Origin of the sequence: Pedobacter sp. Hv1 (genome assembly GCF_001412215.1) — a bacterium.
GTDB lineage: Bacteria > Bacteroidota > Bacteroidia > Sphingobacteriales > Sphingobacteriaceae > Pedobacter.
The window spans coordinates 230,687-315,177 of record NZ_LLWP01000003.1 but is presented as its reverse complement, the minus strand read 5'-3'; the positions used below and the strand labels follow the sequence as shown (position 1 = coordinate 315,177).

Here is an 84,491-nt window from a genome sequence, read left to right as displayed (position 1 = left end):
AGTTATGCCTACCACCTTCCCCTTGACAGTGGCAAGAACCACCTGAGCTTTGGCCTATCCCTTGGGATGATGAGCCAGCGTGTGGAGCAGAACGATATCAACGGTAACCCCAACGACATCAGCGTGGGGGAGTACAATGGGCAGCGTACCTACCTTGACGGGGACTTCGGGGCGGCCTTTGTATCGGGCGGACTGACCATACAGGCGGCCATCCCCAACCTGAAGAGCTTCTTCAAGAAGGATGTGGTGAAGCTGGCCGATGTGGTGACCTTCTTCAGTGCGGTGAGCTATAACTTTGCATTAAAGAACGGCATCGAGATCGAACCCAAGGTGGCCTACCGTGGGGTGAGGGGGTTTGACAACATGGTAGACTTTGGTACACAGGTCTCCCTCTCGGAGAAAAGGTTCCTTTTGATGGGCGTATACCACAGCAACCAGAGCGCAACCTTTGGGCTGGGACTGGACATCAAGAAAAGGTACCTGGTATCGGGAATGTACACCACACAGACTTCTGAACTGTCGGGATACACCAATGGTAGCTTCGAGCTCAACCTCAGGGTAAATCTCGCTAAATAGAAACAATACCACTACAATACTACAAAAGCAGCCTTTGGGGCTGCTTTTGTCATTCTAGAGAATTTAGCTCACTTCTTTTTGCTAACCTGATCAGTTAGTTTGGCTTGAAAGCAGATCAATTGATCAAGGCTTTATTGAAGCCCACAAAAAGCTTAAATAAATTTTCGTAAACGGTAAATGGTAAGGTTTCTGCTTTATCAAAAACATCATGGTAAGCAGCAATGCCACCTTGGGTATACAGGAAAAAAGCGGGAACTCCTTTTTCGGTAAAGAAATAATGATCGCTATTGGCGGCCTTACCTCTTGGGTTGATCTTAACCAATAATTTTCCGGCATCATTAACCTGATTTAATAGTGCAAACTCTTTCGGGTACTGAGTTGCATTAACTACAGTGGCTCCGGTTTCTCCAGTACCTACCATGTCTACATTGAACATAAACCTGATTTGCTGAAGTGGGATAAGTGGATTTTCGGTGAAATATTTAGAACCTAAAATCCCAGCTTCTTCACCTGCAAAACAGATAAAGGCGATGCTATATTTCTGAGGATTTGCAGCATAATATTTAGCTAAACTTAACAAGAAGGAAACACCGCTACCATTGTCGTTTGCTCCAGGAAAATAAGTGTCTTTGCCCATGCCTCCTAAATGGTCGTAATGTGCGGTAATTAAAATTACAGAATCTGGTTTGGTAGTTCCTTTTACTAGAGCACAAATATTGGCAGCCTTAAATTCGGGAATAAATTTGTTTTCGATATTGACAATTAGGTTTTTTGGTTTTTCGTTTAATGCTGTTTTTTTGATCAAAATTTCAGTAACATCATCTACATTTTGTGCTACAGACCAGGTTAACTTATCCATTAAATGAACTAAGATTCGATGCTCCTGATTTAAAAAGGTTATGCTATCTTTTTGGATGAGGTCTGCCTTTGTATGAATACCAGTACTGGATTGGGAAACTATAAAATCTTTCCCAGCAATCAATTTTTTGCCATTAATGTGAAGTTCCATTTGACCAGGGAAAGTGTTAACAGGAAAAGAGAAATCCTGCTTAAAACGCTTCCCATCCATTGGTTGTAGGCCAAAAGATTTGAATTCTGATTCTATAAAATCTGCAGCCTTTGCCATCCCATTTTTGGTATAACCACGGCCCCAGAAAGCTTCAGAAGCAAGTGTCTTTAACGTTTTTCGTGCATAAGCCAGATCTTGGGCAAAGCCCTTGAACGAAACAATGACTAAGCAAATTAGGATTAACAATTTTTTCATATCGAAGGGGCAAAACATTTTGAAGTGCAAGATAAAAAATGATCAACAAAACCACCTATCCATGAATAACAAAAGCCACCTGCTTAATAAGGCAGATGGCTTAATTTTAGATAGATGTAGAATATGATCTTCTGATTAACCCTTAGCTAAATAAGCTAAGATCACTTTTTTAATTCCTTCTTTATTTTTCTCTGAGCTCCAGTTTTCTTTTACCGATTGATCACCAAGGGCAAAAAAGCGCTCATATAATAATTTGTTGTCAACTTTAGGCGTAAGTTTAATGACACTGTTTTCAGCAAAAACTGCATCCCAAGTTTCTCTGGCATCTTTCCAGAATTTCTCCTGTTGTTTCCACCAGCTTTGTGCATAGCCAAAAGATTTTGGATCGGTTTTAATGAATTGCTCCATTCCTTTTTCCATTGCCAAAAGTTTATCACCACTTTCAGAACGTACAATCTTTTTATTGTCTTGCTCAAACATCCAACCATCTGCGGTAAGGTAAAGTGTATTTCCACGGTTTAACACATTGTAATCGCTACGCTCAGAATACTCACGACGAGGGAGTGGAGAATCTGATTTACTTTGCCATTGGTGTTTGCCATCAACATGCACCCAAGTGCCGATTGCTTGGTAACGAGGGCTATCGTCAACTTGATAAACTTTTTGGGTCCATTTTCCTTTTACCTCATCGCCAGATAAAGTCACTTTTTTCCAAGTGTCATTTTTATCATAAGTTAATATTTGAGGATCCTCATAAGTCCAATCTTCTCTCCAATGTTTAATGATCATGCTATCACCTCTCATTACCAATAGGTGTTGGATCACAATTTTCTTTGGAGAGTCTTCTAAGATCACAGCCCACTCTTTAGCAGAAGAACGGTGTCTTTCATGGAATTTGTAATCGTCATCAGGAGAAAAGGTTTCTGCGTAGTTAAAAGTCACCTTGTAAAAACCAGCCAATGCTTTGATGGCGTTACGATCTTGCTCAAACTTGTTTTGGGCAAAGGCAAAAAAACTTGATAAAAGTAAAATTGCGAGTAAATTTATTTTCTTCATATCCTTGAAATTGAATGTTATTTAGAATTGTTCCAAACAGTTGCAAATTAACAACCATTAATCCTGATAAACAAATTATTTTTAATTATTCTAAATAAAAACTGCATTAGGTTTTTGATTTTTTGCGACGACCCCACCAAATGATAAAACCTGTAATTGGGAGTGATGCTGCAATCAAACTGGCGAAAAAAGCCATTATCTTACCTGTTAAGCCCAAAATTGCACCGACATGAATATCGTAATTCATGGCAATTAGCCTTTCTCCAGCATTTTTTTCAATATGGTTTCGTTGATTTAACAGCTTGCCTGTGTATTGATCAAATTGTAAGTCGTCTGAGTCGTAATAGGTCTCCTCACTTCTATAACCATTTGCATAAATCACACCAGATGTGCCACTAGCCGGACTGATACCTACTTTATCAGGATTTCCCAATTTTTTTCTAGCAGTTTCAAAGGCAATATCGAAAGGATTTGTAAGGGAAGTTTGCGTAGAATCCGATTTAAATTCTTTGGTTTGTGGTGGGGTAATACTTTGCGAAGCGACAACATAAACCGTTGTCTGAAACCATTGAAAAGCCCAAACCATTCCGGTTAACGCTAAGATTAATGTGATGAATAAGGCGTAAAACCCCGGAACGTTATGCAAATCGTAATTTAAACGTTTGAATTTTGCACTCCATTTGATCTTAAAGCTTTTATCAAGGTTTGATTTTTTGAGATTCTTGGGCCACCAATGGATCATTCCGGTAATGAGCAGAATTACAAAAATAAAGGTAGACCAGCCTACAATTTGTTGCCCAATAGGATGGTTGATCAATAAGCTCCAATGAATAAACTTTACAACATTAAAGAACTCATATTTATAATCTATAATTAAGGTTACTTTACCTGTATAAGGATTGATGAGCACAACATCATAATAATCGAGCGAGTTGAAATAGAAAAATGCATTCGGATCTCCTGCTTTATAAGTGCCAAACTCCCAAGCCCGTTCTGGCGATTTATAGGTACTGATAAAATTGATTGTTTTTCCTTTGCCCAAAGCTTTTTCAGCATTTTGTTTGAGCTGGCTTAACGGTAAAGTCTGTTGGTTTTTTGGAGGAGTAATAAAGATTTCATCATGGTGGATGAGCTGATTGATTTCTACCTGAAACACAAAGATACAGCCAGTAGTAGCGATAATAAATACGATAATGCCCGAAAAAAGACCCAGCCATAAGTGTAACCAGTCGCTAATTTGTCTGAAACGCGATTTTTTGCTATTCTTTTTTACAGTTGCTTTCACTAAACCCATGATGAATTGGTCTTTAACAAAATAACCAATTGGCCTTTTTGGTGCCAATTGGTTAAAACTTAAATATTAAAATTATTATTAATTAACCGCAATAAAATAGGTGGTTACATGCCATACTTTATCGTAGTTTTTTTCACCAAGTTTGCCTGGAGTTTTGTCTTCAGCAAAGGCTTCTAAAAAATAATTTCCGCTTTGTGCTGGTTTAAAAACAAACTTCCCTTTGGTATCCGTTTTTGGTTCTTCCTTTTTGTTATCGGGCAGAACGATTGACAATTTTTGTGTTGCAAAAGGAGCTTTATTGTACACAATGGCATGTGTAATGGCTTCTCCAACTTTTAATACGGGTTGTTCTGGTCTAAAAGAGAACAATGCATTTGCCGGAAATGCTGCATTTACCTTTGGAGTATTGCCAACGGCAACATTTGCAAAAGCATAATACTCAATTTTGGCATTTTCATAAATGTCTTTTACTTCATGTACAATAGATAAGATATAACTCCCATCTTGGTCTGGTGTAAAAGTGGTTTTATAGCAAAGCAGATCTGGTGTAGCTTTTAATACTTTTGTACGGCCATCTGGAGCGGTAAGTACCAAGCTAAATTCTTTGAGGTTACTGAACCATTTCTTTGCAGAGTCGGGTTCACGGCCCTCATATTCTCCAAAAAAAACTTTTACTTCTTGGGGCTGGCCCTTTTTTCCTGTTGATGCCGTTTCGATCCATAAAGCATGGGCGAATGCACTTGAGATGCTCAAGGTAAGTAGCATCATTAATACTGAGATTTTTTTCATTAGTTAATTTTAAAATTTGTAAGCAATACTTAATCTGTAATTTCTTGGGGCTTCTGCTTGCCATGAATAAACCGCTTGGTTATAATCTGGAGCATTCCAGTAATTGGTATAGTAAGCGCCACTGTATAGGTATTTATCTAAAATGTTAAAGACATTTCCTGTAATTTTTAGGCTTTTGTTTTCCCAGAATAATCCACCATCTAGTTTAAAATAGTTAGGTAGGTTTTGCTCAGAATTAGAACCGCTATAGGTTCCCATCGCTCTACCTGCTAGGTGAGTAAAACCTCCAGAAATTCCGGTGCCTTTAAGTACACCATTTTGTACCGTATAGGTTAACCACGCATTTGAGGTATGTTTAGAGAAACCTGGTACAACCTGACCCACAAATACACCTTGTACACCATCGCTAACCTTGGTTACTTTACCATCAGTATAAGCGTAGTTGGCAATTAACCTTAGGCCAGCCGTAATTTCTCCTCTCAAGTCGAACTCAATCCCTTGTGCTCTTTTTTCTCCAATTACAATACTAAAAGTTTCACCTGCTTTATTAAATGGATCTGAGGTCAACTCGTTCTGCTTGCGAATGCGATAAGCAGCCAAGGTGGTATTCCATTTGCCATCAAACCAGTCTTTTTTAAAGCCAATTTCGTAGTTCGTACCTGTAATTGGCTCGATAGCGGCACCACTGCGTAAAAATCCACTCTGTGGGGTAAATGCTTGATCATACACAGCATACACAGCAGTATTCTTGTCAACAGAAACACTTAAACCAACACGAGGGGTAAAGTGTTTGGCTTTATCAGGTTGGCCTCCCCAAGCAGATTGACTTACATAGGTGTAACGACCTGCCAAGGTTAAACGTACTCGGTTCTCAAAGAACCCTAATTCATCTTGTGCGTAGGCGCTTAAGTATTTCTGATCCATTAAGCCACCTGCTTTAATTGCTCTTTGCAATAGAGGTGTTCCTCTGTCGAAATTTGGATAGCCATTTGATGGGAAACCATAATTAGGATTATTTAAATCAAAAGGAGAGGAGGGTAGGTCTAAATTATGTCCTTGGCCCCAATCTGCCATGTAGTTCTTTTTCCCTCCATCAAAACCAGCCAAAATGCGATGATGGATGCCACCCGTTGTAGCTTGTCCGTTAATGAAAAATTGGGCAAGTTTCATCGTGCTTTCAGCATCCCAAATGCCTATACGCCTAATCACTGTATTATTTGCAAAAACTGAAGAAGGCCAAGAGCTTGTTCCATTCTGTAGGTATTTAGAATAAGCAAACTGTGCCGTAGCTTTCCAAGTACTGCTAAAATTGTGTTGCAAATTGATAAATGCGCTATGATCGTTAATTCTGGTTGGCTCCACACCAGGTTGTGTCATGGTAAAATCTCTGGGCAATGTTGCATAACCTTTTGGCGAGAAGATATAATAAGAACCAACCTCGGTCATTTTTGCATTTTGCCAAGTATATTCGGCTGTAATTTTGGTGTTTTCAGTTAATTGATAACTCAAAACAGGGGCAAAACTGTAACGGTCATTTTTTTCGAAAGGTCTAAATGAGCCCTTGTTTTGTACGGCTGTGTTTAACCTAAATAACAATTTGCCGTCTTTAGTTAGTTTATGGTCGAAATCTACCGTTGCTCTGTACAAGTCATAGCTGCCAACAGTGAAAGCAACTTCACCTTTATTAAAACCAGTAGGTTTTTTGGTCACTACATTGTACATGCCACTCGGATCGCCATTGCCTAGCATAAAGCCCGCCGGACCTTTTACAAATTCAATATGGTCTACGAAACTCATGTCTTCAGTAAGTGGTCCCCAGAAAGAAGACACAAAGTTGAACCCATTGCGCATGGCCTGGATCTGAGAACCACGCATTTTAATATTGGTGTACATATCGCCCCAGTGCTCCGATCTTGCTGCCCCACTCACATTTCTAATCAAACCATCGCTCATGCTAATGATCTGTTGGTCTTTAAGGGTTTGGTTGGTTACCGTTTGGATATTTTGTGCGGCTTCTAATAAGGGTTCATTCAACCTTAGTGAAGCTGAAGGCAAGCTGATCTTATACCTGTTGGTAATGCCTGCTACAGTAATTACATCTAATGCTTGGCTATTTTCTGTCAATACAAAATTAACTTCCAGTGTTTGGCCAGTAGCGAGGATAATCTCCTTTTCCTGTGCATTAATGCCTACTGCGCTTGCTTTAAGGGTATAGTTACCAGGTTTTACTCTTTGTAGGTGGTATTCGCCTTTATCATTAGTGGTTGTTCCTTGGTTTTTATCTTTCAAGCCTATGCTTACGTAAGCTGCCGGTTGGCCATCTGCAGTTGTGATCTTTCCGCTAATGCTTGCATGTTGTTGTGCCGATGCGGCTATGTTGATGAGAAGAAGTACGATGATGGATAGGTAGATGTGATATCTTTTCATTTGGGTAGTTGAAATTGATTTTTTGAGATTTGAATTTTTGTAGTGTTTTTATAATTTATAGCTTAAGCTTGCTGTAAAATTTCTAGGCTTTTGAGGGTTTACAGACCAATATCCAGCGTAATAAGTTTCGTTGGTTAAATTGTTTACATTACAGGTAACCCTAATTTTGCGGGAGTTGTAGAAAACACTTGCATTTAAGAGCGCATAACTCGGTAAATTGAAAACACCAGTAACACTATTGTCGATTACCTTGTAAACCCCGGCATAATTGCCACCTAAGCCCAAGCCAAAATCTTTTAATTTGCCAGAGCTGAATTTATAGGTAGCCCAAAAATTGGCCAAGGTTTGCGGTCCTTGTCCACCTGGACTTCTACCAACTTCATTATAAAAGTCGTTAGGTGTAGCTTGGTTCCCTTCTATTACCTTGATTTTACCATGACTAAAACCTGCAATAAGATTTAGCTCTGGCAAAGGGATAGCATTAACTTCTAACTCTATACCTCTACTTTGTGTTTTACCACCTTGCATGGCACTGGTTGGAGAGAAATAAACCCTGTTCGCAACTTTTGTATCATAGGCCGAAATGGTAGCAAACAATTTATCAGAAAGTAGATTGGTTTTTACGCCAAACTCTATCTGGTTTGCCCTTTCGGGCTGAAATGATTTTACACCTAAACTTACACCTGCATTATCGAATACCTCGTAAGGAGCGATATTGTAAAATGCATTCATATAGTTGGCGAAAATGGATACCTTATCTAAAATGGGTTGATAAACCAAGCCAAATTTTGGAGAGAACGTTAATTGATTATAATCGTCTTTTGATACGTTGGCCTTGTTTTTGAAATAGTCCATCCTCAAGCTTAACATGGCGGTTAATGATGGGGTAATATTCAATACGTTTGATGCATAAGCACTGTAGGTACTATTGGTAATTTTAGTGTTCGAATGCTCAGTTGCTGCAAGTGCAGTTGTGATGGCCGATTGATTTAAACCATCAGGATTTGATGGGTTGAGACTGATGATCCCACCTTGTGGATTAACCAATCTGGTGGCTATCCAACCAGAGCTGTTGTTTTTAACGGTTCGGGTAAAATAATCGAGGCCAATTAATAAACGGTTTCTAAGTTTGCCAATTTTAAAGTCACCATTGAAATTTTGTTGAAGATCTATAGTACTGGTATTAAAATCTTGGTTGCTGAAATATTGATAGAAGTAATTTCTTTGCGTTGGCTTGTCTGGATCAACACCCCAGATGTAGCTGTAAAGACCATCAGACTTAATGTTGCTGGCAGAGAAAACAGTTTGCGAGCTCCATTTGCTATCAAATTTATATACTGCTTGAGCCTGCAGATTTTTTCTAGGATTTTTTATCGTCAAATCATTATTTGTAAACGATAATTTGTTGTTCAGGTTTAACTCAGCAATATTTTTGAAATCGAGTGGACTTACCCTATCCGAGTTGAAAAAAATAGGCGCAACTGCTCTTTTTTCTTCTAAAATCTCAACCAATAGATTAAAGGAAAGTTTATCATTCACCTCATAAGATAAACTTGGTGCAATAAACAACGATTTCTTAAAACCAGCATCTTGAAAGCTTTTTTCGGTATGTAAAGCTGTATTTAAACGGAAGGCAATTTTCTTGGTTTTGCTTAATGGAGTATTGAGATCAACAGCTAATCGATGTAAGCCAAAACTTCCAATATTGTAGCTCACCTCACCACCAAAGTTATAGTATGGTTTTTTAGTAATGGTATTGATAATCCCACCATAACCATAAAAGCTAGCGCCAAATAAAGTGCCAGATGGGCCTTTCATTACTTGAATTTCTTCAACATTGGCCGGATCTAAATTGCCACTTACCAAACCTGGTAAACCATTAACCAAACTAGGTTGTGCTTCAAAACCTCGCAAAGAGAAATAAGAGCCACCATCGCCTCCTCTACCTGTAGATTCCCAGGTTCTGGTAATTCCAGGTACATTTCTTAAAGCATCATCGTAATTGCTAATGGCCTGTTGTTTCATCGTTTCTGATGATACGCTGGTATAAACCTGAGGGTTTTCGAGATTTTTTAAAGGCATTTTAGCTACATTGTAGCTCTTTTTTGCAGTGCTTATGGTAATCTCTTTTAAGAACTCGCTATTTTCTGTAAGCTTAAAGTTTAACACCAAAGTTTCTCCAGCTGCAACATTGATATTCTGCTCTTGTGTATTGATGCCTACCGCACTTACCCTTAAAGTATAATTGCCAGGTTTAACTTTATTTAAGGTATAATCTCCGTTTTCGGAGGTGGTTGTGCCTAGGGTTTTATTTTTTAGGCCAATGCTTACATAAGCTGCAGGCTGACCATCTGCTGTGGTTATTTTTCCTTTAATGCTTCCACTTTGTTGTGCAGATGCGGCAACAGCAGAAAGCATCAAAAGGAGTATAAATTTGAAGTGTAGAGGTATTTTCATGTATTAATTCTTATTTAGACTAATTATAAACAGATGCAAATTAACGGCAGAAAAAATTAGCATGCAAATTATTTTGAATAATTCTAAATAAGCTCTTGTGGATTAATGTAATAACCTATTGAAGGCGTTTTTGAGGTTAAAAACAGAGATGGTCACTTCAAATCAAACATAATTCTGTGCGAACTGTTAACTGTAAAATTAATGCAATGAACATCAGGTCGAATGAACCCTATTGGTTGGTAAAAAATGGAATGATACATGCGTATCCGTCGTTAAGAGCAAATATCAATTGTGATGTCTTGATTGTTGGCGGTGGAATTACAGGTGCATTAATGGCGCATTCCTGTATAAAAAATGGCTTCGATACCATATTGATCGATAAGCGAGAAATTGCAAATGGAAGTACATCTGCTACAACTTCTATGTTGCAATACGAAATAGATGTGCCCTTGTACCAATTGATTAAAATGGTAGGGGAAGATGGAGCTGTTGCGAGTTATAGGGCTTGTAAAGATGCGATTGCTCAGATTGGAGAATTGGTTAACGAGATTAAATCTGCATGTGGCTTTGAGTTTAAAAAATCACTTTATTTTGCAAGTAAGGCGAAAGACTTAAAGTGGTTAACAACAGAGTTTGAAACCAGAAAGGCAAAAGGATTTGATGTACAATGGTTAAACAAAGCCCAGATCAAAACCACTTATGGATTGATTGCAGAAGGAGGGATTTTATCTGCAGATGGGGCAAGTATAGATGCTTTTCGTTTTACACACGACCTTCTCCATCACAATGCAAAAAAAGGACTTCAGGTTTTTGATAAAACGGAATTGGTGAACATCAAAAACAAAGCAGATCAGGTTATTGTTAGCACACAAACCGGAGCTTTAATTACTGCCAAAAAGATCATTTACTGTACAGGTTACGAAACACAACAAATGTTACCAGAGCAAGTGGTGAAACTTAAGAGTACTTATGCAATGGTAAGCGAACAGCGAGCACATTTGGATCAACATATGAGCGATACTTTGTTTTGGAACACAGATAGTCCTTATTTGTATTTGCGCACTACCGCAGATCAAAGAATATTGGTAGGCGGAGAAGACGAGAATTTTAAAAATGCCTTCAAACGAGATGCATTATTAAATAAAAAACAAGAGAAACTACAGCGGACCTTTCAAAAATTTTTACCCAACACCTTATTTATTGAAGATTTTAGTTGGTGCGGTACTTTTGGAGAAACCAAAGATGGGCTGCCCTATATCGGCATGCATACCAAATTTCCGAACAGTTATTTTTGTTTGGGCTTTGGCGGTAATGGCATTACCTTTTCTGCAATTGGGGCCGAGCTAATTGTTGGAATGATGAAAGGAGAAACCAACCTGTTGAGCCACTTTTTTAGATTTGGAAGATAATATGGGTTAGAAGCGATCTCTGAGATGAAGAAAACGCTAAAAAAATGTAAAAAAATTAGATTCTTATTGCACAACTCAATTTTTATTTAAACCTTTGCGCCTCAACTAATTTAATCCTGGTTGGCGAGCAAAAAAATGAGTAAACACATTATCCATAAACTTTCTATTTTAGAAGCAAAGAACATTGCTGCTAATAGTCTGTTTATTGACCGCTTGCGACCCGTATTTTATATCACCACAAACCGGCAAAATTACACGCCGCGTATTTAGTACTTCATACTAATGCCAATGAGGAATTGATCCTCTCTAAAAACCCAATTAACAAGAATACCTTAAATTTTCGTTAGATAATTAATGAATATAAACGATTTTATAGTGCAAGTTGCACTTCCTGAACATCGTGTCTTTGCAGAAGAAATTTGTGATGAAATGCTTGAATCTGCAAAAGCCCGAGGAACAGGTATCGCTAAGCGTTCTCCAGCCTATGTTGCAGGCAAAATGGAGGAGGGAAAGGCTGTAATTGCTTTTCACCAAGATGGTACATGGGCAGGTTTCTGTTATATAGAAACTTGGAGCCATGGTCAGTTTGTAGCCAACTCAGGTTTAATTGTAAGTCCCAAATACAGAAAAGCAGGATTAGCACATGCCATTAAAGAAGCGATTTTTAAACTCTCGAGAACTTTATACCCTAAGGCAAAAATATTTGGCTTAACTACAGGTTTGGCAGTAATGAAAATCAACTCTGATTTAGGTTATGAACCCGTTACTTATTCGGAATTAACGCAAGACGAAGATTTTTGGAAAGGTTGCCAAAGCTGTGTCAATTTTGAGATCTTAAAGATGAAAGAGCGCAAAAATTGCATGTGTACAGCAATGTTATACGATCCGGCCGAGAAAAAACACGAAGCTGCAAAAGTTTTTGCTGAAGAATTACAGAAAAAGCCCGGTTTGTACGAGCGTTTTATGCGCATTAAACAAAGATTGGTTTTAAAACCAAAATCTGGACTGAAATCCGTTTTATTATTGTTTACCCTTTTATTTAAATAGATGAAGAAGAAAGTTGTTTTAGCTTTTAGCGGAGGTTTAGATACCTCATTTTGTTGCATTCACTTAGCTGAAGACCGTGGATTGGAAGTTCACTCTGTAATTGTAAATACCGGCGGTTTTTCTGACGATGAATTACAAGAAATAGAAAAGCGTGCCTATGCTTTAGGTGTGGCCTCTCATGCGGTAGTAGACGAAACGGAAAACTATTATAATGGTTGTATCAAATATTTGGTATTTGGTAACGTATTAAAAAATGCAACCTACCCACTTTCGGTAAGTGCAGAGCGTGTAAGTCAAGCTACTGCAATTGCCAATTATGTGAAAAAAATTGGAGCAGATTATGTAGCACATGGCAGTACAGGTGCGGGCAATGATCAGGTGCGTTTTGATATGATTTTCAATATCCTTATTCCAGGAGTCGAAATCATTACACCTATCAGAGATTTAAAATTATCCCGCGAAGCGGAAATAGAATACTTGGCTAAACATGGAGTTGAATATAGTGCCGAAAAAGCAAGATATTCAATTAACAAAGGTCTTTGGGGAACATCTGTTGGCGGTAAGGAAACCTTAACTTCTAACGAAACATTGCCAGAAAGCGCATGGCCAACTCAGGTTTCGGAAACTGAGGCACGTAAAATTGAATTGACTTTTGAGCAAGGCGAATTGGTAGGTATTGACGGCGAGAAATTAGATCCTGTTAGTACCATCCAAAAATTACAAGCCATTGCACAGCCTTTTGGCATTGGAAGAGATATCCATGTAGGAGATACCATTATTGGGATTAAAGGGCGTGTGGGTTTTGAAGCTGCTGCACCAATTATCATCATTAAAGCACACCATACCCTAGAGAAACATACTTTAACCAAATGGCAATTGAGCTGGAAAGAACAATTGTCTTCTTTCTACGGAAACTGGTTGCACGAAGGCCAATTCCACGATCCAATTATGAGGAACATAGAAGCCTTTTTAACGGATACCCAAAAGGTAGTAAGTGGTAAGGTATTTGTAGAATTATTGCCTTATCGTTTCCATATCATTGGCATCGAATCTAACCACGATTTGATGAGCAACAAATTTGGTAGTTATGGCGAGATGAACAATGCTTGGAGTGGCGAAGATGTAAAAGGTTTCTCTAAAATATTTGGTAACCAGGTTATGATTTGGCATAAAGTAAACAACGAAGAAGCATCTTCTTAAGTTTGTTTTGTCGTCCTGCGCTTGTTGTGTCATACTGAGCCTGTTGAAGGTAAAAAAGATAAAAAAATGGTAGAAATCCTTTCAAAAGAAAATTGTTTGAACCATTATAAATGGGGTAATAATTGCGACGGGTGGAATTTGATCAGCAAACCAGAAGTAGCCATTAAACAAGAATTAATGCCTGCACAAACAGCTGAAAAATTACACCTTCATGTGTATGCGGAACAGTTTTTCTACATATTGAAAGGACAGGCCACATTTTTAATTGAAGGAGAAACGGTTATTGTTGATGCAAATAAAGGATTGCAAATTAAGGCAGGAAATAAACATCAGATTATGAATAACAGTATTGACGATTTAGAGTTTATTCTTTTCTCTTATCCATCTACTGAAAACGATAGAATCGATTATGAATAACATCAGCATTAAACAGATCAATTTGGCAGAAGCTAACCTCGTAGTGGGGTTATTTAATCAGTATCGAATATTCTATAAGCAGCTATCGGATATCGGAATGGCACAAGCATTTATCAATGAACGTTTACAAAATAACGAATCGATCATTTTTGTAGCAATGGACGATGATCAACCTGTAGCCTTTACACAGCTTTACCCTAAATACTCATCGGTAAGGTTGATCAAAAATTGGATATTGAATGATCTATTTGTTAATGCCGACTACCGTAAACAAGGTATTGGAGAAAAATTGATCAAAACCGCAATGGATTTTGCCAAAAAACAAGGTTCCACTTTTGTGCAATTAGAAACAGCAGTTGATAACTATACCGCACAAAGTTTATACGAAGCCATAGGATTTATAAAACAAGAAGAAGACAAAGAGTTCTTTTTGTATAAAATAGCAGTAAACTCATAAAGATGAATAAAATTAAAGCAGGGATAATTGGTGGGGCAGGATATACCGGAGGAGAGATGTTGCGCATTTTGGTCAATCACCCAAATGTAGAAATTGCTTTTGTAAACAGCACGAGTAATGCTGGAAACCTAATTTCTGATGTACATACCGATCTGATTGGCGATACCGATCTTAAATTTGTGAGTGATGTTTCGCAAGATATTGACGTGTTATTTTTATGTGTTGGCCATGGCGATGCGAAGAAGTTTCTGGAAGCAAACCCAATCGATGCCAGTATTAAAATCATCGATCTTTCTCAAGATTTTAGACTAGCCCATAACGCGCAACTTGGAACACGTAACTTCATTTATGGGCTACCTGAACTGAACAAAGTTCAGATTGCTTCGGCCCAGAACATTGCCAACCCTGGTTGTTTTGCTACCTGTATTCAACTCGGCCTGTTGCCATTGGCAGCTAAAGGATTGATCAAAGCCGAAGTTCATATCAATGCCACAACGGGTTCAACTGGGGCAGGACAAAGTTTATCATCTACTTCACATTTCAGTTGGAGAAATAACAACTTATCCATTTACAAAGCATTCGATCATCAACATTTAGGCGAAATTGGAGAAAGCCTTTTGCAGTTGCAGCCAACACTTGATCAAGCCCTGAATTTCATCCCACAACGTGGCGATTTTACCAGAGGGATTTTAGCAGCAATGTATACCGAAAGTGATTTGACTTTAGCAGAAGCACAAACCATTTACGAAGAATATTATAGTGCACACCCATTTACGCACGTAAGTCGGAAAAACATCGATTTAAAGCAGGTGGTCAATACCAATAAAGCGTTGGTGCATGTAGAAAAACATGGTGATCAACTATTGATCATCAGCATTATCGATAACCTGTTAAAAGGAGCCAGCGGACAAGCGGTTCAGAACATGAATTTGATGTTTGGATTAGAAGAAACGGCGGGGTTGAGGTTAAAAGCAGGAGCTTTTTGAGTTATAAGTTTTAAGTAATACGTTATAAGTGTATGCAAAATTTTAAAGAGCTAAAAGTTTGGGATAAAGCGCATCTAATTACACTTAGTATTTATAAAGCTAGCTCAAAATTTCCTAAAGAAGAGGTGTATGGATTAACAAGTCAGCTGCGGCGGGCTTCGGCTTCTATACCTGCAAATATTGCGGAGGGTTGTGGTAAAAATACCCAATCAGATTTAGCAAAGTATTTGAATATTTCTTTAGGTTCAGCGAATGAAACCGAATACTTTTTGATTTTATCCAAGGATTTGGATTACCTGTCTGAAGAACAATTTTCAACCCTTTCAAATGATATTAATGAAGTGAAGGCCATGCTGATTTCCTTAATTGGAAAAGTAAGAAGTAAATAAACATCAAGACCTTTAACTTAATACTTATAACGTACAACTTAATACTTAAAAGGTACAACTTATAACCTAATACGTATAACTTAAAACTTACAACGTACTACTTAGAACTTAAAAAATAATGAACTTATTCGACGTTTACCCTCTTAATGATATAGAAATAACCAAAGCAGCAGACAGCCATGTTTGGGATGCTAATGGACAACAATATTTAGATTTATATGGCGGTCATGCTGTAATTTCAATTGGGCATACCAATCCGCACTACGTTAATCGTTTAACAGACCAATTAAATAAGGTCGGTTTTTATTCCAACTCTGTTAAAATTCCTTTACAAGTTCAGCTGGCCGAAAAATTAGGTCAGGTTTCTGGGAAAAAAGATTTTCAATTGTTCTTGTGTAACTCCGGAGCAGAGGCGAATGAAAATGCCTTGAAACTGGCTTCGTTTTACAATGGACGAAAAAAAGTAATTGCCTTTAAAGGCGCATTTCACGGACGTACCTCGCTCGCGGTTGCAGTAACAGATAACCCTAAGATTGTGGCACCTGTAAATGAAAATAGCAATGTGATTTTCTTGCCACATAATAATGAAGTAGCTTTAGAAGAAACATTCAAAGCACAAGGCGATGAAATTGCTGCAGTAATTATTGAAGGCATTCAAGGTGTTGGCGGTATTAAAGAAGCTTCAAAGAGTTTCTTGCAAAAAATCCGTTCACTGTGTGACGAATACAATGCTGTTTACATTGCAGATAGTGTACAGTGTGGTTATGGTCGTACAGGTTTATTCTATTCGCATGATCATGCTGGCGTAGCAGCTGATGTATATACTATGGCCAAAGGAATGGGCAACGGTTTTCCGGTAGCGGGTATTTCAATTGCCCCTAAATTTAAACCATGGCATGGCGAGTTGGGAACAACTTTTGGTGGTAACCATTTGGCCTGTGCTGCAGCATTAGCAGTATTAGAAATCATGGAGCAAGACAACTTGATGAAAAATGCTGAAGAAGTGGGCAATTACCTCATTACCGAATTGAAGAAATTTGAGCAAGTAAAAGAAGTTCGTGGCCGTGGATTAATGATTGGTATAGAACTACCAGAAGAATTGGCACATGTTAAAAAAGAGCTATTGTTTACCCACCACATTTTTACTGGCGAAGCTAAACCAAATGTGATCCGTTTGCTACCCGCACTAAATTTAACAAAAGCACATGCAGATGAGTTTTTAGCTGCGTTTAGTAAAGAGGTAAAAGGTATAGGGCATAAGGTGTAAGGCGAAATAGCGTGAGAGATTATAAAAAGCTTGAAGTTTGGAAAAAGGCACATGAATTGAATATGTTCATTAAGAAAAATATTGCGATTCAATTTCCAAAGGAAGAGCGATTTGAATTAACCTCTCAACTAACTCGAGCCTCTTTGTCTATTCCCTTAAATATTGTTGAAGGATGTGGAAGATTTACGGATAAAGATTTTGCACATTTTTTAGATAATGCCTTAGGTTCGGCCAATGAAATAGATTATTGTTGCTTATGTGCTTTAGAATTGAAATATATAAGTGAGGATGATTACGAGAAAGTAAACCAATCAATTAACGAAGTTAGGGCAATGCTAATTTCATTTTTAAAATTTTTGAGAAGTGGAGGGACAAAACCTTAAACCCTACACCTTTTACCTTATACCTTATTTAAGATGAAACTTTTCACCTCTGTACACGATGTTCCGAACATCAAACAATTTGTAAATGATGCATTGGCATTGAAGGCAAATCCCTATGCATTTCAAAGTTTGGGTAAAAACAGAACCCTGGGTTTAGTTTTTATGAATCCTAGTCTCCGTACCCGATTGAGCACACAAAAAGCGGCGCTCAATTTGGGGATGAACGTAATGGTGATGAACATGGATAAAGAAGGCTGGGCTTTAGAAACACAAGATGGTGTGGTGATGAACGGAAGTACGGTAGAGCACATTCGCGAGGCAGCAGCTGTAATGGGCCAATATTGCGATATCTTAGGCCTACGTTCTTTTCCAAAACTGAATAACCGTGAGGAAGATTATAGTGAAGATTTCTTCAATAAATTTGTGAAATATTGCGCAGTTCCTGTGGTTAGTTTAGAAAGTGCCACCAGACACCCCTTACAAAGTTTTGCTGATATCATTACCATTCATGAAACTTGGAGCAAAAAATCAGATGGTACCAAACCAAAAGTTGTATTGGCGTGGGCGCCACATGTAAAGGCATTACCACAAGCGGTGCCTAATTCTTTTGCCGAGTGGATGTGTAAAGCACAGCAGGAAGAGATGTTAGATTTTACTATTGCTCAACCAGAAGGATACGAGCTTTCAGCAGATTTTACACCTGGAGCAAAAATTGAATATAATTTAGAGACTGCGCTAAATGGGGCAGACTACATCTACGTTAAAAACTGGAGCAGTTATAAAGAATACGGTAAAGTACTTACCTATCCCGATGGGTGGATGATGAACAATGAAAAACTGAAATTGACAAATGATGCCAAAGTAATGCATTGTTTACCCGTTCGTCGCGATTTGGAATTGTCTTCAGAAATTTTGGATGGACCAAATTCAATAGTTGTGCACGAAGCTGGAAATCGCCTTTGGTCTGCCCAAGCAGTGCTAAAAGCGATGTTAGAAAAATTGTAATTCATGTCACGTTGGTTCGTGTTACACGAACCAACGTGATTAACCTAAATACCTAAAAAATGAAACAGCTAACCATTGTTAAAATAGGGGGGAATGTAATCGATAATTCCGAAAACCTGCATCAATTTCTATTGGATTTTACAGCATTGCCTGGAGATAAAATTTTGGTGCATGGTGGGGGTAAAATTGCAACAGAACTGGGCGAATCATTAGGTATTGAAGCCAAAATGGTTGAAGGTAGAAGAATTACAGATATCGAGACTTTACGCATTGTAACCATGGTGTATGCAGGCCTGATCAATAAAAATATGGTGGCCCAATTGCAAGCAAAAGGAACCAATGCCATTGGATTGAGCGGTGCAGATGGAAACGTAATTAAAGCAAAAAAACGCCCTATAGAACCGATAGATTATGGTTATGTAGGCGATTTAGACGAAACTTCTGTAAACATCAATACCTTAGATAGTTTACTGAAAGCAGACTTGGTACCCGTAATGTGTGCCATTACACATGATGGAGCTACACAACTTTTAAATACCAATGCAGATACCATTGCTTCGGCCATTGCTGTTGCCATGTCATCTTTGTATCAAACACAATTGGTCTATTGTTTTGAGAAAAAGGGTGTGTTGAGAGATGTGAACAATGATGAGTCTGTGGTAAGAGAAATTAGGGCTGATGAGTTTGAGGGGTTAAAAGCAGATGGTACCGTGGCAGGCGGGATGATCCCCAAATTACACAATGCTTTTGAGGCCATTAAAAAAGGAGTTTCAGCGGTATATATTGGTAAGGCTGATGAACTTTCGGAACTAAAAGATGGTACTTTTGGAACTAAAATGTTGAGGTAAAAACATCACCTTGCGAAAGTTTTTTTTGAAAAGTACCGGTTTAGCTCTTCGCCTGCAGCAGCCCCGCTTTACACTGTAGCCCTCGTACCTCGGGGCTGCCGTTTCAATCGGGTTTAGAACACACAGAGCAGTAGTTCTTTTGCCGTTCTGCTGCCAAACCAGGACAGACCAGGTTTTAACAAAAGAACTACCGCTTTTGCCCTTTAAACCTGATAGCAGCGAACACGAAGTGCAACGGAGTAAAGCGGATAGCAAGACTAAAATTTAATAGCAGCACAGCCATTGCTTTTCAAAAAAATACAATGAACCACACTATGCTTCGGCATTTATAATAACCTAAATGATGAAAAAAATTACCATTATCGGAAGCGGAAACATCGGTTTATCATTAGCCAAAGGCTTAGTGAAAGCTGATTTTGCTCGGGCTGCTGAAATTACGCTTACCCGTCGTAACATTGATCACCTCAAAGCTTATCAAGAAGCTGGTTTTAATATCAGTAATGACAATAAAGCTGCAGTAGCAGCAGCAGATATTGTGATTTTGGCCGTATTGCCACAACAACTCAATGCTGTGTTAGATGAAATCAATACTTCAATAGTTGCCACTAAACACTTGGTTATTTCTGTCATCTCAGGAGTAAGTTGTGCAGCGGTAAAAGAGAAGGTAGGGAATGATGTGGAAGTAATCAGAGCGATGCCAAATACCGCCATTGCCATTGGCCAATCCATGACTTGTATTGCCAGTGATAATGCATCTTCTGAAAATCTTACAGACGTGACCAAAATGTTCGAAACAGTAGGTTCAGTGGTGAAGATCAATGAAGATTTGATGACTTCTGCAACTGCACTTTGTGCCTGTGGCATTGCCTTCTTTTTAAGGGCCATTAGAGCCGCCTCGCAAGGTGGAGTAGAAATTGGCTTCCATGCCGATGAAGCTTTGAAAATGGCCGTGCAAACAGCAAAGGGAGCAGCAGATTTGCTTTTATTACACGGAACACATCCAGAATCAGAAATAGATAAAGTAACTTCGCCCAAAGGTTGTACCATTGCAGGTTTGAATGAAATGGAACACAATGGCTTTAGTTCATCATTAATCAAAGGAATAAAGCTTTCTGCCCTAAAAGCAGGTAATTTGTACACAAAAGAAGGTTAAGGGTGTAAGGTTTAAGGTATGGGTCTTAATACTTGATACTCGAACTTAAAGAAGCATAAAAGAGCTAGGATTTAAGGCAGAACGTTAATTCGCGTTTCTAATCTTGATACCTAATGCTCACTACTTGATACTATGTTAGAAAATATAAAAAAAGAAATCCTGGAGCTATTGCAGCAATTGATTCGCATCCAGTCTTTTAGCAAAGAAGAAGATCAAACTGCTGAACTGATTGCTCAGTTTTTAGCAAAACGAGGTGTGCAGATTCACCGTAAATTGAATAATGTTTGGGCTTACAATAAGTATTTTGATGAGGCTAAACCTACATTGCTTTTAAACTCGCACCACGATACTGTGAAACCAAATTCAGGTTATACACGCGATCCTTACGATGCAGCCATAGAAGGCGATAAATTATTTGGCTTAGGGAGTAATGATGCAGGAGGCTGCTTGGTTTCGTTAATCGGTACTTTTTTATACTATTACGAACAAGAAGGCCTAAGCTATAATATTTGTCTAGCTACCACTGCAGAAGAAGAGATTTCTGGAAATAACGGATTAGAATTGGTCTTGCCAGATTTGGGAGAACTGGAATTTGGAATTGTAGGCGAGCCTACAGAAATGCATTTGGCTATTGCAGAACGTGGTTTGTTGGTGTTAGATTGTGTTGCTCATGGTAAAGCAGGACATGCCGCTAGAGAAGAAGGCGAAAATGCCATTTATAAAGCGCTAACAGCTATCGAATGGTTTAGGAATTATCAATTCCCAAAAGTATCGGAAGTTTTTGGACCATTAAAAATGACAGTAACCATTATCAATGCAGGCTCACAACACAATGTGGTACCGGCTACCTGTACTTTTACGGTAGATGTTCGCGTAACCGATTCTTATACCAATGAAGAAGTGTTAGAAATTATCCGGGCCAATGTAGATTGCGATGTACAACCTCGATCTATTCGTTTAAAACCATCTTCTATTGATAAAGATCATCCTTTGGTACAAGCAGGAATTGCCTTAGGCAGGATCACTTATGGATCGCCAACAACTTCAGATCAAGCTTTGTTAAGTATTCCTTCAGTAAAAGTAGGTCCCGGTTTTTCTGGCCGATCGCACATGGCTGATGAATTTATTTATGTTCGCGAAATTGCAGAAGGTGTAGAGGGTTATATCAATATGTTAAAACCTGTAATCAATGGAAAATAAGCTAAAAGTCACCCTTCAAAATGAGTAGGTAATTTTAAGGCCGTTGGCACTAAGTGATGAGGCTGCACTTTGGCCAATTGCACAAGAAAAAGAATTATGGGTGTATGGCTTAAAAGACTTGAGCGAACCCGGTGAGCTGAAAAAATATATCGAAAGTGCAATTAATGATAGAGAGGAAGGAACAGCCGCCGTTTGGACAATTATAGAAGCAAAGACAGGAAAAGTAGCTGGATGTACCCGTTTGGCAGAAATTAGCTGGAAAGATGAGCGTGGACAAATAGGCTGGACCTGGATTGGTAAAGACTTTCAAGGTTCAGGAATAAATAGGGCAATGAAATATGAAATCTTTAAATATGGATTTGAAACCTTAGGCCTAAACCGTATCGAACTTAAAGCAGACGAACGAAACCTACAATCGCGTAGGGCAATGGAGAAAATTGGAGCCAAATATGAAGGCACCCTTCGTGAGCACATGAAAATTAAAGATGGATTTATTAGAAATACCGTTTTTTATAGCATCCTTAAAACAGAATGGGATGAATTAAAGGCCAGGTGGTAAATTAAACTTGGCATTTGCCCTTCATTCGCTATCTTCGCTTATTAAAATCTCTTTATAAATATTTAACAAGGCAGAAATATTCTTTTCTGCATAACGGTTTAATCGATCTGATGAACCGGATAAATTCATATTGCTAAATTTTATAAAGAAGAAAATGACACAACAAACCAAAGTTGCCGTAATCGGCGGCACCGGAAAATCAGGAAAATACATCGTTAAAAACTTATTGGCTCAAGGCTTTCTAATTAAAGTCCTATTGCGCTATCCAGAGCAATTTCAACTCCATCACCCCTTGATCGAGATTGTTCAGGGAGATGCCAGAGATATCACTGCTATTCGGCAGCTACTTAAAGATTGCCAAGTTGTAATCAGTGCAGTGGGGCAACCCGTAGGGGAGCCTTCTGTTTTTAGTCAGGTAAGTAGAAATATCATCGAAGTAATGCAGGAGTTTAAATTGCAAAGGTATATCCTACTTACGGGTTTGAATGTAGATACGCCATTTGATCGAAAAAGTCCTAAAACCAAGTTTGGGACAGATTGGATGAAAGCGAACTATCCATTAACTACCGCTGATAAACAAGTTGAGTACGAAACATTGGTGCAAAGCGACATTGATTGGACACTGGTAAGATTGCCTATGATTGAGCAAACAGATACCATAAGTGAAGTAAGAGTTGATCTGGAAGATTGCCCAGGAGATCAAATTAGTGCGACAGATTTAGCGCTCTTTTTAATTGAGCAGTTAACAGACCGTACCTATGTAAGGAAAGCCCCTTTTATTACAAGTACATAAAATGAGGCATAAAAAAAGCGGGTCAATTGACCCGCTTTTTTTTATTTTAGTTTTCTTCAGCTTCGCTAAAAGCTCTGGTTTCTAAGTGTTTTTCCATGTCTAAACGGTTTACACCTTTGCTCCACCATTCTGGAGCTGGTTTACCTTTTAACATGTAATCAAAATATTCTAGCATACGTACCGCATAATCTTTACGGTTTGGTAATTTGGCAATACCGTGGTTTTCGCCACGATAAGTGATCATCACCACTGGTTTGTTTAATCTTCTTAAACCATTATAATACTCTATACCTTGTGTAAAGTCTACAGCACCATCTTTATCATTGTGTAATAATAACAATGGCGTTTGTACCTTTTTGATGTGATAGACCGGAGAGTTACGGGCAAAAGCATCCCAATTGTCCCAATAACCTGGTGTTAACCTGCCTTGGCTAGCTTCAAAAATAGCTTGGTTAGTACCTCCACTGTTCCAATAGATCAAACTGTACATACTGATCATGTTAGTTAATGGTGCACCTGCAGCAGCAGCTTTAAAAATATTGGTTTGGGTAATTAAAAATGAAGTTTGGTAACCACCCCAAGAGTGACCATGGATGGCTACGTTTTTAGCATCAACAATGCCAGTTGCAATAGCAGCTTTAACCGCAGGCACTACACAGGCTACAGCCGACATTCCTGGTTCGTTCATTTTATATTTGATATCTGGTTCTAAAACTGCATAACCGTTGCTCAGGTATACAGCCTTGTTAAAACCTCCACTAGGGAAACCTGGCATAGCATAGTTATTCAACCCATCAGTTAAGCGTTCGTAGATATAAGTAATTGTTGGATAAGATTTTCCTTGTATATAGTTAGCTGGTAAATATAAAGCAGCTTGTAAACTATCGCCATTTGCACTTACATAGCTGATCAATTTCACACCAGATGTCCATGCATATTTGGCTTGGTCTGGGGTATTTGAATTTACTTTTTTAGCTGCGGCTAAATCACTACTTGTACTTGCATAAAAAGCCGGCGATTCTTGAGAATTGCTCTTGGTGTACACAAAAACTTTTCCTGTTTCAGCTTTGGTAAAACCTCCATAACTGTTATCGTCCATAAACAAGATGTCGATTTTGTTTTTTCCAGCAGGTAAAATCCCAATACCACCTTTTTTATCTTTAACATTAAATACGCTAAAGTATTGGTCTTTGGCCAAATCAGTACCCTTCTCATCTTGATAAATACGCAAGCGACCCGCTACTTCAGATTTTTTGCTTTTCCAGTTGTCTGAAAGTGCAACTACACTTTTACCATCTGCAGAAATTTTCCAAAGGTCGTAGTTATCCGTAATCAATGCATATTTAGAATCTGCAGACCAACCTAAGTTTGAGGTAGCTGGTTTATTGATATTATGATCATCCAGTTCATTTACAAATGAGGCCTTGATGTTGCCAGTTAAATTAGCGGTTTGACCTGTTTCTAAGTTAATGCTATAGAATGCACCATCTACATAATAGCTCGCAATTTTACCGTTTGGCGCAAGCGCTAAACGTCCTCCACCATTGGTGGTATACATTTTTTCGAACAGTCTTTTTTTGACGCCAGATTTCAGGTCAATCAAATAAACATCCGTATAGCTTTGTCCATCTAAATTGCTCATCAATTCGTAATTGGTATTGTCGTAACCAATCGCATATAACTGTTTAGGTGCAACACTTACTGAGCGCATATTGCTATCTGCCAATTGAGTGAATTTTTTATCTGCAACGCGATAAGAACTGGTATAATTAAAGCTCTTGTCTCTCATCTCTTGTGTCTGTTGAGCAGATTGTAGGCGTTTATCTTGCCAGTTCCAGATTATCATGTCTGGTTTTTCAATGTCATCTTTTTTAGGCTCTGGTTTCGCCTCTGGTTTTGCTTTTGCTAAACTGTCGGTTTTTCCTTCTGGTTTTTTATCTTCCTTTTTAGCCAAGGTGTTAATGCCAAAGAATAAAGTGGTTTGATCATCAGACCAATAAGGGTTTGCATTGGTATTGATGCCCATTCCTTTTGGGAAAGAGCTATCTTCAATACCATTATAAGTTACTTTACTGGTTAGTTCGCCATTAATCTTACTAATGCCGATAATGCTGAATACCTCATCTTTGTATTTTTCATCCTTGTTAGATTTCAATAAGGCAAAAGCATTGCCCACTTCATTCCAGCTAATGCTTTTATAGCTTGCTTTGTCGTTATCTAAAGCAGTAGTAATGCCAGTTTTCATGTCTCTTAAAAAAACACCATTTCCATTCTGTCCATTGGCATCAACTGTATAAGCCAATTGATCGCCTGCTTTGTTAAATGAAAATTCGGCCACATTGCCCAAATTGAAACTCTTTTTAGTAGCAAGGTTATACAAGAGTACATCCGTTCCCTTTGCTGCGGTTGGGTCTTTTGGCGCACCTTCTGGAGCCACAAACTGAATAGCAATCCACGATGGAGAATCGCCCGAAAAACTAAAACTTCTTACACGCTCAAAAGTAGTCTGCTTATTGTCTGCCAAAGCAACCAACATCAGCTTATCATACAAAGGTTTGTTTGTTTTTCTGGCAGCTTTAGCCTCTGCATCTTTTGCAGAAACCCTAAAGGCAGCGTATTTAGAGTCTTTAGAGAAAGATAAACCACTTGCGTTGGCACCTATTGGGTAGGTATAGCTTAGGGTATCTAATGTTTTGCGGATGGTCATTTTCAAATCGCCTTCCGTAGGCCCACTTGCCCAAGCCATCCATTGGCCATCTGGCGATAAAGCATTACCTCGGTTAAATGTCCACTTCGAAACATCTTTCCAAGTTAGCGCAGGCTTTTGTTGCGCATACGTTTTTGCAACAAATGGAATTGCAAAAACGAGTAAGATTAATTTTAAATTCTTCATATCTAAGGATTTGTTTCTGCTAAAATAATATTTAAATATGAAAACTCTTTATTAAGGCCTTAATTATTTGCAATAATGTTGCATTTGATTAATCAAAATCTCTTCACCTCCTAATTCTTACGTATTATTTGTACTTTTGCCATTATTTTAAAGTACTTATAGCGATAGCATTATCTAAAAATGAAGATCTGGCAAAAAAACATTGAAGTGAACAAAGGGATTGAGGCATTTACCGTTGGTAAAGACAGGGAACTGGATTTACAAATGGCTGCTTTTGATGTTTTAGGATCTTTAGCACATGTAGAAATGTTGGCGACGATCAACTTGTTAAGCCCATCAGAATTAACAGCAGTTAAGGCAGCTTTGAAAACCATTTATACAGAAATTGCTGAAGGTAAATTTACCATAGACGATAGTGTTGAGGATGTACATTCGCAGGTAGAGTGGTTATTGACCCAACGAATTGGTGAAGCTGGAAAAAAAATCCATAGTGGTCGTTCACGTAATGACCAGGTTTTGGTAGATCTAAAGCTATATTTTAGGGCCTGTATCCAAGAAATGGTAGAAAATACGGCTACCTTGTTTACACAACTGATCAATTTAAGCAATACACATCACGATAAATTATTGCCAGGGTATACCCACCTGCAAATTGCCATGCCATCTTCTTTTGGTTTATGGTTTGGTGCTTATGCAGAAAGTTTGGCTGATGATATGGAAATGATGTTGGCGGCATATAAAGTCTGTAATAAAAACCCTTTAGGTTCAGCAGCAGGTTATGGCTCATCTTTTCCTTTAAATAGAACATTAACCACAAAATTATTGGGTTTCGAACAATTGAACTACAATGTGGTGTATGCACAAATGGGAAGAGGTAAAACCGAAAGGATTTTGGCACAGGCCATGTCGTCAGTTGCGGCTACTTTAGCTAAAATGGCAATGGATGTGTGCTTGTTCATTAACCAGAACTTTGGATTTATCAGTTTCCCTGACGAACTAACTACAGGTTCGAGTATTATGCCACATAAAAAGAACCCAGATGTTTTTGAACTGATCCGTTCGCGTTGCAATAAAATTCAGGCTTTGCCAAATGAAATTGCCATGATGACCACCAATCTTCCATCTGGTTACCATCGCGATCTCCAATTGTTAAAAGAAAACCTTTTTCCGGCCATTACCTCATTGAACGAATGTTTGGAAATGACCACCTTTATGTTGCAAAATATCAAGGTAAAAGATGGTATTTTGGACGATAAAAAATACGATTACCTGTTTAGTGTAGATGTAGTAAATGAATTGGCCTTAAGCGGAATTCCATTTAGAGAAGCCTATAAAATTGTTGGCGAAACCATTGAGGATGGCACTTTTGCACCAAATAAAACAGTTAAACATACCCACGAGGGAAGCATTGGCAACCTATGCAATCCAGAAATTGAGACCATGATGAACAATGTATTGGCACAATTTCAATTTGAGAGAACAAACCAGGCTATAGCGAGTTTATTAGCCTAAGTATTATACCTTAAACCTATATCAAATGAATGTATCTGTATTAGCAAACACACTTATCGGCTCAGAGATTATTAAAATCGGCAACGAGGTTAACGAAATGAAGCGAAAGGGTGCACAAATTGCCAATTTAACCATTGGAGATTTCGATCCATCCATTTTTCCTATTCCCGAAGCTTTAGAAGAAGCTATTGTAAAGGCTTATCAAGAAGGGCATACCAATTATCCACCTGCCGACGGTATTTTAGCATTACGCGAAACCATTACCGAGGTATTGGCAGACCGTTATCAATTGGCTTATACTGTTAAAGATATTTTGGTTGCTGGAGGTTCACGTCCACTCATCTATGCAACTTATTTAGCCTTGATCGATCCTGGAGATAAAGTAATTTATCCAGCACCATCTTGGAACAATAACCACTATTGCCATCTTTCTTCGGCAAATGGAGTTGCGGTTGAAACTACGGTAGAAAATAATTTTATGCCTACGGCAGCCCAGCTCAAACCACATTTAAAAGACGCAACTTTACTGGCACTTTGTTCTCCACTTAACCCTACGGGTACCATGTTTACAGAGCAGCAGCTGGCAGAAATCTGCGACATTGTGATTGAAGAAAATAAATCGCGTAAAGCAGACGAAAAGCCACTGTACATCATGTACGACCAGATTTACTCTTTGCTTACTTTTGGCAAAGAACATGTAAACCCGGTAAGTTTACGTCCTGAATTAAAAGATTATGTGATCTATATTGATGGAATTTCTAAATGTTTAGCTTCTACTGGTGTAAGAGTAGGTTGGGCATTTGGACCAGAAAATATCATTAGTAAAATGAAATCGCTTTTAGGCCATATTGGTGCTTGGGCTCCAAAAGCAGAGCAAGTTGCGGTAGCAAGTTATTTTAAAGATAAAACTCAGGTAGATACTTTCCTTACCAGTTTTAAAAGCCAAGTTCAAGCGAGTTTAGATGAGTTGTACAATGGTTTCCAACACTTAAAAACAGAAGGGTTTAATGTAGATGCGGTAGTACCTATGGGTGCCATCTACCTCACATTAAAAATAGACTATATTGGTAAAACTACGCCAGCTGGCGATTTGCTGAAAAACAGTGCAGATGTAAACTTTTACTTAATTAAAGAAGCGCAGGTAGCGCTTGTGCCTTTCTCTGCATTTGGTAATGAAGACAATATGCCTTGGTTCAGAGCTTCTATTGGCGGTTGTTCTTTGGCGGATATTAAAAACATGATGCCTAGAATTGCAGCAGCATTAAGTAGCTTGAAGTAGTTAACTACATTAACAAGCCTCCTATAAATGGGCAAATGATAAAGACAATAAACCCTCTTCAAAACTGAAGAGGGTTTATTATGAATAGCTGTGCAACTCCTGCACTTTCGAGCTACTATTGGCCCATTTGTTAAATTATGTAAAAATATTTTGAAAATCAATACATTGTATTATTTTTGATACAAATGAAAGAAGTAAGATCCCTACAATTGTTCCCTAATTTTTTTTCTTTTCAAACCTACGATCAGAAGAAAAGACTTGCCCTAATTATCTGGCTATTGATTGCTGTTTTTTGTGTGGTCCAATCTCTGATTACACACAGATATAACAACTATTTGATTTTTGAAAATACATGCAGAAATCTAATTAATCAGACTTCTTTTTATGTAGGTTACCCTGCGTACCATTTTGATGCGAACCATTACGGACCAATTTTTAGTGTCTTTTTTATGCCTTTTGCAGCCCTGCCCAATGCACTGGGTTTTTTAGCATGGAACCTATTTAATACAATTGTGCTATTTAAGGCCATAGAAACCATTCCTATTAAAGATAAACTGCCATTGTTTTTTATTGCTATTCCATGTATTGCTTCGGCAACGCTTAGTCAACAATTTAATCCGGCTTCAGGGGCATTTATTATTTTGAGTTATACACTTTTAAATAAAAATAAGGGTATTTGGTCTACTATGCTTATTGCCCTAGGTACTTTTATTAAACTTTACGGCATTGTAGGCTTGGCATTTTTCTTTTTTGTAAAAGATAAAAAAAGGTTCATTGCCTATTTGATCTTGTGGTCGGCTGTATTCTTTGTATTACCAATGTTATTCTCTTCGCCAGAGTTCATCCTTAATGCTTACAAAGAATGGACTGTTTCTCTGATCCACAAAAATGCAAGTAACATTACCGAAAACAACCTTGATATCTCAATTATGGGTTTTATCAGGAGCATATATGTTAATCATAACCTCCCGAATATGGTATTTTTGATTGCTGGGGTTGCCTTGTTTGGGCTGCCTTACCTTAATATTAAAGCCTATCAAAAAACGACTTTTCAGCTGTTGATATTAGGTTCTACATTGATGTTTCCGGTGTTATTTAGTACAGGAACGGAAGATTGCACTTATATTATTGCAGCACCAGCCGTGGGGATATGGTATGTATTAAGCGATCGAAAACCATGGAAAGTCTGGTTACTGTGGATTACAATCGTCTTATCTTGTAATTTTCCATTGCTGTTATTCCCTAAAATATCATCAGCTTATCCGGTATTATTGACCATTATGAGTGTGCCATTTTTTATGATCTGGGTATTTATGCTTTACAAGGCAAGCCGAATGCCAAAAGAGCCACAGCCACAACTAGCAAGCACCTAGAATTAAAAAGTAATTAACAGTACAAACAGGCAATATCAATTAACCAACAAAGTTCAATCTATTGACTATTGACTATTGACTATTGACTATTGACTATTGACTACTTGGCCTTACTTAAACTCACTCGTTTTATGGAACTCAATATCTGGATAATCTCTCATCGTCATATTGATCATAAATTCGTTGTCAGCTAAATAAACCGGGTTACCATCTTTGTCTTCGCCAATATGTTGTTGTTTCCGTTTTAAAAACTCTTCTAATTTTTTTGGATCTTTAGACGTTACCCAATTAGAGCGACTGTAACTTAACATCCTGAAATGTGCTTTTGCACCATATTCATGCTCTAATCTAAACGCAATTACCTCAAACTGTAGATCGCCCACAGCACCAATTACTTTACGGTTACCGGGTTGCATTACAAATAACTGTGCTACCCCTTCTTCTGTTAATTGTTGTAGCCCTTTTTCTAATTGTTTTGTCTTAAGCGGGTCTCTATTCTCAACTTCCTTAAAAATCTCAGGCGAGAAGCTAGGAATGCCTTTAAACTGCAATTTCTCGCCTTCAGTTAACGTATCTCCAATTTTAAAGGTTCCACTATCATATAAGCCAACAACGTCTCCAGGCCAAGCCTCTTCAACAATGCTCTTTTCGTTGGCCATAAAGTCCATAGGGTTAGAAAATTTGATTTTCTTGTTGTTTCTGGTGTGGTAAAAGAATTTATTGCGTTCAAATTTGCCAGAACAAACTCTTAAAAAGGCAATCCTATCACGATGATTAGGATCTAAGTTGGCATGGATCTTAAATACAAATCCGCTAAAGGTCTTTTCGGTTGCTAAAACTTCACGTTCTTCTGCCTCTCTGCTTTTCGGGCTAGGGGCAATGTTAACGAAAGTGTCCAATAATTCTTTGATCCCAAAGTTATTGATGGCGCTACCAAAAAATACTGGAGCCAATAAGCCCTCTAGGTACATATCTTTGTCTACACTACCATAAACACCTTCAACTAACTCTAGTTCATCTTTTAAGGTAGTTAAGGCTTGTGCAGGTAAAAACTTGGCCAATTGTTCATCTTCCAGATTGCCTACTTCGATAACAGGTGTACTGATTTTGGTTTTATCAGGTTCAAATAGATTGAGATGTTTGTTATAAATGCTATAAACACCTTTAAAAGTATGCCCTTGACCAATTGGCCAACTCAAAGGACATAAACTGATGTTCAATTTACTTTCAATTTCGTCTAAAAGATCAAATGCATCCTTACCCTCACGGTCCATCTTGTTTACAAAAATGATTACCGGGGTATTTCTCATCCTACAAACCGACATCAATTTTTCAGTTTGTTCCTCAACTCCCTTTACACAGTCTACCACCAAAATTACACTGTCAACTGCAGATAATGTTCTATAGGTATCTTCTGCGAAATCTTTGTGACCCGGTGTATCCAAGATATTGATCCGTTTGCCATTGTATTCGAAACCCATTACAGAGGTAGCCACCGAAATACCACGTTGCTTTTCAATCTCCATAAAATCGGATGTGCTGCTTTGGTTTGCTTTGTTCCGTTTTACGGCACCTGCAGTATTAATTGCCCCACCAAAAAGCAAAAACTTTTCTGTTAAGGTTGTTTTTCCCGCATCGGGGTGACTAATAATTGCAAACGTCTTTCTTTTTTCTATTTCAGGATTAACCATGGATTTTTATTGATAATGTAGGGCAGAAACTTAATTAAATAGCGAATACAGCAAAGCTTTATAAAAAGCGAAGAGGAAATAATAGAGCTGTAGCTTGTTTCATTGCGTTACAAAGGTAAGGATATTTTAAAAGAGTATGAAGTAATTAATGTATCCAATGGTTCGTGCCCACACGAACCATTGGAACATAAAAAAAGCCGGTGATGATAACCAGCTTTTTTGATTTATTTGATTTGAATTATTTTCCACCTCTTCCTGGTCTTCCGCCACCACTTTCGGCACGGCTACCACGACTTTCTGAACTACTACCTGAACTTCTTTGAGGAGCAGATTCTGTACGCTCCACACGTTGAGGTTGTGGCTGAGGTCTTTCCATTCTTTGTTGTGGTGCTTGTTGCACTGGTTGTGGACGCTCTGCTCTTTGTTGTTGTGGCTGAGGTTGTTGTTGAGGCACTTCTCTGCTACGTTCTACTCTTTGTTGAGGTTCTTGGCTTCCACGTTCAACCCTCTGTGGCTGATTTTGGTTAGCTTCACGACTTCTATTAAAGATATCTGGTCTAGTACCCTCTGTTGGAGGAGTACCGCGGTTTTCGCCACCTCTACTTGGTTGAATATTACCTACATCAGCACCACCTCTTGATGGGCGTGTAGACATGTTGTCTGTGCTTGAACCTCTTCCACTTGTATTTCCATTTCTATCAATTGGTGTCATATCGCCACCTCTTGATGGACGTGTAGACATATTATCAGTACCTGAACCTCTTCCATTCATGTTTCCGTTTCTGTCAATTGGCGTAATATCACCACCTCTTGATGGGCGTGTAGACATGTTATCAGTGCCAGATCCTCTTCCACTTGTATTCCCGTTTCTATCACCTTGGAAGATATCACCATCACCTCTTGATGGACGAGAACCTGTATTTGCATTTTGGTCTCTTCCAACTGTACCACGAGTAATGTTGCCTTGTACGGCATTTCTTGGCGCAGCATCGGTATTGTTTACACCACCTCTACTTGGACGAGGGTTATAGATGTCGACATTATTACGCTCAATTCTTGAGGCACCAGGTCTGCTACTTCTATTGATATTGTAAACAGTTACATTCTGGTTAGTCTCACGTCTTACTTGCTCAGCTCTAGGGCCAGTGTAATAAGTTCTGTTGTTACGCACATAAGTATTATTGATAATTACAGTGTTTTGGATATAAACCCTATTTCTACCACCGTAATAACGAGGATAACTGTTATAATAAATGTTGTTATATGGAATAAAGTTCCAGCACATATCAGGGATGCGATACCCGCCTCTACCAAAGTTGATACCGATACTAATGCTTGGTCCTAGTGGAGCCCAGCCATAATAACCACCACCACTTCTCCAGCTTACCCATGCAGGTCCCCAAACGGTATCAGGAATCCAAACCCAGTCGTTATAACGGTTATAGATCCAACGACCATAATGGAAAGGAGCCCAACCCCAATCGTAGTTAGAAACCCAAGTATTGCCATACTCTGTCATTGCCCAACGGCCATTAGAATAATAAGGCCTAAATTCGTCTTGGTCTACATCTGGTCGCCAGACATATCCATATTGTGGATCTTTGATCCATGTGCCATAAGGCGACAATTCATCGTAAAACGATTGTAAGGACACGTCCTCATTTTGCGCCATGACTTTTTGAGTGGTTCCGGTAAGTACGAACACAAGTCCTAATACTACCGACAATTTGATCATGATTTTCATTTTGTGTGTGTTTAAAAATTTATAATTAACCTAACGCTGTGTGTATATCAATTTGAACACCATTTTTAACAAAGGATTAATCAATCCTTAACAAACGCTGCTGTAACCCTATTTTAACGTGTTTTTTTACACTTAAGTGTTTAATTACAGTACTTTAATTAGTGCTATGGCTGTGTAAAAAATAAGTCAGGCGGAACTAAATTTGCTACAGAGGCCAAATCAAGGTAGGTTATTGCCTTAAAACCGTACTTTTGTAGAAATAAATTTAGCTATGCAAAGAGGCACCTTGTTTCTAATCCCCGTTCCATTGGCAGAAAATGCCACACAGAAATCTTTTACCCCTTTTTTAATTGACACGATCAATGCGCTCAAAACCTATATCGTAGAAAATGAAAAAACAGCACGTAAATTTTTAAAAGAAGCAGGAATAAAAACACCACAAAGTGAGCTGTTGATTCATGATTATGGCAAACATAAACGTGGCAATAGCTTAGTGCCTTATTTTACGCAATTGATGTCGGGGATTGACGTTGGTTTAATGAGTGAGGCAGGTTGTCCGGGCGTAGCAGATCCAGGGGCCGAAATTGTTGCCGAAGCACACAAACGTGGGATTAAGGTAGTGCCATTAGTAGGCCCAAATTCAATGATACAAGCCATCATGTCATCAGGGTTTAGCGGGCAGAGCTTTGCTTTTCATGGCTACTTGCCGATAGACAAAACAGATCGGGCAAAAAAAATCAAAGAGTTAGAAGTGCTGTCTGAAAAGAACAAACAAACTCAATTGTTTATGGAAACACCTTTTAGAAATAACCATTTACTAGAAGATGTACTTAAAAATTGTCATGGAAGTACGCAGCTTTGTATTGCCAGTAATATCAATGGTGAAGACGAATTTATCAAAACAATGGCAGTAGGAGCCTGGAGGGGCGAAAAAATCGATCTCCATAAAAAACCAACGGTATTTTTATTGTTTAAGGGATAATTGTTGGATGCTGGTCGGGATTTGTAATCCCGATCTAAGCTATAAATAGTCGAGATTTCAAATCTCGACTAACAATCTACATTAACGATACATATTCTTTTGATCGATAAAGGCCAGCACATTATCTGGCACAAAAAACTGTATATTTTTATGGTCTTTTAAGGCCTTGCGGATAAATGTAGATGAGATTTCCATTTCTGGCGTATCTGTAAAAGTTATCGATGGATGGTTTTCCCATTCACTTACCTCAGCCCCTGGTCTTGGATAAACATAAATGTGGTAATCTTTAAGCAGCAGCTCAAAATTTTTCCATTTTTTTAGCGAAACCAAATTGTCTGCCCCCATAATCAAAACAAATTCTTTTTCAGGGTAGCGTTCGTGCAAGTGGGTAAGCGTATCGATGGTATAAGAAGGTTGAGGTAACTTAAATTCAATATCACTTACCTTAATTTGAGGGGCATTCTCTGTAGCTAGCTTGGCCATTTCTAACCGATCGTACATGTTGGCCAATCCGCTTCTTTGTTTGAGTGGGTTATGGGGCGAAACCACTAACCAAACTTCCTTTAAACCACTAAAAGTTGCCATATAATTGGCAATAATTAAGTGTCCAATATGAATTGGATTAAATGACCCGAAAAAAAGGCCAGTTTTCAGTTTGCTGTTTTCAGTTTTCAGTTCTGGGTGTATTATAGACATATCAGTTTATAATTATTAGTTATACTGAACCGTATTTTTCTGGATTGTTCATCATGTGGTTTAGAAGCTTACCAACTTCTTCACTTTGAATAACGAGTTTGTCATATTCCTCAAGTGCAATATAATTGCACGCTAGTGCAAATTTTAGCCATCCTTTGGTCTCGCTATTCTCCATATCACTATCTGATAACTTGCTTATAAAATGAGCTTTGTATTTACGCTTTCTGTAGGCTTCAACTAGGCAAATATTTGTTGATCTTGAAGAACGTCTAATTTGGTCTGTTAAAGAATACAACTCTTCTTTTGGAAAAGATTTACTGATCTCAAATATTGACATAGCCAATTCAAAGGATTTTTTATAAGCCAAAAGATCATAGAAATCGCCCATAATAAAGAATTTGTATCTATGAATATAGGTTTTTATCCCTTAAAAATGGTAAAACTTTACTTTTTTATAGCCTCCCAGAACTGCAAACTTTCAATTGTTAATTGCCAATTGAAAGAAAATCTCCTACCAATTGCTCTGCTTCTTTGCAGGCTGTTTCCAAGTCGAAATTTTTAAGGATGACATCAAACTTATCGGCGTATAGCAATTCCTTTTCTGCTTTAACGAAACGTTCTTGCAATTTTTCTTCGCTGTCTGTACCTCTACCTGTTAAACGTTCTTTCAAAACTGCTAAAGATGGGGGTTGCACAAAAATGGCCAATGCATTTTCCTCATACTTTCTCTTTAAACGTAAGCCACCTTCAACATCGATGTCGAAAATTACATGTTTATCTTCGTTCCAGATGCGTTCAATTTCTGAGCGGAGTGTGCCATAAAATGTACCACTGTAAACTTCTTCGAACTCTACAAATTCTTGACGGGCAACTTTATGTAAAAAATCTTCTTTACTGATAAAATAATAATCGTTTTCGTGTTTTTCACTACCTCTCGATTCGCGGGTAGTAGCCGAAATAGAAAAGCTTAATTGTGGAAATTTCTTTAGTAAGTGTCTAACTATAGTGGTTTTGCCTGCTCCAGATGGCGCAGAAAATATAATGAGTTTGCCTTGTTTCATTCTTTTGAGCTTAAAGCTTAAAGCAAAATGCCTAAAGTGATGAACTTTAAGCCTTTGTTTTGGCTTATAGTACGTTCAATAACTGTTCTTTAATTTTTTCTAATTCTTCTTTCATCCCTACTACCAATTGCTGTATTTGTGCATCGTTAGCTTTGGCACCCATGGTGTTAATTTCCCTGCCAATTTCTTGAGAGATGAAGCCTAATTTTTTACCATTGGCATCTTTACTTTTTAAAGTAGCCATAAAGTAATCGCAATGACTTTTTAAGCGGGTTTTTTCTTCGGTAATGTCTAATTTATCAATATAGTAGATCAATTCTTGTTCAAATCTATTCTGGTCTACATTTACTTTACCTACGGCATCTTCTAAAAATTGGGTAAGCCTAGCTTTAACCTGCGGTACTCTTAAAGGAGCAAGTTGGTCTATCTGTGCAAAAAAATCAAGTATATTCTGGATACGAAGTTCTAAATCAGTTCTTAAAACATTGCCTTCATCTGCCCTAAACTGATTAAAATTGTGCAGTGCATTTAAAAAAGTTTGATGTAAAACTTCCCAGTCACGTTCATCTACTTCTTCTTCTGTATAGGTAATTACCTCCGGAAAATTTAAGGCCGTTTGCAAAAGGTTAGCAGAGTTTGCACCCAAGGTATGATTGAGTTCTTCTAACTGTTTGTAATAACGAGTTAATAGGGCTGTATTAATTGTAGCTCCTTTTTGGTTGTCATCACTGCGTTCAATGTTGATGGCAACATTTACTTTTCCGCGTTCTATTTCTTTGCTACAAATGTTGCGCAACAAAAGTTCTTTATCAGAATAAGCTCTGGGTAATTTTAAATTCAACTCTAAAAATTTAGAGTTTAAGGATTTTATCTCTACTGCAAACTTAACGTTCTCATGATCCGTAGCCGCCAAGCCAAAGCCTGTCATTGATTTTATCATGTGCAAAGATAGTAAAAAGGTGTAAGGTTTTAAGGCCGAAGACAGAAGCTTTTGAATTTCAATGAGATATCAACTGAAGTATTGATAATCTACTCAGCTATACTTTAAAATGGCTTCTTCCATCTGGTCGAAAACTTTTTGTTTAAGCTGCGGTAAATCTTCCAGTTGCAGACCTTTTACAGCTATTGGACTAATAAAAACAGTAGTGATCAAGCCTGGATGTGCATTTAATGGTTCAAGTCTAGGCAATAGTTCTCTATTGTTAATCATTACAAAAGGAAGTAAGGGTGTTTGGGTTTCAATGGCAATCCTGAAAGCACCATCGTAAAACTCACTTAATGGCTTATCAGTTTTATTCATCGTGCCCTCCGGAAAAATAAGAATAGATTGCCCTTTTTGAATGTCTTTTTTAAGTTCGGCAACAGATTGTTCCCTACTTTCTTTACTACTTCTATCAATCATCACCACTATCCGTTTGTAGATCAGCCCGAAAATAGGCACCTTGGTCATTTCTATTTTTCCCAATGGGCTAAAATGTTGGGGAACGCTAATGCAAACTGCTACTCCATCGAGATAAGAACCATGATTGCCTACATAAATATGGGGTGTTTGTCGATTGATGACCTGCTTGTTAATGGTTTTTACCCAGAAGAAAGAACATAAGCTAAAAGCCCAGGCCCAACACCTTAACAGAAATAAGATCATTCGCTTTCCGGTTTCATTGCGCAATAGGGCCGAGGCCAACAGTACAAAAGGCAAGACAATGAACATCAATAAGATAAAAATTGATGCTGCATAAATTAAATATAGGATGGCTAAAACCTTTCTCATTAATTAACGTTTTTTAACGTAATTGGTTAACAAACAATCCTTAAGTTTACAAAATAAAAAACTTACTCCCTAATGAATGCGCTTCGTTTAGTTTTTTTAAGCACACTATTTGTATTTATGCTTAATGCCAAACAGGGTCTTGCACAAGAGTTTAAGTTAAAAGGAGTAATATTTGAACGTGATTCGAAAATTAGAGTTGCACTTGCAGTAATTAACAACAAACGAAATCTGTACGGTGTTGGGAGCAACGACTTGGGGTTGTTTGAGATCAAAGCAATGGTTGGAGATACTTTGCTAATTACCAAAAGAGGATTTAACGATCTACAAGTAGTTGTGAATTCAACAAGAGACCTGATCCTTCATTTGAATAGAGCGGAGCTATTAAGAGAGATTGTGGTGCAAGGACAGGGTAAAAAACAAGCACTAGATGACATCGAAAAAGACTTTAAAAACAAAGGTTCTTTTTATGCGGGTAAGCCCCCAATAGGTTTATTATCGCCGTTTGGAGGAAGTCCGTTGACCTTTTTGTATGAGTTGTTTGGAAAAACACCCAAAAACGCCCGAAGGTTTAGAAAATATCACCAAACTGAATTGAAAGAAACCCACACAGACTTATTCTTTAACAAGACAATCGTTTATCAAAACACTGGGTTAGAAGGTAAAGAGTTGGATAATTTTATGCTCAATTATCGCCCTGATTATGAAAAGACCAAAAACTGGACGGTGTACGATGGGCTCAAATGGATTAAAGATTCTCATAAAAAGTATACGGCAACTTTAAAATCGCCGTTTTAAATAAATAATGAATAAAATCAAATTTACGCTGATCTGTTTTGTATGGTGCTGTTTATGGACTTTAAACCTAAAGGCCCAGCAAGAATTTGCACTTACAGGGGTGATTTTTGAAAAGGGAACCAAGATTAGACTTGCCTTGGCCGAAATTACCAATAAGCGCAATGGGTACAGTGTGGGGAGCAATGACATGGGCCTCTTTAACATTAAAGTTGCCGTTGGCGATACTTTATTGATTAACAAAAGAGGATTTAATGATTTAACCATAGTTGTTCCATTAACAAAAGATGTGGTAGTTAATTTAGTGAGGGCAGAAAATATGCTGGATGAAGTTGTGGTATATGGAGAAACCAAGAAACAGACACTAAATGCCATTAAGAAAGATTTTAAAGATAAAGGCTCTTTTTATGCTGGAAAACCGCCCTTTTTATCCTTCTTGTTTACACCTTTAACCGCTTTGTATGAGCTATTTGGCAGAACACCGAAAAATGCCCGAAGGTTTAACAACTATTACAATACAGAAATACAGCAAAGCCATATTGATGTCTTTTTCAATAAATCAATCATCAACAAAAGGACGGGTTTAGAAGGAAAACAATTAGAAGATTTTATGCTCAATTACCGTCCTGATTATGAAAAAGCAAAAAACTGGACGGAATACGATGGGAACAAATGGATTAAGGATTCGTATAAAAAATATACAGATACCTTAAAAACGCCAATTAAACAAAACAATGAGTAGAACTAAATATGGCTTCTTTGCCTTTATCTTACTTTTCTTTTGGGGCCTAAACTTAAAGGCGCAGCAAGAACTTACGGTAAATGCGGTGGTTTTCGAAAAAAATTCTAAAATCAGATTGACAGATGCAACGGTATTTAATAAGCGGAATAAATATGTAGCCTTTAGTAATAGTATGGGCTTATTTAACATTAAAGCTGCCGTTGGCGATACTTTATTGATTACGAAACTATATTATGATGATGTTGTGGTTACAGTTGGTTTAGTGAAGGATATGGTGATCTATCTCAAGAAGAATACAAATATGCTCGACGAGATTGTGGTAAATAAAACCAGGGTAATAGACGAGATTAAAAAGGATTATAAGAATGGGGCGGTACCTACAGGGAAAGTATCACTGCTGTCTTTTTTATCGCCGTTAAGTGCCATTTACGGACTAACCAGTAGAGATGGGCAAAATGCACGTCGTTTCAGTAGGTACTATAATAACGAGCTGAAAGAATCTCATGTCGATACTTTTTTCAATAAATCGCTTGTAACCAGTAACACAGGTTTAACAGGAAAAGAATTAGATAATTTTATGTTTAATTATCGTCCTGATTACGAAAAATCTAAAAATTGGACACAATACGATGGTGTCAAATGGATCAAGGATTCGTATAAAAAGTATTTAGATACTGCTAAAAAAGCAAATTAGATAGCCAGAGATTCGCAGGCTTTTTCTGCTGCTAGTTTCTCTGCATTTTTCTTGTTGTAATCTCTACCTATGCCGTGGTTTTCGCTATCGATAATGGCATGGATGGTAAACAATTTGGTGCTTTCGCCCTCTCCGTTTTCTACCATATCAAAAGAAATATCCTTACCATGACGTTGGCACCATTCGATCAATTTACTTTTGAAATTCGTTTCCGTCATTTCTAAGGTATGGATATCGATATATGGTTTAACAATACGGCGTAACAAGAAATTTTTGGTAAAATTATAGCCTTTGTCTAAATATACAGCACCAACCAATGCTTCAAACGCATCGCCCAGCATCGAATGATGTTTGGTTTGTACATTCACTGTTTTTTGATCAAAAATGATCAATTGATCAAAACCCATTTTGCGGGCAAGCTGATTTAAATTGGCCCTGTTTACAATTTTAGAGCGCATTTCTGTTAAAAAGCCTTCCTCTTTGTAAGGATAACTTTTAAACAATAGCTCGGCTATTACTGCACCTAAAATGGCATCACCTAAAAACTCTAAACGTTCGTTGCTACTTCGACTTCCATTTTTCAAAACTTTAGCTACAGATCTGTGTCTGAACGCCATTCTGTACAAAGTCACATTTCCAGGCACAAAGCCCAAAATGTTTTTCAGTTTTTTTACAAACTCTTTGTTCGGCGATAAGTAAAGTTTATATAAATCGAATAATGGCATTAAATTTTTCTACAAAAAAATAAGGACTAACAAAGTATAATATATTTAAATATACAATCAAATATCAACAAAGATAGTTTTTTAGGTTACTCCTCGTATTTTTTGAAAATAACAGATGCATTATGACCACCGAAGCCAAACGTGTTGCTTTGTGCAGCACGAATAACACGTTTTTGAGCCTTGTTAAATGTAAAATTTAATTTCGGATCAAATTCAGGGTCATCTGTAAAATGATTAATTGTTGGTGGAACAATATCATTTTTAACAGCTAGGATAGTTGCAATAGCTTCAATAGCACCAGCAGCACCCAATAAATGGCCTGTCATCGATTTGGTAGAACTGATGTTCAGTTGATAGGCATCTTCGCCAAATAAATCAACAATGGCTCTACTTTCGCTAATGTCTCCGAGTGGAGTAGAAGTACCGTGAACATTGATATAATCAATATCTGCAGTAGTTAATTTAGCATCTCTTAATGCATTGGTCATTACCATTCTTGCGCCCAATCCTTGCGGATGCGGAGCAGTAATGTGGTTGGCATCAGCACTCATACCGCCACCTACCATTTCTGCGTAGATTTTGGCACCACGTGCTTTAGCATGTTCCAGCTCTTCTAAAATAATGGTTCCAGCGCCTTCACCTGCTACAAAGCCCTCACGGTCTTTATCAAATGGGCGTGAAGCGGTTTTAGGATCATCATTTCTTGTAGAAAGGGCATGCATGGCGTTGAAACCGCCAATACCTGCTTCATTGATAATGGCTTCAGAACCACCACTGATGATGATGTCGGCAATATCCAAACGGATATAGTTAAAGGCATCAATCATCGCGTTTGTAGAAGAAGCACACGCAGAAACAGTTGCAAAATTTGGTCCACGTAAACCATATTTAATAGAAATATGGCCCGGAACGATGTCAATAATTACTTTAGGAATAAAAAACGGATTGATACGAGGGGTACCATCGCCCAAAAAGAAAGTTTTCATTTCTTCCTGAAACGTTTTAAATCCGCCTATGCCCGATCCCCAGATTACACCAACACGGTTGGTATCGATTTTTTCGAAATCGAAATTACCATCTTTTACGGCTTCAGCTGTAGATACCATGGCATATTGCACAAATGGATCTAATTTACGAGCCTCTTTTTTATCCAAATGATCCTCTGGATTAAAGTTTTTTAGCTCGCATGCAAATTTTGTCTTGAACTTTTCAGTATCAAAACCTGTAATTGGCCCAGCGCCACTCACACCATTAAGCAACCCATCCCAAAATTCTTGGGTGGTATTGCCAATTGGAGTGAGTGCACCTAAACCTGTAACTACTACTCTTTTTAATTCCATTTATACGTATTATACGGAAAGCGTATTTACTACTTAACGTTTTTTTCTAAATAAGCAATTGCTTGACCAACAGTACCAATGGTTTCAGCCTGATCATCAGGAATAGCCACATTGAATTCTTTTTCAAATTCCATAATCAATTCTACAGTATCCAAAGAATCCGCACCTAAGTCATTTGTGAAAGACGCTTCTGGCGTAACTTCGCTTTCATCAACACCTAGTTTTTCTACGATAATAGCCTTAACTCTTGAAGCAATATCAGACATAATTTTATAATTTAATGGTTAAATAATTCTGTGCAAAGAAAAATAAATTCTAACACTTTTCAAATGTTTTTATTTCTCAATCAATTTTAATGTTTTTATTTCAAACTTAATGTAAAATTAGTTTTATAATTTCGTAATTCTAAAAAAAGATTCTGTTTTGAACAAAACTTATTTAAAACTCTCGTTAGACCTCGACTTTGTTTTAATCGCTATTACAGCCGCAGCTAAGGATTACATGCTGTGTCATAAAATAAATAACAGCCTAACATTTGAATTTGAAAAGGCTGAGGATCATGAGGTTTACTATAATATTGATGAAGCGCCACTGGCATTTTCACGCTTTTATTATTTTGTAGAACAGGGAGAAGTGGAATACTATTTAGTGAGCAATAGAAATAGCGAAGGATTTTTAATTCCAGAGATGAATAAGGTAGATTTTTTTATCATTATCCATCAATATATAGACAAAGAAGACCTTAATTTTATTTTAACGAGATTAAATAAACTGCCTGATATACAGGTAGCTGCGCAGATTGACCCACATAAATTAAAGTCGAGAGAGAATTTAGTAATGTAAATTTTATATTGTTCGTGTATTAAATACACTATATTTGAATCTTAATAAAATTGAAATAGAACATAAACATTAGATAAAAACATGGTTATTTTCGATAAATTTCTATTTTTTATCTTACGCCAATAAAAAAATAATAAATGAAACCTTTTCATTCAAGAACTAAAATTGTAGCCACTTTAGGTCCAGCATCAGCCAAACCAGACGTTTTATATAGTATGTTTAATGCCGGATTAGATGTTTGCCGCCTTAATTTTTCTCATGGTTCTCAGGCTGATCATCAAGAAGTGTTGGATACGATCCGTAGCATCAACAAAAAATATAAATATAATGTAGGCATTTTGGCCGATCTGCAAGGACCAAAAATTAGAATTGGAACCGTTAAAGATGGTGGTATCCACTTGGTTAATGGTAGCCGTACTGTAATTACCACCAAAGAATGTGTGGGTAACGAAGAGCGGATCTATATCACTTACGAAAACTTTCCACAAGATGTGAAGGCAGGAGAAATTATCCTTTTGGATGATGGAAAATTGCAAATGAAGGTAATAGAGACCAATTATAAAGATGAAGTAGTTTGCGAAATTGTTCATGGAGGTATCTTAACTTCTAGAAAAGGTGTAAATCTGCCAAATACTAAGGTTTCTATTCCTTCTTTAACTGTTGAAGACCGTAAAAACCTAGAGTTTGTATTAGAAAACAATGTAGAATGGATCGGTTTATCTTTTGTGCGTAATGCCGAAGATATTATCGAACTGAAAGATATTATTAAAGCTAGAGGCAAAGCAGCTAGAGTTGTAGCTAAGATTGAGAAACCAGAAGCAATTGCCAATATCGACGAGATTATTGCTGTTTCTGATGCCATTATGGTGGCCCGTGGCGATCTTGGAGTAGAAATGCCGATGGAAGAAGTGCCATTGTTGCAAAAAATGATTGTGCAGAAATGTAAAGCAGCATCTAAACCAGTGATTATTGCTACACAGATGTTGGAGAGTATGATTACTACACCTCGCCCTACACGTGCAGAAGTAAACGATGTTGCCAATTCAGTGCTAGATGGAGCAGATGCAGTAATGTTAAGTGGTGAAACTTCGGTTGGAGAATTTCCATTGATCGTAATTGAAACCATGCAAAAGATCATTTGCAACATTGAAGACAATAACTATCCATTCCATCCAGAAAAATTCTTAAAGCCTAAGGCAGAGAGTTTCTTGAGCGATGCAGTTTGCGATTCGGCTTGTTTCCTTTCTAAACAAACCAATGCAGTAGGTATTGTATCGATGACATTGAGTGGTTATACAGCCTTTGAAATTGCAAGTCACCGACCACAATCGCCAATATTTATCTTTACCAGTAACGAAACTTTGTTAAATACCTTGAGTTTGGTTTGGGGCGTGAGAGGTTTCTTTTACGATAAATTTGAAAGCACCGATAATACCATTACCGAGGTGAACGAATTCTTGAAAAAGAAAAAACTGATCAAAAAGGGCGATGTAATTATCAATACCGCAGCGATCCCGATGGAAGTTAAAGGTAAAACCAACATGCTTAAGATCACAGTTATAGATTAACTTTAAATATTCTTTTGATAAAGAGATGCCCTTGTTTATACTTGGGCATTTTTTTGCCCTAATACGGAGAGATGTCAGAGTGGTCGAATGAGCAAGCCTGGAAAGTTTGTATACTCGCAAGGGTATCGAGGGTTCGAATCCCTCTCTCTCCGCTAAGGAAAATAGACCTAATATTGGGTCTGTTTCCCTTTTAGTTTTCCAATTGATCTTAGCAATTGTCAATATTTATTATTCTTTTGCCATCAGCATTTTCAATGCACCTTATTCTTTTGGAAAAATAGGAACTATCGCTGCGAGGTCGTTCCAGCCATAAGCTCCATGGAATTTCCCATCTTCTGCGTATATTCTTTCGCCCTTTATAGCCTCATAAAATCGAATTGATGGATTGCTGGGCTCGCTAAACAATACCATTGATTTAATGCCCTTCGCCAAAAAATGTTGAATAACATTGCCTACAAGTCTTCGCCCAATGCCAAGTCTCTGGTAATCTTGCAGCAGATAGAGTTTGTTGAGCTCTCCCTCAAATTTTAATTTGTCTGTATAACGTTGTCCTTTTGCAAAACCAATCAATTCTTTCTGGCTATTTTCTACAATCAGGCAAAACCAGCTTTGGTCTGTTTGCTTAAACTGTTCTTCCCATTGGTATTGTCTAATTTCAAAGGTCGGTGGTCGCTTTACAAAAGGATAGGTCTGGTTCCAAGCTTTTACATGCAATGCCGCTAATGCAGGTATGTCCGAGAGTGTAACCTCTCTAATCAATAATGAATTTAACGCTTCTCCATGCTGTTTCAACAGTTTAATGTTGGCAGCTTTAGTAGGTCTTCTTAAATTTAGTATAAACCGAAGGAGTGTATCTTTCATTTTCGAAATGATTTTTATGTATTCTCGGTGTCAATATCCATGATGAGTTTCGAGTCTAATTGTTTTACCAATGCAATTCCACACCACTAGCGATTATATTTTATATTAAGTTATGGATCAAAATGATCAATAAGAAGTATTTTGTGATAAATCCATTAACTTAAATTAAGACAAAGGGTTCTTTTATTAAGAAAATGATAAAGCTAGAAGTTACCGCTTATCACTTTATATGACCATTCGACACAATACAGTAGGGTTTACTTTCTGGATGGGGTATATTTGGACATATCTAAATCAGTATGAAGAAAATTATATTATTAATGATTGCGGTGTGTATCAGCAATTTTTTAGCCGCCCAAGATCTTACCGGAAGTTGGTATGGTATCCTCGATATCCCTGGAAACAAACTTCGAATCAACTTCCACATCAAGGCAACAGGGGATGGTTTTACCACTACAATGGATAGCCCTGATCAGGGTGTAAAAGGTATACCTATAGATAAAACAACTATTCAGGGTAGCGAGTTGACTATAGAAGCTGCCAAAATGGGAATGGTTTATAAAGCAACATTTGATCCAGCAAGCAACGAACTTAAGGGTAGCTTTACCCAAGGGCCAGGGAGTATTCCATTAAATCTTTCGAGAAAAGAAAAAAACAACGAAAAGGCAGTAGCAAAAAGGCCCCAGGATCCTTTAAGTTTTCCTTATCAACAAGAAGAGGTTACCTTCAAAAATAGACAGTCTGGAAATGTATTAGCGGGCACCCTAACCTTACCTAAGGATGGGAAAGTATCTAAAATAGTGGTTTTAATTTCTGGCTCTGGACCGCAGGATAGAAATGAGGAAGCTGCACAATTTAACCATAGGCCATTTTTGGTTTGGAGCGATTACCTGACCAAAAAAGGAATTGGGGTACTGAGATATGATGACCGTGGAGTGGGTAAATCAACCGGAACATTTGCTACTGCTACATCGGCCGATTTTGCAAATGATGCCGAGGCAGCCGTCGAATTTATCCAATCGCGTCAGGAATTGAAAGGTGTAAAAATTGGCTTGGTTGGGCATAGCGAAGGAGGGATGATCGCTCCTATAGTAGCCAGTAGAAATCCAGCAGTAAAATTTATTGTGCTTTTGGCAGGTCCTGGTATTCCCATTTCAGAATTAATGGTTGAACAAAATAGAGATCAGATGAAACTTGCTGGTGTGTCTGATAGTGTGATTGTTGCCGTCTCTGCCACCAATAGAAGATTATATCAAGCTGTTATCAATCTTAAAGATCAGAACGAGCAAGATTTCAAAACAAAAATTGAAGCCGTTTTATTTAAAGAACTTCGCGATAACAATAGCGAGCAGGCTAGTGAAGCAGTTATTGCACAACGGGTCAATAGCAATGTTAAACAATTGGTTGCACCATGGTTTAGGTACTTTCTAGCTTTTAATCCACAACTCTACCTTTCTAAAGTGAAATGCCCACTATTGGCCATTAACGGTACTTTAGATATGCAGGTATCTAGCGAGAGCAATTTAAAGGGAATTAAAGAAAGTATGATTAAAGCAGGGAATAAAAAATTTGAAATATTTCCCATCAAAGATCTTAATCACTTGTTGCAACTGGCCAAAACAGGATCTGTGGCAGAATATGTGCAAATAGAAGAAACGGTTAATCCTCAGGCCCTCGAAAAAGTAGCATTGTGGATAGGGAAACAATAGCCAAACTGCGCTTCAGGTTCTGGCCTTTTCAGGTTGCCTTTTGGTTCATTATTGGAGGGATAAACTTTGTTGCCCAGTATTTTGTGGCGGGCTTTACCTTTAAATTGGCTGTTTTAAACCTAGTTGGTTTAGCCCTTGGTGGCTTTATGGCTACTTGGTGGTATCGCAGTTACCTTAAGCGAAAAAAGATTGATTTTAGGTTTGGTGGGCCGAGTTTAATACGCTCCATCTTGGGTGCGGCATTATTGCAATCTTTACTATGGATGTTTTTGATGCTTTTGCTGAGCTGGCCTTTTGCCAAACAGTTTAGTATCAGTTTTATACAGGTTTTAGTGAACTTAGTTCCACTATACATCATCACACTAGTATGGAACCTGTTATATGTTGGTTACCACCTGATCAGAAAATTCCATACTTATGAAGTAGAAAAATGGAAGCTTGAGTCGGAGTTTCAAAAAGCGCAATTAGGCACTTTAAAAGCACAGGTGAATCCTCATTTTATGTTCAATGCCATCAATAATATTCGGGCCTTGATCTTAGAAAACCCTATACTGGCCAGAGAGATGTTGACCAAGTTTGCCGAGGTATTTCGCTACTCCCTTCAATACAGTAATGAAAAGCTCATCACGATTAAAGATGAACTGGAAATTCTGATCAATTATTTGGAAATCCATAAATTGCAGTTTGAAGAAAAGTTGAAGTATTCCATAAATATAGATGACAGTTTGCAAACTGAAACTATCCCGCCAATGATGCTTCAACTGTTGGTCGAAAATTCCATCAAGCATGGTATTGGGATGAGCCAAAAGGGTGGAGAGATTATTATTGATGTTTTTAAAACTGATGATACGTTGCACTTAAGTGTAAAAAATACCGGATCGCTTCAAAAGCATGTACATTTGGAAGATAATTTGGGAATTGGATTGCAGAACGTAAGCGAAAGGCTCATGCTTACTTATGGTGGTGATGCAAAACTTGAAATCAGAGAGGAATTTCCCTTTGTGGTTGTTAATGTTTCCATTAAAAAATGATCAGTGTAGTTATCGTAGAAGATTCAAGATTAGCAAGGAAGGAGTTGAGGGAGCTGTTAACCGTATATCCACAAATGAATGTAGTTGGAGAGGCGGACACGGTTGAAAATGCAATTGAACTGATTGAAAGCAGTACACCAGATCTGATTTTTCTAGATATTCATCTGCCGGGTGGGAGTGGTTTTGATGTACTTTCGAAGTTGAAACGTATACCCGTGGTGATCTTTACTACCGCATTTACATCTTATGCTCTTGAATCTTTTGAGTACAATACACTCGATTATCTTCTTAAACCTATCTCACAAGATAAATTGAGTAGGGCTATTCAAAAGGCTGAAATTTTTCTTAACAGAGACCAAAAGGAAGGGCAGAAGGATAAACATGGGCTCAATGACAAAATATTTATCAAAGATCGAAATTTAAGCTGGCTGGTTAGTTTTGAGGAAATCAGAATGTTCGAATCTCAGGGAAATTATATTCAGGTTTTCTTTGGTCAACATCGCCCCCTTTTACAAAAGAGTTTGCAACAGATGGAGAGCTCATTGAAGGAGGGTTTATTTTTAAAAGTGAATAGGAAACAGTTGGTGAATATCAATTGGATCAACCAAATGGAAAAACTAGCTAACGGGAAACTGATTTTAGAATTAACAACTGGCGAAAAGGTAGCTGTTTCTAGAAGGCAAATGAACCATGTAAAGTTATATTATTCTTTTGGTTCGTGTTAACACGAACCAAAAGAGATTAAATAGCTTAATATTCCACTATCTTCCGTTCTACTGTTCCATCACTATGAAAATCAAAAAGCGCATAGGCTGGGGCAAAATCTTGAAAAGCACCACCCCACCAATTGCCACTTACCGCACCATTGCAATAGTATTTAATGCCGAGGTAGGTTAACTCATCTTGTAAATGGATATGACCACTTAAACAGGTTTTAATATTGGGATGTTTTTTAAACAGGTCTTTTATTTTTCGGGCATCGGTATGCAAGAGTGCTCTTGATAACTTCCAATCGCCATTGGGCAACATATCTTTAAAAAACATGGCACTACAAAAAGACATGATCGGAATGTGAGAAACAATACAGATGAACTTTTCTTTGTGATTGTTGAGCTCATTTTCTAGCCAGGCAAACTGTGGCTCGTCTAATAAAGCAATGTAACCTCCATTATTCTCTTGCACACTGTCTAGCACAATAAAATGCCAATCGTTATGGGTATAGCTGTAATAGGTTTTGGCATAACCTGTTTGTTGCAGCCACCAACCTTTACCATAAAGGGGGTCGGTTTTAACGGCATCTTTTAATTGCCAGGCCCAAATATCATGGTTCCCAAGCGCATACTTCACAGGCAGTTTATTTTCAGCTTTCATAATGCTGTTAAACAAGTCCCATTGAGTTTTTGTCTTTTCTCTATCGACCGCAAGCGCATCCATTACACAATCGCCACCGTTAATGATAAAATCTGGCTGTTTTTTTAATTGATTGATATTTCTCAAAGCCTTTTTCATTCCGGCTTCTGCCTCTGCCGAAGGCTTGATATGGATGTCGCTGATAAATGCCACACTAAACTTGCTTTTCTTTTCTATAGAAATGGTATGGCCAACTGCGGGCAAAGTTGTTGCCGCTGTTAGTAGCGAAACATTTTGGATAAACTTTCTACGTTGCATAATGTGAAGATGATCGTTTTTGTTGAGATAAAAATAACTTAAATCCAGTTAACTGATGTAACAATAGCGTTAAATACGATAGTCTTGTTTTCGAGATGAGGTTACAATCACATGTTGTAAGCCATACTCTTGTAGTCTTTGATATTAAAAGATAAGCTGATTGCTCAGTTTACTATCTATTTACTTAAATTGCTGTTGGTTTGTTGTTTTTTAAGGATGACGAACTATCTATTGTTAAGGTATGGCAACTTATCAGCGTAAAATAATCAAAGAGAGCACTGCAGTAGATGAACATCAATCTAGTGCAACAGGAAGTGCTGCACATTATTTGCCAGATCACCGAGACCATACCACAATCCAAAAAAAGACCCTAACTAGTCCTATTGTAGATAATAGACCAGCTAAAAATGCAGTTGGGTTGCATTTGGAGGATAATCGAACACGATCAGTAATTCAGCAGAAAACAAATGATACAGGCTTGCCAGACCAGCTTAAAACAGGAATAGAAAAACTATCTGGTTACCAGATGGACGATGTGAAGGTACACTTTAACTCTTCTAAACCGGCCCAACTGCAAGCCCATGCCTATGCCCAGGGTACACAGATCCACTTAGGCCCAGGACAAGAGAAACATTTGGCTCACGAAGCATGGCATGTGGTACAGCAGAAACAGGGTCGGGTAAAACCAACCCTACAAATGAAAGGCCATGTAAACGTGAATGATGATAAAGGATTGGAACATGAAGCAGATGTATTCGGAGCAAAGGCTATGCAATTTAAACTTATTGAGGGTTTTACTACACCCTTGATACAACAAGTACCCTATCGTGGAGTTGTACAAAAGGCTGGCTGGGGAGACGTTGCTGCGGTAGCTGGTGTTGTTGGAGGCGCATTGGCAGGCGGTGCAGCAGGTTATCTTGGTGGTGCGGGTTTAGGCCTGTCGCTTGGCCTTGGCCTGGCCGGTGCAGGACTTGGCTACGTAACGCCTTTTCTAGGGAGAGCGGCCGCAGGGGTAGCAACTGGAACTGCAACGCATGGGCATGTACATGCTGCCGGACCACTAACTCAAATCAAACATACGGCTGGATACATTACCCTTGACCAAAAGAATTATGAAGTAGGTAAAAAAATGGAAGCGAGATTGTCTGCCAAAAACCCAATAACAGGAAGTGCAACAGGACCTAATTGGACTTGGATGCAAGCTTTAAGGGCAGCCTATCCGCAAGCTAATATTGTACGTGGGCATCTGCTCAACCACGACCTCGGTGGATTTGGAATGCCAGAAAACTTATACCCTATCTCAACATTGGCCAATTCAGCACATTCTGACCAGGTTGAGCAACCTGTAAAGAAATTACTAGCTATTGAGATTGGAAGGGCCGATCATGGACATCAACCTAAATTCGTCAATTATATGGTAAACGTAGCAGAAGCTAAGGCCAACAACCCTGCTGTAGCGGCATTTAATTGTACATTCTATACCGATGGGCAAGCCCCAAATCATGTAAAAATAGAGTCAGATTTGGGTGCCGATAAAGGAGGTTTTGGAGGAGGCATAAAGACCAACCCGCTTGATGGAACACTTTGGCATCACGGCGCCAGAAGAGGTTTTGAAACAGGAGATGAGCAGACTTCTCTGGCCAAAAATAAGACTGACCAAAATATTACGGTTGAAAAAACAAAAGGAGTCAAGCTGGAAGGTAATGTTAATGCCAAATATGTAGCAGGTGCAGGCCTTACGCAAGAGACTGAAGAAAATATTTTTGGTAACTTAATGAGAGATGTTTTCAATCATTGGTCAAACGCTTTACAACAGTCAATTTTAATAGAATTAAAGACAACGCTCCCTTTTGATAAAGGAGTACTAGCATTTGTACGTACAACTGCCTCTTATGAAGATAATAAAGGTGACGCTTACAGTCTTATAGAGTTGATTATACAAGTATTAGAAGAACAAATAGAAAAACTGAAAAAAGAGCATCAGCACGAACCATTGAATATGGCTATTTTAAACAGTGCTGATCAAGATATAAGCCGTGCTATTGCTTATAGTAAAAAATACTTCCACAATCAATAACCTAGGTTACCTTGTGGTACTCATATGCACTAAGATTATTTTTCCTTCGTACTGGATCGTGTAAGTAAGCTAATGTTAAATAAAGTTAATTAATCTACGAAATTATCGTAGATTGTGTATGTTTGATTTTTATATCTTCAAATCTAATACATGAAACCAAAAATAATCCTTGTTTTTTTAGCCTTGCTGGGTTTGGCTGTAACAGTTAATGCCCAGGTAGCTGAACAGCTGATCAGCCGTTTTAATCATCTTAAAAATTTGAGTTACAGGAGCACTACTGCGAGTAAAGATTTTTTTAGCGATCAGCTCTATTTTGACACCCTCCAGTCTACAATCAGCAAACAATCTAACCAATTGGTATTTAGCTTTAAGGGGAAAAAACAAGAAGATATTTACGATGGGAGCAAATTGTTCAAGCTCCAGTTTTCAGACCAGACCTATCGCCTCTCTACCAACCCAGAACAGGCCACCTATTACTACGAATCGTTACCTTATTTGATCAATAGGATAGCAAGTCAACTACAAAAGGGAATCAAAGCTGTTAATTTTCCAGATTCAATTGTAAATGGCAAAAGTTATACCCATTTCAAAATCAAAGACCTCGATTCCATCAGAAACAACAAACATGTATTTAGTCAAACTACAGTGTTGATAGACAAAACAACAAAACTGCCTTATTATTACCGTAACAACAGCAAAGGTTTTATAGATGGTACCAATACTTACCTCACTGTTTTTAACGAATACCGATTTACAAACTACAAGCTCAACGTAAAACAACCTGCAGCGCTTACGAAAACTATGCTTCCGGCAAATTTTACGCTCGAGCAGCCCAAAGTGCCCATCCCACTGTTGGCAAAGGGTAGCATTGCGCCAGAAATTCCTTTGTACGATTTAAATGGAGGGACAAGCCAACTATCAGCCTTTAAAGGAAAAGTTGTCTTACTCAATTTTACTGTAAATGGTTGCCCACATTGTGTTGAAGCCATAGAAACGTTAAATCAATTAAAAGCGCAATATAAGGCTAGCGATTTTGCCATCATCAGTATCAATCTATTCGATGATAAAACCGCTATTTTAAAATTTGATAAAAGTTTTGATGTCAAATACACCACTTATCATAGCGATCAAACAGTAAAAGAGACGTATCGGGTAGAAGCATATCCCTTGTTTTATGTGGTAGACAAAAACGGAAACATCGCCAATGCCTATAGTGGTTTTTCTCAAGATCTGGGCAAGCAGATGGTTCAGCAAATAAAGAGCCTAATACCCTAAATAAATCCCCTTTTTGTAATGTATCATTCTTGTTGCGTTAGTTTAAAATGAACAAACAGCACTAATTTTATGCTGGTTTAACTAAGCTAAAAGAATATGAATAAATATTTATTAACCGCAACAGCGCTTGCCTTCGCCTTTGTTGCAAATGCGCAACAGGGCAAATCTTTAACCGCTAAAGATTACGAACGTGCAGAGCAGTTTATGAGTTACAATACAGAAAAGTTTGTAGATGCTGGTACAGTACGCCCAAACTGGCTTGCAGGCGACAAATTCTGGTACCTTAGCAATTCTTCTGCAAAGGGAGCCGAATTTATTTTGGTAGATCCGGTTAAAAGAACGAGAGCGGCAGCATTCGATCATCAGAAACTAGCTACAGCGCTTTCGGCGGCAAGTGGAAATACCTATGAAGCCACAAAGCTTCCTTTTCCAACAATTAGTTATGCTGCTGATGGGAAGTCGATTTCATTCTCGGCTAATGGAAAAAGATGGGACTATGATTTACAAACCAATCAAGTAACACCTAGCACAGGCACGGCCGATGCAGTTACTGGTCCACCAACACGTGGCCGGATGGGTGGAGGCAATAATGGTGTAACATCACCCGATGGTACAAAAGCGGTTTTTATCAAAGACTGGAATTTGTGGGTTAGAGATGTGGCTACCAAAAAAGAAACACAATTAACTACCGATGGGGTTAAAGATTATGGTTACGCCACAGACAATGCAGGTTGGACCATGAGCGATGGCCCTATTGTACGTTGGTCGCCAGACTCGAAAAAGGTAGCTACCTTTCAACAAGACCAAAGAAATGTAAGTGATATGTATCTGGTGACCACCAATGTGGGTGCGCCAGTTTTAAAAGCTTGGAAATACCCTTTGCCAGGCGATAAAGTAATTGCTACAATTAGAAGAGTAATTATTGAGGTAGAAAATGCCAAAGTGGTAAGTCTGCAAATTCCACCAGATCCACATCGCGCAACATTGAGCGATGACATTGCCAGCAGTGGTACATTTGACGATATCGACTGGAAGGCAGATGGATCGGAGATGGCTTTCTTATCTACTTCTAGAGATCACAAGCAAGAAAAATTCCGCATTGCCAATGCAGCTACGGGAGCGGTGCGTGAAGTATTTGAGGAAGTGGTTAAAACACAGTTCGAATCGGGCCGTGGTGCTATTAACTGGCGCTATCTACCCAATACCAACGAAATTTTATGGTACTCAGAACGCGACAACTGGGGGCATATGTATCTTTATGATGCCAAAACTGGTAAATTGAAAAACCAGATTACCAAAGGCGATTGGTTGGTATCGAGATTGTTAAAAGTAGATGAAAAAGAAAGAGTGCTTTATTTTATGGGCAATGGCCGTGAAGCCGGCAATCCTTATTTTAGCTACCTGTATAAAATTGGTTTTGATGGTAAGGGCTTAACTTTACTTAGTCCAGAATTGGGTAACCACCAAATTACTTTCTCACCAAGCAACAACTATTTTATAGATACTTATTCGCAACCAGACGTGCCAAGTGTAACCAACTTTAGAAATATAGATGGCAAATTAATCGGTAGTTTAGAAAAGGGAGATGTGTCTAGGCTGATCGCTACTGGATGGAAAGCACCAACTCCGGTAAATGTAAAGGCTCATGATGGTACAACTGACATTTATGGATTGGTATTTACACCAACTCAAATGGATCCGAATAAAAAATATCCGGTAATAGATTATATTTATCCGGGGCCACAAGGCGGTAGTGTAGGTAGTTGGTCGTTCTCTGCATCAAGAGGCGATCATCAGGCATTGGCAGAACTAGGATTTATTGTAGTGATGATAGAAGGTACAAGTAACCCATTCCGTTCTAAAAGCTTTCACGATATGAGCTATGGTAACATGGCTGAAAATACCTTGCCAGATCAGATCACAGCAATTAGGCAATTGGCTAAAACCTATCCGATAGATACCAATAAAGTAGGTATTTGGGGCCATTCTGGTGGGGGCTTTGCTACAGCAGCTGCCATGTTCCGTTACCCAGATTTCTTTAAAGTAGGTATTGCCGAATCAGGGAACCACGACAACCGTAACTATGAGGATGATTGGGGCGAACGTTACAATGGTTTGGTAGAAAACTCTAATTACGAAGCACAAGCCAACCAGAACTATGCTAAAAACCTAAAAGGTAAATTAATGTTGGCTCACGGGATGATGGACAATAACGTGCCACCATCAAACACGCTTTTGGTAGTTGATGCTTTGATCAAGGCCAACAAAAACTTCGATCTGGTATTGTTCCCAAATAGTGCACATGGTTTTGGAGCCAACTCTCCTTATATGATGCGTAAACGCTGGGATTATTTTGTAACCAATTTATTGGATGCAGAACCACCAAAAGAATTTAATTTGAGAGGTGCAATTCAAACCAGCAGAAACTAATATTTAATCAGCTTTTAAAGCAGCTTATTTTAAACCTTTGACCATTCTTTATCACAAATGTGAAAGGAGTGGTCAAAGGTTTTTCGGTTATTTTAAGATCGGAATCTTTACAAAACTATCGTTAAACCATTTTATTTTTAAAGGCTCCTTGGCATCGTCGATCGTTTCGGTACTCACTTCTTTACCTGTTCCGTAGTTTAACTGTGAAAAGGAATTTTTATTAATATTGATGGCGATCAATAAACGACTGCCTTTGTTTAATTGTTTGCTGATCAAATGCGTATTTGAAAAAGGGATGGTTTCCATCCTATTTGGGGTTAGTAATTTCCTTTTTGTGATATCAGTTGCATAACTGGCACGGCCAATAAAATATGACAAATGGAAATATTCGCCACTTGGCATTACCTCATATAAAGTAATGCCAAAATCCATATCCTTTTTATTGATGCTGGCTTTGATCTGTCCGATGAAAGAACCATTGATCAAAATCGGTGCGGTAATAGGTTCACTAATAAATAAAAACCCATTGCTGGTATCTATTTCCTTCCGTATAATGGGATCTGGATAGTAATCATTATTGCTGTTTCTCCGTTCTGAGAAATCAACTTCTTGTGAGAGGTACTTACTGCTGCTTGGCTTTTTAGGATTTGCGGTATAAAAACTTCCAGATTTGTTGGTGGTTAAATAGAGCGTTAGGAAATCATTACTCATCTTGTCAATTGAGGCTGCACTTCGCCACTCATTTGCACCCATAACCTCATAATTGACTTTGTCTTTTAACATTTCTGGCTTATTTCCATTCTTTAGAATATAATCAAACCATTGGTAAGTGATTTTATTGATGTCGAATAAGGCGACGGGATCAACTTTATAATCATACAAAATAGCTTCACCACCTCTTTGAGTCCCAAAATGGCCATAAGGTCCAATGATGAGGTATGCAGGTGTTTCGGGACTATATTTTTGAAGTTCCCTTAAATAATACAGACTTGAATTTTGACTATCGTTATAATAACCATCAAAAGCCAAAACCGGTATTTTGATTTGGGTAAAATCCTTTTGATATGGGGCCATTTTTTGCCAATAATTATCAAAGGAAGGATGGTTGATCCATCGCTGAAACCATTTATTTGGTACGCCATCAACACTATCAAGCCGATTATAAGCTACACCTGTTTGCCACCATTTATTTTGCATTTTCCTAAAACGCTGCCTATCGTTTCCAGTTAAGGTATCTAAATATTTATTGTTCCCAACATAAAATGCCCATTCGTAATTGGGGTTTATAAAAATATTATTTTCCATAGGTAGACCCATGCCTGGCCTGTTAGCCACATAAGGTACAATGGTTTTAAGTGCAGGGTGCATTGTTTTGCAAGCCGCCCATTGTGTAAAGCCATTATAACTACCACCAAACATGCCAACACTGCCGTTGCACCATTTTTGTTTGCTGATCCAATCTATAACATCAAAGGCATCATTACCATCGTTTTCATAAGGAAATATTTCATTTGGACTAAAACGTTTGCCTCGTGTATAGGCTATTACACCAATATAACCGTGATCTGCTGATTCTTTTATTGCACGCATATCCCTGTCTTTATCTCTTACATAAATGGTGTATTGAAGTATGACAGGTTTAGGATTTACATCTCCCTTTTTACGAACCACCATCGCAGAGATGGTAGCCCCATCTCTTGTCTTTATTGAAACACTATCTTGAATGTCATAATTGCTTATGGCATCTTTAAGTTGAGTAGCCTTTGTTTGCTGAGCAAAGGTATTGATACTCACTAAGAGTATTAAAAATAGTTGAACCGTTTTTATCATTTTGATGATTATATTTTTAAGCTTAATTTTATCATGCCAAGCACAACGAAGAATCTATATAAGAATCTAATTATAGTAGGTTAATGTTAATCAACTACCTCAAAATAGGTAATACCACATAACTATCATTAAACCATTTGATCTCTAAAGGCTTACCAGCATCTTTAATGGTTTCGGTATTCACATCCCGTCCAGTACCATAATTGATCTGTTCGCTCCCACTCTTATTGATATTCACCAACACCACAATTCTACTGCCTTTACTCAATCTTTTGGCACTCATGTAAGTATTGCTAAATGGAATGGTTTCTTTTTTTCCTGGGGTTAATAATGTTCGCTTACTTACGTTTGTTGCATAACTGGCACGTCCCATAAAGTACGAAAGGTAAAAGTATTTTCCCTCAACGGTACGCTCAAACAAAACTACACTATAGTCCATATCTTTTTTATTGATGGCCACTTTGATCTGTCCGGTAAAATTTTGGGCAAGATCTACCGCTTGTGGTAGTGGATCGCTCTCATACATTACCCCGTTATGGTATAAAGTATCGTAATTGATATTGCGTTGCCAAAAATAGCTGTGCGTATCCGTTCGATCCTTAAAATCCACCACCTGTTTCACAAACGCTTCTTTCATCGGTTTTTTAGCATCCAGTTTGTAAATACTGTCGGTGTGTTTGCTACTTAAATACAGCACCAGCGAATCATTGCCAGCTTTCTTAAGCGAAGGTGCATGTCGCCACTCGTTACTGCCCATCAATTGATAGTTGATTTTATCTTTCAATACACTAGGTTTTGGCCCTCCTTTTAAAACATAGGCAAACCATTCGTAGATGATATCATGGATAGGGATTAGGGCCGCCTGATCAATTTTATAGCCATTGTATACTGTATCTGGAGTGCCTTGTGAACCAAAGTGCCCATAAGGGCCAATAATTACATAATGTTCTGCCTTAGGGTTGTATTTAAGGTGTTCGCGATAATAGTACAAGGCCCCAATCTGTCCACCATCAAAGTAGCCTGTAGTAGTTAATATTGGAATGTTGATCTTGGCAAAATCTGTTTTGTAGGGAATCATAGCTTGCCAATAACTGTCGTAACTAGGGTGCGCCAACCATCGTCTGAAAATGGTGTTTTTTGGCCTCCCCATTAAACTATCTAAGGTAGGGTAGGCCTTACCAGATTGGTACCAACGGTTATCAAGGTCGTTCCATTGTTTGTTGTTGTAATCCTCATTGTCCAGAAGTTTGTTGTTGGTTACATAATAGGTCCATGAAAAAGGGAAAGTCATTACTACATTATTGGTCATAGGTACATCGAGACCAGGAGAGGCTGCAGCAGACGGAACGATTGTTTTTAGGGCAGGATGCAGTTTTTTGGTTGCTGCCCATTGTGCAAAACCATTATAGCTGCCCCCGTACATGCCAACTTTCTTGTTGCTCCAAGCTTGTTTAGAGATCCAGTCGATCACTGCATTCGCATCGGCTCCATCATGCTCATAAGGTACAGGTATATCCGGACTATTTTTTTTACCCCTTGTATAAGCCACTACACCAACATAACCTTTATCTGCAGCTTCTTTGGCCTTTTTTAAATCGGTCTGTCTGGTGTACACGGTAAACGAAAGAATAGTGGGCAAAGGTTCGGTAACTCCTTTTTTGCGGACCACCAATGCCGAAACCTGTGCTCCATCAGGTGTTTTGATTAAAATACTGTCTTGTACAATGTAATCGCTGCGGTCAAAAACAAAAGGTTTGGCTTGTTGTGCCATAGCACTACTCCAAAAAAACAGGCAAAAGAATGCCAAGGATAAGAAATTTCTCATCATCATATCAATTAAATAAAACTTGAATAATTAATTAAAATAGGTTACGTGTTTTAAATACAGCTGTTTGCCTACTAGAAACCGTATGCCGATCACCATTGGCCAAAGTCAATACCAATCGCCCATTGGTCTCCATATCAACAGCCCTTATAAAAGTGGTGTTCACAATTAGGGTACGGTTGATCCTGAAAAAAACAGATTCATCTAAAGCACGTTCCATCAAACTTAACGAGCGTTTCAAAAACACCCGTTCCTTATTAAAATATAAACGCACATAGTTACCTATCGATTCGATGACATAAATATCCTTAACCGGTATCAAATGATATTTATCCCCTTCTTTAACAAATAAACTATGTGTAACAAGTAAGGCATTCCCGTTGGCAAAATTGAGGTTCAGTCTATTTCTTGCCTTTTCCATGGCTTTTTCTAACCTTTCTTGTCTAATGGGTTTTACCAGGTAATCCAATGCGCTCAGCTCAAAAGCCTTTACTGCATATTGATCGAAAGCCGTAGTAAAAATGACTTCAGGTATTATGGTAAGCCCTTCTAAGAGGTCAAAGCCAGAACGCCCCGGCATTTGGATATCCAGAAAGATCAAAGCAGGCTGTAAGGTATTGATCAACAATTCAGCCTCATCAGCATTAGCAGCTTCGCCAACTATCTCGAGTTCGGGGTATGCGGCCAAGCTTCGTTTCATCTCTTCACGGGCCAAGCGCTCATCGTCAATTACAATTACCTTAAACCTGTTCATAAATTGGCATTACTAACGTAGCTAAAACAAAATCATCACCCAGAGGGACCAAAGTAAATACAGCCTGTCCATTAAACTGTAAGTCTAGTCTTTCTCTTAAATTCTTCAACCCTAAACCTCTGGTGTTTTCTTCCTTTAAATTTCCCTCATTACGTACGGTTACACGTAAATTTCCTTGTTCTTGGTTAACCCTGATCAATATGGTGCCACCATCTTTGCATTGCGCAATACCATGTTTAATGGCATTTTCTACCAAGGTTTGTATACTTAAAGGTAACACCAATGTACTTTTCACCTTCTCATCTACAATAATGTCCCATTGTAAGCGATCTTCAAAACGCATCTTCTCTAATTCAAGGTAATCTCTAATCAGGTCTATTTCCTGCGCTAAGGCAATCAAAGTAGCATCGCCCCCATAGAGCGACGAACGCAAAAGATCTGAAAGTAAGTCGATAGCTCTTCTCGCTCCGGTAGGGTTTTCAATTACCAAACCTTTGATATTGTTTAAAGAATTAAAGAAAAAATGAGGATTCAGCTGTGCCCGTAATTGTTCTAATTGTGCATTTTTGGCCACTAAAGCTAACCTTGCATTTTCTCTATTGGCTTTGATTTCTGCCTGTGCAAAATGGTAAGCATAATAGGCTAGCACCCAGATAGACATTAGCCTAATACCTGTCATCCAGGTTACAATCCAATTTTTGTTAAAGTAGTCAACAAAATTACCGTATAACTGTGGATGCAGATGGGCACCAATCAGGTAGTTTTTACCTAGGGTAAGTACCATAAATACCAATCCTAATAAAATAATGGCAGGTATGGCAATAGGTAACAATTGTTTGGGCCTTAACTCGCCCCAATTATTGCGTAAAGAAAGGACTCTGAACAAATGGGTAGGTAGGATGTAAATGATCAGGTCTCCAATAAAATGGATAATGGCCAACCTGATACTAAAATTGGTGCCGATAATGCCCATCAACATCCAATAAAACGAAGCCAAAGACCAACCAATGAGTTGGCATTTCCAGTATAACGATAGACCCTTTGTTTCGCTTTTCATCTTGATAGACATTAAAGTACGAAACAAAACAACAAAAACTATCTTAAAGCGAAAAGAGAAAGTACACGAGCGTAACCATGAGCATGACGAACGTAGCAAATGTCTTATAAATGCTCTCTTTTTTGCACATGATCTGCTAGCTCATAGCCCTTGCGCTCTTCTTTTTTATTATCTAAGCACAGCAGTACGATTAAAGAAATAATAGGGATTAAAAAAGAAATGAAAAACCAGAACCAAAAACTTCGCCCTATATTTTTGGCAAAAACTCCAGCCACCAATTGTGGGATCAACATGAAACATAAAAGGAGTAGTTCTGGCATCAGATTTTATTTGATCAACCAAATATAAGGGTTAATGATTAACATTCTCAGCGCAAAAAAAAATGTTAATCTCTGTTAAAATTTTAAGAGATCTTTTAATAAAGCTTATTATTGGCTTCCATATCAACATGCAATGAGATTTTTCCTGATCATCCTGTTTTCCTCCCTTTCAACACAGCTTTTTGCCCAAAATATAAATGGATTTGTAAAAGACGCAGTGACCAAATTACCCATTGCCAATGTCCAAATTATTAGCGCTACTCAGACCATACTTACAAGCAATACAGGTCAATTTACGATCAGTAAGTTAAAGGTAGGAGAAACAATAGCGATACGGATGATGGGCTATGAAACAGCAGAACTTACAATTGGAGGTAAAATGTTAACAGATTCGGTATACATCTATCTCAAACAAAATGTTGTTGCATTGAAAGAAATTATGGTTAAAACTAACCGTAATTATAAACTCGATTCAGTAAGTCTACGGAAAGAATATGCCAAGGTATTTACTTATAAGGGACCGGGTTTTACAGATATGTTTATTAAGAGAGACCCAGGGTATCGATCGCCATTTGCCCATGTAAATCCAAACTCTACCGCATCGTTAGTAAGTTTAAATGTGTTACAGGTAGTTAATCTGTTGACAAAGAAAAAAGAGCAAAATACTAAATTAAAGAAGCTATTGCTAAAAGATGAGCATATTGCTTATGTAGATCATCTTTTTTCTAAGACCAAAATAACCAGCTTAACCAAATTGTCTGGCGATTCGTTAATCACTTTTATGAACCTGTACAGACCGAGCATATCCACATTAAAAAAAATGACCGATTATGAGTTGAACATCTATATCAAAAAGAGCTACAAAGAATTTACGAAACCTAAAAGTAAGATAGATTAATATTTTCCTTTTTTCAATTCGTTAAAAACAGCAGCAGAAAAACGATACAGATCTCCACCAGCTTGTTCATCCGTTTCATTAGAAAGGGCTATAAAACCCATTTTGTAATCGGGATAAAAGATGCAAAAACTTCTAAAGCCACTTGTGCCACCATCTGTAGTTAAATAGTAGTCCCAGTTCCATAATTTGCCAACCATCCATTGGAAAGCATGGGCACCCTCGTCAATATTGCCAGAAGTAATCCTATGGCTCAATTTGACCAATGCATCGGGCTCAGTCATTTGGTATTTCAGGTAATTGAGCATATCTGGTAAGGTAGACCTTAAACCACCAGCACCCGGAAAAGTAAACCTCATCAAATTTGCCTTCTCCTGATTAATTTTATAGCCATTTAATAACTGTGGTTGGTCGGTTGGAGGGAAACTTACTTTAGTATGTGTCATGCCCAAAGGTTTGGCAATATATTTTTGTACCAAATCTTGGTAGGGCATGCCATAAACCCTTTCCAAGGCATAACCCAACAATTGATAACCAACATTAGAATAAGCATATTTAAAGCCTTTTAAACTATCTAATTTAACCAAGCTTAAATCATTTAAAAACGATTCTTCATTGGCAGTCGCCTTAGCTTCGTCGGCAAAACTGTTAGGGAACTTAGCCACATGTGCCAGTAGATAAATTATCCTTACAGGGTCGCCATTTGGATATTGCAGATTAGCAAAATTACGGGGCAAAAACTTTCTAATGTCGTCCATCAGTTTCATTTTACCTTCGTTAACCGCATGTGCCACCAATAAACCGGTAAAAGTTTTGGTGATGGAACCTATTTCATAAATAGATTGTGAAGTTGGAGCTTTGCCAGAACCAGGAGAAGTTTCTCCGTAATGGTAACTGTAAGATTGATGGTTGGCTACAAACCCAAATGAAACCGCCATTCGCTTGTTTTCTTTCAGGTAGGCAAGAGCAGCCTTGTGAACAACAGAATCTAACTTGGTTTTTAAAGGATTGTCATTCGATACTTGGGCAAAAAGGACAGTGCCTATAGTTAACAGGACGAATGTCAGAATTAAATTTTTCAGCATATACAAAAGACAACTGGTAAAATTATATGTTGCATGAAAGATACAATATACTAATATACCAATTCGACTCCTTTTTTACGATTATATTTTTGATAAACAGTGTGTTGTGTAATTTTTGCCTGAAAAATAAGATGTCGGAATACTAAATAATCTCCACAATTAAGTAATGAGCTATTGAACCCACAACCTAATGAACCATTGAGCAAATTAACCACTATCCTTAAGCCATCCCTCCATTAGCTCCCAAATTCTGTGCAGTAATCCATTTGGCTTCATCGCTGGCCAAGAAAACCACCACATTGGCAATATCATCAGGTTCAGCAATCCGGTTAAAAGCAGAGAGCGAAGCCAAGCGATCAATCAACTCTTGCGATTTACCCTGTGTAAACAGTTCGGTATTGGTAGGCCCTGGAGAAATAGAATTGACATTAATCCCCCTTGCACCAACCTCTTTGGCAAAAACACGGGTCAATTGCTCAACGGCAGCCTTTGTAGCTACATAAGTGCCATAAGTAGGCAACATTAAGCGGTTAACTGAAGTAGAAAAGTTGATAATGCTCCCGCTGTCTGCCAAGCGGGTGGCAGCCTCACGTAAAGTGTTAAAAGTACCTTTTACATTGATATCAAACTGTCTGTTGAAATCTTCGTCGGTAGTATCTTTGATCAAGCTGTTGATCATAATGCCTGCATTGTTTACCAATACATCTATTTTACCATAATGAGCAATCGCTTGGTCGAATAAGCTTTTAACTTGATCCGTTTTGCTCACATCAGCCTGTAACGCAATGGCATCGCCACCTTTGTTGTTGATCTGGTGTACCACTTCTTCAGCGGCAAGCTGCCCGCCAGCATAGTTTACGATAACTTTAGCACCAGCCGCTGCCAATTGATGCGCTATGGTAGCCCCAATTCCTCTCGAAGAACCAGTTACCAGAATTACTTTACCTGTTAAATTGACCATGTATCTTTTATGTTAAAACGATAATGCAAAGATGGAGCAAAGTACGCCAACAAAAGATACAGAAGTTATAGTATTACATAAAAAATACGAAGCGTTTTTAAGATAAGGGTTAAACATGAAGGCATTAAGAAAAGGTTAGTATCGTTATGTCTCTAATCCTATTCACCACCTCAAAATGCTCAGGAAGTCTAAACCCTGCATACTTAGACTTCCTGAGGTGTCTAAGATGGTAAAAAAGAAAAGAATTAAGGGGAGATGATACCACTTTGTGTACTATGTTCCTATATGGTTAAGTTTAGTAATGATGCTCACCCCCTGAGAATACTAAGAAAGGCTAAGGTTTAAACAACCTTTTATTGAGCCAGAATATACAAAAAACCCCCGTTCCTTACGGATACGAGGGCCACTTTAGAGTTAAGGCGTTAATTAGAAACTATAACCAAGAGAAAGGGCAAAACCACTAAAACGTGCCTTATCCTGATTAACGTCATCTTTCCCAACAGATTGGAAGTCCATATTGTAACGAGCGTTAAGGTTCATGTTCGGGTTTAGTTTATACCCTAAACCAACAATCCCGCCAGCAATAGATTTCCTAAAGTCATCCTTATCTGTAGTAGAACCAATGCTTTGACCATTTACATAGGTAGTTGTTTTTTGGTTCAACAACAAAGAAGCCTGCGGACCTAGTACAAAATGTAATTCTGGTGTTGCATTAATGGCCAACAATACTGGAATATCGATATAAGCTGCTTTTGTTCTAATCTCGCCAGTAGTACTAGAAATACTTCCTTCAAATTTTGAACCTTTTTGGGCATACATCACCTCTGGCATAAACGACAATCTTTCACTTAATGGAAGATCTAAAAAGATTCCGGCCTGAAATCCTGGAACATATTTAGAGGTATAAGAAGCACCACCTGCTTCAAACTTTCCGCCCATCATTAAATTACCACCAGCTTTGATCCCAAATTTGGCATCCATGTTTTGTGCTTTAGTAGTTAAGGTTAAAGCAGATAGCACTAAACCAAAACCAATAACGAATAATTTTTTCATAGTTTATGTTGTTAATCTACAAGACTAACTGTAATAACCATGCCAAAACTCATCAACTAAAGCTTATATATAAGGGTTTTTAAGTGTTAAGTAATTGATTTACAGTTATTAATAGCGAAACTGGTTTGATGAACATTTGAGCGAGTTGATTGAAGCAAAATTGTAGTGCCTGCTATACAAACTCATTAACATTTCTGGTGGTTTAAAGCTTCTTCTGTTGATCAGAATGTTGTCAAAATGCTGTAAAATCACCCATTAAAGCATAAATCTTCTTTTTAGTACAGAATAATTGCTAGGTTTGTGCTCAGATGAAAAACAGCAATGTTCATATCAGCTTTCCTATTAACAATACCCCAACGGCTATTGTAGGGAATAGTACTGCTTGTACCAAAGCATACAACGGCTGTTGCTGCGAGTTATATTTTTTCTCTGCCTTTAAGGACTTCAATACTACCGCCCCAGTCTTTTAAAACAACTGTTTAGGTCTGGGGGATTTTTCTAGTATTTCCTTTTTTCAAAATTAATTTCTATTTCCATGTTTCGAGATCTGAAAAGACCTTCGATTAGAGCTATTATTATTTTAGCACTAATCGGCCTTAATGCATTTGTGCTTTTTAAAGCCATGTTTACATCCACCCATTGGTTCTGGCTATTGCCCTTTACCGTTGGACTATTGCTGTTAGCCCTATATAATGTATTTCAAAAACAACATACCATTCTTTATAATTTCCCTTTATTAGGCTATTTCCGCTATTTCTTTGAGTCCATCAGTCCAGAGTTGCGACAATACTTTTTAGAATCAGATTTAGATGGAAAACCCTTTAGCAGAAGGCAACGTTCTATTGTTTACCAAAGGGCAAAAGATGTAAGACAGACCGTTGCATTTGGCATGCAAGAAGACCCCAATAAACCAGGGTACGAATGGGTGTCACATTCTATATTCCCGCTAAAGGTAAAACACAATTTAAGGGTAACTATTGGGAATAATTTATGTAAACAGCATTACAGTGCAAGCATTCTGAATATTGGTGCCATGAGTTATGGTGCCTTAAGTAAAACGGCCATTGCCTCGTTAAATGAAGGAGCCAAAATAGGAGGTTTTGCACACAATACTGGCGAAGGGGGCATTAGTGAATATCATTTGCAAGGTGGCGATTTGATATGGCAGATTGGAACTGGGTACTTTGGTTGCAGAGATGCATTTGGTAAGTTTAGCCCACCATTATTTAAAGCCGTTGCAGCACAAGAAAAGGTGAAAATGATTGAGCTGAAGCTTTCGCAAGGGGCTAAACCTGGGCATGGTGGGATATTACCAGCTGGTAAAAATACAGTTGAAATTGCAGCAATTAGGAATGTAACCCCTCTCACTACGGTATACTCGCCACCAGCACACAGTAGCTTTGCCAATCCGGTTGATATGATCCGTTTTGTAGGTTTCTTAAGAACCCTTTCCGGTTACAAGCCTGTTGGTTTTAAACTGTGCATTGGTAACAAACAGGAATTTGTTAAAATATGCGAGGCCATTACCTTAACAGGGATTATCCCTGATTTTATTACCGTTGATGGTGCCGAAGGTGGTACTGGGGCTGCACCATTAGAATTTACAGATAGCATTGGCATGCCATTGTATGATGCTGTTGCTTTTGTAACACAAACGCTGCATCTGTTTGGCTTGCAGCAAAGCGTGAAGGTAATCGCGTCTGGTAAAATCATTACCGCTTTTGATGTAATGAAGGTATTGGCTTTAGGTGCAAGCGCCTGTTACAGTGCCAGAGGGATGATGTTTTCTTTAGGATGTATTCAAGCTTTAAAATGCGATAGTGGGCACTGCCCTGCAGGGATTGCCACACAAGAAAAAAGCCTTTACCAAGGATTAAAAGTAACCGATAAAAAAGTAAGGGTAGCCAATTACCATCGCCATACGCTCAATGCCATTGCAGAAATGATGGAAGCCTGTGGTTTCGAATATATATCAAGCATTAAACCTGAGAAATTCTTTAGAAAAATAGATCCACTTACTACCAAGAGCTTTAAGCAGATTTACTTTGATCGTGTAGATGAGATACTGAAAGAACGTTGGTTTAAAACCGAAATGTTAAACTAAAACCTAGATAAAATGAACCCGAATGAGAAAAATGCGGTAGTGATCACCGAAGCAGACTTTAACCTGCTTAAACCTTATTATAATAAAAAAGCAGATCCAAGTAAAGAAATGTCTTTGGCCAATGAGTTGAGCAGAGCAGTAATTGTAAAAGAAGAAGCCTTTCCGCTATACGGAATCAGGTTGAATTCTAAAGTACAGCTACTCGATCTCCATACACAGATGAAGATGGAATTTACAATTGTAATGCCCCAATTTGCAGATATGCGACAAAATAAGATCTCTATTTTAACCCCAATGGGCGCAGCCCTAATTGGCTTTAGAAAAGATGAATTTGTGGAATGGAAAGTGCCAGCGGGATTGAAAAAGTTTCAGATCCTGAATGTGACCAATGAGAAAATGAATGGAGCGCAAACCTAATGTTCTTCTTTTTCCATGTAATGTGCAGTAAAGATTTTGATGATTGAGCCTCGGCAACAGGTTGCCGGGGCCATTGTTAGGAAGCAAATAAATTTATAAAGGCTTAGCCTGTCAATTATTTAAATCAAAATTACAATGAACAATACAGCAATAAAGACCAATCAGACACCCATTATCTTATCAAGAGGAATTTTTGACCTTTTAAAAGACCATATTAAAAGGAAAAAGCTAAGTAAGTATAATGAACTTAAATTAGCACTAGAACTACAATCGGCAAAGCAAGTATTAAGAAAAGAACTGCCAGAAACCATTGTAAGCATAGATAAAAAGGTGAAGGTAAGAGAACTGGATTCGGGTAAGGAGTATACTTATCATTTGGTGGCTGAAAGTAAGGCCAAAAGAAAAAACAACACTTTGTCTATTCTGTCTCCAATAGGGGTGGCACTATTGGGCTATGCACAAGGGGCTGAATTAACTTGGGAAATGCCAGAGGGAATAAGATCATACCTTATTGTAGAGGTATCGACTTTAGATGCTTAATGTAGGATCATTTTTGCATAAAAAAGACCGTCTGTTTGCAGACGGTCTCTCTTAATTGATGTTTTTTATTTGTTAGGTTAACTTAGAACTTTAAGCCTAAGCCCACTTGGAAAACTTGGTTTTTAAACTCTGGTGTTTGTGAAGTTCCGTTTTCGTTGTTTTTCTGGAAATCTAAAGCATAACGGCCATTGATACCAACTTTATTGCTAAAGTCGTATCTAAAACCAATTACACCACCAAATAAACTCTTTTTAAAACGATCAGAACTGTCTTCAACAATTTTTTGTTCAGCAGTACCAAAGCCAGTTTCGAACTTATTATTGGTAGACAATAAGAACGATACCTGAGGACCAGCTACTACGTTAAGCCCACCACCTAATCTGATACTGGCCAAAATAGGAATATCAATAAAATGTGTGGTTTGAGTATACTCGCCAAAAGTAGAGGTCGATTTGTAACCTTTAGTAGAATATAAAGCCTCAGGGGTGAAAGCAAGATTTTCTAATAATTTAATGTCTAAGGTAATACCAGCATGGTAACCTACCAAGTAATCGGTTTTAAAGTTATTGTTGCCGTTGTCTTTGATAATGTTAGAAATGTTTACCCCTGCTTTTGCGCCAATTCTGATCGCATTATCTGTTGATTGTGCATTTGCAACGCCCGTAACAAACAAGCCAATTGCTAGAATTAAGATTTTTTTCATGTTGATTTGAATAGATTTTGAAACTTATAGGTTTCTGGTTTAATAATGTGAATTGCTAAGCCTTGTAGAATAAATGTGCCAAAAAAAAAATACGGAGCAGTGGTAACCCACTCAGAAAATAGGCAGATGTTGACCTCTAGCTAATTTAAAGCAATTACATTTTTATTTTTTGGCTTAAAAGCGATAGATGTTACAACATCTATGCTGTATCAAATTTAATACAATATGAAGCATCGGTAGTAAATATTTAATAGGGATGATTAGTCCAGTTTTATCCTATTGAACCAATCTAAATAACCTAAATTCAGAAAATACCTTATTTACACTAACATATTTTGCCTAATTTTAGGGCTTGCCTACAATTAAAATCAAATGAAGAGAACCCTTTTTTATAGCTTAAGTATCGCTTTTTCTATTTCCGCAACTGCCATAAAAGCACAACAACCTTCTTATACCGATCTTTTAAAACAAGAGCCTAAGTGGGTTGATTCAGTATTTAAAAAACTGAGCAAAAAACAAAAAATTGCACAGATGTTTTTTGTAGCAGCTTATACCAATAAGAGCAAAGCTTTTACAGATTCAATAGCCAAAGTTATCAAAAAGGAAAAAGTTGGTGGTTTGGTGTTTTTTCAAGGTGGACCTGGCCGTCAGGCGGCTTTAACCAACCAATACCAGAAAAAAGCCAGAGTGCCTTTGTTGATCGCATCAGATGGCGAGTGGGGTTTGGGCATGCGTTTAGACAGTACCATTTCTTACCCATATCAAATGGCATTGGGTGCAGTGCAGAATAAAGAGCTCATCTATAAAATGGGTTTAGAAGTGGCCAAAGATTACAAAAGAATTGGCATGCACATGAATTTGGCGCCAGATGTTGATGTAAACAACAATGCAAAAAATCCAGTGATCAACTATCGCTCTTTTGGCGAGAACAAATACAATGTTGCCCAAAAGGGCGCTGCCTATTTAAAAGGGATGCAAGATGGTGGCTTGTTGGTGAGCATTAAGCATTTCCCAGGTCACGGAGATACAGATGTAGATTCGCATTACGACCTACCTCAGCTTAAATTTACAAAAGAGCGTTTGGATAGCTTAGAAATGTATCCATTTAAAGAACTGATTAAACAAGGTGCTGCGGGTGTAATGATTGCACACATGAACATTCCTTCTTTAGATGCAACTCCAAATATGCCTTCAACCTTATCAAAACCAATTGTTACTGGAATTTTAAAGGACGAAATTGGCTTTAAAGGAATCATAATTTCAGATGCGATGGGTATGAAAGGTGTGGTAAAGTACTTTAAGGATGGCGAGGCCGATGTAATGGGAATCATTGCGGGTAACGATATTTTAGAACTGTCAGAAAATAGCAAAAGAGCTATTAAAATGGTTCGTCAGGCCATTAGAGACCAACGCTTAACCATAGAACGTATTGATGAGAGTGTAAAGAAAATCTTGACTGCAAAATATTGGGCTGGCTTAAATGTAAAACACAACATTAAGGAAGGTAATGTATATGCAGAGGTAAATCGCCCAGAGAGCATGGTATTATTACAGCAATTGGCAGATGCCAGTATGACTTTGCTTAAAGGAAGAGATTTTGTACAACAATTAACGCCAAACAAAAGAACCGTATTTATCAATATCGGTACACCAGAAGCTACGGTTTTTCAAAAAGAAATGGCTATGGTTTACAAAAACTCGGTAAATTATAACTTGGATAAAAATGCAGATGCCAATGCCATTGGGAAAGTATTGGCAGAAATTAAACCAGAAGATCAGGTAATTATTGCCATTGTGGATACCCGTATTCGTCCAAACAACAATATTCCTTTAAGTGCAGATCTTAAAATGCTGATTGCCGACATGGCTAAAAAAGATGCTGCTTTTGCCTTTTTTGCCAATCCATACAACATCGCAAACCTGCCAGGCTTAGAAAATGCCAAAGCTTTATTGGTGGCGTATCAAAAAGAAGATTTTATGCAAAAAGCAGCTGTTTCGGTTTTTACCAATAAGTTGATACCAACAGGCAAATTACCAGTTACGGTAAATGGCTTTTTTAAATATGGCGACGGACAATAGTTAAAAGTAGAGAGTCTATAGTCTTAAGTCCGAAGTCGAGAGTAGGATGTAAAAAGTCTGGAGTTTAATCAGCTCCAGACTTTTTGATGTTTTAAGATTTGTTGTTTTCTGGTTTTAATGCTCCTGCATTCCAGTTCTTCAGAAACCCCATAACCTTTTTCACACTATGGCCACCACCTTCTTCAAGATATTCAGAGTTTTGGGTGTGGATCAATTTACCATTTCCATCTAAAATCAAAAATACTGGGAAACCGAAACGACCAGGGTAATTCAATTTTTTAAGGATAGCTTCGTTTTTGTTTTCTGGGCTATAGTTTAACAAAACAGTTTCGTAGTTGTTGTTTAAATAATTTTTTAGCTCTGGTGTAGCATTAACCAAATCGTGAAAGCGGATACACCAGATACACCAATTGCCACCCACCTGAACAAATACATGTTTGCCTTCTTTTTTAGCCTTGGCAACAGCTGTATTAATGTCTGCCTGTGCATTAGCCTTAGGGTTATAGATATGCACCGCTTCTTTTGTTACAGGTGCTTGTGCAAAAGCTGCCGCTGAAATGAATAGGACAGCAAATAAAATGATAATTCTCTTCATGGTTTTTAATATAATGGTGCAAATGTAATAAAGACTACTATGTTTATAGACTATTCACTAATTCTTTACAGAAGAAGTACATTTAGGTTTAAATTAAAGTTACCAAATAAAATGCAGTTTTTAGATATCCATACCCATCAGTTGATAGAAAGAGCAGGGGTAATGAGCATCCAAAGTCTTTCATTAACAGATGAAGCGCTGTTGCCAACTGCACCCATAGCCGTGGGCCTACATCCATGGTATGCAACATTGGCCCAGTTCAATACCCAATTTAAAAGGTTGGCCGAAGTTGCCCTACAACACAATGTGAAACTGATTGGCGAATGTGGTTTGGATAAACTGAAAGGCGAAAAATTGGAAAATCAGCTGCAAATTCTGGAAAAACAGATTCAATTGGCCGAAAAACTCCATAAACCTTTGATTTTACATTGTGTGAAAGCATTTGACGAACTGATTAAATTAAAGCAGGAGCTTCACGTTAAAGTTCCAATGATCATTCATGGTTTCAATAAAAATGCCGAGTTAGGACAACAATTATTAGCTAAAGGATTTTACCTTTCTTTTGGTAAAGCCTTGCTGAACCCTCATTCTGGAGCAGCAAAGCTAGTTGCAACAACAAATCATTTCTTTCTGGAAACAGATGATGCTACAATCGAAATTGAAGAAATTTATGCTGCTGCTGCAAATTTAAAAAAGTGTAGTGTTGATGAGCTTAAAGCACGTATTTTTGCCGACTGGGAAAAAATAATTTAAAAGTATGTCTGATGTAAGTTGGCTTTCGCGTTCTGCATTGTTAGTGGGTGATGAAGGTATCACCAAATTGCAAAGTAAGCATGTTTTGGTAATTGGTTTAGGTGGAGTAGGTTCATTTGCTGCCGAATTTATTTGTCGTGCTGGCGTAGGCGAAATGACCATTGTAGATGGCGATGTAGTTGATCCGAGCAATAGAAACAGACAATTGCCAGCCCTAGCCACCAATCATGGTGTAAGCAAAGCCGAAATTATGCAAGAACGCTTGTTGGCTATCAATCCGGCATTGAAGCTGCATGTCATTAACTCTTTTCTTACCCCAGAAAAATGTAGAGAGATCCTCGATATCAAATACGATTATGTAATGGACTGTATTGATAGTGTAATGCCAAAAATTACCTTATTGTCTACAGCACTCGAAAAAAATGTTCCGATTGTAAGTTCAATGGGAGCAGGTGGTAAAATGGATCCCACTAGGTTAAGGATTACCTATTTGCCAGATACCTATCAATGTGTGTTTGCCAGTTATATCCGTAAACGTTTACGCAAATCGCCTCATACCGATAAAGTAAAGGCTGTTTTTTCTACCGAACAAATTAGAAAAGATTCGCTCATTATGACCGATGGCAGCAACTTTAAACGATCAGCCTATGGAACTGTTTCTTATTTGCCAGCTGCCTTTGGTGGAGCCTGCGCCTCTGTAGTGATTAGGGATTTGTTAGGTTATCCCATAGAAATGGCTGAACGCCCATTAAGGATCAGTCACAAAACATTAAACAAGAAAAAGAAGAAATAAAGCCTTTATTTGGCATGTTCAGTAGTGCACATCTCTAGCTAAACATGGAGATGGATTTGTAAAATTGCAAGCTTTTTGGCATTAGCACATTTATTGTTTTAACTTCACAAAATGGCAATGAAACCACTCAAGATCCTTCAAGCCTCTGCTGGCTCTGGTAAAACGTTCAGTTTAACTGCACATTATCTTACGCTGCTTTTTAGTGGCGAAAACAAATACCGAGAGATCTTAGCCGTAACTTTTACCAATAAGGCTACAGAAGAGATGAAATCGAGGATTTTGGAAGTGTTAGTTGGTCTGGCAAAAGGAAGTCCTGCGCAAAAAATAGAAGATTATAGGAAGTTGATTTTAACAGCTTATCCCAATCTCGATCCTCAAAATCTACAATTCAAAGCAGATCAAATCTACCGCAAAATTCTACACGATTACAGTCGTTTCTCTGTAAGTACCATTGATGGTTTTGTGCAGAAAGTGATCAGGGGGTTTGCTTTCGAGCTGGGTCTTGATGCCAGCTATAGTTTAGAAATGAACTATGATAAAGTGAAAGATGATTTGGTGGCGAAATTAGATGAGGCACTGGATCATAATAAACAACTTTTACAATGGATAATTGATCTGGCCATTGAGCGGATTAGCGACAACAAAAGTTGGAATTACAAAGTAGAACTCTACAATTTAATAGGGGAGATTTTCTCAGAACGCTTTCAGGTTTTTGAAGAGGCAGTAGAAACATTAGGATTAGAAAATATTGATGAACTATTTAAAAAGTACATTAGTGTTACCAAAGCCGAAATTAAAAACTTTGAAGAAGAGATTAGTGCCTTAGCTACAGAAGCCAATGAAGTGTTGGATGTTTTGGGTGTAGAAAATGATCACCTCAAAGGGAAATCCAGAAATGGGCTAAAGAAACTGATATTGGTTGCCAAAGGCGATTTTTCTAGCTTAGAAACGACATTTAAATACATTGATGAACCTGAAGAGTGGTTCCAGAAAAATGTAGATCTTCCAGAGGTATATGATACTGTTAACCCCATTCTGCAAAAGATAAAGGTTCATTACCTAGCACATTTGCCAAATTACAGCTTGGCCGTCGCCTTCAATAAAAACCTCTATTATTTAAGGTTGATGCAAGAGATTGCTGTATTACTCAAACAATATCGGGCAGAGAATGATAACTTACTTATCAGCGATGCACAGAAGCTTATTTCGGGCATTACAGACGATGCCGGAGACAATCCGTCCTTTATCTGGGAGAAAGTGGGCACGAGGTACCGCAACTTTTTGTTTGATGAATTTCAGGATACCTCCACCAGCCAATGGGGTAGTTTCAAATCGTTATTGAGCAATGCCATAGCCACACCAAGTGGAAACCTGATTGACCATTTGATTGTAGGCGACACCAAACAGTCGATCTACCGCTGGCGCAATGGCGATTGGAATATTTTACATCAACATGCAAAGCAAGCAATAGGTGCCGAAAATGTAGTAGAAGATAGCTTGGGCGAAAATTACCGCAGTGCAGAGAACATCATTACCTTCAATAATTTTTTATACAAAGCCATTCCTTTAACCCTACAAAATGAATTAAATGCTGGCTTAAGCGAAAAACAAGAAAGTATTGCCAAGTGGTGGCAAGCAGAGCATTACGATCAGATCATTACTGATATCTATAGTACATCAACCCAAAACTTTGCCGCCAATACTTTAGCAGGAGGCACCATAAAGATCAGGAAATTTGGAAAAGAAGATGCACCAGAGGAAGCTCGTTTTACGGAAACTACTTTCAGAGATTTGGCTCTAGCTGATGTAGTTAACGAAATTCAGACCTTGCAAAATGAGCAGGGATATGCAGCAAAAGATATTGCCATTTTAGTGCGTTCAAATAGCGAAGCCTTGTTGACCGTTAAAAAATTAATGGAACATGAAATTGATGTCATTTCTGGTGATGCCTTATTGATTGCGAACAACTCGGCCATCCAATTAATTGTCAATACCTTAAAAATATTAATTGGCTTAGATTCTCAAACTGCATTGTATAAGGCAAACTGTATTGCTTTATACAATACCTTGCACCATAAACAAGCCAATGCCAATCACTATCTAAATTTAACGGGCGTCTCCTTAAGTAGCTTGTCGGCAGTTTTGCCCAGTTCCTTATGCCAAAATTGGGAAACCTGGTTACAATTGCCTTTGCCAGAATTGGTAGAAATCTTGATTGATTGTTATGAAATCAAAGACCAAACCAATCATTTGCCCTACCTCTTAGCTTTTAGAGACCTTACTGCAAATGCAACTCGAATGGGAGAAAAGGGGATCATCTCATTTTTAACCTGGTGGGATGAAGAAGGAATTAAAAAATCTTTACCCTCACCAGAAGGAGTAGATGCTATACAGGTGATTACCATTCACAAATCAAAAGGCTTAGCTTTTAGGGCGGTTTTAATTCCTTTTTGCAATTGGGAAATCAAAGGAAAGATCAACTCCACATTTTGGGTTTCATCAGAAGAAACCGCCTATAAAGAATTGAGGGGAATACCTTTAAAATACAATGAAGGCTTAGCAGATTCTGCAATAGCAAAAGCTTATTACGAAGAATTGCTGTACAATAATATGGATGCTTTGAACATGCTTTATGTAGCCACAACCCGTTCAAAAGATTATTTGTACATCGCCACCATGGCCAAAAAGGAAGTAGGAAGATTGTCTAACATGGGCGATGTGTTAAACCTCACTTTCGAAACAGAATTTAATGAAAATAACACCTACGAGATTGTAGCCTATGTTACGGATAAAAGCAAAGCAACAACAGACAATTTAATTGAACTGGGTAGTTATCCAACAACTCATAGGCTATCTGAACTGTATGTGCCACCACAAGAAAAACATTTAAAACACATCCTAAATATTGAAAAATCTGGACGAAAAGGTTCCGTTTTGCACGATATTTTGGCCAATGCAAGCACAGCAAAAGAAGTAGACGACTACATAGCGGGTTTGGTTTTAGAAGGAGTAACCCAACAAGAAGAAACCGTAACGCTAAAAACCGCAGTGCTTGAAGTTTTAAACCATGCAGAGCTAAAAACAATTTTAAGTAGTGCAAAAGAGAGTATTACAGAAAAGAATATCATTGATGCTCAAGGGAAAATGCACCGGCCAGACCGTTTGTTGTTAAATGATAACGAGGTGATTATCCTCGATTATAAATTTACACTAGAAGAAAGCGACAAACACATTGAACAAGTAGAAAATTATAAAAATCTAATGTTGGCTATGGGCTATCAGAACGTAAAAACCTATTTGTTTTATGCCATTAGTGGTAAATTAAAGTTAGTTTAAACGATGAAAACACAAATTGACAAATGTTATCATATGGCACTATTAGTGTCTCTTGTCTCACATCACAAAACTCAAATCTAAAAAAGAATGAATCCATTTTTAAAAGAGGTAGCCGAAGATTTGATTGCGAAGTTTGGGGCTGAACTGCAACATTGCGCCATTGTTTTTAACAACAAAAGGCCAGCAGCATACATACAAAAACATTTGGCAGATTTGATACAGAAGCCATTTTTTAGTCCTTCATTTTTTACCATACAAGAGTTTTTTGCAAAATCTACCCCATATCAAATAGCCGATTTTTACCTGCAGTTTTTTACACTGCATCAAATCTATAATCAGCTATTGGTTGAAGAAAAATTAGAGACGATTTCGAGCCATAAATTTTTTCCTTTGGCAAAAATTATGTTGGCCGATTTTAACCAAATTGACAGCGATTTAGTTGATGCCGATAAATTATATCGCGATCTGGAAGACATCTCTGTGATCAATAAAGAATTTGACTATTTAAGTCCTGAGCAATACCAATTTCTTTCTCAATTCTGGACCTCTTATGTAGAAGGAAAACACAAAAAACAGCAAGAACTGTTTATCAAAATGTGGCGACGCATGCCCAAGCTCTACCATAAATTTCATGCGGTTTTAAAAGAGCAAGGTTATTTAACCAATGGCTCAGTATATCGCTATTTGGCAGAAGGAGACGTAAATCAGCAAGGTTTTGTGCAAAGCTTTGAGAAGGGAAAAATTATATTCGTAGGGTTTAATGCCTTAAGCAGTGCCGAGGCCAAAGTTTTTACACAGTTACAAGAAAAGGACAAAGCACTATTCTATTTCGATACAGACTCTTATTATTTAGATGATCCCTTACAAGAAGCAGGATTGTTTTTAAGAAAGAACATCAAACAACTGGGGTTAAAAAATGTATTTCAAGATAGTGTAAGCCTAATGAAAACTCAAAAACATCAGGTTAACGTTTTCAAAGTACAAGGGCAATCTGCTCAGGCCAAAATCTTAAACCACATTTTAACAGACGACTATAAAAATGCTGAAGAGGTAGGTACAACTGCCGTTATTTTAGCCGATGAAAGTTTATTGGTGCCAACCTTGCAAACTATACCAACTTTGCAAAATGGGAAACGGATTGACCTAAACGTTACCATGGGCTTTTCTCTGTCCATTTCAAGCATATACGGTTTGGCCGATTTATGGTTAACTACCCAGTTAGAAATTTTGCAGAGCGATAAAGTAGCTTACAAAAATGTAGAAGCATTTTTAACACATCCATTAACCGGGTTGAGCCTAAAAATGCGCACCAAAATCCAAACCGCTTTGTTAGACGAAAAAGAGGTGGAGATTTCGCATGAACGTTTGCTGAACCAACGAGGCATTTTTGAAGCATTTTATCAAAAGATAACAACACCCCAAAATGTGATTGATAATTTATTGGATGTATTGAATTATGTGTTAAATCGACTGTCTAACTCAAAGGCATTAAAGAAAATCGATGCCGAACTTTTTGTAAAAACCATACAAGAACTGAACAGACTGCACGATACTTTTGGTAAACATGTAGCGCATGAAGAAATCTCATTTGTAATCTATTTGGTGCAAAAAGCATTGCAAAGTATAGCAGTGCCATTGGCCGGCGATCCATTAAATGGTATTCAGGTAATGGGGCTGCTCGAAACCAGAAATCTTAATTTTGATAAAGTGGTTATTTTAGGGTTTAATGAAGGTATTATCCCAAAATCGTCTATTGGCAATAGTTTTATTCCAGACAGTATTCGTCGGGTATATGGCCTGCCGGTATTAGAAAATTTAGATGCGATTTCTTCTTATATGGTGTATCGTCTATTACAGAGAGCTAACAATATCAATTTTGTCTATAATAGCTTAACTGATGAATCGACATCTGGAGAAGCCAGTAGAATTTTAAAACAATTGGAATACGAGAGTGGCTTCGAATTTAATTATTACACCTTAAATCTAAACGTTAAAACAGAGGCCGCTACCGAAATTCAGATAGAGAAAACAGGAAATGCATTTATCCAAGAAACACTACAAAAATACCTGGATAAGAAAAAGGTACTTTCGCCTTCTGCAATTACACAATATATCCTCAACCCGATAGATTTTTTCTTCAATTATATTGCTGGTATTAAAGAGCCGAAAGAGATCAGTGCAGTGGTAGAGGCCAATGAAATTGGTTCCATCTTGCACAAAGTGATGGAGTATTTTTATCAAGACTTAAAGGTAGGAGAAATTACAGCCGAACTGATTAAAGAAAAACGTAAAAAAGTTCCGCAATTAATTCAGCAAGCATTTACGGCAGTGATGTTCAATAATCCAAATAAGGTAATTGAATATAAAGGCATGCAAAAGGTAATTTTATCTATTGTTGATGCTTATGTCAATATCATTTTAAATCAAGACGAAAGCCAGACACCATTTACCATTGTCAGTTTAGAGCAAAAGGTAGAGGCAGAAATCAGCTTTCCCTTACATGGCAAAGAAGCTAGTGTAAAAATATTTGGCTTTATAGACAGGGTTGACCTTAAAGACGGGATAACCAAAATTATCGACTATAAAACAGGTAGCGACAAATTAACTTTTAAAGATATTCCAGAGCTCTTTAATTCAGATGGCAAGCACATCAATAAGGCACTGGTGCAAACTTTATTGTATACCTATGCTTACGAACATTTTGCTGGGAAAACAGCTGTAGAACCAAATTTATATATTGTTAAAACCATGAGCCAAGATGGGGTTTGGTTCAAGTCTGGTCGACAAAATTTATCGGGCGATTACCTAGAAGAGATTAAACCAGAATTCTTAGCCGAATTGCGGAAAAAACTAACCGAATTATTTGAGGCGCCTTACTTTGTGGCAAGTACAGTGCCCGACAATTATAAGTATTCTATTTACAAGACTTTGTTTGGTAAGTAGTGAGGCTGAGGCTAATGAGTTGGTTGAAGCCAACGATAATGGCTTTGATTAGTTTATTCTTGGTCTTGTGCGATGATGAACATGAATGGATTCTAGTGCTGTTTTAACGCAATGCTTATTCATGGGCGCCCGCTTCAGCGGGCGCCAAACTGAAAGAATTCTTCGGCTTTAGCCACATTTAAGAACAATTCCTTATCTTGGATATGCCAAATGAAAAACTATGTCGTACGTAAGAATGTGGGTACATCTTGTATTTACAACAAAAAACAGGATGCCCATCCTAACCAAGGATATCAGATATAAAGTTCAACAACATATTGCTGAAAACTGTAAAGAGAAGGCTATTTATCTACAAGCTATTAACGGATATACAGACCATATGCATTGTTTGATTTCTTTAGGTCGTGAGCAAACTATTGCTAAAGTGGCCCAATTAATCAAAGGAGAATCGTCTTTTTGGATCAACAAGAATAACCTAGTGAAAGAACAGTTCATGTGGCAAGATGACTATTATGCCATTTCTGTTAGCGAATCAAACCTTCAGATTGTTGTCAATTATATAAAGAACCAAGAAATCCATCATGCTAAAAAAACCTTTGCGCATGAGGTGCAAGAATTTGAAAAAAATACCGATTTTTAATCGCAAAAGAATAGACAAATGTTAACCCTAAATTTCCCTTCCTTCCCAGTACTAGAAACCGAAAGATTAATTCTTCGTGAGCATGCTCTAACAGATGCTCATGATTTGTTTCAGATGCGTACCAACGAAGAAGTAATGCGTTACATCGATCGTGAAAGGCCAAAAGCCATTAAAGATATGGAAACGTTCATTTCAACTTTTAACGATGGTTTTAAGCAGGGGCAACATATTGCATGGATCATGGCATTGAAAGAAAACCCAGATGTAATGATTGGTTCTATTGGCTACTGGAGAACAAATTTGGTCAATTATAGAGCAGAGATCGGTTATATGTTGTTGCCAGCATATTGGAGAAAGGGTTTCGTTTCTGAAGCATTGATTAAAACGATCGCCTTTGGTTTCGACCAAATGAACCTTCATTCTATTCAGGCCAATATCAACCCTGGAAACGATGCCTCCAGACAAATTTTACGCAAACACGGGTTTGTAAAAGAAGCTTATTTTAGAGAAGATTATTATTTTAATGGCAAATTTTTGGACAGCGAAATTTATTCCTTATTAAACAAGTTGTGAGTTACAAGTTGCGGGTTATGAGTTTGAATGCTCAACCTGTAGCATTTAACCCATAACATTTAACTCATTTAAAATGTTAAAAACAGCTATTCCTATCCTCGCTTCATTGAATACCGAGGAAACCGTGAAATTCTATACAGAAAAATTAGGCTTTACCTTTCATACTGATTGGGATGGCTACCTTATTTTTTCAAGAGATGCCATTCAAATCCATTTTTGGACAACAGATGACCCTGCGATACCGAAAGCTACAGGTTGTTATGTGAATGTAACAGCAGTTGATGAACTATTTGCCGAATATAAAGCAAAAGGTGTTATCCATCCCGAAGGTGAACTGAAAGATATGGAATGGGAGATGCGCCAGTTCTCTATTTTAGATAACAATGGCAATATCATCCACTTTGGTCAGGATATCTCCGAAGAAGCGGAATAAGCAGCATGCTAAACTACAAATGCTGGTAAGCAATGGCTTAACCTTGTCCACAATTCTTTAAGCGTAATTAAAGCGAGCCTGCAAGTTCATCAATACGATTGAAAAAACAATTAGTAACATCGATAAAACACTACTTTAAAATTACGATACAATAGTTATATTTGCCGTCGATTAATTTTTGAATATACAATGAGAGAGATCCAATTTAGAGAAGCACTACGCGAAGCATTAAGCGAAGAAATGCGTAAAAACGAGAACATTTTTTTAATGGGCGAGGAAGTTGCGCAATACAATGGTGCATATAAAGTTAGTCAGGGCATGTTAGATGAGTTTGGCGACAAACGTGTAATCGATACGCCAATTGCTGAATTAGGCTTTGCTGGTATCGGTATCGGTGCAGCAATGAATGGCTTGGTTCCAGTTGTAGAGTTTATGACTTTCAATTTCTCATTGGTAGCAATTGATCAGATCATCAATGCTGCAGCAAAAATTTTGTCAATGAGTGGTGGTCAGTTTTCTGTGCCAATCGTTTTCCGTGGCCCAACAGGTAATGCTGGACAATTAGGCGCACAACACTCACAAAACTTCGAAAACTGGTTTGCAAATTGCCCAGGTTTAAAAGTGGTTGTTCCATCAACCCCATATAATGCTAAAGGCTTGTTAAAAGCTGCTATCAACGATCCAGATCCAGTTATTTTCATGGAATCTGAAGTGATGTACGGCGATAAAGGCGATGTGCCAGAAGGCGAATACACTTTAGAAATTGGTAAAGCACAAGTTGCTAAAGAAGGTACAGATGTAACCATTGTAACTTTCGGTAAAATGTTAACACGTGTAGTTAATCCGGCAGTAGAAGAATTAACTAAAGAAGGAATTAGCGTAGAAGTGATCGATTTATTAACCGTTCGCCCTATTGATTATGCAACCATTATCAGTTCTGTTAAAAAAACAAATCGTTTAGTAATTGTAGAAGAAGCTTGGCCATTGGCATCAATCTCTTCAGAAATTACTTTCAACGTTCAAAAACATGCATTCGATCATTTAGATGCGCCAATTTTGCGTATCACTTGTGCCGATGTGCCACTTCCGTATGCACCAACCTTAATTGCTGCTAGTTTGCCTAATGCAGAGAGAGTGGTTAAAGCAGTTAAAGAAGTAATGTACGTTAACAAATAATATTGATTTGTTATCCTGAGCTTGTCGAAGGATCTCTATCATAAAATACAAATCCCCTAAGGTTTCTTGGGGGATTTTTTGTTGAATTAGCATAAGTAAAACAAAGTCAGTAGTTCTTTTGAACATCCTAGTAGCAGGGCCATTCTTAATTAAACCCGATTGCAGCGAACACGGAGCCGAAGGAACGTAGGCGAAGTAAAGCGTAACTGCTGCTGCCAATAGTTACTGCTCTTTCATTTTCTAATTGATGAGTAAATTATTGATCGTAAAATAGATGTGTTGACATCTGGAAAGCAAAACCTGCGGTTCTTGGTTTAAAGAACAACGTTTCACTATCAATGTGTAAAATCATCAACTAATCATTTTCATCTTTGTAATCATGTAGCTAAATTAGCTTCCTCTAAAATTCAACATGGATATACATTTTCAGCATATAGCAAGCACATTAAATATTGCGGTTAAACAAGTAAGCGCAACCTTGGCCTTATTAGACGAAGGAGCAACAGTACCCTTTATTTCTCGTTACCGTAAAGAGGTTACAGGCAGTTTAGACGAGGTGCAGGTGGCGGCCATTAGAGATTTGGCCCAACAACTACGTGAGTTGGATAAACGTCGCGAAGCCATCTTAAAATCGCTTACAGAGCTAGAGAAATTAACGCCAGAATTGGCTAAAAAGATCAATGAAGCCAAAACGATTACCGCTTTAGAAGACATTTACCTGCCTTACAAGCCTAAACGTAAAACAAGAGCTTCGGTAGCTAAAGAAAAAGGTTTAGAACCTTTGGCCTTACGCATTTTATCGCAAAGCAGAATTGACCCAGCCGAAGAAGCAGAAATGTATGTGAAAGCAGATAAGGGAGTAAATAATACCCTCGAAGCCTTAGCAGGAGCAAGAGATATCATTGCCGAAATGATCAGTGAGGATACCGAAGCAAGAACAAAAATGCGCCATCACTTTACCCAAAAAGCTACCTATAAAACAGTAATGGTAAAGGGAAAAGAAGAAGCGGGGATCAAGTATAAAGATTATTTTGAATGGGAAGAAAGTGCCAAAACTGCACCATCGCACAGGGTATTGGCCATGCGTAGGGGCGAGCAAGAAGGCTTCTTGAAATTAGATGTACTTCCGCCTGACGAAGATGCCATTGCACTATTGGAAAATCAGTTTATCACCGCCAGAAATGCTTGTAGCGACCAAGTGCAATTGGCCATTAATGATGGTTACAAAAGATTGCTTCGCCCGGCCATGGAAACTGAATTAAGGGCTTTAACCAAACAAAAGGCAGATGATGAAGCCATCAAAGTTTTTGCCGAAAATGCCCGTCAGCTTTTATTGGCAGCACCAATGGGACAAAAAAATGTATTGGCCATCGACCCTGGTTTTAGAACAGGGTGTAAGGTGGTTTGTTTAGATCAGCAGGGGCAGTTATTGGTGAATACCACCATCTACCCACATACCGGACAAGGTAATTTAAAAGATGCCGCTTGGCAATTGACCCAATTGTGCGAAAAACATGCTGTAGAAGCTATTGCTATTGGGAATGGAACAGCAGGTAGAGAAACCGAAACTTTTGTACGTGGCTTAAAAATTCCAGATGTGGTTGTAGTGATGGTGAACGAAAGTGGGGCCTCTATCTATTCGGCATCGCCATTAGCTAGAGAAGAATTTCCAACACAAGATATTACCGTTCGCGGTGCAGTTTCAATTGGCCGCAGATTGATGGATCCATTGGCAGAATTGGTGAAAATTGACCCTCGATCTATCGGTGTAGGTCAGTACCAGCATGATGTAGACCAAAATCAACTGAAACAAAGTTTGGATGATACGGTAATGAGTTGTGTAAATGCTGTGGGGGTTGAGTTAAATACAGCTTCCAAACAGGTGCTATCTTA

The 84,491-nt window shown here is 38.0% G+C and carries 74 protein-coding genes and 1 tRNA gene (1 of these 75 cut by a window edge); 46 read left to right on the top strand and 29 right to left on the bottom strand.

The genetic code is table 11. The annotated features are described in order from the left end of the window. A partial coding sequence (locus tag AQF98_RS07790; RefSeq protein WP_152969664.1) for a type IX secretion system membrane protein PorP/SprF occupies positions 1-576 on the top strand: 576 nt, incomplete at its 5' end. Positions 577-691: 115 nt separating this feature from the next. Here the strand turns inward: AQF98_RS07790 and AQF98_RS07785 are convergent. From AQF98_RS07785 to AQF98_RS07760, 6 genes are all read right to left on the bottom strand, one after another. After that, positions 692-1,840: a M28 family metallopeptidase gene (locus tag AQF98_RS07785; RefSeq protein WP_055131358.1), complete on the bottom strand. Its 1,149-nt coding sequence runs from the start codon at positions 1,838-1,840 to the stop codon at positions 692-694. Positions 1,841-1,975: 135 nt separating this feature from the next. Continuing rightward, positions 1,976-2,896 (bottom strand): DUF6607 family protein, encoded by a 921-nt coding sequence (locus AQF98_RS07780; RefSeq protein WP_055131357.1) that lies wholly within the window; start codon positions 2,894-2,896, stop codon positions 1,976-1,978. A 106-nt stretch (positions 2,897-3,002) separates the two neighbouring features. Further along, positions 3,003-4,238, bottom strand: coding sequence for a PepSY domain-containing protein (locus tag AQF98_RS07775; RefSeq protein ID WP_235524192.1), 1,236 nt, complete (start codon positions 4,236-4,238; stop codon positions 3,003-3,005). Between the two features lie 30 nt (positions 4,239-4,268). Further along, positions 4,269-4,979: a DUF4198 domain-containing protein gene (locus AQF98_RS07770; protein WP_055131356.1), complete on the bottom strand. Its 711-nt coding sequence runs from the start codon at positions 4,977-4,979 to the stop codon at positions 4,269-4,271. Positions 4,980-4,988: 9 nt separating this feature from the next. Further along, positions 4,989-7,406: a TonB-dependent receptor gene (locus AQF98_RS07765; RefSeq protein WP_055131355.1), complete on the bottom strand. Its 2,418-nt coding sequence runs from the start codon at positions 7,404-7,406 to the stop codon at positions 4,989-4,991. A gap of 48 nt (positions 7,407-7,454) precedes the next feature. Beyond that, positions 7,455-9,863, bottom strand: coding sequence for a TonB-dependent receptor (locus AQF98_RS07760; protein WP_055131354.1), 2,409 nt, complete (start codon positions 9,861-9,863; stop codon positions 7,455-7,457). Positions 9,864-10,069: 206 nt separating this feature from the next. On the opposite strand from AQF98_RS07760, the gene AQF98_RS07755 reads away from it, so the two are divergent. The 15 genes from AQF98_RS07755 to AQF98_RS07685 all read left to right on the top strand — a co-directional run bounded on the left by AQF98_RS07755 (position 10,070) and on the right by AQF98_RS07685 (position 22,976). Beyond that, complete coding sequence (locus AQF98_RS07755) at positions 10,070-11,272, top strand: FAD-binding oxidoreductase (protein WP_055131353.1); 1,203 nt, start codon at positions 10,070-10,072, stop codon at positions 11,270-11,272. Positions 11,273-11,626: 354 nt separating this feature from the next. Continuing rightward, positions 11,627-12,319 carry an N-acetyltransferase gene (locus AQF98_RS07750; RefSeq protein ID WP_055131352.1) on the top strand — a complete coding sequence of 231 codons (693 nt, stop codon included), beginning with the start codon at positions 11,627-11,629 and terminating at the stop codon, positions 12,317-12,319. Continuing rightward, positions 12,320-13,519, top strand: a complete 1,200-nt coding sequence (gene argG, locus AQF98_RS07745) for an argininosuccinate synthase (RefSeq protein WP_055131351.1) — start codon at positions 12,320-12,322, stop codon at positions 13,517-13,519. Between the two features lie 96 nt (positions 13,520-13,615). After that, positions 13,616-13,936, top strand: a complete 321-nt coding sequence (locus AQF98_RS07740; protein WP_235524191.1) for a cupin domain-containing protein — start codon at positions 13,616-13,618, stop codon at positions 13,934-13,936. Beyond that, complete coding sequence (locus tag AQF98_RS07735) at positions 13,929-14,393, top strand: GNAT family N-acetyltransferase (protein ID WP_235524190.1); 465 nt, start codon at positions 13,929-13,931, stop codon at positions 14,391-14,393. The genes AQF98_RS07740 and AQF98_RS07735 overlap by 8 nt, the downstream gene beginning before the upstream one ends. 2 nt (positions 14,394-14,395) lie before the next feature. Next, complete coding sequence (gene argC / locus AQF98_RS07730; RefSeq protein ID WP_055131350.1) at positions 14,396-15,379, top strand: N-acetyl-gamma-glutamyl-phosphate reductase; 984 nt, start codon at positions 14,396-14,398, stop codon at positions 15,377-15,379. 32 nt (positions 15,380-15,411) lie between these two features. Beyond that, positions 15,412-15,768, top strand: coding sequence for a four helix bundle protein (locus tag AQF98_RS07725; protein WP_055131349.1), 357 nt, complete (start codon positions 15,412-15,414; stop codon positions 15,766-15,768). Between the two features lie 118 nt (positions 15,769-15,886). Then, the gene (locus AQF98_RS07720; RefSeq protein WP_055131348.1) at positions 15,887-17,035 is read left to right on the top strand and encodes an aspartate aminotransferase family protein; all 1,149 of its coding nucleotides are present in this window, start codon (positions 15,887-15,889) and stop codon (positions 17,033-17,035) included. An 11-nt stretch (positions 17,036-17,046) separates the two neighbouring features. Next, positions 17,047-17,418, top strand: a complete 372-nt coding sequence (locus AQF98_RS07715; RefSeq protein ID WP_055131347.1) for a four helix bundle protein — start codon at positions 17,047-17,049, stop codon at positions 17,416-17,418. Between the two features lie 33 nt (positions 17,419-17,451). After that, positions 17,452-18,423 (top strand): acetylornithine carbamoyltransferase, encoded by a 972-nt coding sequence (locus AQF98_RS07710; protein ID WP_055131346.1) that lies wholly within the window; start codon positions 17,452-17,454, stop codon positions 18,421-18,423. Between the two features lie 59 nt (positions 18,424-18,482). After that, positions 18,483-19,271 carry an acetylglutamate kinase gene (gene argB, locus AQF98_RS07705; protein WP_055131345.1) on the top strand — a complete coding sequence of 263 codons (789 nt, stop codon included), beginning with the start codon at positions 18,483-18,485 and terminating at the stop codon, positions 19,269-19,271. Positions 19,272-19,614: 343 nt separating this feature from the next. Further along, positions 19,615-20,424, top strand: a complete 810-nt coding sequence (gene proC / locus AQF98_RS07700; RefSeq protein WP_055131344.1) for a pyrroline-5-carboxylate reductase — start codon at positions 19,615-19,617, stop codon at positions 20,422-20,424. A 132-nt stretch (positions 20,425-20,556) separates the two neighbouring features. Continuing rightward, positions 20,557-21,624 (top strand): M20 family metallo-hydrolase, encoded by a 1,068-nt coding sequence (locus AQF98_RS07695; RefSeq protein WP_055131343.1) that lies wholly within the window; start codon positions 20,557-20,559, stop codon positions 21,622-21,624. A gap of 31 nt (positions 21,625-21,655) precedes the next feature. Next, a complete protein-coding gene (locus AQF98_RS07690) occupies positions 21,656-22,183 on the top strand; it encodes a GNAT family N-acetyltransferase (RefSeq protein WP_082434940.1) in 528 nt (175 codons plus the stop codon). Between the two features lie 154 nt (positions 22,184-22,337). Next, positions 22,338-22,976, top strand: coding sequence for an NAD(P)-dependent oxidoreductase (locus AQF98_RS07685; protein ID WP_055131341.1), 639 nt, complete (start codon positions 22,338-22,340; stop codon positions 22,974-22,976). Between the two features lie 46 nt (positions 22,977-23,022). Here the strand turns inward: AQF98_RS07685 and AQF98_RS07680 are convergent, their stop codons facing one another. Next, positions 23,023-25,869 carry a prolyl oligopeptidase family serine peptidase gene (locus AQF98_RS07680; RefSeq protein WP_055131340.1) on the bottom strand — a complete coding sequence of 949 codons (2,847 nt, stop codon included), beginning with the start codon at positions 25,867-25,869 and terminating at the stop codon, positions 23,023-23,025. Between the two features lie 180 nt (positions 25,870-26,049). On the opposite strand from AQF98_RS07680, the gene argH reads away from it, so the two are divergent. From argH to AQF98_RS07665, 3 genes are all read left to right on the top strand, one after another. After that, on the top strand, positions 26,050-27,381 hold the full coding sequence (gene argH / locus AQF98_RS07675) for an argininosuccinate lyase (RefSeq protein ID WP_055131339.1): 1,332 nt from the start codon (positions 26,050-26,052) through the stop codon (positions 27,379-27,381). A gap of 25 nt (positions 27,382-27,406) precedes the next feature. Then, on the top strand, positions 27,407-28,660 hold the full coding sequence (locus AQF98_RS07670; RefSeq protein ID WP_055131338.1) for a pyridoxal phosphate-dependent aminotransferase: 1,254 nt from the start codon (positions 27,407-27,409) through the stop codon (positions 28,658-28,660). Between the two features lie 185 nt (positions 28,661-28,845). Next, a complete protein-coding gene (locus AQF98_RS07665; RefSeq protein WP_082434939.1) occupies positions 28,846-30,033 on the top strand; it encodes a glycosyltransferase family 87 protein in 1,188 nt (395 codons plus the stop codon). A gap of 110 nt (positions 30,034-30,143) precedes the next feature. Here the strand turns inward: AQF98_RS07665 and AQF98_RS07660 are convergent, their stop codons facing one another. Then, positions 30,144-31,724 (bottom strand): peptide chain release factor 3, encoded by a 1,581-nt coding sequence (locus AQF98_RS07660; protein ID WP_055131337.1) that lies wholly within the window; start codon positions 31,722-31,724, stop codon positions 30,144-30,146. 238 nt (positions 31,725-31,962) lie between these two features. Continuing rightward, a complete protein-coding gene (locus AQF98_RS07655; protein ID WP_055131336.1) occupies positions 31,963-33,468 on the bottom strand; it encodes a DUF6600 domain-containing protein in 1,506 nt (501 codons plus the stop codon). A gap of 271 nt (positions 33,469-33,739) precedes the next feature. On the opposite strand from AQF98_RS07655, the gene AQF98_RS07650 reads away from it, so the two are divergent. Further along, a complete protein-coding gene (locus AQF98_RS07650) occupies positions 33,740-34,450 on the top strand; it encodes an SAM-dependent methyltransferase (protein WP_055131335.1) in 711 nt (236 codons plus the stop codon). 81 nt (positions 34,451-34,531) lie between these two features. On the opposite strand, the gene nadD is transcribed toward AQF98_RS07650, so the two are convergent. From nadD to AQF98_RS07625, 5 genes are all read right to left on the bottom strand, one after another. Then, positions 34,532-35,104 (bottom strand): nicotinate (nicotinamide) nucleotide adenylyltransferase, encoded by a 573-nt coding sequence (gene nadD, locus AQF98_RS07645; protein ID WP_055131379.1) that lies wholly within the window; start codon positions 35,102-35,104, stop codon positions 34,532-34,534. 61 nt (positions 35,105-35,165) lie between these two features. Further along, positions 35,166-35,534, bottom strand: coding sequence for a four helix bundle protein (locus tag AQF98_RS07640; RefSeq protein ID WP_055131334.1), 369 nt, complete (start codon positions 35,532-35,534; stop codon positions 35,166-35,168). Between the two features lie 97 nt (positions 35,535-35,631). Beyond that, positions 35,632-36,207 (bottom strand): guanylate kinase, encoded by a 576-nt coding sequence (gene gmk, locus AQF98_RS07635; RefSeq protein ID WP_055131333.1) that lies wholly within the window; start codon positions 36,205-36,207, stop codon positions 35,632-35,634. A gap of 64 nt (positions 36,208-36,271) precedes the next feature. Further along, on the bottom strand, positions 36,272-37,135 hold the full coding sequence (locus AQF98_RS07630; RefSeq protein ID WP_055131332.1) for a YicC/YloC family endoribonuclease: 864 nt from the start codon (positions 37,133-37,135) through the stop codon (positions 36,272-36,274). 105 nt (positions 37,136-37,240) lie between these two features. After that, on the bottom strand, positions 37,241-37,978 hold the full coding sequence (locus tag AQF98_RS07625; RefSeq protein WP_055131331.1) for a 1-acyl-sn-glycerol-3-phosphate acyltransferase: 738 nt from the start codon (positions 37,976-37,978) through the stop codon (positions 37,241-37,243). Positions 37,979-38,050: 72 nt separating this feature from the next. Here AQF98_RS07625 and AQF98_RS07620 point away from each other — a divergent pair, with 72 nt between their 5' ends. From AQF98_RS07620 to AQF98_RS07610, 3 genes are read left to right on the top strand one after another with little or no spacing between them, the layout of a single operon-like run. Beyond that, the gene (locus tag AQF98_RS07620) at positions 38,051-38,773 is read left to right on the top strand and encodes a hypothetical protein (protein ID WP_055131330.1); all 723 of its coding nucleotides are present in this window, start codon (positions 38,051-38,053) and stop codon (positions 38,771-38,773) included. A 7-nt stretch (positions 38,774-38,780) separates the two neighbouring features. Beyond that, a complete protein-coding gene (locus AQF98_RS07615; RefSeq protein WP_055131329.1) occupies positions 38,781-39,512 on the top strand; it encodes a hypothetical protein in 732 nt (243 codons plus the stop codon). Further along, positions 39,505-40,206: a hypothetical protein gene (locus tag AQF98_RS07610; protein ID WP_055131328.1), complete on the top strand. Its 702-nt coding sequence runs from the start codon at positions 39,505-39,507 to the stop codon at positions 40,204-40,206. Before AQF98_RS07615 ends, AQF98_RS07610 begins: the two co-directional genes overlap by 8 nt. Here the strand turns inward: AQF98_RS07610 and rnc are convergent. From rnc to AQF98_RS07595, 3 genes are all read right to left on the bottom strand, one after another. Beyond that, entirely contained in the window at positions 40,203-40,931 is a 729-nt protein-coding gene (gene rnc / locus AQF98_RS07605; RefSeq protein WP_055131327.1) for a ribonuclease III, read from the bottom strand. The two genes, AQF98_RS07610 and rnc, sit on opposite strands and share 4 nt — an antisense overlap. An 86-nt stretch (positions 40,932-41,017) precedes the next feature. Further along, entirely contained in the window at positions 41,018-42,271 is a 1,254-nt protein-coding gene (fabF, locus tag AQF98_RS07600) for a beta-ketoacyl-ACP synthase II (protein ID WP_055131326.1), read from the bottom strand. A gap of 29 nt (positions 42,272-42,300) precedes the next feature. Next, positions 42,301-42,537 carry an acyl carrier protein gene (locus AQF98_RS07595; protein WP_008508386.1) on the bottom strand — a complete coding sequence of 79 codons (237 nt, stop codon included), beginning with the start codon at positions 42,535-42,537 and terminating at the stop codon, positions 42,301-42,303. A 157-nt stretch (positions 42,538-42,694) separates the two neighbouring features. On the opposite strand from AQF98_RS07595, the gene AQF98_RS07590 reads away from it, so the two are divergent. The 3 genes from AQF98_RS07590 (at position 42,695) to AQF98_RS07580 (ending at position 44,834) form a co-directional block, all read left to right on the top strand. Then, complete coding sequence (locus AQF98_RS07590) at positions 42,695-43,114, top strand: IPExxxVDY family protein (protein WP_055131325.1); 420 nt, start codon at positions 42,695-42,697, stop codon at positions 43,112-43,114. 137 nt (positions 43,115-43,251) lie between these two features. Next, a complete protein-coding gene (gene pyk, locus AQF98_RS07585; RefSeq protein WP_055131324.1) occupies positions 43,252-44,682 on the top strand; it encodes a pyruvate kinase in 1,431 nt (476 codons plus the stop codon). A 65-nt stretch (positions 44,683-44,747) separates the two neighbouring features. Beyond that, a tRNA-Ser gene (locus AQF98_RS07580) sits at positions 44,748-44,834 on the top strand. A gap of 109 nt (positions 44,835-44,943) precedes the next feature. Here AQF98_RS07580 and AQF98_RS07575 read toward each other — a convergent pair. Further along, on the bottom strand, positions 44,944-45,543 hold the full coding sequence (locus tag AQF98_RS07575; RefSeq protein ID WP_055131323.1) for a GNAT family N-acetyltransferase: 600 nt from the start codon (positions 45,541-45,543) through the stop codon (positions 44,944-44,946). A gap of 299 nt (positions 45,544-45,842) precedes the next feature. Between AQF98_RS07575 and AQF98_RS07570 the strand changes: the two genes are divergently transcribed. The 3 genes from AQF98_RS07570 to AQF98_RS07560 are packed head-to-tail and all read left to right on the top strand — an operon-like array spanning position 45,843 to position 49,008. Further along, positions 45,843-47,252 carry a S9 family peptidase gene (locus tag AQF98_RS07570; RefSeq protein ID WP_055131322.1) on the top strand — a complete coding sequence of 470 codons (1,410 nt, stop codon included), beginning with the start codon at positions 45,843-45,845 and terminating at the stop codon, positions 47,250-47,252. Then, positions 47,234-48,283 (top strand): sensor histidine kinase, encoded by a 1,050-nt coding sequence (locus AQF98_RS07565; protein WP_055131321.1) that lies wholly within the window; start codon positions 47,234-47,236, stop codon positions 48,281-48,283. The genes AQF98_RS07570 and AQF98_RS07565 overlap by 19 nt, the downstream gene beginning before the upstream one ends. After that, the gene (locus AQF98_RS07560) at positions 48,280-49,008 is read left to right on the top strand and encodes a LytTR family DNA-binding domain-containing protein (protein WP_055131320.1); all 729 of its coding nucleotides are present in this window, start codon (positions 48,280-48,282) and stop codon (positions 49,006-49,008) included. The genes AQF98_RS07565 and AQF98_RS07560 overlap by 4 nt, the downstream gene beginning before the upstream one ends. A 25-nt stretch (positions 49,009-49,033) precedes the next feature. On the opposite strand, the gene AQF98_RS07555 is transcribed toward AQF98_RS07560, so the two are convergent. Further along, a complete protein-coding gene (locus AQF98_RS07555; protein ID WP_055131319.1) occupies positions 49,034-49,951 on the bottom strand; it encodes a metallophosphoesterase in 918 nt (305 codons plus the stop codon). Between the two features lie 241 nt (positions 49,952-50,192). On the opposite strand from AQF98_RS07555, the gene AQF98_RS21810 reads away from it, so the two are divergent. The 3 genes from AQF98_RS21810 (at position 50,193) to AQF98_RS07540 (ending at position 55,733) form a co-directional block, all read left to right on the top strand. Then, positions 50,193-52,028: a DUF4157 domain-containing protein gene (locus AQF98_RS21810; RefSeq protein ID WP_082434938.1), complete on the top strand. Its 1,836-nt coding sequence runs from the start codon at positions 50,193-50,195 to the stop codon at positions 52,026-52,028. A 150-nt stretch (positions 52,029-52,178) separates the two neighbouring features. Next, the gene (locus AQF98_RS07545; protein ID WP_055131318.1) at positions 52,179-53,303 is read left to right on the top strand and encodes a redoxin domain-containing protein; all 1,125 of its coding nucleotides are present in this window, start codon (positions 52,179-52,181) and stop codon (positions 53,301-53,303) included. Positions 53,304-53,399: 96 nt separating this feature from the next. Next, on the top strand, positions 53,400-55,733 hold the full coding sequence (locus tag AQF98_RS07540) for a S9 family peptidase (protein ID WP_055131317.1): 2,334 nt from the start codon (positions 53,400-53,402) through the stop codon (positions 55,731-55,733). Between the two features lie 87 nt (positions 55,734-55,820). Here the strand turns inward: AQF98_RS07540 and AQF98_RS07535 are convergent, their stop codons facing one another. From AQF98_RS07535 to AQF98_RS07515, 5 genes are all read right to left on the bottom strand, one after another. Then, complete coding sequence (locus AQF98_RS07535; protein WP_055131316.1) at positions 55,821-57,563, bottom strand: CocE/NonD family hydrolase; 1,743 nt, start codon at positions 57,561-57,563, stop codon at positions 55,821-55,823. Between the two features lie 94 nt (positions 57,564-57,657). After that, a complete protein-coding gene (locus AQF98_RS07530) occupies positions 57,658-59,394 on the bottom strand; it encodes a CocE/NonD family hydrolase (RefSeq protein WP_200911853.1) in 1,737 nt (578 codons plus the stop codon). A gap of 28 nt (positions 59,395-59,422) precedes the next feature. Next, positions 59,423-60,142, bottom strand: coding sequence for a LytTR family DNA-binding domain-containing protein (locus tag AQF98_RS07525; protein ID WP_055131314.1), 720 nt, complete (start codon positions 60,140-60,142; stop codon positions 59,423-59,425). Continuing rightward, on the bottom strand, positions 60,129-61,199 hold the full coding sequence (locus AQF98_RS07520; protein WP_055131313.1) for a sensor histidine kinase: 1,071 nt from the start codon (positions 61,197-61,199) through the stop codon (positions 60,129-60,131). The genes AQF98_RS07525 and AQF98_RS07520 overlap by 14 nt, the downstream gene beginning before the upstream one ends. A 104-nt stretch (positions 61,200-61,303) precedes the next feature. Continuing rightward, a complete protein-coding gene (locus tag AQF98_RS07515) occupies positions 61,304-61,519 on the bottom strand; it encodes a hypothetical protein (RefSeq protein ID WP_055131312.1) in 216 nt (71 codons plus the stop codon). Positions 61,520-61,652: 133 nt separating this feature from the next. Here AQF98_RS07515 and AQF98_RS07510 point away from each other — a divergent pair, with 133 nt between their 5' ends. Further along, entirely contained in the window at positions 61,653-62,417 is a 765-nt protein-coding gene (locus AQF98_RS07510; protein WP_055131311.1) for a carboxypeptidase-like regulatory domain-containing protein, read from the top strand. Here the strand turns inward: AQF98_RS07510 and AQF98_RS07505 are convergent. From AQF98_RS07505 to AQF98_RS07495, 3 genes are all read right to left on the bottom strand, one after another. Next, the gene (locus AQF98_RS07505; protein ID WP_055131310.1) at positions 62,414-63,499 is read right to left on the bottom strand and encodes a serine hydrolase; all 1,086 of its coding nucleotides are present in this window, start codon (positions 63,497-63,499) and stop codon (positions 62,414-62,416) included. The two genes, AQF98_RS07510 and AQF98_RS07505, sit on opposite strands and share 4 nt — an antisense overlap. A 220-nt stretch (positions 63,500-63,719) precedes the next feature. Continuing rightward, positions 63,720-64,460 carry an SDR family oxidoreductase gene (locus tag AQF98_RS07500; RefSeq protein WP_055131309.1) on the bottom strand — a complete coding sequence of 247 codons (741 nt, stop codon included), beginning with the start codon at positions 64,458-64,460 and terminating at the stop codon, positions 63,720-63,722. A 426-nt stretch (positions 64,461-64,886) separates the two neighbouring features. Next, a complete protein-coding gene (locus tag AQF98_RS07495) occupies positions 64,887-65,513 on the bottom strand; it encodes a porin family protein (RefSeq protein WP_055131308.1) in 627 nt (208 codons plus the stop codon). Positions 65,514-66,135: 622 nt separating this feature from the next. Between AQF98_RS07495 and AQF98_RS07490 the strand changes: the two genes are divergently transcribed. From AQF98_RS07490 to AQF98_RS07480, 3 genes are all read left to right on the top strand, one after another. Then, positions 66,136-67,617, top strand: a complete 1,482-nt coding sequence (locus AQF98_RS07490) for an FMN-binding glutamate synthase family protein (RefSeq protein WP_235524188.1) — start codon at positions 66,136-66,138, stop codon at positions 67,615-67,617. 12 nt (positions 67,618-67,629) lie between these two features. Then, complete coding sequence (locus tag AQF98_RS07485) at positions 67,630-68,034, top strand: GreA/GreB family elongation factor (protein ID WP_055131306.1); 405 nt, start codon at positions 67,630-67,632, stop codon at positions 68,032-68,034. Positions 68,035-68,169: 135 nt separating this feature from the next. Further along, a complete protein-coding gene (locus tag AQF98_RS07480) occupies positions 68,170-68,574 on the top strand; it encodes a GreA/GreB family elongation factor (RefSeq protein WP_055131305.1) in 405 nt (134 codons plus the stop codon). Positions 68,575-68,656: 82 nt separating this feature from the next. On the opposite strand, the gene AQF98_RS07475 is transcribed toward AQF98_RS07480, so the two are convergent. Beyond that, positions 68,657-69,277 (bottom strand): porin family protein, encoded by a 621-nt coding sequence (locus AQF98_RS07475; RefSeq protein ID WP_055131304.1) that lies wholly within the window; start codon positions 69,275-69,277, stop codon positions 68,657-68,659. Between the two features lie 372 nt (positions 69,278-69,649). On the opposite strand from AQF98_RS07475, the gene AQF98_RS07470 reads away from it, so the two are divergent. Further along, a complete protein-coding gene (locus tag AQF98_RS07470) occupies positions 69,650-71,356 on the top strand; it encodes a glycoside hydrolase family 3 protein (RefSeq protein WP_055131303.1) in 1,707 nt (568 codons plus the stop codon). Between the two features lie 91 nt (positions 71,357-71,447). Here the strand turns inward: AQF98_RS07470 and AQF98_RS07465 are convergent, their stop codons facing one another. Beyond that, a complete protein-coding gene (locus AQF98_RS07465) occupies positions 71,448-71,951 on the bottom strand; it encodes a thioredoxin family protein (RefSeq protein WP_055131302.1) in 504 nt (167 codons plus the stop codon). A gap of 111 nt (positions 71,952-72,062) precedes the next feature. Between AQF98_RS07465 and AQF98_RS07460 the strand changes: the two genes are divergently transcribed. The 9 genes from AQF98_RS07460 to AQF98_RS07420 all read left to right on the top strand — a co-directional run. Further along, complete coding sequence (locus AQF98_RS07460) at positions 72,063-72,704, top strand: TatD family hydrolase (RefSeq protein ID WP_055131301.1); 642 nt, start codon at positions 72,063-72,065, stop codon at positions 72,702-72,704. Positions 72,705-72,708: 4 nt separating this feature from the next. After that, on the top strand, positions 72,709-73,497 hold the full coding sequence (locus tag AQF98_RS07455; RefSeq protein WP_055131300.1) for a ThiF family adenylyltransferase: 789 nt from the start codon (positions 72,709-72,711) through the stop codon (positions 73,495-73,497). A gap of 117 nt (positions 73,498-73,614) precedes the next feature. Further along, positions 73,615-76,833: an exodeoxyribonuclease V subunit beta gene (locus AQF98_RS07450; protein WP_235524187.1), complete on the top strand. Its 3,219-nt coding sequence runs from the start codon at positions 73,615-73,617 to the stop codon at positions 76,831-76,833. A gap of 87 nt (positions 76,834-76,920) precedes the next feature. Next, a complete protein-coding gene (locus tag AQF98_RS07445; RefSeq protein WP_055131298.1) occupies positions 76,921-79,776 on the top strand; it encodes a PD-(D/E)XK nuclease family protein in 2,856 nt (951 codons plus the stop codon). A 220-nt stretch (positions 79,777-79,996) separates the two neighbouring features. Further along, complete coding sequence (tnpA, locus tag AQF98_RS07440; protein WP_055131297.1) at positions 79,997-80,416, top strand: IS200/IS605 family transposase; 420 nt, start codon at positions 79,997-79,999, stop codon at positions 80,414-80,416. Positions 80,417-80,434: 18 nt separating this feature from the next. Beyond that, on the top strand, positions 80,435-80,989 hold the full coding sequence (locus AQF98_RS07435; RefSeq protein WP_055131296.1) for a GNAT family N-acetyltransferase: 555 nt from the start codon (positions 80,435-80,437) through the stop codon (positions 80,987-80,989). A gap of 73 nt (positions 80,990-81,062) precedes the next feature. Continuing rightward, positions 81,063-81,422 carry a VOC family protein gene (locus AQF98_RS07430; RefSeq protein WP_055131295.1) on the top strand — a complete coding sequence of 120 codons (360 nt, stop codon included), beginning with the start codon at positions 81,063-81,065 and terminating at the stop codon, positions 81,420-81,422. Between the two features lie 189 nt (positions 81,423-81,611). After that, positions 81,612-82,598, top strand: a complete 987-nt coding sequence (locus tag AQF98_RS07425) for a pyruvate dehydrogenase complex E1 component subunit beta (RefSeq protein ID WP_055131294.1) — start codon at positions 81,612-81,614, stop codon at positions 82,596-82,598. Between the two features lie 412 nt (positions 82,599-83,010). Continuing rightward, positions 83,011-84,491, top strand: partial view of a Tex family protein gene (locus tag AQF98_RS07420; protein ID WP_055131293.1) — the 5' portion only. 823 nt of this gene lie beyond the right edge of the window; 1,481 of the gene's 2,304 nt are visible here — the first part of the coding sequence; its start codon is at positions 83,011-83,013; the stop codon falls past the right edge of the window.

What these genes read in the sequence shown, in the direction of transcription:
- AQF98_RS07785 (WP_055131358.1), bottom strand. Translation starts at nt 1,840, where the DNA reads ATGAAAAAATTGTTAATCCTAATTTGCTTAGTCATTGTTTCGTTCAAG.
- AQF98_RS07780 (WP_055131357.1), bottom strand. Translation starts at nt 2,896, where the DNA reads ATGAAGAAAATAAATTTACTCGCAATTTTACTTTTATCAAGTTTTTTT.
- AQF98_RS07770 (WP_055131356.1), bottom strand. Translation starts at nt 4,979, where the DNA reads ATGAAAAAAATCTCAGTATTAATGATGCTACTTACCTTGAGCATCTCA.
- AQF98_RS07765 (WP_055131355.1), bottom strand. Translation starts at nt 7,406, where the DNA reads ATGAAAAGATATCACATCTACCTATCCATCATCGTACTTCTTCTCATC.
- AQF98_RS07760 (WP_055131354.1), bottom strand. Translation starts at nt 9,863, where the DNA reads ATGAAAATACCTCTACACTTCAAATTTATACTCCTTTTGATGCTTTCT.
- AQF98_RS07755 (WP_055131353.1), top strand. Translation starts at nt 10,070, where the DNA reads ATGAACATCAGGTCGAATGAACCCTATTGGTTGGTAAAAAATGGAATG.
- AQF98_RS07750 (WP_055131352.1), top strand. Translation starts at nt 11,627, where the DNA reads ATGAATATAAACGATTTTATAGTGCAAGTTGCACTTCCTGAACATCGT.
- argG (WP_055131351.1), top strand. Translation starts at nt 12,320, where the DNA reads ATGAAGAAGAAAGTTGTTTTAGCTTTTAGCGGAGGTTTAGATACCTCA.
- AQF98_RS07735 (WP_235524190.1), top strand. Translation starts at nt 13,929, where the DNA reads ATGAATAACATCAGCATTAAACAGATCAATTTGGCAGAAGCTAACCTC.
- argC (WP_055131350.1), top strand. Translation starts at nt 14,396, where the DNA reads ATGAATAAAATTAAAGCAGGGATAATTGGTGGGGCAGGATATACCGGA.
- AQF98_RS07725 (WP_055131349.1), top strand. Translation starts at nt 15,412, where the DNA reads ATGCAAAATTTTAAAGAGCTAAAAGTTTGGGATAAAGCGCATCTAATT.
- AQF98_RS07720 (WP_055131348.1), top strand. Translation starts at nt 15,887, where the DNA reads ATGAACTTATTCGACGTTTACCCTCTTAATGATATAGAAATAACCAAA.
- AQF98_RS07710 (WP_055131346.1), top strand. Translation starts at nt 17,452, where the DNA reads ATGAAACTTTTCACCTCTGTACACGATGTTCCGAACATCAAACAATTT.
- argB (WP_055131345.1), top strand. Translation starts at nt 18,483, where the DNA reads ATGAAACAGCTAACCATTGTTAAAATAGGGGGGAATGTAATCGATAAT.
- proC (WP_055131344.1), top strand. Translation starts at nt 19,615, where the DNA reads ATGAAAAAAATTACCATTATCGGAAGCGGAAACATCGGTTTATCATTA.
- AQF98_RS07695 (WP_055131343.1), top strand. Translation starts at nt 20,557, where the DNA reads ATGTTAGAAAATATAAAAAAAGAAATCCTGGAGCTATTGCAGCAATTG.
- AQF98_RS07685 (WP_055131341.1), top strand. Translation starts at nt 22,338, where the DNA reads ATGACACAACAAACCAAAGTTGCCGTAATCGGCGGCACCGGAAAATCA.
- AQF98_RS07680 (WP_055131340.1), bottom strand. Translation starts at nt 25,869, where the DNA reads ATGAAGAATTTAAAATTAATCTTACTCGTTTTTGCAATTCCATTTGTT.
- argH (WP_055131339.1), top strand. Translation starts at nt 26,050, where the DNA reads ATGAAGATCTGGCAAAAAAACATTGAAGTGAACAAAGGGATTGAGGCA.
- AQF98_RS07670 (WP_055131338.1), top strand. Translation starts at nt 27,407, where the DNA reads ATGAATGTATCTGTATTAGCAAACACACTTATCGGCTCAGAGATTATT.
- AQF98_RS07665 (WP_082434939.1), top strand. Translation starts at nt 28,846, where the DNA reads ATGAAAGAAGTAAGATCCCTACAATTGTTCCCTAATTTTTTTTCTTTT.
- AQF98_RS07660 (WP_055131337.1), bottom strand. Translation starts at nt 31,724, where the DNA reads ATGGTTAATCCTGAAATAGAAAAAAGAAAGACGTTTGCAATTATTAGT.
- AQF98_RS07655 (WP_055131336.1), bottom strand. Translation starts at nt 33,468, where the DNA reads ATGAAAATCATGATCAAATTGTCGGTAGTATTAGGACTTGTGTTCGTA.
- AQF98_RS07650 (WP_055131335.1), top strand. Translation starts at nt 33,740, where the DNA reads ATGCAAAGAGGCACCTTGTTTCTAATCCCCGTTCCATTGGCAGAAAAT.
- AQF98_RS07640 (WP_055131334.1), bottom strand. Translation starts at nt 35,534, where the DNA reads ATGGGCGATTTCTATGATCTTTTGGCTTATAAAAAATCCTTTGAATTG.
- gmk (WP_055131333.1), bottom strand. Translation starts at nt 36,207, where the DNA reads ATGAAACAAGGCAAACTCATTATATTTTCTGCGCCATCTGGAGCAGGC.
- AQF98_RS07630 (WP_055131332.1), bottom strand. Translation starts at nt 37,135, where the DNA reads ATGACAGGCTTTGGCTTGGCGGCTACGGATCATGAGAACGTTAAGTTT.
- AQF98_RS07625 (WP_055131331.1), bottom strand. Translation starts at nt 37,978, where the DNA reads ATGAGAAAGGTTTTAGCCATCCTATATTTAATTTATGCAGCATCAATT.
- AQF98_RS07620 (WP_055131330.1), top strand. Translation starts at nt 38,051, where the DNA reads ATGAATGCGCTTCGTTTAGTTTTTTTAAGCACACTATTTGTATTTATG.
- AQF98_RS07615 (WP_055131329.1), top strand. Translation starts at nt 38,781, where the DNA reads ATGAATAAAATCAAATTTACGCTGATCTGTTTTGTATGGTGCTGTTTA.
- AQF98_RS07610 (WP_055131328.1), top strand. Translation starts at nt 39,505, where the DNA reads ATGAGTAGAACTAAATATGGCTTCTTTGCCTTTATCTTACTTTTCTTT.
- rnc (WP_055131327.1), bottom strand. Translation starts at nt 40,931, where the DNA reads ATGCCATTATTCGATTTATATAAACTTTACTTATCGCCGAACAAAGAG.
- fabF (WP_055131326.1), bottom strand. Translation starts at nt 42,271, where the DNA reads ATGGAATTAAAAAGAGTAGTAGTTACAGGTTTAGGTGCACTCACTCCA.
- AQF98_RS07595 (WP_008508386.1), bottom strand. Translation starts at nt 42,537, where the DNA reads ATGTCTGATATTGCTTCAAGAGTTAAGGCTATTATCGTAGAAAAACTA.
- pyk (WP_055131324.1), top strand. Translation starts at nt 43,252, where the DNA reads ATGAAACCTTTTCATTCAAGAACTAAAATTGTAGCCACTTTAGGTCCA.
- AQF98_RS07575 (WP_055131323.1), bottom strand. Translation starts at nt 45,543, where the DNA reads ATGAAAGATACACTCCTTCGGTTTATACTAAATTTAAGAAGACCTACT.
- AQF98_RS07570 (WP_055131322.1), top strand. Translation starts at nt 45,843, where the DNA reads ATGAAGAAAATTATATTATTAATGATTGCGGTGTGTATCAGCAATTTT.
- AQF98_RS07560 (WP_055131320.1), top strand. Translation starts at nt 48,280, where the DNA reads ATGATCAGTGTAGTTATCGTAGAAGATTCAAGATTAGCAAGGAAGGAG.
- AQF98_RS07555 (WP_055131319.1), bottom strand. Translation starts at nt 49,951, where the DNA reads ATGCAACGTAGAAAGTTTATCCAAAATGTTTCGCTACTAACAGCGGCA.
- AQF98_RS21810 (WP_082434938.1), top strand. Translation starts at nt 50,193, where the DNA reads ATGGCAACTTATCAGCGTAAAATAATCAAAGAGAGCACTGCAGTAGAT.
- AQF98_RS07545 (WP_055131318.1), top strand. Translation starts at nt 52,179, where the DNA reads ATGAAACCAAAAATAATCCTTGTTTTTTTAGCCTTGCTGGGTTTGGCT.
- AQF98_RS07540 (WP_055131317.1), top strand. Translation starts at nt 53,400, where the DNA reads ATGAATAAATATTTATTAACCGCAACAGCGCTTGCCTTCGCCTTTGTT.
- AQF98_RS07535 (WP_055131316.1), bottom strand. Translation starts at nt 57,563, where the DNA reads ATGATAAAAACGGTTCAACTATTTTTAATACTCTTAGTGAGTATCAAT.
- AQF98_RS07530 (WP_200911853.1), bottom strand. Translation starts at nt 59,394, where the DNA reads ATGATGATGAGAAATTTCTTATCCTTGGCATTCTTTTGCCTGTTTTTT.
- AQF98_RS07525 (WP_055131314.1), bottom strand. Translation starts at nt 60,142, where the DNA reads ATGAACAGGTTTAAGGTAATTGTAATTGACGATGAGCGCTTGGCCCGT.
- AQF98_RS07520 (WP_055131313.1), bottom strand. Translation starts at nt 61,199, where the DNA reads ATGAAAAGCGAAACAAAGGGTCTATCGTTATACTGGAAATGCCAACTC.
- AQF98_RS07515 (WP_055131312.1), bottom strand. Translation starts at nt 61,519, where the DNA reads ATGCCAGAACTACTCCTTTTATGTTTCATGTTGATCCCACAATTGGTG.
- AQF98_RS07510 (WP_055131311.1), top strand. Translation starts at nt 61,653, where the DNA reads ATGAGATTTTTCCTGATCATCCTGTTTTCCTCCCTTTCAACACAGCTT.
- AQF98_RS07505 (WP_055131310.1), bottom strand. Translation starts at nt 63,499, where the DNA reads ATGCTGAAAAATTTAATTCTGACATTCGTCCTGTTAACTATAGGCACT.
- AQF98_RS07500 (WP_055131309.1), bottom strand. Translation starts at nt 64,460, where the DNA reads ATGGTCAATTTAACAGGTAAAGTAATTCTGGTAACTGGTTCTTCGAGA.
- AQF98_RS07495 (WP_055131308.1), bottom strand. Translation starts at nt 65,513, where the DNA reads ATGAAAAAATTATTCGTTATTGGTTTTGGTTTAGTGCTATCTGCTTTA.
- AQF98_RS07490 (WP_235524188.1), top strand. Translation starts at nt 66,136, where the DNA reads ATGTTTACATCCACCCATTGGTTCTGGCTATTGCCCTTTACCGTTGGA.
- AQF98_RS07485 (WP_055131306.1), top strand. Translation starts at nt 67,630, where the DNA reads ATGAACCCGAATGAGAAAAATGCGGTAGTGATCACCGAAGCAGACTTT.
- AQF98_RS07480 (WP_055131305.1), top strand. Translation starts at nt 68,170, where the DNA reads ATGAACAATACAGCAATAAAGACCAATCAGACACCCATTATCTTATCA.
- AQF98_RS07475 (WP_055131304.1), bottom strand. Translation starts at nt 69,277, where the DNA reads ATGAAAAAAATCTTAATTCTAGCAATTGGCTTGTTTGTTACGGGCGTT.
- AQF98_RS07470 (WP_055131303.1), top strand. Translation starts at nt 69,650, where the DNA reads ATGAAGAGAACCCTTTTTTATAGCTTAAGTATCGCTTTTTCTATTTCC.
- AQF98_RS07465 (WP_055131302.1), bottom strand. Translation starts at nt 71,951, where the DNA reads ATGAAGAGAATTATCATTTTATTTGCTGTCCTATTCATTTCAGCGGCA.
- AQF98_RS07460 (WP_055131301.1), top strand. Translation starts at nt 72,063, where the DNA reads ATGCAGTTTTTAGATATCCATACCCATCAGTTGATAGAAAGAGCAGGG.
- AQF98_RS07455 (WP_055131300.1), top strand. Translation starts at nt 72,709, where the DNA reads ATGTCTGATGTAAGTTGGCTTTCGCGTTCTGCATTGTTAGTGGGTGAT.
- AQF98_RS07450 (WP_235524187.1), top strand. Translation starts at nt 73,615, where the DNA reads ATGAAACCACTCAAGATCCTTCAAGCCTCTGCTGGCTCTGGTAAAACG.
- AQF98_RS07445 (WP_055131298.1), top strand. Translation starts at nt 76,921, where the DNA reads ATGAATCCATTTTTAAAAGAGGTAGCCGAAGATTTGATTGCGAAGTTT.
- tnpA (WP_055131297.1), top strand. Translation starts at nt 79,997, where the DNA reads ATGTCGTACGTAAGAATGTGGGTACATCTTGTATTTACAACAAAAAAC.
- AQF98_RS07435 (WP_055131296.1), top strand. Translation starts at nt 80,435, where the DNA reads ATGTTAACCCTAAATTTCCCTTCCTTCCCAGTACTAGAAACCGAAAGA.
- AQF98_RS07430 (WP_055131295.1), top strand. Translation starts at nt 81,063, where the DNA reads ATGTTAAAAACAGCTATTCCTATCCTCGCTTCATTGAATACCGAGGAA.
- AQF98_RS07425 (WP_055131294.1), top strand. Translation starts at nt 81,612, where the DNA reads ATGAGAGAGATCCAATTTAGAGAAGCACTACGCGAAGCATTAAGCGAA.